This window comes from Bacillus cereus group sp. Bc010 (assembly GCF_027716745.1).
In the GTDB taxonomy this organism is placed as follows: Bacteria; Bacillota; Bacilli; order Bacillales; family Bacillaceae_G; genus Bacillus_A; species Bacillus_A pacificus.
On the sequence record NZ_JAQFUY010000014.1, the window covers coordinates 1 to 115343 of the forward strand.

The following is a 115343-nucleotide window of genomic DNA, read 5'->3' on the forward strand; positions in this document are numbered from 1 at the left end:
GCCAGAGCCGTTGCCGCCAGAGCCGTTGCCGCCAGAGCCGTTGCCGCCAGAGCCGTTGCCGCCAGAGCCGTTGCCGCCAGAGCCGTTGCCGCTAGAGCCATTGCCGCCAGAGCCGTTGCCGCCAGAGCCGTTGCCGCCAGAGTCGTTGCCGCCAGAGTCGTTGCCACCAGAGCCGTTGCCGCCAGAGCCGTTGCCACCAGAGCCGTTGCCGCCAGAGCCGTTGCCGCCAGAACCGTTACCGCCAGAACCACTGCCATCAGAACCGTTGCCGCTAGAGCCATTGCCGCCAGAGCCGTTGCCACCAGAGCCATTGTCACCAGAACCACTATCGTCCTGAGAACCACCGTTTCCTGGTGGCTTATTATTATCTTTTGAGTTACCTTCTGCGAAATGATCGTTATTTTGTACAATCGCATTTGTTACTGGAGAGAAGTTTTCTGTTGCTGCATTACCGATATTTAAACCACTAAAAAAAGATAAAGAAAGAGTTGATGCTAAAATGAAAATTTTCGTCATTGATTTCCTCCTGAAACATTAATATTCCATCTAAAATACATCTCTTTGTAATATTTCATAGGAAAAAGAGTTTTATGCAAAAAAAACTATATATAGAAAAAGGTGGTATATTTCTAAAGAGAGAAAAGAGTGAGTGTAAATTCTTTATAATAGTAGAGTGGTGGGAATTTCACACCCATTACAGTAGAGGAAGTGACAGCAGATGAAAGAGTATATTGCATTTGATATTGGTGGTACACAAATTAAATATGGAATTGTTTCAGAAACAGGAACAGTACTAAAGCATAAAACAGTTCCAACGGAAATTCACTTGGGCGGGGAACAAATCATTCAAAAACTCATTCTTTTATCAAAAAATTTAATGGGTAAACATACGATTTCGGGAATTGGCATTAGTACTGCGGGAATTGTTGACGTTAATAAAGGGATTGTGACGGGAGGTGCGGATCATATTCCGGGCTATAGTATGATTCCTATTATGAATAGATTGCAAGAGGTATTAAAAGTTCCTGTATCCATTGATAATGATGTGAATTGTGCAGCGTTCGGAGAAAAGTGGAATGGTAGTGCAAGAGAGAAAGAAAACTTTATTATGCTCACCCTTGGAACTGGTATTGGAGGAGCAATTTTTATAGATGGAGAGTTATATAGAGGGCATTTGTTTAGTGCTGGCGAATGGGGAAATATGTTAATAGAAGGAAAGCCGTTTGAAGAGATCGCTTCCATTTCAGGGTTAATTCGTCTTGTGCGAAAATATAAAGATGAAAGTGATTGGAATGGAAAAAAGATTTTCGAACTGTATGATAAAGGTGATAGGGAAGTTACCCAAGCAGTTGAGGTTTTCTTTAAACATTTAGCGATTGGAATTAGTAACCTTGCTTATATTTTTAATCCAGAAGTGATTGTTATAGGTGGAGGAATTACTGATAGGGGAAATGAGTTTTTAAAAGAAGTAAAAGAAGCGGTCAGTAAATACTTAAATAAAGAGATTTATAGTAATTGTGAGATTGAACTTGCGCAAAACGGTAATTGTGCAGGAATGGTTGGTGCTATTTACCACTTCTTACATCATCATAAGTAAATTATATGAATGTTTTCATATAACTGAGAATTTATCCTTTTTATCACTAGGTAAATAATGCTACAATATAAGGGAAGAATACAATATTTTCCGTCTTGGAAAATGCTTTGTAGAAAGGAAGAAACTGCATGCCTATTATTTTAGAAAAAGGTCAAAAGATCGATTTAACGAAAGGACAACCAAAAGTAGCAAAACTACAGGTTGGCTTAGGCTGGGATCCAATTGGGCAATCAGGTGGGTTTCTGTCTTCATTATTTGGAAGTAAACCAAATGTAGATTGTGATGCATCTGTTGTTATGTTAGAAGGAGATCGTTTTGTTAATAAAAACGATTTAGTATACTTCGGAAACAAACTTTCTACTTGTGGTAGTATTATTCATTCAGGAGATAATTTAACAGGTGAAGGCGAAGGTGACGATGAAACAATCTTTGTAGAATTGCATAAAGTCCCAAGTCGTATTAACCGTTTAGTATTCGTTGTAAATATTTATGATTGTGTAAACAGACGTCAAGACTTTGGTATGATTCGTAATGCTTACATTCGTATTCAAAATCCTCATACAGGTGAGGAATTAGCACGTTATAATTTATCAGAAAACTATGCTAGTAAAACAACTTTAATTGCAGGAGAAATGTATCGATACGAAAATGAGTGGAAGTTTTCAGCAGTTGGAGAAGGCACACAAGATAAAAACTTAAGTGAGATTGTATCACGTTATCAATAGGATAAACTAAGGAGGAATTTAAAATGGCATCTATTTCTTTAAAAAAGGGACAAAAGGTAGATTTAACAAAAACAAATCCAGGTTTATCAAAAGTACTTGTAGGGCTTGGCTGGGATACGAACCGTTATGATGGACAAGCTGATTTTGATTTAGATGTTAGTATCTTTTTAGTAGGTGCGAACGGTAAAGTTTCAGGCGCAGAGGATTTCGTTTTCTATAATAACCCAAAAGGCGCGAATGGTGCTGTAGAGCATTTAGGAGATAACAGAACGGGTGAAGGCGAAGGCGATGACGAAGCGATTAAAGTAGATTTGAAAAATGTACCTGCACATATCGAACGTATTTGTTTCACAATCACAATTTACGATGGAGAAGGCCGTAGCCAAAACTTTGGTCAAGTTTCTAACTCATTCGTACGTATTGTAGATGAAGAAAAGAATGCAGAGTTAATTCGTTACGATTTAGGAGAAGATTTCTCCATTGAAACAGCTGTTGTAGTAGGCGAATTATACCGCCATGCAGGTGATTGGAAGTTCAATGCAATCGGAAGTGGATTCCAAGGTGGATTAGCGTCTCTATGCAATAACTTTGGTTTAGATGTAGAGTAATAGATTAATATATCCATCGATGAAATGCATGTTTACTGATGGATATATTTTTTTAGATAAAAATATAGAGGTGAATATAAATGGCTATTCAGTTACAAAAAGGACAGAAAATCGATTTAGGTAAAACAAGCCCTGGCTTAACAAAAGCAGTAATTGGTCTTGGGTGGGATATTAAGTCTTATGATGGTGGAGCTGATTTCGATTTAGATGCATCTGCCTTTTTATTAGATATGAACGGAAAATGTACGAAGGAAACTGATTTTATTTTCTATAATAATTTACAGTCTCCTTGTGGATCAGTTTTACATACAGGTGATAACCGAACGGGTGAAGGTGAAGGCGACGATGAGCAACTTGTTATAGATTTGAAGAAAGTTCCAGCAGATGTGCACAAAATTGCTATTACAGTTACGATTTATGATGCGGAAGGTCGTAGTCAAAACTTTGGACAAGTAGGAAATGCTTTCGTTCGTTTAGCAAACGAAGAAACGAATGAAGAAGTTCTTCGCTTCGATTTAGGGGAAGATTTCTCTATCGAAACAGCAGTTGTCTTTTGTGAATTATATCGTCATAATGGACAGTGGAAGTTTAATGCAGTAGGAAGTGGATTCCAAGGTGGTTTAGGTGCGCTTGTAAGAGCGTATGGCTTGGATGCATAGAAAGGAAACGATATTCGTTTCCTTTTTTTGACCTTTCTATAAATCTAGCAAAGAATAGGGGATAAAGGTAAGATGAGTATTTTGCAAGGAATCCTTGATACGTATGCTCAGTTTTTCGACTTGGACATGTGGATTAAAGTGTTGCAAGATCCAGTATCGTGGGGATTAATAGGTACACTTGTTGTACTTGAAGGATTGTTATCTGCTGATAATGCACTTGTATTAGCGGTAATGGTAAAACACCTTCCAGAAGAGAAGCGTAAAAAGGCTTTATTCTATGGACTTATTGGAGCGTATTTATTCCGCTTTATTGCGATTGGAATTGGAATGTTCTTAATTAAATTAGCATGGGTAAAAGTGTTAGGTGCACTTTACTTAGCTTGGCTTTCAATTAAATACTTTATTGATAAAAGAAAAGGTAATGCAGAAGAAGAGGAAGCTCATGGTATGAACCAAAACAGTATTCTCTTCAGAATGTTTGGTGTCTTCTGGGGAACGGTTGCGATGGTCGAATTAATGGATATCGCGTTCTCTGTAGATAGTGTACTTGCTGCATTTGGTGTATCAAATGAAGTTTGGATTCTATTGTTAGGCGGAATGCTCGGTATTTTAATGATGCGTGGTATCGCTGGTGTATTCTTAAAGTTGTTAGAGCGTATCCCAGAACTTGAAACGACAGCATATATTTTAATCTTAATTATTGCAACAAAAATGCTATTGTCTGTTATTCATATTGAAATAAGCCATACATTGTTCTTCGTTATTTTAGTTGTAGCATTTGGAGCAACATTTGTACTTCACTACGTGAAGAATTCTGGACAAGCTAAAGAAGAAGTTGCTGCTACTAAAGAAGACAATAAATAATTGAAATGGGTTTGCTCGTTTTGCGAGCGCCCATTTTTTATAACCAAAAATAGTTTATAATAGAAGAAAGACTTAGAAAAAGTAAATGTTTTTGGAGGTGAACTGTTGTGTTTTCACGTTTTACACTTCAACCATATGCATTAAAAGATGAATCAGATGTAAAGCAATTTGAAACGCTTTTAGAAAAACGTCCACAATATGAGCTGACAGAGAATGAGATGAAATTTAGTTATATAGCATGTCGAATCCTTGGCGTTCCGAACGATGTAGATGAATATTTTAATGAACTGTTTGATTATAGTGAAGCGAAAGGAATTGAAGTTTTACATGAACAAAATTTAAATAAAGTGATTGATTCAGAAAAGCTTCGTCACATTCAAGAAGTGTTCGGATTACATCAAGAAGCACCAAATGGTCTAACAGTAAATAGGCTAGTGGCACACTTATCTGGGAAACAACTTTTACCGAAAGTAGACAATCCGGATTTACAGCATTATATACATACAACATTTATTTCTGTATTGAAATTATATGAGAAACAACATAATCAATCTCTAAAGACAGAAGGCTTCCGTCGTTTCTTAATCGACATGATTAAATTAAGCGAAAATTACGTAGCGAAGTGGTTCTCTACGATTAACTATAAGAAACAAATGCCGCGTATTGTTTGGTACGGTGATGCACAGGAAAGCCGTATATATTTCTTATACTTTCTTATTATGCTCGGCTGCGATGTACTTTATTATCACCCAGAAGGAAAAGATGGATTTGAGAATGTTGATGAGGAAGGAAGAAGTTTTATTGTGTCTCATCCAAGTCGTATTTCTCTTGAGCCATTTCCAGATCGCCGCCGCGAGCGTGTTGCAACAGTGGCATATCAAGCTTCAAAAGAAATTGAACAAGTACTTCACCACGATAATTCACTATTATACAAGCCGTGGCAATTCCGTTCCTATACACCTGTAGCACGTACATTAAAAACAACATACGATGAACTATTTTTAATTACGAAAGAAAAGGCGTTTGTACGCCCGACATTCTTTGTTGAAAATAAACACATTTATATTCCATCCCTATTTGCGAAAATATCAGGTGTTTCAAAGAATGATAAAGAGTATTTTCAGCGATTAAAGGCTGTTACATCATTTGATAACAGTTTATTAATTAATACATTTCCGTTTACGAAAGAACAAAAAGCAAATTTCGAATACCATTATCGAGATGCATTAGACCGCGGAGGGAAATTGCATCCAGATTTAATTATGAACAGTCATTGGTGGCCGCATAAACGATTGCCAGAAGGATTACAACATGGTATTGCAGAAGCGATTATCCATACGTGTGAAAGTGAAATGTGTAAACCAATTGCAAAAGAGACGAAACAAGATGTAGCGCTATATGTTTTCGCGCAACTTTCTCAAATACCACCGAATATTTTAGAACAGCTTGAGAAATTTGATTATTCACAAGATGTACCGAAAATTGTTATATTTAATAATGAGAAGAGTGGAGAGTTAACTCGTTCTGATGCTGTTTTATTACTATTTTTAAATCAAATTGGAGTAGATGTATTCCATTTCAATCCAACGGGAAGAAACGATATTGAACCGTATATTGAAGCTGGGGCATTTGATTCACATTGGCTTGAAGAAGTTAATTTCGATCTTGAGTTTCATGGTTCATCAGCCTATAAAAATTTATCACAAACAATAAAAGGACTATTTCGTCCATTTTTATAAGGAAAGGGAGAATACCATATGAATAACCCAGTCGTACTAGATTCGAAAACAGAATTAAATGAGCAAACAGCACAAGATGTTCGCTTGCAACTTAGACAAGATGCGGATGTACAACGTATTTATAATGCGGTAGATATTAAAGATCAATTAGAATTAATTGAACTTGGAAAAGAACCTTCTATGGAAATTTCACGTTTTGCTGATCAAATTTTACATACGATGTCATTATCAAAGATAGAAGATTCTGGTGAATTATTAAAACAGCTTGGTAAAATTATGGACCGATTCGATAGCAAAGACTTTGCGGAAGAGAAAAGTGGTTTCTTCTCACGTATGTTCAAAAAAGCGGATAAAATGATTGAACAAATCTTTAGCAAGTATCAAACGATGGGCCGTGAAATTGATAAAGTGTATGTGGAAATTACGAAGTATCAAGATGAAATGAAAAAATCAATTGGTACGTTAGATGGTTTATATGAGCAAAACTTAAAATATTATTTAGACTTAGAAAAATACGTAGTAGCAGGAGAAATGTTATTAGAGCGTTTAAATACAGAGTTAGTTCCGATGTATGAAGAGCGTGTACGTAATAATGATCAATTAGCAGGTATTGAATTAGAGTCGCTTAAAAACTCTGTTGAAATTTTAGAACAACGTATTGATGATTTAGAAAAAGCGCGTATGGTTGCGTTACTGACAGCACCACAAATTCGAATGATTCAACGTGGTAATAATAAATTAATTGGTAAAATCAATACAGCATTTATTACGACGATTCCTATCTTTAAAAATGGTATCATTCAAGCGGTAAATGCGAAGCGTCAAAAGCTTGTTGCAGATTCCATGGCTGAACTGGATCGCCGTACAAATGAATTACTTAAGAAAAATGCACAAAATATCGCAACGCAAAGTGTGGAAGTAGCGAGATTATCCGGTTCTTCTAGTATTAAGATGGAAATACTCGAGGAAACTTGGAACATTATTTCAAGAGGTATGCAAGAAACACAACAAATTGAAGAGCAAAACAAACGTGAGCGTGAAGAAAGTCGCAAACGTATGGCTACATTAACGGAGAACATTAAAAAAGAATTACAAGGGTAAATGAAAAGGCAATGAGGACTATTCCTCATTGCCTTTTAGTTTTTCTTCGCTAATTTAATGATTTCATTCACAACGAGCGGAATGATACTTAATAAGAGAACAAATCCCCAATCTCGCAGCGTTAATGCATGCACACCGAATATATTTGCAAGGGGCGGAATGGAGATGATACAAACTTGCATAAGAACACCGATAAGAAGGGAGAAGACTAAATATTTATTTGTAAAAATCCCAATTGAAAAAATTGATTTCGTTCTTGAACGCAAGTTAAATGAATGAACGAGCTGAGAAAAACTAAGAACGACAAATGCCATCGTTTGAGCGTGTAATAGAGCATCCTCATCAATTCGCTCTGGGAAAAGAGGGAATAAATTTGTATCTCCAGTATAGAACTTTGCTCCGGCGATAAAGGCTATTAGCGTTAAAAGTCCAATGACAACCCCATTGAAAATAAGGAAAGGAACGCTACCGCTAAATAAGCTTTCTTTCGCATGTCGTGGTTTTTCCTTCATCACATCAGGATCTTCAGGATCAACCCCAAGTGATAATGCAGGCAGCGTATCTGTAATTAAATTTACCCACAAAATGTGAATAGGTCGTAGTGGTGTTGCCCAGCCGAGTAAAATGGCTAAAAATAAAGTGATAATTTCTCCGAAGTTACAAGAGAGTAGGAAGAGAATTGATTTTTTTATGTTACGATAAATGTTTCTACCTTCCTCAACAGCTTTCACGATAGATGAGAAATTATCATCTGTTAATACGACATCCGCTGCCCCTTTTGCAACGTCTGTTCCTGTAATGCCCATCGCTACGCCAACATCTGCTTGTTTTAAAGATGGAGCGTCATTGACGCCATCACCAGTCATAGAAACGATATTGCCTTTTGCACGTAATGCTTTTACGATCTTTACTTTATGTTCTGGAGAGACTCTAGCGAATACATGTAAGTGATCAATTTTGCTTGCTAGTTCTGTATCTGAAATGTTATCTAATTCAGTTCCAATCATAATTTCACATATGTCTTCAGCAATACCAAGTTCTTTGGCAATGGCGAAGGCGGTATCTTTATGGTCACCAGTAATCATAACTGTGCGAATACCGGCTTTTTTACATTCTGTAATGGAATCTTTTACTTCAGTTCGCGGTGGATCAATCATACCGACAAGACCAATAAAGATGAGGTTTTCTTCGAGATGATCTATATCCACATTGCTTGAATTGTATTGTTTAAATGCGAATGAAAGTACTCTTAAAGCTTCTCGGGACATTGCCCCGGCAGCTTCTAATATTTGATTTTTATCAGCCTCTGTTAGAACTTCGATTTTACCGTTTTTCAATATGTGGGTACATCGAGGTAAGAGCTTATCGATAGCACCTTTCGTCATGCTATAATAGCTGTCATCGTATGTATGCACGGTTGACATCATTTTACGATCTGAATCGAAAGGCATCTCGTTAACGCGTTCATGTATTTTTTCTAAATAATCTTTTTGCATATTAAAAGTGCTTCCGGCAACGAGAAGAGCAATTTCAGTCGGGTCTCCCGTTTGTGATTCATTGTTGTAAGACGCATCGTTACATAGCACCATATTTTCTAACAATAGACGTTGCACATTATTATTTACATTTAAATTTTCTAATTGATCGTATGTGTTATCACTATAAAAGTGAGTAACGGTCATTTTATTTTGTGTTAACGTACCTGTTTTATCTGAACAAATAATTGTGACAGAACCGAGAGCTTCGACAGCTGGTAGTTTCCGAATGATAACATTTTGTTTAATCATACGCTGCACACCAATTGCAAGAACGATGGAAACGATAGCTGGCAAACCTTCTGGAATAGCTGCAACGGCTAAACTAATAGCAGTCATAAACATTTCTAGTGTATCTCGTCCTTGTAAAAAGCCGATGAGAAACATAACGATACAAATCGCTACAGCAACAAAGCCTAAATACTTTCCGACTTGTGCTAAGCTTTTTTGAAGTGGTGTCATATCATCGTCTGCTTCATGCAACAGGGTAGCAATCTTACCAATTTGTGAGTTCATTCCAGTTTCAACAGCAACACCGACGCCTCTTCCGTATGTTACAAGGGTAGACATGAAGGCCATGTTTTTTTGATCACCGAGTGGTACTTGTTCATCACTTTGCATGGAAGGGTGGTAGATTGCATCTTTATCAACAGGGACAGATTCACCAGTTAGAGCAGATTCTTCAACTTTTAAATTTGCGGTTTCGATAAGGCGTAAATCGCATGGGATATATCGTCCGGCGTCGAGCATAACGATATCACCTGGAACGACGTGCTCAGATGGAATTTCTTTTAGTTCACCATCTCGCTTGACGATAGCTTTAGGTGTCGCCATCTTTTTCAATGCCTCTAAAGCTTGTTCTGCTTTCGATTCTTGGACGACACCGATAACAGCATTTAAAACTACAACGAGCGCAATAATACTTGCATCAGCCCATTCACCTACAAAGGCTGAAATAAGAGCAGCAATAATAAGGACATATACGAGGACGTCATTAATTTGGGCGAAAATACGTTGCCATAAAGTGCGTTTTTGTTTTGTAGCTAATTCATTAGAACCGTATTGCTTTAAACGTTCACTTGCAATTTCTTCTGTTAAACCGTGTTGTTCATTTGTTTCTAAGTCGATTAATGTTTGATCTTTCGTCTTACTGTACCAATTGCTCATAAGTAAGCACCTCCAGTAAAAACAGTTAGCAATGGTAGTGTTGCTATTATTTGTGAGTAGTATGTATGGAGAAAAAATCTAAGGTGAGGTTCTACTTCTATTGTACAATATTTTACAGTTGCTTGAGGGAAAGAGAAGAGTTGTCATGAATTTGTTGGAAATAAAAAAGAGCCTCATAAACGAGGCTTTTTACTTTTTAATTAATGTACCTAATTCTTCTGTAATAGCTTGCATTTCACTAATGCTGAATGTTTCACGTTTCATAACATGCTCATAAATGTCACGTAAGTCTTCGTACATTTCTTCATTAAAGCTAGCAGCTCTCATCGCTCCAGCATTAACCATACGTAATTTTTCTTTAATAGCTTCGACCATATATTCAACATTTTCTTCTGACTTTACGGATAAATCCACCGAAGTGTCCCCCTTTAAAATAACATAAGGTTATCTTAACATTTTTTATCATTTTCGTTAATGAATCTTTTCAATCCTATTAAATTAGTAGGGATTTCCTTTATATTTAATAATTGGTTGTTTATACTATAAGTATATATAAAGAAATGCACCAAGAAAGGAAGAAACAAAAATATGGTTCAAGTATTGTTTGTTTGTCTTGGGAACATTTGTCGTTCTCCAATGGCAGAAGCGATTTTTCGAGATCTTGTCGTAAAAGAGGGACTCGAAGAGAAAATTGTCATTGATTCTGCAGGAACTGGAGATTGGCATGTTGGCCATCCGCCACATAAAGGAACACAAAAAATTTTAAAAGAAAATGCAGTCACTTTTGAAGGAATTAAAGCAAGGCAAGTAGAAAAAGAAGACTTAACAAAGTTTGATTATATTATTGCCATGGACAACAAGAATATAGCAGATTTAAAAAGTTTAGGTAAAACTGGAGGCTATATTGGTAGGCTGTCCGATTTTGTTCCAGACGGTGGCTGGACAGACGTTCCCGACCCTTACTATACAGGGAATTTCCAAGAAGTATATGACCTTGTAACAGAAGGGTGTGCAAAGCTATTAGCTTTCATTCGAAAAGAACAAGGAATATGAGGAAGCTTAGAAAGAAATACTTTCTAACATAAGAAATGAAAGGGTGAAGGAATATGGCAAAGAAAAATAATATTGCTCGAAACATTGCGATTGGTGTAGCTGCAGGTGTAGCTGTATCTATGTTGAAGAAAGAAAACCGTGAAAAAGTAAAAAATACTGCAGAAAAAGCAAAAACAAAGATGATTGAAATTGGTGAAAATGCAAAGATCAAAGAAAAAGTGCAAACTGTTACAGATAAAGGACGCGAACTTGCTGATTTAAATGTAGTGAAAGCAAAAGTAGCAGAAATTAAAAAATTGACGCCGTCTGTTGTAGAGACGTTAAAAGAAACGAAAGAAATTTTTAGTAAGAAAAAGGTTGAGCCAGCAGAGAAGCCAGAAACGATTGAAATTCAAGCTGTTTCTCCAAAGGTAGATGAGCTGAAGGCAGAAGAAGAGCCGGTAGTTGCTGAAGATGGCGGTATGAAAGAAGCGCGTGAACTATTTATGAAAGACTCCAATGTAGAGGAAAAAAAAACTGAAGCGTACATTGAGTTGAAGCAAGATAAAGAAGAGAAGAAAAGCGTTTAACCATATATGAGAAAAATTTTAGAAAAGGTGAGAAGAAATCGTACTTATTCGTTTGGTAAAGATTTATATGACCGAACGATGCGCGATGATGTAGCGGGCTTGGCAGCACAGCTTGCTTATTTCTTCTTGCTTGCGATTTTTCCTGGGCTTGTTTTCTTAATTACGCTTCTTGGATTCATTGACCTTCAAACAGAAAGTGTGCTCAACTTATTAGAACCGTACGTACCCGAAGATGCAATGTCTTTAATTGAAGTAAACGTTGATAAAGTTGTAAATGAGCAAAATGGTGGTTTATTATCATTTGGTTTATTATCAATGCTATGGTTTGCTTCAAATGGTGTAAATGCGGTGATGAATGCTTTTAACCGTGCGTATGATGTAACGGAAACACGTTCTTTTATTAAAACGAGAGCTTTATCAATTGTGTTTACGTTAGCGATTATTTTTATGATTGTGTTTGCGCTAATTGTTCCAGTGTTTGGACAAGTCATTGGGGCAGCTGTATTTAAAGCAATTGGTTTATCGGATAGCTTTTCTTACGTGTGGAGTATTACGCGTTTAGTAGCGAGTTTCTTCGTGTTATTTGCATTGTTTAGTTTTTTATATACATTTGCACCAGATCGAAAATTAAAAAGAAGAGAAGTCATTTCAGGAGCAACATTTGCTACTGTAGGATGGATTGTGGTATCGTACTCATTTGCTTATTATGTAGATAAGTTTGCGAATTACGCCAATACATATGGTGGTCTCGGTGGTATTATTATTTTAATGTTATGGTTTTACTTAACTGGATGGGTAATTTTACTTGGCGGCGAAATTAATGGTTTACTCCATCATTATAGGACGGGTGACAATAATTCCCGTAATGAAAAGTGAGCTCTTGTTCCATAATAAAAAGGAACAGGGGGGATATTTCATGAGTAATAATAAAAAGAATCACAACAATAAAAATAACAATAAGCAAAAGAGCAGTTCGCATCCAAAGCATAAAACGAGTGGTAGTGCGAACGGTCATAATAGCTACCATTAGAAAAAACGGGTCCTCTATGAGGGACCCGTTTTATTTGCTGCCTTTTAATAATCGTAAGCCATTCAAAATAACAAGAATCGTACTTCCTTCATGCCCAATAACACCGAATGGAAGAGCTAAAAATTGTAAGAAGTTTGAACAAATGAGCATTGCAATTACAGCTAGTGAAAAGATTACGTTTTGCTTTACAATACGGTTCATTCGTTTTGATAAACGAATTGCTTGTGAAAGTCGAGATAACTCGTTCTTCATAAGTACAACGTCTGCCGTTTCTAAAGCTACGTCTGTTCCTTCTCCCATCGCTACACCAATGCTAGCAGTAGCGAGTGCAGGGGCATCATTTATACCATCTCCAACCATTGCTACTGTCCCGTATTTTTCTTTTAGCTTTTTAATCGTTTCAACCTTTGTTTCTGGTAAGCATGATGCGTAATATTCCTTTATATTACTTTCAGAGGCAATAGCTTTTGCTGTTTCTTCATTATCACCAGTAATCATAATGGCCTCGACACCGATGCTTTGTAATTCGCGAATAGCAGCTATTGTCTCTTGGCGAAGAGTATCTTTTAAAGCGATAAGTCCAAGGATGCCATCCTCATCACTAATATAAACCACAGTTTTACCTTCTTTTTCAAGTGAGGCAGAAATACCATTATGAAATGTCTTTGTTTCTTCACCGATAAAATCAGCTTTACCTATTTTATAAGCTTTGTTTTCGAATATTCCTTTTAGCCCAAAACCAGTTACATCTTCAACGTTTTCTGGTTTTTTTAACGTAATGTCATACGCATGTTTGGCATATTTCACAATAGATTCAGCTAAAGGATGTGTAGAGTGACTTTCAATTGCTGCTGTAATAGAAAGTACTTCTTTTTCTGTCATATTTTCTCGAACATATACATCTGTTACAGTAGGTTTTCCTTCTGTTAATGTTCCTGTTTTATCAAAGGCAATAGCTTTTACTGAAGCGAGACGTTCTAAATGTATGCCACCTTTAAAGAGAATTCCGTTTCTTGCGCCGTTAGAAATAGCAGATAACGTTGCTGGTGTAATGGCAGCAACGAGTGCACAAGGAGATGCGACTACAAGTAAAATCATAGCGCGATAAAACGTTTCATTCCAGCTCCAATCCAGCAAGAAATGAGGGACGAACATCATAAGCGCAACAACGAGTAGTACACCTTTTACATATGTTCCTTCAAACTTTTCGATGAATAGTTGTGATGATGATTTTTCACTTTGTGCACTTTGAACGAGACGGATAATCTTTTGGAATAATGTTTGATCGCTCGGCTTCGTAATTGTAACTTCGATAGCACCGCGTAAATTTACAGTACCAGCAAATACTTCATCACCATATTTTTTTTCATTTGGAATGGGTTCACCAGTAATCGCTGCCTCATCGATATTTGTTTCACCGCTATGAATTGTACCGTCAGCAGGAACGCGCTCACCTGGTTTAATTAGAATAATGTCGTTAATTTGTAATCGTCCAACAGGAACACGTTCCTCGGTTCCATTTGAAATACGTAATGCTTCTTCAGGTTGTAGATCAAGAAGTGCTGAAATTTCTTTTTGGCTTTTACTCAATGTATAAGATTCCATTGCACCGCTTAGTGCGAAGATAAAGATTAAAATCGCGCCTTCTGCCCAGTAGCCAATGATTGCAGCACCGATAGCAGCAAAGAGCATAAGCATTTCGACATTTAGCTCTTTCTCCTCAATTGTATCTTCAATACCTTCTTTTGCTTTTGCATATCCACCAACTATATAAGCAAGGATATAGCAAGTAATGCCTACATTCATTACATCGTTCTTTGTGAATAACCAACCAGCTAAAATGAAAATACCAGATGCGATTGCAAATATAAGTTCATAATGTTTCTTTAATGTATCCCATAAAGAGGGATGAGAAATAGACTTTTGTACTTGTAATGTTTTTACTTCTGAGTTCATTACTACTCGCTCCTTCCAAATTCTTATTGAGAAAAAGAATCAAAATCGAAACCCCTATAAAACGACGAAAGCTGCCATCCATAATGGATAGCAGCATTTCTGTTGAAACTGATTTTAATAGTTATTATGTTGTAATTATTCTATAGTATAGCATATGTTTTCGTTAGATGATATGTTTTTGTTTGTTTAGAAACTGAAAACTTGTGTTTTCTCAATTCCTTTGGTATATATGAATACTGTTCATAAAAAGGTCGGAAAGGAAGACAACAAGTGAAGACAGAGAAATTTTTTACCCATCCGATTGGCGTATTTATTGCTGCAATAGTAGCAACTTTTTTATGGGGAAGCGCATTTCCTTTTATTAAATTAAGTTATGCTGAACTTGGAATTCAGCCACAAGAAGTTGGAGAGCAAATATTATTTGCTGGCTATCGTTTCTTTTTATCTGGGGTTATGCTTTTATTCTTCTTTAAAGCGTTAGGAAAAGATATGAGCTTCAAAAAAGGAACGGGGAAGCAGTTAGTACAAATTGGTTTATTTCAAACATTTCTTCAATATATATGTTTTTATATTGGAATGAGCTATAGTTCTGGTATTGAAGGAGCTATCATTTCAGGAACATCATCATTCTTTCAAATTTTACTCGCACATTTTTTATATAAAGATGATGCTCTTAATGTGAGAAAAGTAATTGGAGTTTCTATCGGCTTCTGTGGTGTCATTTTAGTAAACGTGCCGAGTGATGGTAGTTTGTCATTCCATTTCGGAATCGGTAGCTTATTACTTCTGAGTGCAGCAATGTTGTATTCATATGGGAATATATTGGCGAAAGAAGGTAGTAAAACATTAGATATTGGCTATATGACAGCCTACCAAATGATTTTTGGTTCTATCGGACTATTATGTATAGGGGCTTTGCAAGTTGGAGTTATGCCATTTACATTTAGTATACATGCAATACTAATGCTTATCTATTTATCTTTCTTATCCGCAGCAGGATTTTGCATTTGGAATACAATTATGAAGTACAACAAGGTTGGAAAAGTATCAATGTATATGTTCTTCATACCCGTATTTGGTGTGCTATTATCGAGCATGATTTTAGGAGAAGCAATTCACTCATTCGTACTATTCGGTTTAGCGTGTGTAGCTGCGGGAATTATTGTGGTGAATCGGACACCAGCTAAGCAAAAAATAGAACAAGAAAAACAAGTAGCATAGGCAAAGGGAAGACGATTACAATGGAAGAACAGTACTGTTCTTCTTTTTTTGTATAGAAAAAGGATAATAGACCAGGTGTCACGAAAAAAGATACAAAAAGCATTTATTGAGGAGAACATATTATGAATCTACTTTACATGGTGTTAATTGCACAAATCATTCTTTTTTTAATTGGTGCAATTTATGCAATAGGGCAGACAAAAAAGACAAGAAATAATATGCCGTTACCTTTAGCGGTGCGTCTTATTCTTAGTTTTTCGTTAACAGCAAGTGCAATTTGGATATGGTTACAAGATCCATCAGTAGATTATAGTACGTGGGTTGCACTAGGTATGACGTTATCAACTGTAGGGGATTTATTTATGGCAGGTTTAATTCCAATTGGTCACAGGCTAATTGGAGGGATGATTACTTTCGCGCTTGCGCATTGTTTTTATGTAAAAGCATTTTTGCAAACAGGCATTTCATGGAATGGTTTTTGGATTGGTTTACTCGTATACGGACTCTTTCTCATTATAGGATGGTTCTTCTTTATTCGAAATGAGAAACAGGATAAATTGTTTACGATAGGAGCGCTAATTTACGGATTGTGGGTTGGAGGCATGGCTTGCTTTGCGTTCGCCTTATACTATGAGAATACAGGAATATGGTGGATACCAGCTTTTGGTGGCTTACTATTTGTCATTTCTGATTTTATTATTGGCGTGACAGATATTGGAGGACGCAAATTAAAGTATGAACCACTTTGGATTTGGTTTACATATGTAGCGGCTCAAATGTGTATTGTATATGTGGGAATATAAAAAGGTACTCTTCGAATAGTGGATAGACTATTTGAAGAGTATCTTTTTTGTTACTATGCTACAATGTTTTTTTGTTGTAGAGCAGAAAGGCTGTATTCATCTGCTGCTTTATAACCTTGGGATAATAAATCATTGATGTAAAGCTTGTTATAAATAAAGCAGAAGACTAAGTTAGAGAATCCGAATGTAAACATACTAGCGACTAAAATAATTAAAAACCATTTCCAGTCTCCACGGAATATAGCAGGGAAGAAACCAAAGAAAAATACAGTCCAACTAAAACCAATTTTTGCTTGTTTAATTTGACCGGTATTTTCATTTTTAAGCATAACTTTCATAGAAAAAGTCCTCCTAAGTAACTAAAAATATAATGATAAATGCAAGATATAGTATATCAAAATAATACATTATTGAATATTATTATTTATATTTTTGTAATATTAGAATTGTATAATTCAGAATTTTGTGGAAAATACACGGTTGAAGTCTTTATAATAAAAGTAAAAAGACGATGAGATGGTGGAATGATGCAAAAGAAAAAACGTTTGCGTGAATTCTTTGGAACAATTGCAATTGCTTGTTTGCTCGTGTTTTTGGTGAAAATTTTCGTATTTTTTCCTACGACTGTAAAAGGGGCTTCTATGAAGCCGACGTTACAAGATGGGGATAAGGTGATTGTGAATAAGTTGGCAAAGCAATTTGAAAGTTATGGGAGAGAAGATATTATTGTTGTAAAGACAGATAATTTTTATGTGAAAAGGGTTATTGGTTTGCCTGGTGATGTTATTGAGGTGAGAAATGATCAATTATATGTGAATCATGAAGTGATAGAGGAAGCGTATTTGTATAGTAATAAAAAACAAGCTGAAAAAAAACTTATGAATTTAACGGAGGACTTTGGACCGATTACAGTTCCTAAAAATAAGATTTTTGTTATGGGAGATAATCGCTTAATAAGCAGAGATAGTAGAAATGGTTTAGGACTCATTGATAAAGCGGATGTATTAGGAGAATTAGCGGCAATTTATTATCCGTTCGAACATATGAAAATAATGAATTAAAGTAAAAAACCAAGCAAATTTCAGTTTGCTTGGTTTTTTATCCCGCTTTAATGGGCAGTAAGACCCCCATCTCAAAATTCAGCGAAAGCAAGGAAGTTAGGTGGGGGATGAAGAACCCACACTGATTAAAGTTTCACTTTATGTTAAATCGTAGGAGACTCATTAAATTCATAGACGTCTTCATTGTTTTTGTTCGTACTTAAAACGAATTTGTGCTGCAATAGTTGCAGTTTAAAGAATGCTAACGGATCGTGATAAGTTTCTGGATTGCTTCTTAACGTTGCTAATGTTTGCTCGTCTTCCTGTATTTCAAGTTGAGCGGCTTCTACATTTTGTTTCAATATGCTAAGTGGATCTTTAAAGAACATCATGATATCTCGTTCTAATGCGCCTTCAAATACTTCAAATTGAAGGAAGAATTGTTTTGAGATTGTTTGAGCAATTTCCGTATAGTCTTCCGTTTCAATGTATTGTTTATATTTGTTTGCAAGCATAGATTGATTTTTTTGCATGTTACCAAATAGTTTTCCTGCACTCTTTAAGAAAAATTGTGTCGGTGTAAAGCGTAATAAAATATTGATGTTCGATACTGTAATTCTATTTGTCATACGTACAACATCTCGATGCCAATCATCTAGTAATTTGAAATCGCAAGGAAGTTTCATACGTTCTTCTTTATATAATTTATTAAACGTTTCACTCATTTCATCTAAATAAGATTGAGCTTGAATAAATTCATTATGCGCTGTTTCAATCCACTCTTGAATAAACCCAGTAAATTTAGGGAGAAGCACTTGCTGTACATGTTTTTGAATTCGTTCGTTCATCGCAGTATTTAATTCTTCATGAACTAATTTGAAATCACTATCTTCTTGAACAAGGTCAGAGCAGCTCTGTAATAATTCAGGAATTTGAGAATGGATATCTCGTGTGATTTCTTCTTTCGTTAAAAGATAAGATTCTGTAATAGAACGAATTTTATCTTTTTCAAGAGCAGTAAGATTGTTAATAAATCCGTTTAGTTTTACTGAGATATGTTTATTCCAGCGTACTGATTTGACTAATGTATTTTCTAATTCCACACGTTCATTTACAAGGTATGCGATTGTCTTTTGAGTAAACCATATTAGTTTTTCGATACGTTCTTGTTCTATATCGCGTTCTGCTAGATTAGAAAGAATAGACTCTGTCACGTCCCCAAGTTGTTGGCTCCCCTCTTGTGAAGGAGAGTATGGGAAGAACTGCGCATTTGGGAAATGGACTTTCATCTTACTTATTAGTTTTTCATTCGTATCCGCACTATTTGTGTGTAATACGAAATGAATTTGTAAGTTTGGTACTTGTTCACGTAAATAAAGTAATGTATCAAGTTCTTCACCATGTAACGATGAAGCAGAATTTAATACGTAAATAAGGCTATCTGCGGCTTGTAAGTATTCAAAATATGAGCTGTTTTTATCCACTTGTCCTTGAACAGATGGTGTAACAAGAAATGCAAATTTATTCTTTCTCAAAAATCTACTTGGTAATTTAATTTCTATACATTTGTTCTCAAGTTCTGATTGTTCAGGTGTAGCCATTATTTGATGGAATTCATCAAAGTTCGGTATATTGTGCACATCTAACGCAGTGAATTCTGTTATTTCAGTTTGGCTATCATCTTTAAATAGAATAGGAGTTGTTATAGTTTCAGTTAAGATGTTTTCTCCTAATATTGAATTGACGAATGATAATTTATCATGGTCACTAGTTCCCGCAATTAGTAATTTTGTAACATTTAAATCACATAGTTCATGAACGAGTAACGTAAATTGATGACTTAAATCTACATCATTTTTTTCAGCCCATACAGCAATTGTTTCGAATAAATGAGAAACAGTTTCCATATTTACATTTGTTTCAGCTGTTGAATTAGAGAGTAGGGCTCCCGCACTTTTTACGAGTAATGACTCTAAAGTTGTAGGTGAAACTTCATTCCACGCTAACACTGCAGCAGAGACGAATAGGGCGTCTTTTGCTCTCGTTAAACTAAACCAATTTGTTAATAAGTCAGGTACAAGTCCTTGCATTTCATGCATGAAATGTTCACCAGTAATTAATTCAAAGTACGTATCTTGATAGCGTTCAACAATTTCATGCCAATCGTCATTGTTGTCTGTCTCAATATGTAAGAATAAATGATTGATTGTTTGAATCCAAGGTAGATGTGATTTTTCATTTTGATAGCTGTTCCAAAGAGCGATAACAAGTTCCTTAAATTGGACTTGATCAATTGCATATAAAGCTTTTAAAGATTCATAGAAATATTCTGGTTTGATTTGTTTCGTAAATCCTTGATTCACATAATTAATTAAAGTATCGAACCAATGTAATGATTTTGTTCGAATTCCTTCTTGAACGGCAAGTTCGATGGCGTTATTCCAATCTTCTTGTTTTTCATAGAACGAGCGAGCAATTGAAGTAATATTTGGATAGTCAGGTTGAAATGCAACAGCTTCACTAATCGTCTTAAATGCTAGACCTAAACGATCTTGTTCGATATAAAGAGAAAGAAGTTGTAAGGAAACTTCCATTGTAAGAGTTGTATCTTCCGTTTGGATAGATTGATACATTTCTTCTGCTTTTGGTAAGAATCCTAGTTCAAAATAAGCATCTGCAATATTTTTGGTTGCCCAAAGTGCAAGCTCATTATTTACTTTCTCCCATTTAAATATCGCTGCTTCAAAGTCTTTATTTTGGTAATACAATTCACCTTGAGCAAAGCGAATATTAGAAATGTTGGAGAATTCATTTGTAGATTCATTTATATATGCTTCACCGAGTACTTCTGATACTGGAGTAGAAGTTTCTTCTGTTAAAAATGTTTTATAGTAAACCTTTTGGATAAATTGATTTTCAATGGTCATGTTCGTTCCCCCTGTATAATTTAGAAAAATGATGTTGTATGTAAAGGGTGCATGTTCTTTTAATAGGTAGAAGTTGCATTATATCGACCAAACTATGTTTTTGCTAGGTATATCATTTTTCCTGAGAGTTAAACCGTTGCGAAAAGTAACTTTCCTTTATTGTAACAAAAAAACAAGCATATGAATTTTTATTTTTTAATCCCGGTATTTGTGGATAGTAAGATTAGCCCTTCAAGAAGAGATAGATATAAGGGAAGAAGGCGGGAGTCTAGCACATGATTGATGTGCACTAAGAATGAGCGAGGTCACTGATTAATAGTTCAATTTCTTCCTACTAAAGGAATGGATAGAAGTAGAGTTCATTATAAAAACAATGTATAGTGAATATGTATACCATGTTTGTCTGAAAGATAGAAAGGGCACAATATGGAATAACGATCGTGTATAGGATGTGTCTTCCGAATGGAACAACATATTGGCGAGTTAATCGCACATTATGGGTATTTTGGAATTATTATAGCTTTGGCCGGTGGGATTGTTGGATTACCGATACCAGATGAGTTTTTATTGACTTTCGTTGGTTATAACGTTTCAAAAGGCGTTATGTCAGGAACTGCTGCGTTTTTAAGTGGGATGGCTGGTGCGATGTTAGGCATTACATTAAGCTACATATTAGGTTTAAAACTTGGACTCCCTGTTTTAAAAAAATATGGCCCGAAAATTAGAATTAAAGAACATCACATTGAAAAAACACATATTTTATTTGAAAAATATGGCCCATTTCTTTTAATAGTTGGTTATTTTATCCCAGGAGTACGTCATTTAACAGCGTATTTTGCTGGGATGTCGAATTTAACACTTTGGCGTTTTTGTTTGTACGCTTACGGTGGTGCGTTTATTTGGATAAGTGTTTTTATTGGACTTGGCTGGAAGTTAGGAGAGAAGTGGCGTTTTGTTGAGTATAGTTTGCATCATTATGGAATATGGATTTTATCCATTTCAGTAGTTGTTACATGTGTCGTATGGTTTTACATAAAGAAAAAGAAAAACCGCGAGTAGCGGTTTTTTTAGCTGAAAGCAATAAATAGTACACCAGCTGTAATAAAGACAACACCAATACCAGTCATAAAGTTTAATTTTTCGCCGAGTATAATCATAGCGAGAATGATAGAAAATACGACGCTTAATTTATCGACAGGAGCTACTTGTGAAACTTTTCCTGTTTTAAGTGCAAGAAAATAAAATAGCCATGACGAAGCACCTGCAACTCCACTTAATGTGATAAAAAGCAGTGCTTTTTTATTTAGAAGTACGTCGCCAATATTTTGAAATTTACCTTGTATAATAATAACGCCTACCATAAATAATGCCATGATAATAGAACGAACTGTCGTAGCAACATTGGCATCGATTCCATCTAAACCAATCTTACCGAAAATAGATACAAGGGCAGCAGCAATTGCTGATAATAGTGCGAATAAGAGCCATGAACTCATAGTAAAATTCCTCCAATCTTACATTATTATACATGAAAATCATTCTCACGTATAAAGTGAATGGGGTTTTACCGCCTCGCAAAGAGCTGGATAGATAAAGAAATAATCCCCACCTTATATTTTTCATAAGGTGGGGATTATTATACTACTCTGCAATTTCTTCATATAAAAAGTACGTTACATTATAAATATGTTCTACTTCATCATCTGTCATAAACAATAATTCGTCACGCTCAATCCCTTTTTTCTTTTCGATAAACTCAATCATGTTTTTACGTTCTTCTCTTTTCATCAATTTTATTTCTCCTCTCAATCTGTTTTAATACAGTTTATTTAAGTTAATGTTATTATATAACAGAATCTTTAGAAAGTTCCACCTATTTTATTGTTTTTTTCAGAAGAACTTTTCGACAAAACAAGCCCACCTAAAGGGGGGCTTGTTTCACTTTATAGTCGTAAAAACTCGGGCTCCGTCGTACCGGCACCATCGATGTAATAAATTGTATCGGGGTTGATTTTAATTAGTACATAATTAGGGTCTTCAGGACCGAGTAACCAACGCTTTAAGCTATTATTCCAAAACTTGTTTTTTAATGTGGAGTCTTCCTCGATGGAGGCTAAGCCTTCCACTTCGATATAATCTTCATCTAATTTTTTTCCTTCACGACCAAGTAGTACATGTACATTTGGATTGTTTTCAATATCTGTTATCTTTTTTGATTGTCGATCTGTTGCAACATATAGTACAAAATCTTCGTGGAAAAACATCATAAAGGCGCTATGAGGTTTCTCATTTCGTACTGTAGATAATACACCGGTACGTTGACCTTGAATAATAGTTGCGATTTTTTCTTTTAAGTGCATAATTTTAACCCCTTTTCATAATTTATAATTCTGTCTGTTTCAACAAGATAATTTAAATATCTTTCATACTGTTTTCTTCAATCCGATTTTTTAAACGCAATTGTGATGAAATCGGACAAGTTAGGAGAAGAATAATAATAATATCGAGGAGAAATACATACGATGGAAGGATGAAAAGCATGTTTAATAAAATATTTCTTATAGTAGCGCTTATAGGTGTACCACTGTCTGTACTTGGGAAAACACTTCATTGGCCTCAAACAATTATGTTCGCTGTGTATTGTATTACGATTATCGCATTAGCGGGTTTTATGGGGAGAGCGACAGAAAGTTTGGCAATTGTATCTGGTCCTAGAATAGGTGGATTATTAAATGCTACTTTCGGTAACGCTGTTGAACTAATCATTTCAATTTTTGCACTTCAGGCAGGATTAATTGAGGTAGTGTTAGCTTCTTTAACGGGCTCTGTACTTGGAAATTTATTATTAGTAGGAGGGCTATCCTTCTTTGTGGGAGGGCTTAAATATAAAAGACAAAGTTTTAATGTGTATGATGCAAGGCATAATTCGGCTTTATTAATCTTTGCTGTAGTAGTAGCATTTGTTATTCCAGAGATTTTTTCAATGAAGATGGACGCTGGAAAGACGTATCAGTTAAGTATAGGTGTCTCGATTATTATGATTATTATGTACCTTGCTGCATTGCTATTTAAGTTAGTTACGCACCGTGGTGTATATCAGCATAAAAGTGATGAAGTCGCTCATGAGGAAGAACCAGAGTGGTCGAAAGGGAAAGCATTACTCATTTTAGCGATAGCAACAATTGCGGTAGCGTATGTGTCAGAGGCGCTCGTGCATACATTTGAGACAGTTGCAAAATCATTTGGTTGGTCAGAACTATTTATAGGGGTTATTATCGTCGCAATTGTCGGGAATGCAGCGGAACATGCATCTGCAATTATTATGGCGTATAAAAATAAAGTAAACATTGCAGTTGAGATTGCAATAGGTTCTACATTACAAATTGCCATGTTTGTTGCTCCTGTATTAGTACTGCTTTCTATGTTCTTCACGCAAAGGATGCCTTTAGTATTTACGATACCAGAACTTGTTTCTATGATTACAGCTGTTTTCTTAACGATTGCGATTTCAAATGATGGAGATACAAATTGGTTTGAAGGTGGTACTTTATTAGCAGCGTATGTCATTATGGGAATTGGTTTTTATTTATTATGAAAAATAGGCATAACAATTGTGCCCAGAGAAAACAATAAACAAAGTAGTATATATACCTTTACATAGGAAGGAGCCAGACAGGTGAAACGAGTATACAGCATATGTCTTTCAACTATGGTCTCGTTTATTCTATTATTTCCTAACATGAGTTTTGCAAAGACAACGGTAGAAACAAAAATGCCTTCATCTGTTTTAAATATTTCTAAAGACAATACGTTTCCGAATGATGCGCAAGATTTACCGCGTTTGCAGCCGAGTAAGTTTGCTCAAGAACTATTGAAAACAGCGAATATTAAAATCGAAAACCCAGACTTAATTCGAATGTTTAATGAAACGACAATTTCGAATGCGCCACTTGCGGTAGGGTACCGAGCGAAGATTTATTTAGGTCAATGGGCTTTGCATTATGAATCGGTTGATACATCAATCAATTGGGAATATAAACAAGTAAATCGCAATGTGTATGATAATCGAGGAGGAGATCGCCTATATCCGCTACGCTATAAGCAAGAAACGCAAAAGACGGTTGAAGGCGATTTAACAGCAGATATGAAAGATGCTGCAGATGTGAAGAAAATGATGCTTCTCAAAGCACTTGAAAAGGTACAATTGCCGCTTTCATTTAAAACGACTATTGGTTATGGCACAGGACATGAACGTGTGTATAACATTAGTCCGAGTCAACTTGGATATTTATATGCTTATACACCAGCAGTAAATGAAAAAGGGAAAGTAACATTTGGAGAAGTATACCTTGTATTAAAGGGAAATCAAAAAAGGCTCGTTGTAAAAAATATTACTTCTCAAGGAATTGGAGCGGCTATTCCAATTCATGATCATTTGTATTTTAAATTCATTTCTTCTTCTCACTCGCAATAACATAAAAAAACGTCAGCTTATAAGCTGACGTTTTTTTATAATGTAATATTTGCTGTTTTTGATAAGAAATCTTCTGTCGGATAGTAGCTGTTTTTTACAAGAACATTCGGTCCAAGACACTTTACTGCAGGACAGTGACAGCTTAATGATTTTGCTGTTTTTGAAGCGCTCCATTTTTCATACGCTTCTTGTAACGTATTTGTTTGTATGTTTCCTAGAAGTGGAACATCACCAAAGTCCGTTACAATAATATTTCCATCGAAAATATTTACATTTAAACGAGAACGGCCATCCGGATCATTACGAACTGTGACATTTTTGCTCTTTTGTAATTTTTTAAATGTGGCAATGTCTCGCTCGTCATCGCTACAAGCATAGAAAGGTAAAGTTCCAAATAACATCCATACATTTTCATCGCGAATTTCTAGTAAATGCTCAATTGCATCACGAATTTCAGCTTTTGTTAAAATCTCTAGATTACTCGCAAAGTCACTTGGATACATTGGGTGAACCTCATGACGTTTACATCCCATTTCGTCAACGATTTGACGATGAATATGTTCAATGTGTGGTAGAGTTCGTTTATTCAGCATCGTTTCAGCAGATACAAGTACACCTGCATCTGATAGAGCTTTACTATTTGTAATCATTCGTTCAAATAACTTTGCACGTTGTTCATACGTAGGTTTACGCTCCATCATTGCAAATCCACCTTCAACGAAATCATCAATTGTTCCCCAGTTATGAGAAATGTGCAGTACGTCTAAATAAGGAATAATTTGCTCGTAACGTGCTAAATCTATAGTTAAGTTTGAGTTGATTTGAGTGCGAACGCCTCGTTCATGGGCATATTTTAAGAGTGGTGTTACATAGTTGTCGACGGATTTTTTTGAAAGCATAGGTTCTCCGCCAGTAATACTTAAAGAACGTAAATGAGGAATCTCATCTAATCGTTTTAATAAAAGATCCATCGGAAGCGGATTCGGGTCTTTCGGCTGTAACGTGTAACCAACAGCGCAATGCTCACAGCGCATATTGCATAACGTCGTCGTTGTAAACTCAACATTTGTTAATAGTAGTTTGCCGTACTCTTCAAGGTCCATATACGCTTCCCATGGATCGTAAGAAGGAGTAATCGGCTTCATTTTTTGTGATATCGTCATATGAAATACTCCTTTGACTATTGAAATAACAATTTGTCCATTCTCTATAATAGAAGAATATGTACTTTTTATAAAGTGAAACTTTTTAGAGGAAAAAGAGAGAGGGCTTACATTATAGTGAATAACCGTGACAAAATTGATGAAATTACATACCCATTGTAATCATTTTTGCGGTATAATAAAAGCAACTCGAATTAAAAGGAGAGTGCCTTCATGGGAAAAGCAATTCAAGATAAAGATACACAATTAGTATATTTAAAGGAACGTTTAAATATGTTCATTGAAGTAATTGATACAATTGAACCTGAAGAAGTAGAATTAGAAGATGTAGATCGTCTTCTTGCAATGTTAGATGAATTAGAATTAAAATGTGAGCAATTTAAAAAAGACGAATAATATATTAAAAAGGCTGCCAATTCCAATTTGGTAGCCTTTTTCTGTGTGGATAATAGAAGGACGATAGAAAAAGAGGTATAATCAAGTTGTGAAAAATTTCATTTATGCTTGAATAGCGTGAAACAAATAAAAAGTGAAAGAGCATAACAATGAAATTTTCAGCTCATAACGTTTTGGTAGCGTTCACAATTGAGGGGGAAGTAACAATGGAAAAGCTTCAAGAAAGCATGTATCAACTAATTGTTGAAACGTCAACGAACTTACCGAAAGATGTTCGTCGTGCGATTCAACAAGCGAAAGAGCGAGAAAATGCAGGGACTCGTTCTGCGATGGCACTTGGCACAATTACAAATAATATTAAAATGGCTGATGATAACATCTCGCCAATTTGCCAAGATACAGGGATGCCAACGTTTAAAATTTATACACCAGTTGGTGTGAACCAATTAAAGTTGAAGGAAGCCATCTATAATGCGCTTGAGCGGGCGACAAAAGATGGTAAACTTCGTCCAAATTCTGTTGATTCTCTTTTTGGAGACAATAGTGGAAATAATTTAGGACCAGGTACACCGGTAATTAAGTTTGAACAATGGGAAAAAGATTATATTGATGCACGTTTAATCCTAAAGGGTGGTGGCTGTGAGAATAAAAATATTCAGTATAGCTTACCATGCGAACTAGAAGGACTTGGACGAGCTGGCCGTGATTTAGAAGGGATTCGTAAATGCCTTCTTCATGCAGTATATCAAGCGCAAGGTCAAGGATGTAGTGCAGGTGTAATTGGTGTTGGTATCGGGGGAGACCGCACATCAGGTTACGAATTAGCAAAAAATCAATTATTCCGTACATTAGATGATGTTAATCCAATCCCAGAATTACAACAACTTGAAGAGTACGTATTAGAAAATGCGAATAAGCTTGGCATTGGTACGATGGGATTTGGTGGAGAAACAACTTTACTTGGTTGTAAAATTGGCGTATATAACCGTCTGCCAGCTAGTTTCTACGTATCTGTGGCGTATAATTGCTGGGCATATCGCCGCCTTGGTGTAACAATCCATCCTGAAACAGGTGAAATTATGGATTGGTTATATCAAGAAGGTGAAGATACACTGGAGCAAGAAGTACAAGAAAAAACAGAGCAACGTGAAATTGTATTACAAGCACCAATTACAGAAGAGCAAATTCGTGAACTTCGCGTTGGTGATGTTGTAACAATTAATGGCATGATGTATACAGGTCGTGACGCAATTCATAAGCATTTAATGGATAACGATTGTCCAGTAGATTTAAATGGGCAAATTATTTACCACTGTGGTCCAGTTGTTGTGAAAGATGAAAATGACAATTGGCAAATTAAAGCGGCAGGTCCAACGACAAGTATTCGTGAAGAACCGTACCAAGGTGACATTATGAAGAAATTCGGTATTAGAGCTGTCATTGGAAAAGGCGGTATGGGTGCGAAAACATTAGCAGCTTTAGAAGAACACGGCGGTGTATATTTAAACGCAATTGGTGGTGCAGCGCAATATTATGCTGAATGTATTAAAGAAGTGAAAGATGTTGATTTCTTACAATTTGGTATTCCAGAGGCAATGTGGCATTTACGTATCGATGGATTTAAAGCAGTTGTAACAATGGATTCCCACGGTAATAGCTTACATGCAGATGTTGATAAAACATCACTTGAAAAATTAGCTAGCTTTAAAGAGCCAGTATTTAAGTAAACAAAAATGCATCTCGAATCATTCGAGATGCATTTTTTTGGTATATATAGAAAAACATGTTCAGCATGAAAGAATGCGTAGCAACAGAAACTACAAGTACGATTATATATGGAAAGGAGACTATTTATGAAACATAAATGGTTATATATCGGTCTCATTTTTTCAATTATGATGGCACTTGTTCCAGTTTCGGCATTAGCTTATACAAATACTCCACATAACTGGGGAATCCCGCGCCCTAAAAATGAAAAAGTACCAGATGCAGGAAAGTTATATACAGATTTACTACAAAAAAATGGCGGTTTTTATTTAGGGGATACGAAGAAAAAAGATATTTATTTAACATTTGATAATGGTTATGAAAATGGATACACTGGGAAAATCTTAGACGTATTAAAAGAGAAAAAAGTACCAGCAACTTTCTTTGTAACGGGGCATTACATTAAAACACAAAAAGATTTATTGTTAAGAATGAAGAATGAAGGACACATTATTGGAAACCATTCTTGGAGTCATCCTGATTTCACAGCGGTAAACGATGAGAAACTTCGTGAAGAATTAACGAGTGTAACGGAAGAAATAAAAAAAGTAACTGGGCAAAAAGAAGTGAAATATGTACGTCCCCCACGCGGCGTATTTAGTGAAAGAACGTTAGCTCTTACGAAAGAAATGGGCTACTATAATGTATTTTGGTCACTTGCATTTTTGGATTGGAAAGTAGATCAGCAAAGAGGATGGCAATATGCGCATAATAATGTTATGACGATGATTCATCCAGGATCTATTTTATTACTTCATGCCATATCAAAAGATAATGCAGAAGCACTTGCAAAAATCATTGATGATTTGCGCGAGAAAGGGTATCATTTTAAAAGTCTAGATGACTTAGTAAAAAGCAATCAACCGTAAGCATGTATGCTTGCGGTTTTCTCATGCTATAATGATGTGTAAAAAGGATGGGGAAACGTATGTGGAGCGAACATGTTACGTTAGAGTATCCGTATCATTTTGAAGAAGTATTAAAACGTTTATCTTTTGATCCTCTTAACGTCATTCAATTAGATGAGAAAGTTATTTATGTCCCGCTTTGTATAGACGAGGAACAGATTGTTGTTCGCCTGCAAGGGATTGGTACTGTTCAAAATCCACAGTTTTGGATTTCTAGTCAGACAGGAGATTCAGAGAAAGTCATGAAACGAATGAGGACCATTTTTCATTGGAATGAACCGTTTCAAGATATACAAAATCATTTTTTAAACACATCATTACGTCCACTATTTGAAACATATGCTTATACTCCAATTATTTTAGAATTTGATTATTTTGCTTGTCTTCTTCGCTGTATCATTCATCAACAAATAAATTTGAAATTTGCTACTGTGTTAACAGAACAGTTTGTGAAACGATATGGAACAGAGAAGAACGGTGTATTCTTTTTCCCCACTCCAGAAATAGTAGCAAATATTTCAATAGAGGAATTGAGAGAGCAAAAGTTTAGTCAGCGAAAGGCTGAATATATGGTAGGATTAGCAAAGTGTATTACAGGTGGTAAGTTAGATTTAACTAGAATAGAAAACGAAACAGAGGAAGAGGTTGCAGCACAATTGTTACCAATTAGGGGGATTGGTGCATGGACAGTGCAAAACTTTTTAATGTTTGGACTTGGACGGAAAAATATGTTTCCGAAAGCAGACATTGGGATTCAGCGTGCAGTACAAGGTGTATTTCAATTAGATGATAAACCTGATGATGCATTTTTAGAAAAAGTGAAACAAGAGTGTGAACCATACTGCAGTTATGCAGCGTTATATTTATGGAAAAGTATAGAGTAGAGGTGTAATAATGATACAAAAGCAACATGAGAGTAAGTTGGAAGTTGGTCAAACGTTTCCTGTGACAATTAAACGTCTTGGGATTAACGGAGAAGGCGTTGGTTATTTTAAGAGACAAGTTGTTTTCATTCCAGGGGCATTACCAGGAGAAGAAGTTGTTGCAGAAACGACGAAAATTCAGCGTGGCTTCGCTGAAGCGAAAGTGAAAAAGGTTCGTAAAGCTTCACCACATCGTGTGAAAGCGCCATGTCCGGTATATGAAGAGTGCGGCGGTTGCCAATTGCAACATTTAGACTATAAAGAACAATTAAATCAAAAGCGTGATATCGTTGTACAAGCATTCCAGAAGTATATGAACAACGGTTTGGAAGAGAAAATTCGTCCGACGCTTGGCATGGAAAATCCATGGCATTATCGTAATAAGAGTCAACTACAAGTGGGGCGTAAAGACGAAAAGGTTATTACAGGGCTGTATAAACAAAATTCACATCAGTTAATTGATATTGCTCATTGTATGATTCAACATAAAGCAACGAATGAAGCGACAAAAGTTGTAAGACGTATTTTAGAAAAATTAAATGTTTCCATTTACAATGAGAAAAAACAAAAAGGTTTAGTACGTACAATTGTGACACGTACTGCAGTTCAAACAGGGGAAGTACAAGTTACACTTATTACAACAAAAGAAGAGTTGCCAAATAAAGAACAATTTATTGCAGAAGTACAAAAACAGATGCCAGCTGTTAAATCAATTATGCAAAATGTAAACTGGCGTAAAACATCTGTTATTTTTGGTGATAAAACATTTAAATTAGCTGGAAAAGAAGTAATTCAAGAAACACTTGGTGATTTATCATTTGAATTATCAGCACGTGCATTCTTCCAGTTGAATCCAGAACAAACGGTTGTTTTATATAATGAAGCGAAAAAAGCCGCTGCCTTAACTGGCAATGAGAAAATTGTAGATGCGTATTGTGGTGTTGGTACAATTGGACTTTGGCTTGCAAATGATGCAACGGAAGTACGTGGTATGGATGTAATTCCAGAAGCAATTGCAGATGCAAGAAAAAATGCGAAGCGTCACGGATTTACAAATACGAAATATGAAGCAGGTAAAGCTGAACAATGGTTACCGAAATGGGTAAAAGAAGGATGGCGTCCAGATGTAATTGTTGTTGATCCACCACGTACAGGTTGCGATGATAAATTACTGGAAACAATTTTAAAAGTGAAGCCGAAACAAGTTGTTTACGTATCTTGTAACCCTTCTTCATTAGCGCGTGATGTACAAGCGTTAATGAAGAGCTATGAAGTGGAATATGTACAACCAGTTGATATGTTCCCGCATACAGCTCATGTTGAGAACGTAGTCAAATTAACGCTGAAATAAAGGGGTTTTAATAAGATTGTTGATGGGTTTGACCACATTCTGACCACATCAACAATTTTTTTATGATTTTAATGCCTCACTTAGCTTTAAAACAGCACTTTCTTGCATATCTATAGTAACATGACTGTAAGTGTCTAATGTGGTCTTAATTGAACTATGTCCTAAACGCTCACTTACGATTTTCGGATTAATACCTAACTTCAATAAAATCGTTGCATGTGTATGTCGTAAGTCGTGAAACCTAATTTGAGGTACATCGGCTTTTTTTATGAATTGATTAAAAGTAGTTGTCATAGTTCGTGGTAATATTGGTTGTCCAGTTTCTTTAGCGAAAACCAAATCATTGTCCTCGTATGACTGTCCAAATAATAATTTGAACTCATTTTGTTTAGCTTTATAAGACTTAAATTCTTTACATAAGTTTTGATCGATAGAAATTAAGCGTTTTGATCCATGTGTTTTGGGTTCTGTAAATCTAAATCCATTCTCATCATAAATAAGTGTTTCGGTAACGCTTATTTTACCTTCATTCAAATCGAAATTCTTCCACTTTAGACCAAGTATTTCACCACGTCTCATACCTGTATTTAATGCCAATAAGAAAAGATGATAATAGATGACATTTTCAAATTTTGTCCGATTTAAGAATCTTTTCGTTTCTTCAATTGACCACGTAGAATTGACCACTTTTCGTGGTCGAGGTATTTCCACATGTTGAAATGGATTTTTAAATAGGAGCTCCCATCTAACAGCGTCTTCTAATGCTCCTTTTAAAACAATAAAAATATATTCAATATAAGCAGGTGACAACCCTTCATCAATTAATGACTTAACAAATCGTTGTCCATGCAAGGGTTTTAAATCTTTTAATTTGTGTGAACCAAGCACAGGTATAATTCGACTATTTACAGCTCTTTTATAATTGGTGAATGTAGTTTCTCTTACTCTTTGTTTAGCTGTATTTTCTAGCCATTCTTGTAAATACTCACTAAGAGTGAAATTCTTATCATCAACTAGACTACCAGTATTAAATTGATGAATAAGCTCATTACATGCACGTTCGGCCTCTTTCTTTGTTTTAAAGCCTGATGCTGTTTTTTGTTTTCTTTTTCCAGTGACAGGATCTTTCCCGATATCAATAGTAAATGACCACTTTTCACCACGTTTTCTAAAGTATCCTTTCATTATCCATACCTCCTTGAACTAATAGTATTCTAATGGCACAAATAATTCCAGTATCACAAAAAGAAAATAGACACCCATTGAGTGTCTATGTGGTAAAATGTATGTATCCATACTTCTGAGTCCACATAATTTGTGGGCTTTTTTTATTTTAAACCGAATTGAGCTTTGTTAATTAATTTCCCATCTTGGAATGTAGCATTCGCATTAGATCCGAATCCTTTTTCGCCTTCCCAGGAGTACATTAATGTATGGAATTGTTGACCTTTAGTTCCAGTTTCCGATAGTAACTCACCATCTCCGCCAATAATACCAATAACTTCTTCATAACTCATACCGTTTTGCATACTATCAAACTCTTCTTTACTTATTTTAGGGCTGTTATTATCTTTTTTATTAGTATTTGATTGTTCTACTTGGACAGGAACGTCGTTTGGTTTTGAATATTTAGTTTTCGGATCTCCAAAAACTAAAATACAGAACATAAATACGCAAATTGAACCGAATATTATGAATGTTGCCCAACCAATGTATTCCCAAAAGTTGCTTTTTTTCTCCTTCATAGACTCTTACACTCCTTGGATTTTTCTAATAAAAAAGGGAGTTTTTCACTCCCTGATTAATGTTAAGAATATTTTATTTCAAACCGAATTGGGATTTATTTTGCAGTTTACCTTCTTGGAACATAAAGTTCGCATTAGCGCCAAATCCTTTTTCTCCGTCCCATTTATACATGATTGTATGGAATTGTTCTCCAGCTTGACCACTTTCTGATAAGACTTCTCCATCACTACCAATGATAGCTTTCACTTCATCGTAGCTCATACCATTTTGAATCTGATCAAATTCAGCTTTGCTAACTCCAGGTTTGTTTTTTGGTGCCTCTTCTTTCTTAGTTTCCTCTTTTTTAGGTGTTTCTTTAGTAGATGGTGCTTGCGTTTCTTGTTTTGGTTCAGAAGAAGTTGTTTCTTTCTTGTCATTCTCTCCACCTAATGCCGCCGCAATGACACCAAGTACGATTAAACCAATAAATCCTAAACACCCAAACTTAAAAATTTTACCCATTATGCAGTTCCTCCAATGATAATATGTAAGATTTACGAAATAATAATATCAGATGATTATTATATATTTTGTCATTTTTTGTCGAAGTAAAATAAAAAAAGAGGGCTTTTTAGCCCTCTTACTCAAATTGTAAAAATAAGAATATTTTACAATTTGAAATTGGAAATGATTTCTTTTAAGATGAAATCAACTCATAGTATTTCTTTGTTGTTTTGCAACATTTTCACGTACAATGAAACTTGTTTTGCAAAACGTCCTTGTTGACGTCCATCGAGCTCCTCATAAGCTCTTTGGATATCATTAAATAGTAATTCTAATAACGCATCTTCTTTTCTGTTTTCAAAATTAAGAAGAGCGTCTGTGGAGGTGTTGAAAAACGACGCAAGCACCTTTAAACTTTCGAGATCAGGTTCATGGCGATCTGTTTCCCAATTCTTGATTTGTCCTCTTGATAAACCTGTTCTCTCAGATAATTGCTCTTGTGTTAAATCAAAAGACTTTCGTAATCGTTTAATGTTTTGTCCGACTGTAGTTTTCATAGTTTGAGTATAATAATCGCCTTATCACTATACCATAATTGGTCGATATCCTGACCTTTAAAATATTTAATGGTATTTTAGCGAACTTAATAAATATCTATAGAACAAACGTTTGTTTAGTGGTAAAATATTCATATGTAATTCTATCGAACATAATAAACGTTGATTTAAAGCGGTTTCTCAACTTTCTCAATAAAAATCAGATAACTCCATGACCGAATTTTGGGAAATTTGTGTTATTATGAAAATAAATAAATATACGGACGTAAAAAAGACCTACAACTGTGTAAGTGGTGCTGGTAACACCCTTACACCGTCATCCCTAATCTGAGTAGGGAAAACACTTGTCATAAGTCTTCATACATAATTATAACACACAACCTAGATATAATGACACGTTTTCCTTTAAATGTAAAAGCCTGGGGGCAACGTGTCTTTTTTGTCCAACAAGGGGGCAAAATGCAGTGCATGAGATAACGCTTGAGGAAGATAAACATCATGTAATGAATGAATTAATAAGAAGAATTTCAGATGATCTATTCGCTTCGAAAATAACTAGAGAAGAGTTAGCGAAATACATTGGAATCGCAAAAAGTACTTTATCAGATATCCTTAATGGAAACACTGAAATTAGTTTTATCTATTTAGTGAAAATCATTATGAGGTTATATGAACAACCAGCTCCGGAGATTAAAAATAACATGATTTATGATTATCTATCATATGCCAAACCAGAAAATAAAAGGGAAGCTTTGGAGTACGCAGCATTCCGTCGAGAATTCGATTCTTTAAAAGAGTTAATTGCTCCGGAATTAACATCACCAACAGAACTCAATAGAGAATGGGCAAGTGTTTATCAAATAATTTACGAACATTGCAGAGATAAACAAGGTAATGAACCTAAGTATGATCCTTACAAGTTTTATGATGATTTAGATAGTAAAAAGAGTGAAGTTTCATCTAAAGAAATGAAAATTTTCATCGAAATACTACTATGTCAAACACTTTACCAAATGAAAGAATATAAATTGTTATTCAAAAGAATAGTTCGTGTAGAGAAAAAGGCGCTTAAAATTCCCAATAAATTCATCCGTAATAGCTATTTAGTTCGAATAAAAGAAGGTATGTGTGTAACTTATTTAATGCAAAATGAAATTGAAAGCGCACGTAAAAACTCTATAGAACTTTTTAAGATTTGCGACAAAAATCCTAATTTTGCAATCCAAAAAGCTAATGCATTTTATAACTTAGGAGAATCGTATATATTCGAAGATTACAGAAGATCTAAGAAATACTTAGAATGTGCACTGTCTATGTTGAAGGATGGGAAATTCAAAGATAACGAAGATATAAAAAGAAAAATACAAAGAGTGAATAACACTTTAATCTTTTTGAAAATCCATCATTATCGTGACATACAAGATGTATACTCTGGGTTAGATAAGGATGGACATGTATATTTAGAATTACAAAAAGGAAACAAAGAAAAAGCAGAAATGTATTTGTTAGAGATTGAAAAAGAAAATGGTTCATTAAACGAATTCCAAACGTGTTATATGGGACTAGCTAGGAATGATAAATATTTATTAGAAAAGTCGCACAAGATGTTTTTGGAGAAAAAGAGTCTTTTTTATGCAAATTTACCTAAATTATACTTGGGCTATAATTGAAAAAATGGTATAATAATCTTATGAAAAGAGGTGAATTTATTGAAGAAAATTTTAATGGTTTTACCGATATTAGCAATTGCTGGATTGTTTACTTTCTCAGCTGATAAAAAAGTTGAAGAGCCAAAACAAGAAGCGGCAGGCTATGAAAATGTAATTATGTATTCAAATGAACCCGGCGGTGGAGGCTGGTAAAATTTAATAATAGAGATATGAATGCGATCGTCCTGTAAAAGGATGGTCGCATTTCGTGCTTTTAGGGGAAGTTCGGTTTTTATCAAAATAAAGAAAAACCGAAACAACGTGAAAAAATTCACAAACTACTACGAGAATACTGGAGGATGTTGGGGATGGAAAAGTATACAGAATTAGAAGTGTTAATTAGTAAAGCAAAAAGTGGGGATCAAGAAGCGATAACAGCTTTAGATGAAATCATAGAAAAAATCAATCAATTCCAATAGGAAGTTTAAATTAAAAAATAGACGATTGTTAGCTGAATATCGCCATCAATCGTCTAAACTGCTTACCGCACCTTTAATCATGTTTAGTATCATTTTTTGTTGGTCTTCACTAAGTTTTTCGATTTTATTAATCATGTTGTTTAATTCTACTTTAACTTCTGAAGACTGGTTTTTATCTAAATTTCTGTGATCAGATAGACCTAATAGATAATCTGTAGAAACGTTAAATACTTTAGCAATTTTAGTTACTGACTCTCTTGATGGAGTCTTCTTATTACCCTCGAATCGAGAAATTGTTGGTTTTGATAGTTCAGTTAAATCTGCTAATTCTTGCTGAGTATAGTTGTTTTCAATCCTTAATTGTTTCAATCGTTCATTGAACATTTTAATTTTTCCCCCTTAAGAAAAAAAGTTACCCCGTGGGTCACCTTCTTCTATATATTAATATGAAAGTTACCTTTAAGTAAACGGAAAACAGAATATTTATATCAAAATTTTTATATTTTTCGGTGATTACTTGTTTTAGTTATTCCCTAAAAAACAAATAAAAAACTTTTTTAAAAATAAATGTTGTCTTTAGGGTAACTTAAGTGTATAATCAAAATTGTAAACGAGGTGATGACAAATGAAACAGAATAAAGTTAACAACGAGTTATTACATAAACTTCGTATTCAACATAAATTGTCACAAAGTGAATTGGGAGAAAGGCTTGGTAGAGCTAAAGCTACAATCTCTAGGTATGAAACAGGGAAAAAGAATCCAAGCTTACCTACACTATGTGCTTATGCAGAATATTTCGGAGTAACCGTGGATCACTTGTTGAGTAAATAGAATTTTTTTAATAGCAAGTTACCCTGTGAGTAACAAGGAGGAAAGAGAATGAATCAATTACAAGTTACCAAACATCCAGCTAGTAATTTGGTCTTCATGAAAGAAAACGTAGTAATTACTGACAGCTTAACACTAGCTGAAGTTTTAGGAAAACGTCATTCGGATGTATTAAGAGACATTAGAAAACATGTAGAAAAACTAAATGAAGCTGGGGAAATTGAATTTAACCAACGCAACATTGCGCCGGTTGGATACTACGACGCTAAGAAAGAATGGAGATCGAAGTACGATCTAACAGAAGACGGATTTGCAATGGTAATGATGTCCTATACAACAATCGAAGCAATGAAGATGAAAGTTAAATTCTTAGAAGAGTTTAAGCGAATGAAAGAACATATCCAAAAGTTACAGCAACAACCGAAAAGTGTTGAGGATGCAATTATCTACAGCATGACTGAATTAAAACAAATAAAATCACGACAAGATCATACGGAAGAAGAAATGAACAAAATGAAACTTCTAGTAGATAACGAGCTATGGCTTACTGAGCAACACAAAGGAGCCGTGCAGCGTAAAGTAAAACAACGTGTTTTTGAACTTAAAAAAGAAGGTTATGATAATGCATCGTATCAAGGAATCTATGGCGCATTAAAAAGACATTTTGGTGTAGCAAAATACGATAAGATTCCACGTAAATATTATCAAAATGCGATGCGATTTATAGCAGGGTGGTATCCACCAGAAAGACCTAATGTATTGGATGATTATGTTTCTTAATAGATAAAATTAAAATTTTATAAAAAGAAAGGAAGATATAAAAATGAAGAATTCAACAGTTCAAATAGCGTTGGCAATTACAAAATTTTCAGCTCAAAAAGGTTGGAGGGATGAAGAGTTTTGGGAAGCTATTGAGTTACTTCGCTTCAATAAAGAAGATGAAAGACAAACAACTGTAGAAAAACTAGATAGCATTCCAGTCACTAATAATAGCACAAAGGATTATCCAGTTATGTTAAACGTAACACACCTAGAAGAAATATTAGGAGTAGCAAAAAGAACAGCTTACGACATTATGGATCAAAAGGGTTTTCCTTTATTGAAAATCGGGAGGAAGAAAGTAGTTCCAAGAGATGCATTCTTTAATTGGCTAGAAAAGGGGGTGTCAGCATGATGGAAGATACAACATCGTTAGTAGTATTTGCAACGTTTATCGCATTTAGTATATTGCTACTTTACATTACTTACGAACCAATAAAACGATGGGCTTGGAGTGACGTAAAACAAAATAAAAAGACCCACGGCAATGGGTCCTTTAAGAAAAAACAATTGTTATAAGTATATCACGGAAAGTAGGTAAATAGTACATGCGTTTAACTGAATATCAAGTGCTATTACCTAATAAATTTTGGAATTTAGCAGAGAGCAAGGATGAATTAAAGAAAATGATTGAACAGTATTTCAAAGTTGGTTATCCGCATTATGAAATTCAACGAATAATTAAAAGTGGACAAGCATATGTGGCAGTTTGTACGAGGAGGTAAATATAATGGCAGAAGTTAAATGGATAAAACTTTCAACAAGTATGTTTGAAGATGAAAAAATACGCTTAATTGAGAGTATGCCTGAAGCTGACACCTTATTAATTATATGGATTAGATTATTAGCACAGGCCGGGAAAACAAATGCAAGTGGGTACATTTTTCTTAGTAAAAACATTCCTTATTCGGATGAGATGCTTGCAACTCTATTCAATAGACCGATTGCGACAGTAAGGTTGGCACTTCAAACATTTCAGCAATTTGGAATGATTGAGATAACAGATGACCAGTACATTTGCATTTCGAATTGGGAAAAACATCAAAACGTTGACGGATTAGAACGTGTAAAGCAATTAAATGCAGAACGGAATAGAAAGTATCGTGAGCGTAAGAAACAACAGCAATTATCACTAGAAAATAAGGGTAATGAAAGTGACGTTTACATGACGTCACGTGACGGTACAGATATAGAAGAAGATAAAGAATTAGATATAGATAAAGAAAAAGATAAAAAGAAGAAAGAAAAACCTTCTCGTCACAAGTTTGAAACTTGCGACACCAACGGGGCTAAGTATTTATTTGAAAAAATTAAGGGTAATAACCCTAAACAAAAAGAACCAAACTTCGATTCTTGGGCAAATGATTTTAGGTTGATGCGCGAAAAGGATAACCGTGAATTAAAAGAGATTAAAGATGTTATTGATTGGTGCCAAGCTGATCCATTCTGGCAAGGTAACATTTTATCTCCTAAAAAGCTACGTGAAAAGTTTGATCAACTAACTATTCAAATGAATTCTAAAAAAGGAGCGAAAAACAATGATCCAATTGCAAGCAACGGAGCAATTTACTACAACGAAACTGAACTTGACTTCTAACCTATGTGAAGTTTGTGAAGAAAAAGGAATTAAGCAACGAACAATGATTTTTCAAGGTGAAGAAGTTTGTCCTAAGTGTTATTTGCAGAAAGATCACGATAGATTGTATGCAGAATGCAACAAGTATTACAAGGGAGAAGAGGAACGGAGAAGAAAAGCTTATTTTCATAATCATAGTTTAATCAGTGATCCAACAATCATGAATGCAACATTTGAAAATTTTATACCTGAATGTGATGAAGAAGAGAGAAATAAAGCTCAAGCTGTAAAACATGCTCATAACTTTATAAGCGATATGAAATATACATTAGTAGCTTCTGGAGATGCAGGAAGAGGAAAAAGTCATTTGATGCATGCTATAGCCGAAGAAATTAATGAGAACGGAACGCAAACCGTGTTGTTTATAAGTGAAAGTGTTTTATTCAAAAAATTAAAAGCTACATTTAAAAGAGAGTCTGAGTTATCTGAGGATGACTATTTACAAAAAATAATTGACGCAGATGTAGTGATATTTGATGATTTCGGTTCAACTTTAGGCGATTACAGAGATATCAATTTGAAAGCACTAGAATTTCACAATAAAAAAGGAGAAGGGAATATTACTGATCTCCAAAGAGCGACAAAATATATGAACGATACTTATATGACAATTTTTGACGGTAGACAAGGGAAGTCTAATGGAATTGCTACAAATTTAGTAGGTGCAGCAATCACATATTGTTATGACCAACGAATCACATCTAGGATACTTGGTTGCAAATCAGCCATGACTTTTAAAAATACACCTGATAGACGTAAGAAATCTTTACCTTTCTAATAAGTAAATCCATTTAAAACAAGGAGGAATAACGATGTGTGTATTATGCCGTAATACAGGAATTATTCGTAAAGAAATTTATTCAGGTGTATCTCTAACGGAAGGTTGTAATTGTGAAATAGCAAAGCAACAGCAAGAAGAAAACGATAAGCGTTGGCAAGCATGGCTAATTAAATTCGAATCAATGAAACAAGAGTTGCAACGGAATCAACAACAAAAAGTTAGCTAACAAGGGGGAGTAAATATGAAAAACACAATAAATCTGAAGGCTGAACAGTTTCAAGAGGATTTGTTAAAAGGTAAGAAATCCTTAAATGATTTAAGAGAAGAACTTGGTTTAAAGAAGTTAAATGAACCAGAATTCAATACTTTGTTGAAGGTCAAAGTAGAAAATAAAAGAGTTGTAAATTTGATTCATCTCAACAGAGAAGAATTTAGTACGGAAACCATCCATACAAGGGCAATTCCAGCAATTAATGATTGTTTTAATGAACTAAGAGTTTTTAACTACGGGTGTGCAAATACATTTAAAGAATATGAAAAGTTAGTACATGAGGATTGTGAAATGATTAAAAAAACAATTAACAATTACATTGATGCAATGGGAAAAGCGATGTTGCATTTAGGAACGTCCGTGGATAAATGGAAAAAATAATTCTCCGTAGCGCCAACTACGAAGAATTATGGTTAGTAAATTTCTTTTACTGAAAAATTCAAGAGTTTTCTAGGTCTCGATGCAGAGTATTTTGCACTGCATCGAATGTTACCAGATTTAATCAATTCATCTACAACTTTAAGCAGGATGTCAGCTGAAAGATGCTGGAGTCTTTCGTCTGATAATAAAAGATTCATATTAATATATCTTTGGGAATCCTGTTTCAATAAATCTCTGTTTTCATTAATGACTTGAAAAATTAGTTCTCGGGTAGATTCATAAGCCATAGTTTTACCTCCTTTCCAAATATATGTTTATTTTACATGAAATTTGGGATGAGGTTGTTTTAAAAAGATATAAAAAGGGGGATTTCAGTCGTATGAAGCCTACGAAAGTTGAAATCGATGTTACTGATAATAAAATTTATGTGGTTAAAAATGGTGAGGTTACTCCACTGAATCCTCCAGTAACAGGGTTTGGGGAACAAGTAATCACTTGGCAAGGTGGGAAAGTTGATCGTGTATCAACTACCATCACAGAAAAAATAAAATAACTGGGGATGCGATTATGAAGCAATTAACTATTGATGATGTTATGGGTAGTTTCAACTATGACGCGATAAGTACCAGTGAAAAGTTTTTGAATCCAAGCTATGAAGTCCATTTTTACGATAAAGAAGAACGGCAAAAGATGGATTGTTTTGATGCTAAAACTGAAACCGAAGCTTGGAATGCAACAATAGAAGAGCATGGTAAAGGCATTCAGAAGATTATGATAACTCATTCGAAACGTACCAGAGCTGAATTTCTAGCGCTGGATTAGGAGGGGAAATTGATGGCTAGAGTCAAAACAGCAATGCAATTAGAACAATATACAATCAAAGCGCAACAACGGAAGTATATGAAAAAATCACGCCGTAACTTGTACGTAGCACTTGAGGAATTGGATTTAGTTTTTGATGAAAGCGAAGTAATCCGATTCCAAGAGATGTGGGAGGAAGGAAAAACTTTCATTGATATTGCTAAAGAGTTAGGACGACATCAATTAGAAATAGCAGCCTTGATTATGGATCAAGCTGATAAAAATAAAATCAAATCACGTCCAATGGGCCTAGGAGCATGAAAAAAGGAGTTATGAAATTAAATTAGGAGGAGAAAACGGTGGGGGATGAACAAAAGGATTTGATTGAACAAGAAGATGTTCTAATGATGACTGATGATGATTTTATGAAAAAGTATAGCAGGCTAGTTTATTACGGGACAAGGAAGAATAAGCAAGTTATTTAGGAGGCAACATGGATAAGCAAAACATTTTGATTAATAAATTAATCGATAATCGTATATACAAGCTTCCAGACGGGCGTGATCTATTCGAGGGATCAATCGAGGAACTGAAGGAGCTAATAAAAGGAGATGGAGAGAGTGAAGGAAGCGATTAAGGGGTATATAAACCATTTGCAACAATCGGCAGCAGAAAGCAGAAAGGAATCAGACAAAGCGTATGACAATGGAGATTTAGGTTTATCTGGTTACTATCGTGGTCAATGGATTGCTAACGAAGGAACAGCGATTGCATTAACAACAATCTTATCTAAATACAAGGAGGAAGAACAGTGAAATATACAGAGCATGGTACTTACGAAGTAACTCAATTATTAGTAGAAGCGAAGGGAGAGAAAAAGTAATGACAAGCTGTAACTACACGTATTGGGAAGAAGCGATTAAAGAGTTTTACAGAAAACAAGAAGCGGAAAGAGGTAATAAGAATGGCAACTAAGATCACTATGTTCACGAAAAATAATTGTCCTAATTGTATGAGAGCTAAGATGTTATTCGCATCTTGTCCAGTAGAAGTCGAGATTACAGAAATTAATCTAGAGACACCTGAAGGTAAGGCGCACCAAGAAATTTTAGGAATACAAACAGCTCCTACTTTTGAATTCGAAAACGGTAAGTTCATTTATGGTTTTGATGAAGGCAAGCTTATGAACGAATTAGGACTGTAGGAGGGATTGCGTGAAGAAAGAAACTGCGGTGCAGGTGCAAAGTGAACTCGATGTAGTAGAGGATGAGATTCGTAAAATGGAATACTCCTAGCACTCAAGCATAAGTCGTATGGAAAGTAAGTATTGTGCAAATCGGGTATTTGCAAGTTCATTATATAACGTTTATTGGGTAGATAGGCTGGATCAACGTAATCTTTACGCAGGTTTTACATGATATTGAAGTTTTTGATAAAGACCAAATTTGAATTTTATAACAAAGCGGGTGTGATTATATGTACCTAACTGATAATCAATTATGCAGTTATAAAGAAAAGTTAAAAAACGAAGCAAGTAAATTAAGATATAGAGTAGTTTTCACTGGAGGTTCTAATTCAAATAAAGCTTGTCATGATCCTTATTATGTAATTTTTATAAACAGGAAAGAAAATGAATTGGATTTACAAACTATTTATAGTTTCGCTCATGAAATTGGTCACTGTATTGATTTTAGGAATGAGTCGTTGGATTTTCAAAAGTATAAAAGAAACAAAAAATATAGAGTCCAAAAAGAAGTTATAGCTTGGCGTTTAGGATATACGCTATGTCGTGAATTAAAAATACCATTAGAGGGCTATATGAAACACGCATTTAAGTGTTTACAAAGTTATTTGTATAAAAAAGGAGAATGAGAGATGAAATTTTGGGCACTTGCTTATTTTTATCAAGATGAAGTTTTTTATGACTTTGCAAAAGAAGAAGACACAATGGATTTAAGCGCAACTTGTTTCTTACCAACAAAAGAGGTAGCTGAAGATTTTATTAGTCAGCATTTAGATGATGACTATGCTCCAGTAGAAATCGAATTAGAAACACTACAAAAGAATGGTGTTTGGTCTTATACAAGAGGTAAAGTGGAACGCTGGGATGAGGAGTAAAACCAAACAAAAGCGTTATTTGAATAGAAAATGGCAGGTAATTGACTAAGTTACCTGCCGCGATCTAAAACAGTACGGAGGAACAAGCTCCGTTTTGAAAGAGTGTAGTCATGGGAAATGACTTGTAGATAGTATGTGTAATGTGGAAAAGAATATTCGTAAAGGGGAATGAAAAATGAATACGGTTACTATTAAATTCGGTCAAGGTACAGAAGCTTGGAAGGATATGCAAGAAGTAGTTAAAGCTCTACATGATAAAGGATATATTGCTCAGCCTTACGAGGATATTGGAACGGTAAAACTAACTAAGAAAATCAATGACGAATTAGTGGATAAGAAACAGCAATTTAATTGTGATATTTGCTTTTTAAATAAGGATATTGAAGAAAAGTCTATATATCAATTTGATGAAGGTGGCGACATTGTAGCATGTGTAGATTGTGAGAAAAAAGCATTTGAACAGTCAAAAAACAAAACAAAATAGTTATTTGGCAGAAAAGGAGAATGAGATATGAATGAAATTAAATATCGGATATATGGTAAAGAAAATCGAATCATGTACAGCTGGGAAGAAATTTTGAACTTTGATAGCTTAAAAGACACTTTGAAGAATGGCGGGAAAGAAGATCAATATTATTCTCCATTGTTACCATACACGGGAATAAAGGATAAAAACGGCAAAGAAATTTATGTAGGTGACATTTTAAAAGGACCTACACTGTATGAAACACCAGAAAACACCGCGACCACTTATAGTCATTGGAAAGTAACGTATGGCAATTGTTCGTTTTATTTAGGGGATAGCCCAATTGACGAGGACATTGATTGGGTTTCAGAAGAATGTGAAGTCGTAGGAAATGTTTATGAGAATCCAGAGCTACTGATGAAAGTTTTTAAAATGAATGATTACGATTGGGTAGCTGCAAAGAACGAAGAGGAAGCGAAAAACTTTTATGAGGAATTCATAGATCGGGAGGAAATTGAAGAATATTTTGTTGGGGAAGTTAGTTTGAAAGACAAAATGCATATCAGCATTGATGAATTACCTGACGAAGAACAACGAGTAGCCACAATCGAACCAGTAATTCATAGAGGTGGAGAAACGTGTGTTTTAAGGTCATTCGAATGGGTAATAAAGCGGGATAATATTACAAATCCATGTATCATTGCTTCGACAGAATACTAAACAAAATTCTTATTTTGGAGGGGAATGGAGCGGTTGAGACATACAAGAAATAGACAAATGGTTAAAATGGGTCACAAGAAATTTAAGTATTTAGCTAATAATAAAATTTCATTAATGCGTAAAGTTGGCTATAAGTTTTCTGATAAAGGAGCTAAAAATCATGAAAGAACAAATTAAAAAGAATTTTACTTACCATCCGCCTAAAGAGGGACAAACAGAGAAGTTTGTAGATATTAGAAATGAAGCTTTGCATTTTGCAAATTTAATTGATGGAACATGCCCGAATAGTCGTGAAAAGTCGTTAGCTTTAACAAAACTTGAAGAAGCTGTATTTTGGGCTAATGCAAGCATTGCAAGGAATTAATTAAAACAAAGTCGTTATTTGAAAGAAAGGGAGAATGAAAATGTCCTTAGTGGTGAATTTGAAAGAAATTCAAGAAAAAGCCATCGATGAAAAGGCACTGGAATTTGCAGAAGAAATGGAAGCGGCAATAATCGAAAGTGCTGCAAAAGGATATTCAGGTAATAAATATAAAATTCACAATGATAATCCAGATAAGCATATTATGCATTCAAAAATATTCATAGAAAAATTACAAGAATTGTTGGATGGTGTGAAAGTTGAATTTATAAAAGAAGAAAGGAAGTACCTTTTGATAAACGGATCGTACTACGAACATTACATTCATTTTAGATGGAATGACTAATTTCTTATAAAAACGCTATTTTGTACTTAGTAAATGGTAATGTTTATTTTAAATGATAAAGCAGCTAGCTCAATGAACTAACTGCTTTATCGTCCAACAAGAACAATACCCACAATACATTGTAACTAAAGGTTACAACTATAGTATGAGCAGAAGTGAAAAAGTTATGTAAGAAAGCAAAAAAATTTCATTAAGCACAACTAAGCAGCTAGTTAATAAAACTAACTGCTCGTTGTACAAAAGAAATTTAGGCCCTACAAGTAAATGATATGTAACTTTAAGTTACAGCTATATTATAAGCAGAATTAAAAATATTATGTGGAAGTGAAAAAGAACTAAATAAAAACTTCATTTTGGAGAGAAAGGAGGGATAGGATGGTCCTTTTATATGATCCTAAAACAAATATATTATCTGAAACTACTTATGAATATTTAGTTGAATTAACAGGAATGATGAAAGGTTCTCTTATGAGTGCGCGAAGCAAAGGGAAGAGGATTAGGAGTATTGGCTGCTATCTTGCTAAAGATGATTTGACAGTGCAGCAGAGGCGAGAATGGTATGAAAAGGAAAAGTATCATAACGAAACTTGGAAAACGATTAAAGGGTCTGATGATACATTTCTCATTTCTAATTACGGCAGGTTCAAGCGAATAGGTAAGAAGAAGATATGGTTCCTTCTCCCGATACTTAAAAAGAAGAGCGGATACTTAGAAATTAAGGTGAAATATAAAGGCGTGTACAAGAATTATATAATAGCTCAATTAGTCGCTGCGCATTTCCTTGGCGCTCCAAAACAAGGAGAGTCAGTCAGATATAAGAACGGGATAAAGACAGATACCTTTGTTGGAAATCTAGAATACATTTCAAAAGAAAAATTAGGTAAGTTAACAGGTTTTAGATCTCGTAGTAAACCAGTTGTTCAATTGGATATGAATACAAAAGAAATTATTGGAGAATTTAGGTCTGCAAGAGAAGCCGGAAGGAAAAGTTATCTTTCTTATCAAGCGGTACTAGACAATTGCAATCATAAATCACGGACAAGCGGTGGATATATCTTTATGTTTGCTGACGAATATGAACAAATAGCCAATTAGAATAAAAATTTCATTTTGTAGAGAAATGAGGTGCTAGGATGAAAGGCTCTACAAAGTATCAATTATTAAAAGCTGATTTCGATCATGCTGTAAAGCAGCTTAAACAGAGGAATAAAGAAATTGGGCTTCTTAGAGCAAGTCGTGATTCATCTATACACGAATATCGCCAATTGTTTAACGAACGGATGAAACTTAAAGAGGAAATTGAGTTTTTAAAAGATGATGTTCAAATAAGGGATGAACATATTGAAAGACTCGAGAAGGAATTACAGGAATATAAAAGAGCAGCTAGCAAAGGCTAACTGCTCTACGAAAGAAACGTTAAGAAGAAAGTTCAATCATTAAGTGTTATTTATAGTATGGCCAAGATTTTGGGCTTTATTCAAGGGGGAATAAAGATTGGAAGATATAAAGTGGCATGAAGCAGAAGAGAATAATGATGGTATTAAGACAATTGCAATGATTGAACTTGATAAGAAATTAAAAGGTGTAACAATGTATGGATACAACAGGATAGTTGGTTATAACGGTATTTTAAAAGGTGAAAAAGTTTTCTATAAAGGAGAAGAATATACCGTGGTAATGGTATCGAGATTAGGGGACTTTGGTTTATCTAAAACAGGAGAATTGCCATACATTTTACGTGCTTGCCCAAAAGATGTTGTAAAAAAAATAAAAGAGCAGCTAGCAAAAGCTAACTACTCCTTTTGACAAAAGATTCCGGGCTGCCAACACTGTTAAGAAAGCAGCTTATAGATAGTATGCACAAAGTTATGCTAATTATTCAAATGAATAAAGGACAGCTAGCGGAAACTAACTGCCCAACCCTTAAAAAAAGGGAGGAATTAACGGGTATGTAAAAATTCCTCACCTATAGTGTTAACGAAATATTGAGTTTTATTCAGAAGGGACCGAAATATTGTGAGTAATTTTAACGGTGAGAAGTTAACGGAACTTCGGCATTTATTCGGAATGACTCAAGGACAAGTTGCTGAATTGTTAGAGGTTGATATTAATAAGTTGATTGAGATAGAGCGGTCAAGAATTATCCCATCGTTTAATCAAATACAAGTACTATGCAGAACATTTCATGTTAAATCAAAGTATTTTTATAGCAAATCATTTGTAACTAGTGTGGTAGATCCGAGTTATATTTCTTTTCGATACTAAAAAGGAGGTAGAGGGAAATGAGAGCAAGATATTGTGAGTATTTTATTAATTACACTTTTTATGATGAAAAAGACAAAAGTGAGTATGAGAGTAGCGCTACAATAACGATCACTAAGAAAATGAACAGAAATATGATATTTGCAATCGCCAATGATATAGAGGAAAGAAATAACGTTAAGGGCGTCATTATACGTAATTACCAATTACTTCGAGAAAAACGAGGGCGGAAAATTTAGAACAAAATAATCCTTTGAATAGAAAGTGAGAAAAACATGTTACCAAATAACAAGATTTATAAACATTTATTCTCGTTACTTATCGCACTTAATGTGGGATTAGCAATTATAGCAGTAATACAGCAGAAATGGTGGGATGTAGCAGACACGTTAGGTGGAGCGACACTTTTGATAGCTATTGTACTTGTAATTGATAATGGTCAAGTTAATAAATGGTCAGCAATGCTGTTCACGATAACGGCTATCGAGAATGGATTAGAGGTTGCAAATCAGTTTTTATTACAAAATTATTTAGATTCACTTTGGGATATAGCTGCCATAATACTGTGTGTGTATTGGATGAGGCAGTATTACGTTGAAGAATAGAAAGTGAGGTTAGGAGAATGAAAGCTTTGAAGAAAAGAAAAATCAGAAAAGCAATTGCTCGTCGCACAAAAGAGGTGGAGAAGTATCAAGTTAATAAAGCTTGGAGAAACATCTTTGTACAAGCTGGCATTTTAAAGTAAAGCAAACAGAATATAGTCCGGCTAGAAAACTAGAGGACACCAATTCATTAAAGCGGCAATTAAGGCTGTTTTAGGAATAGGTGTCTTTTTTATTTTGAAAAGGGAGATGGGGAAATGAAGGCACTAAGAGATCAATTACGTGAATGGAAAAAGCAATCCAAGCAAGGAAAGAAGAAAAAACAGAAAAAAAGAAAAGAAAAATTAAGTACTCGTGACATTGAAGATTTAATGGGAATTCGTGGACCACGATATGAACGAAGACGTGGTGCATTAAGACAAAAGTAATATAAAAATAAAGAGGAGTGGTCTTACATGACTAAACAATTATCTTTCTTACCAAAAATCGATAGAGCAGCAACGCAGAAAAAATTAGAAGGTGTTCTGGAAAGCGTACGTTTATATAGACAGTTTGGAATGATGCGTGAAGAAATGAAAGTCACTCCTTCTTATGAAATTAGATATCACGGACCTACAAATGATGTAGGAAAGCCATTAGAAGATGTCGCAATGGCTAATATACAGCAAAGTAAACGAGAAGAGTGGATTAAGCAAACGTCATTTCGCATTGACCAGTTTCTTAGTCGTTTAGGCAATGGGCGTGCTGGAAAGGACCAAAGAAACATTATTATTAAGCGTTATTTAGAAGATGAAGATGTATGCGATTATATTGTATATAACGAACTTGGCATGAGTGAGCGTACTTATCGACGCGTTAAGGCTAGAGTGTTTTATAAACTTGCTTTTGCTCTTAGATTAGAAGTTTATGAGACTGAAGAAACTGGAGGTAATGAATAATGAATTTTGTTCAGCCGATACGTGATCCAGAGAAAATACAGCAGCTAAAAGATTATTTTAAGGAGAAGAGCTTACGTAATTACATTCTCTTCATTATGGGAATCAATACAGGCTTAAGAATCTCTGACATTTTGAAATTGAAGGTAGGAGATGTCAAAGGTAGTCATATATCGATGAGAGAAAAGAAGACAGGAAAACAGAAACGAATACAAATTACTGCAGCATTGAAAAGAGAACTTAAATGGTTTATTGAAGAAAGAGAAGATAATGAGTACCTATTGAAAAGTAGACAAGGTAGAAATCGTCCAATCGGTCGTAGCATGGCATATAAGATATTAAGTGAAGCAGCGGCGGAGTTTGGATTAGACGAAATAGGAACACATACGCTGAGAAAGACGTACGGCTATCATATGTACATGCAAACAAAAAACATAGCATTACTCATGGAGATATTCAATCATTCGTCAGAGAAGGTCACATTGCGTTATATAGGGGTAAACCAAGATGCAATGGATAAAGCAATGACTAGATTTAAAATCTAAGCATTGCTTTTTCTTTTTAAATCTATACAGTTACTCATAAATTTTGTACTGTGTAACTCAAAAGGGTCAGTTTAATTAAGTCAATGATATCAAGGGATTTGGCGAAGGGGTCAGTTACACACAATATAAGATATGGGTAACTCATTAAGATAAAAATACATAAGAGAAGAATATAAAAATAAGTGGCAGAGTCGTGACCGCTTTTTGGCAGGAAATGTGCCGGTTGTTTTGGAATTCACGTGATATATTTGTATTGTGAGAAGTGGCGGAAAACATGACTCACTATGTTGTTTCAAAAATTCTAAACGGCTTCATAATGGCGGCACATAAAATCCGAAACCAGCAGATGGTACTGATTAAATGTTACCGTTAATAAGGAGAGCTTTTGCTCTTCTTCCAGTTACTTAATATTGCTGCAGCAGATGAATATAACGACATTAGGTGATTGGGAGAAGAATAAAACTTCATTTACCGTAATTGAAGCGTAAACAAATAATTAATCACAAAGCATCCATTCGGGTGCTTTTTATTTTGGAGGAGGAAGAGTGTAAATGAAAGTAGAGACAAGAACAGTTATTACTTACAATCCAACAGATAATATAGAACAGGCGACGTTTATGGAAATGAAAAATATGTTATTGAATGCCAATTTTAAATTAGTAGACGTGAGCAAACCTGTATTAGGTAACGAAATAGAAGTTACTTTTAACATGGATATCAAAGAATGATAAGGAGTGAGGATAGATGGATAGCAACTTACACAATGTAATTGGTGTAAACGAAGCTGCATCACTCCTTAATGTATCATCTGGTCATGTTAAGAACTTATGCGCTCAAGGAAAGATTGTAGCAAAGAAAATCGGTAAGACTTGGGTGATTGATAAATCGAAATTAAAAGAGAGGTGGGGATAGTTCATGCAACCTCTAACAATACAAGAGATCAATAAACTATACGAGCAAGACAATATCATTAAATTCTATAAGCATCCTTACTGGAGAAGGAACATTAGGATTAAGGCGCTCGAGCGAGACAACAGCGAATGTCAAGAGTGCAAACGCAAAGGTAAGTATAGCAAGGGTCGTAACGTCCATCACATCAAGGAGTTACGTGACAGACCAGACTTAGCTTATACATTAAGCAACCTAGAAACACTATGCATTCAATGCCATAACAAAGAACATGGCAAAGAGAAGAACATAGTGAAGAAGCGTTGCACGATAGTAGATGAAGAGAGGTGGTAAGTGTGGACAGCCTAACGATACAAGGTAACATATATGACTTACAATTCATCAAGACATTAATGAAAGATGGAACAGATGATGAACGCGCTTTAGATATATTCAAACAGTTTCAACGTGACATCTACACAACATACAAACAGATACGTCACATATGTAATCCAAGAGCATGTGAGAAGACTACACTTGAAACTGTAAAGAAAAGTTTACGTGAACATTGGCTAGAACATTATCTAAATATGAATTTAACAGAAGCTCACATTGTTATTGAATATGCTGAGCTATTCTTTGGTTTAGCTATAAAATAATTTGAGATAAATTTCCTGAGACACCCCCCGGGTAAAATATAGAAACAATTTTGCTGGGGGACCGAGCAACGCGGGGGGGAGATTTGTCTTTTTATTTTTTGCTTTCCGCGCGTGAGACAGAAAAAATCGCAAAAAAACACCACCACTTCACTTGGATGGTGAAAATTTTTGATATGTATTTGTAATCATTATGCAGTTGATATTGTTTCCTGCTAAGTAAAAATATACAAGACTATTTTCGTTCTTTTAAGTAATGTTTTTAAAGTTAATCTTCGAAAAAATCTAATAAAAAAGCGGGGTGATGATATTGTGAGCGGAAAACAAAGTAAATATAAATTAGCTTTCAAAGATTTCTTAGAAGGCGTTAAATACAAGGATATTGCGAATAAATATAGCGTATCTGTTAGCACTGTTAAATCATGGCGTAGCCGTTATTGGGAAGACATGATAAATGAAAAAGGTCTAAAAAATGTTTCAGAAAAGGTTGCAAAGCTTCAAAAGAGCAGAGAAAAAACGCTGAGAAATAAAATAAGAGATGATTTATATGAACAACTTGGCACAAACGGTATCATACACGCTCATTTTATGGACTTAGTAGAAGATTATATGTCATTTTGGGATATAAAAAATAAATTGATAGCTGATGTGAAAGACCGCGGCGTTTCAATTTTAGGTGCTAATGGTTTTATGAAGAAAAACGATAGCATTAATGAGTTGAATAAGACCAATACGCAAATGTTAAAGATTCTTAATGAACTTGGCCTTAAAGCGGTAAGTGAGGAGGATGACGATGAAGCAGAAGTCTAATCTTCCTTATAAATATCACCCGTACATTAGCGAGTACATGTATAGTGTGGAAAGCGGAGAGATAAGGTCATGCAAAGAGCAAAAACAATTAATGGCCTTAGTTCGAAAAACTTTAGATGATCCAAATGTTTATATTGATGCAAAAGCTATTGAGGACAGTGTTAAAATTCCAGAGCCATATTTCCCTTTCAAACTTTACGCTTGGCAAAGATTTGTTAATGCTTGCGTATATGGAGTTAGATACAAAGATAACGACCGTTTAGTTTGGAATCAGATTTTAATTTTAATGGGTCGTGGTGGCGGTAAAAATGGCTATGGTGGTTGGCATAATTTTTATATGATGTCCAAACAGTTCGGAATTGATAATTATCATATCGAATGGGTAGCAACTTCTGAACAACAAGCAAAAACTACATTTCAAGATGTTCGAAATGTGATTGACAACCCTAAAAATAGTGTTTTGAAGAAGTCGTTCAATACAACTAAAGTGTTAATTGAACATAAAAAGAACAAATCACATTTAAAATATAATACTTCTAATGCTAGAACAAAAGATGGTTTGCGTCCTGGATCAGTTTGGTTCGATGAAATCCACGAATATGAAGACTATGCATCAATTAAAGTATTTCGTTCGGCGCTCGGTAAAGTTAAAGATGGCCGAACTTTCTATTTAACAACGGATGGATATGTCCGTGGTGGCGTTTTGGATGACATGAAAGAAAAGTCACGAATGGTTCTAAGCGGAGAAGTTGAAAATAGTAAGATTTTCCCCTTCATCTGCAAATTAGACTCTGAAGAAGAAGTCGAAGATATTGCAAACTGGGAAAAAGCCAATCCTTCTATTAGAGATAACACGGAATTATTCGAAACGATGAAAGAGGAATGGGCCGATTGCCAAACTAACATTCCAATGCATGTTGAATTCATGACAAAGCGTATGAACATTCCGAAGCAGCTATTCCAACATAAAATCGCTACTTATGAGGATATTCTTGCGACAGATCAACCTTTACCTGATGATTTACACAAATATGAATGTATTGGCGGTGTGGATTACGCAGAATTACGCGACTTCTGCAGCGTCGGTTTGCTATTTAAACGAGATGGGAAGCGCTATTGGATTCACCACACTTTCATATGGCATCAGGCGTTAAAAATGCAGGATATTAACCAAGATATTATTGATATTGGTGTGGAAAAAGGACTCTTCACCATCGTCTACGATAAAGAAATTGAACCTAAACGTGTTATCAATTGGTTTTTAGAAAAAGCGAAAACTTACAGTATTAAATATTTAGCAATTGATAAATTTCGTTCTGTTATTTTGAAACCTTTATTAGAACAAGCGGGATTCAATGACCGCGTGCAAGTTGTAAGGCGTGGGCAGTACATTCATGCCATGTTAGATCCACTTATTCAACATTTGTTTATCAATCATAATATTGTTTTCCATGATGATCCTGTCATGCGTTGGTATTGTGGGAATATTTATGTGGATGAATTAGGTAATGGATCAAAAGAATATAAAAAAATCGACCCTGTCAAAAGAAAAACTGACGGGTTTTTTGCATTCACACACGCTCTCAATTTCGATGGTGATCTAGAAGACTATGCAATTGATATTAATGATATGCAAGTATGGTCATTTTAACTAAGGGAGGTGAAGAAATGGGGATTAGAAACATAGTAAGAACGTTTTTCAGTGGCGGAACTAGCGAAATTCCAGACCCGGATTGCCAAACAATACAGTTAAAAGCGGAAATAGCTTATAAAAAACTGTATGTTAACGCCGCTATTGATTTAATCGCGCGCGCTTTAGTGGCATGTGACTTTGAATCTTACAGGGATGGCAAATTAAAAAGAAGTTTGAACTACTATCAATTGAATGTATCACCTAACAAAAACGAAAGCGCTCATGAATTCTGGACGAAAGTTGTGTATAACCTTGTTTACGAAAATGAAGCGTTAGTCATTCCAATAGGCAATGAATTGTGGGTGGCAGATTCTTTTTATCGCGAAACTACGAATGGTTTAAAAGAGTTTACTTACAAAACGGTCTCAATCAACGGCGAATTGCTAAGTAAGACTTACAAAGAATCAGAAGTTTTATATTTCGTGCTTTCGAAGGAGTCTATTAATCAAGTTATTGATAGCTTGTATAACTCATACGGAACATTATTAGCAAAAGCTATGTCTGATTATAGAGGGAATGGAAGACTTAGATTTTTAATGAAAGGTCGTTTCATGAATTCTTTAACGGACGAGAACGGAAAAGCGGCGCAAGCACTTTTTGAGGAGAAAATGAGAGACTATACAAATCCTGAAAAACTTGCTTCTGTTTTATTCCTGCCCGAACAAGTTAATTTAGAAGATCAAAGCAAAGACTTACAAAAGATGGACACACGAGATATTAAAAATCTTGCAAAAGATATGCTAGATTTTGTAGCTTCTGCTTTCCACATTCCGCCATCATTGTTGAGTGGCATAAGTGAAGGTGGTATCTCTACTTCTGGTAACCCAACTGGTGACCTTGACAATTTTATATTATTCGCTGTTCGTCCTATCGGTGAAATGATTGCGGGTGAATACAACCGTAAAATGTTTACTAGAGATCAATTTCTAGCTAAAACTTACATCAAGTTCGACATGAAAAACTTTAAATTGTTTGATCTAACCAAGTTCGCTAATGCTGTGGACAAACTATTCGCCGTTGGTGGTCTTAGTATTAACGATGTGATCGAGCGTTTAGGTGGCGAATTAATCAATGAAGACTGGGCTAATAAACGTTATGTCACTAAGAACTACGAAAGAGCTGAAATAAGTGGCAACTTAAAAGGAGGTGAGAGTGATGAAAATGGAGAAGATCCAACCGAAATTTCTGATGATGGACAACAAGAGTGATTCTGAAAGTAAAAAGGTTGTTGCTTATATGCATGGAACCGTTGGCGCTGGTTGGTGGGGTGACATTAACGCAAGGAAAACGCGCGAAATGTTCGACAATATCGACGCTGACGAAATCGAATTACACATTCATTCCGGCGGCGGTGATGCATTTGAAGGTATCGCAATTTGCAACTACTTAAGAAGCCACAAAGCGAAAGTAACTGCTGTAGTCGATGGTTTAGCCGCTTCAGCCGCTTCATTAATCGCAATGGGCGCTGACAAAATTATCATGCCATCTAATACAACAATGATGGTTCATAGGGCCTCAACTTATGCGTACGGTAATGCTGATTCGTTAGAAAAGCAAGCAAAAATGTTACGCGATGTTGATGACGCTTTGATCCAATCGTATAGAAATCGTTTTAACGGCGAATTTCACGAATTAGAAGCATTACTCGATAACGAAACTTACATGACTGCTGAAACGGCCAAGTCTTATGGTTTCTGTGATGAAATCGTTGATTCAGTAGATAGTGTGGACAACGAAGAACCAGTTATTGAAGAATCCGAAGAAGAAGCACCTATCGAAAATGAAGGTGACAAACGTATTCAAAACGCTGAGAAATCAGCAAAATTTATGGCTTCATTATTAAAATCTATCAAACTATAGGAGGTACTTTACAATGGGTAAAGACTTAGAATCGAAAATTGAAAATGAACAAAATTTAAGCAAGATTTTAGCATCTGGTTCAGCTGAAGAAGTGGACAATGCGTTAGTTGCATTCGCTCAAGGTATTCAAGATAAAATTTTAGCACAAGCATCCGTACAATCTAGTGATCAAGCTGTCTTGGCTGCTCGTGGTGGGCGTGCTTTAACTAGTCAAGAAACGAAATACTACAATGAAGTAATTGCAGGTAACTCTTTTGCTGGTACTGAAGCATTAGTTCCGCCAACTGTTATCGAAAGAGTATTTGAAGATTTAGTTCAATCTCACGAATTACTTTCAAAAATTAACTTTGTAAACGTTGGCGCTTTAACTGAATGGATTCTTAAAAAAGGTGATATTCAAACAGCGTTCTGGGGCAAATTATGTGCTGCTCATAAAGAACTTTTAGACGAAGGTTTCGAAACAATTAACATGAACCAATACAAACTATCTGCTTTCATGCCAGTATGTAAAGCAATGCTTGATTTAGGTCCAGTTTGGTTAGACCGTTATGTTCGCACTGTATTAGTTGAATCCTTAAAAATCGCTTTAGAAGTAGCAATTGTTCGTGGTACTGGTAAAGATCAACCTATCGGTATGATGAAAGATTTATTGAATGTTGCTAACGGTGAAAATGCTGATAAAGCTGTAACAGGCGTTCTAAAAGACCTTTCTCCTTACACTTTAGGTAACATCATGGCATTACTTACTCGTGACGGTAAACGTAACCCTGACAATGTAATGCTTATCGTGAATCCAGTTGATTACTGGGCTAAGATTTACGGCTACACTACACGTCCTAACGCTGATGGAACTTATACTTACAATGTTCTTCCAATTCCAGGTTCAATCGTTAAATCTAACGCTGTTCCAAAAGGAAAAATGGTTGTAGGTATGGCGAAAGATTACTTCTTAGGATTAGGCGGCGCACAACGTCTAGATGTGTACGACCAAACACGTGCTATCGAAGATGAAGATTTATATATCGCTAAAATGTATGCTAACGGTCGCGCGGATCGTAATGATTCATTCCTAGTTTACGATATTACTGGTTTAGTTGATCCAAATGTTCCAGTGACACCACCTGAAGGAAAATAAGGAGTGATCCTTTATGAGTGACAATCAATCACAGGCGACGTTACAGTCGCCTTTTGATTTGTTAGAAGATGTAAAACATGCACTAGCAATCACTTGGGATGAAGAAGACAGGGACATCATAAAGCTTATAGATCGTTCCATTTACTTTATTAATGATTTAGTAGGTGCTGAACTTGATCTTACCGTCAATTTATCCGCAAGAGAGCTAGTTATTAACCGTATTCGTTATGAATACAACAATGCGTTGGATAGTTTCGAAAGTAACTTCAGGCAACCACTTTCACGATTGATATTACATGTCGCAATCGATGAGAGGAAAAAGAACAATGGTGGTTGAACAGCATAGAAAAACATTTAACGACGGATTTATTAGTGTTAAGGAGAAAAAAACGATTCGAAATAGTGCTAAAAAAGTAATCGGACGTGAAAATGTCGAGATTATTAAACTTAGATTTTCGGAACTTTCGTGTCGTGAGATTGATATACAGCTAGTGAATAGTGTGGGGAAACAGTTAGATATGAAGATTGAAACGTTGTATGCTCCTATATTTAAGAAAAAGGATGTGGACAACCTAACTCTCAAATTGCGTGGCGTTTCTTACAGCATTATTAAAGCTGATCGTTTTAAAAACAGTATGTATTTATATCTACAAAAGGTTGGTGGTCTTGATGACACTGAATGAACTTATTGAAAAGTACAATCTTAAATTGGTTGAGCACTTAGAATCATTCTTCAGTGGCGCTCAAGTTTACCAGGACATTGTACAAGAAGATGAAGCTAATCTATCCACAATTAATCATGTGGTGTTTGAAACTGGCGGATTCGAAAGGACAGGCGCTACAAATTACAACCAAGAAGTTACTGTTTATTTCTTCTCGGAAAATAGAGAAGACTTGGACATTCTACAATTGGAATTCATGGGCAGCCTTTCTAAAACTGGCCACACTTGCAATAAATCGCTCAAAGACAGAATGAAAAAGAAAGATACTGAATTCTTTGTGGATGTACTCACATTTGAATTGACGAGGAATATCAAACTTGTCTGCTAAGTTTAGCGTTGATTCGGCGCAATTTGAAGCGTATCAAAGGAATATTGAGCGATTACCAAACGTTGCAGAGAAAATCATTAATGAAGAGTTAAAAAAGAAAATATCACCTATTATGCAAAAGTCTATCCTGGGATTAATCCCTATTTCAGATAGAAAGAAACCGCATGCCAAACTATCTAAATCTATTCAAGGAACTTTAAAAGAAAACTTAACATTAACCCTAAAGCCGAAAGTTAAATACGCATATCTAGTTTTCCCAGATTTAGGCGTCGGTAAGAGTAAAGGTAATAAACCCGAGTTGTTTATGGAGCGCGGTGTGGATAGAGAAACAAACAAATCTGTTGAAGAGCTTAATAAGGCTTTGATAGAAGAAATTAATAAAACATTAGGAGGAAATTAAATGCCTACAACTACTATTGACGTATTTGATGCCGTCGAGATTAAGAACGCAAGTTTACTTTTTAAAGGTGAATCAGTAACAAGCCCTTTCGGATGTATCGGTAAATTAGATGCAGAAACGGAAATCAAATCAATCGCAAAAATTTGCGGCGGTGTAACTAAAAAGAAAAAATCTAAACCAACACAAGTAACGGTTAAAATTTCCGGTCATATGGAACTGAAAGTTGCTCGTGACATTTTCGGGCTTAAAAATGACGGTTTGATTGATAACGTTTACTCTTACGGCATCGACAGTGTGGGGAAAGATTTCGCGTTTGTCGCTGAAGAATACGACACATTTGAAGAAAACAACCGTTTGATTGCGTTCCCTGCATGTTCTGCTGCTACTGGATTCGTTAAGAGTATTGAAAATGGAGCGGATGAATTAGCTGAATTCGAATTAGAAATTACAGCTTTACCAGATGCTTATGGAAAATTCTATTACGAGGGTATTAACTTACCAACAGACGTTCAAACGAAATGGTTAACTAATTTCGATCCTGCTGAACTACAAAAGACGGTTACTCAATAATAAAAAAATATAAAAATACTTAGGGCGCTCTAGTTAGCGCTCTTTAATTTTGTCTAAAAGGAGGGCTTTATAATGACAAACGAAATTACATTAGCCGATGGTGAAGTAGTAAAAATTAACCCTAATTTAACTGCGTGGACGCTATTTAATCTAGAAAAAGAGGGTGTTATTGGAAAATCGTTTTTAAGTACTTTATTAGATACACGGGGCGGCGCAGGGAACGTTGATTTGTTAGATACATTCTGTGTTGTTTATGCAGCTTATCGTCAAGCGAACGTTTCTGATTACATGAATTTTGAATCATTCATGCAAAAATATGAAGTCGATATGACAGAAGCGTTCAAAATCTTTGGGTCTGTATTAAAAAAGCCAAAAGATAAAAACAACATGGCAAAAGGTTTCCAACAAAAAGCGGGAAAAAAGGCTTAACACTTCCAAAATTCGAAATTGAGTACGTTGTAGACTTATATAGCCTATACGTATTTATTTTTGGAATTTCGGAAAACGACTTCTGGCATTTACCTTTACGTGATGTTCAAAGAATAGCAGAAAACAAAAGTGCTTACGAAGGTTGGAAAGCTTACCTTCAGGAGAAAGAGGGTGAAAAATAGTGGCTGGACCTTCAAAAGAAACCGTTATAAAGTTTAGGGCTGATACAACGGATTATAAAAAGAATATTAACGATATAAACCGCGAAAATAGAGCCTTGAATCAAGAATTAAAGTTGACACAAACACAAATGAAGTTGACTGGATCAGAAGTCGATAAACATGCAAATTCTCTATCCACACTGGAGAAACAATATGAACTAGCTAAAAGAAAGACACAAGAAACGGCTCAACAATTACAAAGAGCGAAGCAAGTGTGGGGAGAAAATTCTACAGAAGTAAAAAAGCTTGAAGAAGCGATGAGAAAAGCTCAAATTGCTGAAGCTGAAATGTCAAATAAGATTCAATTGACGACACAAGCATTAGATCGAGCTAGACAAGCTGAAGCGGAACGAAATAGCGAATCTACGAAGTCAAAGCAAAAGTTGAGTGAATTACAACGTGCTGAATCTCTATTAGTAACAGAGACTAATAAATTGAAATCAGCACTAGAAGAAGAACGAGTGGCACTTGGTAACAGCATTTCTGAATCTGAAAAGTTAGAAATGAAACAAAGACATTTGCAGCAACAACTAGAACTAAGTGCGAAATCAGTTAAAAATCTAGAACAACAACTAGAATCAGCAAAAAGCGCGTACGGTACGAATTCTGCTGAAGTTAACAAATTAGAAACAAAGTTAAATGAAGCTAGAACTGCCGAAATGCGATTAAAAAACGAAGTTGAACAAACAAGTACATCGTTAAGAGAACAAGCAAACGTCGCCGAACGAACAGGTAATAAATTAAAAGAAGTTGGCGATAAGACGAAGGAAATCGGTTCTAACTTAAGCACCACTGTTACTCCTGCTTTAGCTGGCGTTATGGGTGTTACTGGTAAATGGGCTGCTGATTTCGATACTTCTACAAAACAAATTCAAACATCTTTAGGTTTAACAGCTAAAGGTGCGGAGAATGTGGGAAAAGTAGCTGAAGAAGTATTTATACATGGTTGGGGTGATAATTTACGCCAGGTAGATGATGCTGTGATGCGAGTGTGGCAAAACATGAAGCAAGTGCCACTTGAAGATTTACAAAGCGTTACAGAAGGCGTTATGGCATTATCAGAAACTTTCGATGTAGATTTAAACGAGACAACTCGTGGTGCTTCAGCTCTAATGACGCAATATGGAGTTACTGGCGATAAAGCTTTAGATATCATAACAGCTGGTTTGCAAGCTGGTTTGGATGTATCGGGAGAGTTTACGGACAACTTAGCTGAATATACACCATTATTCAAACAAGCCGGTTTCACTTCTGGAGAAATGTTATCTATTTTAAAAAATGGATTAGATGCAGGTGCGTACAATCTAGATTATGTCAATGATTTAGTTAAAGAATTCGGTATCCGTGTGCAAGATGGTTCTAAAGGTGTATCCGACGCGATGGGGCAAATGTCAAAAGGGACACAAAATCTTTGGAAAGAATTCGAAGCGGGTAAACGTCCTGCTGCTGACGTATTCAAAGCTGTTATCGGTGAACTAAAAGGAATGGACGATCAAGTTAAAGCTACACAACTTGGTGTTTCTATATTCGGCGTAAAATTTGAGGATTTAGGAAACAAAGTTGTTTACAGTTTAACAGATACAAATGACGAATTAGAACGAACAGACGGAAAAATGAAAGACCTTGTAATGACACAAGAAGAAGCATTCGGAAAGAAAGCATTATCTCTTTATCGTGAAATGCAAAAAGCGTTGGAACCTTTAGGAGAAGTTTTCTTGGATTTAGCGGAACAAGTTTTGCCGATTGTAAAATCAGCCGTCGAATCTTTATCTAACGCTTTCTCTGGACTCTCTCCTGAAGCTAAAAAAACTATAGCTATAATTGGAAGTTTAGCTGTAGTCTTAGGTCCAATACTCATGATTTTGGGTCCGATAATAACGACTATAGGAGGACTTGTAACATCTTTAGGAGGTTTATGTACAGCGTTAGGTTTGACAACAGCAGGCGTCGGGGCGGCAGGAGTTGCTACAGGAGGTCTAGGAGCGGCGTTAGGAACTGCAGCTTTAGCAATTGCTCCTTGGTTAGCGGGAGCAGCAGCGATTGGGGCAGCAGGATACGCTATATACACCGCTTTAAATGAAGAGGCGATACCAGCTGTAGATTTATTTAAAGATCGCGTAAATGTAGCTGCTGATGGTACAGTGCAAAGTGTGGATAAAATATCCAAAAGCACTAAGAAGGTTGTTGGTTCTTATATGGAAATGTCCCAACAAGCCGGTACTGTCGCTATGGAAATGTTCGCACAACAACAAGTTATTACTGATGAGAATCTTCCTCCTATTATTCAAAAATATGAAGATATGAAAAATCAAGTTGTTAGTAAATTCGAAGAGAAGAAGAATGCTGAAATTCAAAAAACACAAGAAGCATTCATGGGAATGAAAACAATAACTGCAGAAGAACAAGCTAATATATCAAAGATGTATACAGATCATTACGAAATGGAAAAAGCAAAAACTCAAGCTGCTAATGATAAAATTGTAGAAATTTGGAATAGAGCCAAAGAAGAAAAACGTGCTTTGACAGCTGACGAAAATAAACAAATCCAAGGATTACGCGAAGTCGCTGACCAACAGGCTATATCGGCGCTATCTAAAAATAAAACAGAACAAGAAGTTATTATGAATAACTTAAAGAATAGCAAAGAAAGAGTTACCGCCGAAATGTTGAGTGACGCTGTCACGAAGATGGAAAAAGAAAAGAATGAAGTTATTGATAAAGCAAAAAAAACTCGAGACGACAGAGTCCGAGCGGCTGAAGAAATGAAACGAGAATTAGGGAGCTCTGCCGAAGGAACAGCAAACAAAATGATTGACGAAGCTAACAAAGAATATAGAGAAGTTAAAAGCAAAGCCGAAGCGACAAAAAGAGAAGGTATAGATAAATTAAAAAATTCTTATAAAGACTTAGAAGATCAAGTGGATACGAGTTCAGGAAACATTCTTAGCGCTTGGGATAAAGTGAAAAGATGGTGGAATAGTTGGAGTATCCTTCCGAAAACGATGACAGTAGAGAAAAAAGAAGTTGGACCTGCGAGTTTCGGGATAGGTAAAACTTCTTCGTATAGCTTAGCCGCGCCGCGATCTTTAGTCCCTGAAACCGTGAGTAGTTTTAGTATGTTTGCTAGCGAAGATATCAGTCCTTTGTATAGTCCTGGCATACTCCAAGGTCTTCCTGAACTAGCAGGAACAACTCTTTCGACACATTATTCAAGAGAGAAAGAACAGAAACCTCAACCACAACAAATCACAAATGAAGTTACTTTCCACACTACTGTTAGAAATGAAAGTGACATGAATAAAATGTTCCAAAAAGCTGATGATTGGTTTGCTCAAAAAGGGCAATCGTTAAACGTTGGAAAAGGAGGTTCCAACCGTGTTTGATATCCGAATAAATGATAAATTGGGGCAAAACTACCATCTTTGCATGGTAGAGCGCCCTAAAATACCAACTGCTAAAAAGAAAGTTGAATTTATTGAAATTGACGGAAGAGAAAACGGTGCTTTAACAAAGGAAAAAGGTTATGAAGATGTTGAGTTTACAGTTGAGTTTAATTTACTCGAAGATGAAAATATCAAACCTTTATTAAGAAAAATAAAAGCGTGGATAATGAGCGCTAAAATCGTTTCCTTTACTGATGATTTCGTTTATAGAAAGATCAAATCAGTGGAAATCGGTGATATTGAAAACGAGATAGAGGAATACGGGAAGTTCCAAGTTACATTCAAGTCCGATCCCTATGAATATGCTATTGAACAGCCAATTACAATAACAAATCCCGTTACAATTATGAATCAAGGTACATTACATTCTTTACCGAAATTAACGATTTACGGAACAGGAAATATAACAATACAGATTAATAGCATTTCATTCCAAGTAAAAGACGTTAATCCTTTTGTTATTGTTGATTCTGATTTAATGGAATGCTACTACAATACAACTCCTATGAATGACAAAATGGTTGGGAAGTTCCCTATATTTAAAGAAGGAGAAAATACAATATCGTGGACAGGAAGCGTTGATATGGTTGATATTGAAACAAGGTGGCGATACATTTGATTACACTTTATAAACCAGACGAAACAGACTTTACCCACAACGGTATAGGCATTCTTGATAATAATATCTATGAAGCTGAAATTGAGGAAATTTTGAACGGTGTTTATACACTAAGGTTTAAGTATCCTCTTTTCGCTCCACATGGATTAGAAATAGATGGACAATATTTAATCAAGGCGCCAACTCCTGATGGTGATCAATTATTCCGTGTGGCAAATCCACATCCAACTAATGGTGAAGTACAAGTATTCTGTTATCATATTTTCTACGATTTGGTAGATAATTTTTTGGAAGATACCAATATTGTTGGTAAATCAGGGATGGGTGCATTAGATCAAGTTAAAGGTGCTCTACAATATCCAACTAAATTTGATTTTTATAGCGATATTGAGAACATCGCGAACGCACGATTAGTTAGAAAAAACCCTGTAGAATTCTTATTGGATAATGGACAAGATAACTCATTCTTGAATCGTTGGGGTGGTGAGCTATTACGAGACAATTTCAACGTTCGAATGTTAGCTAGACGCGGTAGGGATCGCGGTGTTGTAATCCAACATAAAAAGGATTTATTAGGATATGAAGCGGATATTGATTGGCAAAGTCCAATTACAAAGATAATGCCACAAGGAGCTAATGAACTACTTTTACCAGAAAAGTATGTTACTAGTCCACTGATTAATAAATATGTTAATCCTAAAATTAGAAAGATCGATTTTCCTGAAGTTAAAGCTAAAATAGGCGATGCTGCTAATGACGACGATGCATTACCATTACCGGATGCATTAAACAAATTGCGGGCTCTTTCAATAGCGATGTTCAATAATCAGCATGTAGATCAACCTTTAGCGACATATAAAATTAAATTCCAGGAGTTATCTCAAACTGAAGAATATAAAGATTTAGCTGTATTGCAACGTGTTTATATGGGGGATACAGTAACAGTTCAACATTTGGACGAAGGAATTGACGTCAAGGCAAAAGTTGTATCTTACAAATACGATCCATTGAACGAAGAATATATTGATATCACATTAGGAAACTATAAAGAGTCATTTACTGATGTGGCTAACAAAGTAGATAGAATACAAGATAATCTAGACGGATTAGAAACGAGTTTCTTACAAAAAGCTAAGGATCGTGCTACTGATTTGATTAACAGTGGTTTTGGCGGTCATGTTCGTATTTATCCAGAACGTATCTTAATTATGGATACAGAAAAGGAATCAACAGCTAGAAAAGTGTGGCAATGGAATATCAACGGTTTAGGCTATTCTAGTCAAGGCATTAATGGACCATACGGTTTAGCAATGACGATGGATGGATCAATCGTAGCTGATTTCATAACAACTGGAAAATTAAATGCTTCAATGGTTCAAACTGGATTTAATGAATTTAGTAACGTAATTAAATTATTACCTGAGGGTTTAGAGTCGCGAGTCAACGGGAAAAGAAGAATGCAATTAGACTCCATAGGTAGGCTTAATGTATTTGATGATACCGAAACAATGATTGGTTTCCTGGGGTACCAAGGAAAAGCGGATATGCCGGGTAAAAAAGGCGTAAGCGTCGCTATCCGTCCAGGTAGGTTCCTGAGTTTGTCTGTCTACAATACTGACACAGACTACTATAATCCGTATTTTGAGATTGTAGATGACCCTAGTATGTATGGAATGAAAGGTAACCATATGTGGCAAAATTTATTTACTAACGGTTTTAAACTTGTCTTTAACAAAAGTAGTGATGGGATAGCTTATAAATATATACAAAAAATAAGTTTCTCTGATGGTGATAAATTAGCTTTAGTTTCTGATACTGGCATCGCTCTTTCTCGTTTGTCCGGAGATACTGCCATTAATATTTTAGGCATCAAAGACGATTACTCTTACTCTCACGGAACGTTTTACGCCAATGGAGGTATTGGATTCGATGGTTCGGGCACTAACCGCTTTAATAACGGTGTGTTTAAAACAAGTTCATCTTCTTTAGCTGTTAGTAGCGCAACGAAAACAATGCTATGTTATGCGGTTAACGGAAGTTTTTACGAAGTGTTTACTGTTGCTTACAAAAATAATTTAGACGCATATGGCGAGTTAAATATGCATAACTGGGCTATTGTTAATACAACTGTAAATAGAACTTTAGTCAATAACAATATAGACCAACCGCAAACTTTAGTTAGATCGTTAGCAACAGTTAACGCAACCAAAGAAATGTCTAGTGTAATGAATTCTTCCGAAACCTTTACCCACATTGGGGAAGCAGAAACTACAGATGGACAAGTTAAGATTGATTTACCTATTTTCTTTCAAAATGAAACAAGTAATTATCACGTTTTTATTAGTAAATATGGCCGAGGTGATATCTGGGTTTCTGAACGGAATGCAAAATATTTCATTGTGGAAAGCGATAATGATATTTCATTTTCTTATGAAATAAAAATTGTGAAAGAAGAGGAATTATCAATACGACCTATGTTAGCTCGATCTGTAAAAAGAAGATCGAGTATTTTTGACATGGCTGGTGATATGCCAGAAGAAGTAACTGTGGACAATGAAATTAAAATTAATGAATCTGAGTACAAAGGAGTGGAAACAGATTATGAAAACCAGATTAATCCTTGATATAAACAAAACACAATACGCACAATTAAACTCCCTTGTCACTGGAAGGGTAGGTGATAAAGCTAGTAATACCGTGGATGTATATGTTGTTGACGGTTTTATTCCATATAACCTAACTGGAAGTGACGTTTATTTCGAATGTGCTAAACCTGACAATACTTCTGTAAGAGATAAGAATGGAATCACTATGATAGATGCAGCGAAAGGACATTTCGAATACACATTCCCAACACAAACTTTTGCATCCGTGGGAAAATCTAAACAAGCATATTTCACTGTGGAGAAGAATTCAACTGTAAAAGCTACAACTCAAGACTTTATTATAGTTTCATTGCCAAATGCATTGACTAATAGAATTCCATCTAAAACTTACATTTCTCAATTAGAAGAATTGATTTGGCAACTAGAACAAATACAATTAGATTTGTTAAATAGCGAAGCGTATAGAGAAGCTCATGATGCAAAAGAATTCGCAGAACAAGCTAATGAATTATCTATTAATATACAAAAGCAATTAAACGAAATTGTGATTAATGGTGATTCTTCAGTTGAAGCAGCACAGGCGCGGGTTGACCCAAACGGTATAACTTATCCTACTCTGAAAGAGAGAATTGATGTAGATTCGAATAAAATTGGGATTTTGTCCAATGATGTAAGCGAACAAGCCCAACAATTGAAGGATATACATGTTCCTTTTAAAGGATATGAAAACTGTATTATATCTTTTGTAGACGATGACGGTAGAAATGACTTCTTAACAAATTTAAAACCTATCTACGATGAAAAAGGAATCAAAGGAAGTTTAGCTATCACTACAGCGAAAACAGGAACAAGCGGATATCTCACAGTCGATCAACTAAAAACACTGCAAAATGAGGGGTACGAAATTGTGTCTCATGGTCATACACATGCTACATTAAGCGATCTCAGCGATACGGACGCTATAAAAGAATGTGTGTTAGCAAGGGATTTTTTAAAAAATAATGGTTTTAAAGGTCATGATATTTTCGTATATCCTAACGGTGTAAATAAAACCGATGTAAGAACGAAGAATATTGTAAAGCAATACTACAAATGTGGCGTTGCCACTGATGGTGACGATAACATTGCACCTATGGATACTTATTGCCTAGACCGTCTGGATATGGAAACGAGAACGTTAGCTGATTCTAAAGCCGAAGTGGATTTAGCTATCAGTAAAAAGAAATGGCTCATTTTCATGACTCATGGTTGGATGAGAGCCTATGCTGATCCTGCCCGTCAACAACTATTTAGAGACTTAATTGATTATATTAAATCTAAAAATGTCCCTATTGTTACAATTGACGAAGGACTGAAAATGAAAGGTAATGCCATTGAGATTGGTGATAAATCAGCAAACACTAACTACCTATATATATCAAACACAGGTAAATCCGAAAGTAATGTAGACAACAACGGAATGGTTTATAATGCAATTGATGGAGATTTGACAAAATTACCATCATCTTACAAGAAAGGTAAAACAACGGTTTCTAACCATTGGAATGGTGCAACAGGACTTCCTGGCGCATATGGAGGTACATTGTTAACTTTCCGTGATGTAGATGATGCTTATACAAAGCAATTGTTTATCGAAAACGTCACAACTACTGTTTACGTAAGAAGATGGAGTACTGGGTCATCCTCATGGCAATCATGGACAACAGTAAACTACACTGGCACAATGATTACGAAAGATAACGTTGGGTCTAGTTTTGATGCTAGTATTACAACTTATACTAAAGGTTCTGTAACTTTTAGTAGATTCACAGGTGCAGGTGCAGGTGCAACCGCGCCAACACCGAATGTAGGGGGAGTTCTAAAAACACACCGCTTCGTGGATACAGATGACACATACTCTTACCAAGAATGGCAACCCCGAACGTCGCCTTTAAAAACATGGAGACGCTTTTGGAATGTTGGCGGAAATACTTGGGGAGCTTGGGAACAGTAAAACTTAACGAAATAAATATTTCAAAAAACACTCCCTTTTTATTATATAATTTGAACGTTAGATAATACGAGGGGGGATACCCCACTGTTTCCGTCATAGCAGATTAGATAATTTGAAAGTACAAGGTGTTCCACTAGAAAAATTAAAATCACTGGCTAACCATTCTGATATTTCTACAACTGAATCTTATTTGAAAGACAGAAGTGAAGAAGATATTGCTGAGATATTTGGAATGGATTCAAGTTGCTTTGCAGCATAAAAAGGAGTGAAGAAATGACAATTGAAATTGGTTTACTTATTGCAATGTTATCACTTGCCGTTAGCTATTTGGGCTATTCATTGAATAGAACAAAGTCTGTAAAGTCTGATGGACAAGAAAGTGCAGAAATGAGAGCAGAATTAGGGTATATCAGGAAAGGAGTTGATGATATTCGGATTGATCAAAAGGCAAGTGAAAAACAAATGATTTTATTTGGAGAAAGAATTACAAGAGTAGAGGAAAGTTCTAAACAAGCACACAAACGCATTGACACTTTAGAAAAGGAGATAAATTAATTATGACAAAAGAGAATATTAAAAAACGATTCCGCAACTGGAAAACATGGGTTGCGGTTTTTTCTTTGCTTGGATTTTTGTTTACAAAGTTTGGTGTTCCAGAAGCTAAGAGCTTTTTGGATGAATTAGCACCTTATTTGCTGTCAGTTGGTATTGCATTAGGTATTTGGTCTGATCATGATGTAAATAGCGAAGGAGACGATAAATAATGGGTTACACTGTAGATATTTCAAAATGGAACGGTAATATTAATTGGCCTGTAGCAAAGCAATACTTAGATTTTGTTATTGCTCGTGTACAAGATGGTTCGAATTATGTAGATCCTTTGTATAAAGGTTATGTACAAGCTATGAAGCAACATGGTATCCCTTTTGGTAACTATGCATTCTGTCGTTTTGTTTCTGAAAATGATGCGCGTATAGAAGCTCGTGACTTCTGGAACCGTGGAGATAAGAGCGCAACAGTCTGGGTGGCTGATGTAGAAGTAAAAACAATGGATGATATGAGAGCAGGGACACAAGCGTTTATCGATGAATTGCGCCGATTAGGAGCTAAAAAAGTAGGTTTATATGTTGGCCATCATATGTACGCTCCTTTTGGTATGGCGAATGTAAAAGCTGATTTTGTATGGATTCCACGATATGGCGGTAATAAACCAGCATATCCATGCGATATTTGGCAATATACTGAAACAGGAAATGTGCCTGGTATCGGCAAATGTGATTTGAATGAATTAATTGGAAGTAAACCTTTATCTTGGTTTACAGAAAAAGAACGACCAGAACAAGCAGTTTCAAATGGTGGCTATCAATACGTTAAATCTGGTGGTTTTGGTATTTCATTGGTTCAGGAAGTCGTAAATGCTATGAATGAGCGTGGAACTAAAGGGAAGGTTGTCTCTGATCCATTAACTGGTTTAGCTTACTTACAAACTGAAGTACTACCTAATGGCGAGCTTGATAAGATTACAGCTTGGATGGATGAAAGAAACTGGTGGTACGAGTACATTAAAAAATAAAACAAAAGAATAGTTTGATTGGCAAAAATAAGAGCCGTCCTATAGGCGGCTTTTTTTATTTCTATGTAATTAGAATTTACTTTTAGATAATGCCTTTAATATTGGATTCATAATTTTACTCATTATACGAAATCCGTTAAAAATAGAGCGAATAACTTTCATAGTAGTTCTCCCCTTATTATTTCCACTCAATTAATGTGTTTTTCTCACAACTATGACATTTAAAGTTGCCAATTCCTTTTTTCACTGTCTGTTTTCTATTGCAATTAGGACATTCTACACGTTGATATCCTAGGGAAGCGAAAACGAATGGAATACCGAAAATAATTAACGGTATACCAACAATTGCCCCTATTATTGTTATAGACAAAACAATTCCTAAAAGAATAAAAAATGAACCTGTTATTAATGTTAATAATCGAGCTATAATTCCTTTTTTAGAAGCTTTCTTTTTCTCAACTTCAATGATATATGAATTTCCGTCTACTGTTGTTCTTAATTCCACAACATCGCCTCCTTAAATTAAGTAAATCATACCAATTAAAACCATATTTTAAAAGTGTGATTTTATATTAATTTAATCAAACGATTTAATAGAAATAAAAATAAGAAGAGAGTGGCATATAAAATGTCCACTCTCTTTTGACCACTGACCACAAATATGACCACACACTCAATATAAATTAAATACATTCAATGTAACGAAAAGAAAATATATTGTTTTTTCTTTGCAGTAGAATGCACAAGGATAATATAAGTTACACTGAAAGATATGATATACTCTATACAGCTCATGTAGAAAATGTAGTGAAGCTTGTTAGAAAGTAAAGTTTATTCATATTCCCTCATGGTATGAGGGAATATTTTCTATGAAGGAGAATATTATGCATAATTATAAATTAACGATTCAGTACGACGGTGCACGTTTTAAAGGATGGCAACGTCTCGGTAATAACGATAATACGATTCAAGGAAAAATTGAAAGTGTCATTTCTGAAATGGTCGGAAAAGAAACTGAAATTATCGGTTGTAGTAGAACAGACGCTGGTGTACATGCTTTGAATCAAGTTGCTAACTTTCAAAGTGATGAGAAGTTAGTGGAACATAAAGTGAAAAAATATTTAAATCAATATTTACCCAACGATATTAGCATTACGAATGTAGAAGAAGTTCAAGATCGCTTCCATGCTCGTTACAACTCTAAAGCAAAAACATATCTGTATAAAATTTGGAATGAAGAGCATACAAATCCATTTATGCGTAAATACAGCATGCATGTTAATAAAAAATTAAATGTGAAAAGCATGAAAGAAGCTGCGAAACATTTAGTTGGTTCACATGACTTTACTGCTTTTTCAAATGCAAAATCAAAGAAAAAGTCTATGGTGCGAGAAGTATATACACTTGAAGTGATGGAAGAAGCAGGATTTGTACAAATTAGAGTAAGTGGTAACGGATTCCTTCATAATATGGTACGAAAAATTGTTGGAGCATTAATTGAAGTTGGGTTAGGACAATTAGATGCCGAGGCGATTCCTCAAATTTTAGAGGAGAAACAACGTAATCAAATTAATTGTCTTGCTGAGGCGAGTGGTTTGTATTTGGAGAATGTTGAGTTTTAATAGTCAGTAAAAAAATCGAGCTGTTTAGGCTCGATTTTTTATGTTCTGGCGTTAAGAAGATTTCTCTTTCTTCATACGTATCTTCAAATTCCAAAAAGCAGCAAGCATAATGGCTGCAAAAGATCCGCTAATTGTCGCGAATAGCTTTGCATAAGGAAAGTTGTTCATATCCATGAACAACATCATACATACAATGGTAGGGAAGAAGGCTAAGTATTGTAATAACTTTAATTTTGTATCACTACTCATATATATCATTCCTTTCAAGTATGTTATATGTTAATTATAGCATATTTTACCAAAAAATTATTTGTACTTGGAAACAGAGTGATCCCGTTTGAGTAGGCAATAAAAGTCTAATCGGTGAGGGCTAGTAATCAGTGGAAGATGGACAAAAACTCCACTGACTGAATTCTTATTTTATATGTGTAAATGCAGTTTTTTAATTCGATATTGTAAGTTTTGCCTACTTAATCCTAAAAACTTTGCAGCTTGTGAAATATTACCATGATACTCTTTTAAAATTTGATTGATGTAGTTCTTTTCCATTTCTGCTATTGTGTGTTTTAACGTTTTTTGCGTATCAGTATCGTTATTAGTTAGGAGGGGGGCATATTGAATTCTTTTTTTATTCGTTCGCGAAAGCGAGTGGGAAGATGAAACGCTGTAATGATATTTTCATCTTCAACTAAATTCATTGAACCTTCAATGACATGTTCCAACTCTCGTACGTTTCCAGGCCAATCATATGCATACAAGAATTCTCTTACATGTACATCTAGATCCGTCACGCCGAGTCCGAATTGAATGTTGTACTTTTCGATAAAGTGCTGAACAAGAGCTGAAATATCTTCTTTTCGTTCGCGTAAAGGCGGGAGACATAAAGTAACGACGCTTAATCGGTAATATAAGTCTTCCCGTAATCGATTGTGTGTAATAGCTTCAAGAGGATCCTCATTAATAGTCGCTATAATACGAACATCAATTTCTTTTTCTTGTGTGCCTCCGATTCTTCGTATTGTTTTTTCTTGTATAGCTCGCAGTAACTTCGCTTGAAGTGCTGGACTTAACGAATTAATCTCATCTAATAACAAAGTTCCTCCGTTTGCTTCTTCAAATAAACCAGCTTTATCGATGGCTCCTGTAAATGCACCTCGGTTCGTACCAAATAATAAGCTTTCCATGAGCGTATCAGGTATAGCGGCACAGTTTTGTGAAATAAATGGTTTGCCTGAACGCTGGCTTTCATTATGGATACTTTGTGCAAATAGTTCTTTACCGGTCCCTGTTTCTCCTACGAGAAGTATGGATGAGGATGTACGAATGACTCTCTTCGCTTCTGTAATGACGGATTGAATAGCACTAGAATCACCGATTATGTGGTCAAAGGTAAACTTATTATTTGGTTTTCGATAAAGGTTTGTTTTCATTGTTTGTTTGGAATGGCTAATCTCTGTTGAAATTTCAATAGCACCTTTAATTTTTCCATTTTCTATTATAGGAAAAGTATTGTTAATCGTCGTAATTTCTTGCCCTTTATTGTTAAAGTATGTTTGTTTTATATTTTTGTTTGTTTTTCCTAACTTTAATGCTTCTATAAGAGTACTATTTTTATTTTCTTCAAATGCGAATACTTCTAAAGGATTTTTATATAACACATCTGAGCGTTCCATTGATTCAATTTCCATCATTTTGCGGTTATAGATAATCGTTTTACTTTCCTCATTAATAATATGAATCCCGATATCGAGTTCATTGAGTAAAGTTTCATATAGCATATTCATTTCCATGATCTGTTTTAAATTAATTTCTTCTGTACGCATAGATTATCTTCTCCTCATTTCACCCTATGAAGACTGACTTTTTATAATTTTATTAAAATTCTTATAAAATCGCAAAATTTTTTTGCTATTTTCCTTTTAAAATCTCTTAAATGATAGAAAAATTTTGCGGTTATGAAGTTTTTTTTGTGAGAAACCTTCATTTTAAGTAGGAATTGGAGATTGGTACGCATTTTGCATAAATAATAGTTGAAATCTTTAAAGGAGGGATATGCAACGTTTCAGTACCAACTAATAAGAAGGAGGAATTTATAAAGTGAAGACGGTTATAGAAGGCGTGTATAGTCCTTGTTACGGGAAAGTAGAGAAGTTATTTGTTACGGAAAGTTCTTACGTATACGAATGGGAGAAATTAGCGCTCATTGAAACGATAGATAAACAGAAAGTAGAAATTAAGGTAGGAATCAGTGGGTATATCGAATCATTAGAAGTAGTAGAAGGGCAAGCCATCGCTGATCAAAAGTTATTAATAACAATGAGGGATGATCTTTTAATAACAGGTAGTAATTAATACTATGTATTTTGCTATTTTCAATAATTATTTTTGTTATGAATGATTTTAAAAACGCTTACATGAAATGAGTTTTCAAAGGGAAGAGGGGGGATTTATATGATGGATCAAAACCAAGGATTAAAAAGAGAATTGAAAAGCAGGCACATATTTATGATTGCACTAGGGGGAGTTATTGGTACCGGCCTTTTTTTAGGATCTGGGTATACAATTCATGAGGCTGGCCCTGGAGGAGCAATTGTAGCGTATCTTGTTGGGGGATTTGTTATGTATTTAACGATGCTCTGTCTTGGAGAGTTAGCTGTTGCGATGCCTGACGCAGGATCTTATCAAACGTATGCAACGAAGCACATTTCCCCTGCAGCTGGTTATGTAGTCGGATGGATGTCGTGGTTAAACTGGTCAGCTACGATAGGGATTGAACTCATTGCAGTTAGCATTTTAATGAAACGATGGTTTCCTGATGTCCCTTCATGGATTTGGTGCGTAGTGTTTGCGGTACTGCTTTTTGCTATCAACGCGTTATCTTCAAGAAGTTTTGCAGAAGTTGAATTTTGGTTTGCAAGTATTAAAGTAATTACGATCATAGCATTTATTATTTTGGGCGGGGCAGCAATGTTTGGTTTTCTAGATATGAAAGGAAATGAACCAGCACCGATGTTCTCTAGCTTTACTGATTACGGTGGACTGTTTCCGAATGGTTTATCAGCTATTTTAGTTACGATGATTGCAGTTAATTTTTCTTTCCAAGGAACAGAACTAGTCGGCATTGCAGCAGGTGAGAGTGAAAATCCAGAGAAAACGATCCCGAAGGCAATTAATAATACAGTTTGGCGTATACTTGTGTTCTTTGTATTATCTATTTTCATTCTTGCAGGATTATTCCCTTGGCAACAGGCGGGAGTAATAGAAAGTCCATTCGTAGTTGTGTTTGATAAAATTGGTATTCCTTATGCAGCCGATATTATCAATTTCGTTATTATTACAGCGGTTCTATCCGTTGCGAATTCAGGATTATATGCAACTTCTCGTATGCTATGGTCTATGTCTAATCAAGGAATGATTAGTCCGATTTTTAGTAAGTTATCTAAAAATGGTGTTCCAATTTATGCATTGATTGTAAGTACAATTGTAGGTTGTCTCTCATTACTATCAGGTATTTATGCGGAAGATACAGTTTATTTATGGTTGCTTTCTATTGCTGGATTTGGAGCAATACTAGTTTGGGCATCTATTGCTCTATCTAACTTATTAGCTAGAAGGGCATATATTAAGCAGGGCGGGGATGTTAAGGACTTGAAATTTAAAACACCACTGTATCCATTCGTTCCACTGCTTGCGTTAGTATTAAATATAACAGTAATTGTAGGTATGGCCTTTATTCCAGAACAAAGAATGGCATTGTATTGTGGTATTCCCTTTATGATTGTTTGTTTACTGTTTTACCGTGCGACAAGAAATAAGGGGAGTAACTTAGAGCATATTGAAAAGACAAAGACAACAGAAATAGAGAGTTTATAATAGTGATTAATTTGGAGACTGTAAAATTGTAAACAGTCTCTTTTTTTGTGAAAATAAAGCTGGGAACATACTACGTATGCAAAGGGGAATTAGCGATGAATGAAGAAGTTGCACAGCTATTAGAACAGATTGATCTACGAAAAAATGAGTTACTAGAGCTTACAAAAACATTAATTCGTTTTGAAACACCAGCACCGCCGGCGAGAAATACAAATGAGGCGCAAGAATTTGTTGCACAGTTTCTAAGAAAACGAAATTTTTGTGTTGATAAATGGGATGTATATCCGAATGACCCGAACGTTGTTGGGGTGAAAAAAGGGATAGAAAGTGACACACATAAAAGTCTTATTATTAATGGGCATATGGATGTAGCGGAAATATCAGCAGATGAGGCGTGGGAAACGAGTCCGTTTGAGCCATTTATAAGAGATGGTTGGTTAGTTGGACGTGGTGCGGCAGATATGAAAGGGGGATTAGCTGGGGCATTATTTGCTATTCAGCTTTTACAAGAAGCAGGCATTGAATTGCCCGGAGATTTAATCTTTCAATCCGTAATCGGAGAAGAAGTTGGAGAGGCAGGTACGCTTCAATGTTGCAAAAGGGGTTATGATGCTGATTTTGCAGTCGTAGTGGATACGAGTGATTTACATATGCAAGGACAGGGGGGCGTAATTACTGGATGGATTACTGTGAAAAGCCCCCAAACGTTTCATGATGCAACACGCAGACAAATGATTCATGCTGGAGGACGTTTATTTGGAGCGAGTGCGATTGAAAAAATGATGAAAATTGTACAAAGTTTACAAGAATTAGAGCGTCATTGGGCAGTCATGAAAACATATGAAGGCTATCCATCTGGAACAACAACAATTAATCCAGCTGTTATTGAGGGCGGAAGACATGCAGCGTTTATTGCGGATGAGTGCCGGTTATGGATAACAGTACACTTTTATCCGAATGAAACACATGAACAAATAATAAAAGAAATTGAAGAGTATATTGGGAAAGTAGCAGCTGCCGATCCATGGTTAAGTGAAAATCCACCACAATTTAAGTGGGGCGGAGAATCAATGATTGTGGATCGTGGTGAAATTTTCCCTTCTTTAGAAATAGATAGTGAACATGCAGCTGTAAAAACGCTTAGCTCAGTACATGAATCAACTTTATCTAAAAATGCAATTTTAGATATGTCTGCAACGGTAACGGATGGTGGTTGGTTTAGTGAATTTCATATTCCAGCTGTTATTTACGGACCAGGTACATTAGAAGAGGCTCATTCAATAAATGAGAAAGTTGAAGTGGAACAATTAATCGAATTTACAAAAGTAATAACAGCATTTATATATGAATGGTGTCATACGAAAAAATAGATTAGTATGTTGAAATCGTACAGGTATGTATACTTGTACGATTTTTTAGTGAACTATTTCAGAGTTGAATAGAAACAACTGAAATAGTTCTTTATTTTCTATGTCTTTCGTTTTAGTTCGATTAATTTCTCTTTTGCTAATTCAACAGCAATTGCATCATCTAAATAGCCAATTGGAAAGAGATAGTCAGGAATAATATCTGTCGATAAAATGAAATACAGTAATGCCCCTCCAAGAACTGCACGCTCTTCTTTTGGAATCGTTTCATTGCAAAATTGTTGATACATATCCGTTAATTGTTCAATGAAAGGACCAGCACTATCAATTTGTTCTAGCTTACTTGCAAAACTGTCATGAATACGTTTTTCTCCTTCTGTTGTTTGAGCATATCGTTCATAATTTTCAAGTTCTTGTTTCACACGGGTTGTTGTGTAGTCGAAATCGAATAAGTTAGAGGATTGCAGCGTTTGCTGAATGGTATCAAGAGATGTGTACATATCCGTCTTTTCTTTATTAATGTGAGGAGAATCAGGATACATTTCATCAAATAACAATTGGGGTGGAACTTGCAAACATTCTGCAAATTTTTGTAGATGTTTTTGTTTTGGCGGTTGTTTACCATTCATAATTCTTGAGATTGTTGCGGGATCAATATTTGTAAGCATTCCGAGTTGGCGCATAGATAAGGCACGTTCTTTTAAAAGTTTTTTTATTAATGTACTAAGCCGCTCATTTGGATTTTCTTTAGGCATAGCGAAGGCACTCCTTTTTGTTGTTGAAAAAATGTTGAGCATTTATTACATGTATATGAAACAGACAGGCACAGTTGCTCAACATTTTCATAAGATGCATGGAAAAGTGAGAAAAAAGGGGTGGCTGTTTATGAGTACGGCAGGTCTATTTTCAATTTTTTTAATTGGGATTGCTTCTAATTTAGATAATGCAGGTGTTGGAATTGCATATGGCATTCGTAAAATTAGAATTTCGTGGTTCAACAATTTTATCATCGCATTTTTTGGGTTTTTATTTACTTTATTAGCTGGATTTTTTGGGAGTTGGATCGCATTATTTATTTCAGAGTTTACGGCAAATTTGATAGGGGCAATTGTTTTGGGAATAATTGGAGTGTTTATTTTATGTCAGCCTTTCTTGAGTAAAAAAGAGACCGTAGACTCTAAAGATGATAGTGTACTTATGGGGATTTTACGTGATCCGGAAAAAGCAGATTTTGATGGTTCTAAAACAATTAGTTTTTCAGAAGCAATTGTTTTGGGCGTTGCATTATCAATTAATAATATTGCAGGTGGATTTGATGCTGGGGTAACAAATTTAAACCTTTGGCTTACAGCGATTATTTCTGGTGTGTTTAGTTTTATTTGTATAAGTGGTTTTGCGTATGTAGGAAAACGATACTTAGCAGAATACTTAGGGAAATGGGCTACGGTTATTGCGGGAGTGTTATTAATTCTTATTGGGATCGATCAGTTGTTGTAAGGAGAACAAAAAACAACGTTCGAGTATTTCCTTGGAAATATGGCAAAGGATTGCATATATCGACGTACTTTTCTCCATACTAATACGGATTTCTTTTAAAGAAAGGGGGATCCGTATGGGACGCGGAAAAGCATTTGATCATAAGAAAAAAGGGCATGACCATCAACCACCTAAAGGAGCATTCATTCATAAAGATGTAAATGAACATACTTTAGAAGAGGAAGAGCTACCAGTAAATATTGAAACGTATAAAAATAGTTTGAAAAAACATTAAAAGCACCTACATAGGTGCTTTTTTAACGTATATCTTCAATTAATTGTTCCGATTCTTCATGCATACTGTACTCACTTAATACTTGGATACAAAGCCACTTTAATTCTTCAATCGTATGCTCAAATTCTTCAGGAAGCACATGATGAACGTCTTCAAGTCCCATTCCGAAATGAATAAGTTCAAGTACTTGATCATCGATGTTCCGATCCATTAATAGTTCAAGTACTTCTAAATTGAATATGTATCGGTGAGCTTCATCGAGTGAAACAACTTTTAGCTTTAAGCTTTCTACAATACTCAATATAAAAAGAAGAATTGTTTTTTCAAGAACAGGCTGTTTTCCCATTTGAAATATTAGTTTCATCTTTCACACCTCCACATATAGCGCTAGGTTGTACTATACTATTCAGGTTGGGGGAGCAAATATGCATAATATAGAGAAACTTTCAGCACGGTTTTTGTAAGGGGATCGGTAGCTAATAAAATTGAGGGTTTTATGCAAAAAAAAATCCTGCTAGTATAGCAGGATGGTTCTGAATTAAAAAATGCTCCAACCTTCTTGAGCAGAAAGAAGTTCAAGGATTTTAAAACCAGCGATGCTATTTCCGTTTGCATCTAAAGCTGGTCCGAAAATACCAATTCCCATTTCTCCTTTTACGCAGCCGAAAATGCCACCAGCTACACCACTTTTTGCGGGGATACCAACACGAATCGCAAATTCACCAGACTCGTTATACATACCGCATGTAACCATAAATGTTTTACAAATCTTTGTAATATGCTTAGGGATAATTTGTTTTTTCTTATATGGATCATATCCATCCATCGCAAAAATTAAGCCGATACGTGCTAAATCGATACAGTTTACCTCAACTGCACATTGACGAGTGTATAAATCCATCAGCTCTTCAATGTCACAATCGATAATTCCGTTTTGTTTCATATAGTAACAAAGTGAGCGATTTAAGTAAGCTGTCTCTAATTCTGAATTAGCAACTTTAGAAGAATAATTAATAGTAGGATTATCTGTTATTTCACGTACGAAATGAAGAATGCGCTCCATTTTTTCTTCATTATCTTTACCTGCTAACATGCTTGTAATAGCTAGTGCCCCCGCATTAATCATTGGATTAAGTGGTTTAGAAGGACTTGTCGTTTCTAACTTAATAATAGAATTAAATGGATCACCAGTTGGTTCCATTCCAACTTTAGAAAATACATATTCTTCACCACGATCTAAAAGGGCAAGTGCAAGTGTAATTACTTTTGAAATACTTTGAAGAGTGAATAGTGTTTGTGAGTTGCCAGCATGGATGTATTCTGTTTCTTTATGGAAAATGGCAATCCCTAAATCATCTGGATTGGCATTTCCTAGTTCGGGGATATAAGTAGCAAGCTTTCCTTTTTTCGTATATGGTTTTACTTGTTCTAACAACTGTTGTAAGTTGTTTGTTTCAATGCACTGCATAGTACCAACGCTCCTATTTCGAATTAACTAAGTTTACTTTTCCCGATATGCTCGGAAATAAATAATAACATGAAAAAGTGGAATGATAAAACGAAAGTTGCATGTTCTATAGAGGGTCTTTCGTTTTGAATATTCTGTAGTAAAAAAGGAGAAATTTCCTTTTATATAACAGTTTGGAAATAGGAGATTTATCCATAAAAAATTCAAAAATAAAAACTACACATCTATACAACTATATGTTATTATGGTTATGTAAATAGAAAGCGTTTTCTAAGGCGTACTTATAATGATAACGATTTCATAAATTTGATAGGGGGAATTAAAATGTTGCAGTTTCTACAACGTATTGGTAAAGCGTTAATGCTTCCAATTGCCGTACTACCAGCAGCAGGATTATTGCTTCGTTTAGGACAAGAAGACGTATTTAACATTCCTGTTATGGCACAGGCCGGTGCAGCAATTTTTGATAATTTAGCACTTATTTTTGCAATTGGTGTTGCAATCGGTTTGTCTGTTGACGGTAGTGGAGCAGCTGGACTTGCCGGAGCAATCGGATATCTTGTTTTACAAAATACAACGAATGCTCTAAGTAAGACGTATTCAGCAGCAGAGTTAAATGATAAATTAAAAAGTGTTCAAGATTTAGTCGGTTCAGTAGATCCAACTAAATTAGCAGATACAATGACAAAGGTTTCAAAAGCAGCGGCGTTAACGCCGAAAATCAATATGGCCATACTCGGTGGTATTATTGCAGGGGTTGTTGCGGGATTACTATACAACAAATTCCATAAGATTAAACTGCCAGAATGGTTAGGGTTCTTTGCAGGAAAACGTTTCGTACCAATCATTACTTCAATCGTAATGTTACTTTTAGGATTAGTATTCGGTCAAATTTGGCCAACAATTCAAAGTGGTATTGATGCAGTAGCACATGGTATCGTAAACTTAGGTTCAATTGGTGCTGGTTTATTCGGATTATTAAACCGTTTATTAATTCCAATCGGTTTACACCACGTAATGAACACATACTTCTGGTTCGTACTTGGTGACTTTACAAATGCGGCTGGCGATATCGTTCATGGTGATATTGCACGCTTCTTTGCAAAAGATCCATCAGCAGGTATGTTTATGACTGGTTTCTTCCCGATCATGATGTTCGGTTTACCAGCAGCATGTTTCGCAATGATTGCAGCTGCTAAACCAGAAAAACGTAAAATGGTTACAGGTATGTTAGGTGGTCTAGCATTAACTTCATTCTTAACTGGTATTACAGAGCCAATTGAATTCTCATTCATGTTCTTATCACCAGTATTATATGGTATTCATGCTGTATTAACAGGTCTGTCTCTATTCATTACAACAACACTTGGCATACACGATGGTTTCTCATTTAGTGCTGGGGCAATCGATTACTTCTTAAACTTCGGTATTGCAACAAAACCAGTATTATTAGCAGGAATTGGTTTAATTTACGCAGCAATTTACTTTGTAGTATTCTACTTCTTAATTAAGAAGTTCGACCTAAAAACTCCTGGTCGTGAAGATGAAGAGGAAGTAGCTGAAGGTGAAGAAGCTCCAGTTGCAGGTTCAATTGGTGAAACTTACGTAGCAGCTTTAGGTGGAAAAGAAAACTTAACAGTTATTGATAACTGTGCAACACGTCTACGCTTACAAGTGAAAGATGCTGGTCAAGTAAACGAAGCAGCATTAAAACGTGCTGGTGCAAAAGGTGTTATGAAATTAAGTAACACGAGTGTCCAAGTTATCGTAGGTACAAATGTTGAATCTGTTGCCGATGATATGAAAAAACACGTATAAATAATTAGATAAGAGGATATCCAAAAAAATTGATAACATCAGTTTTTTAGAGGGTATCCTCTTTTTTTATATTAAAAATTTAACGGGAATCTTACTTTTGTAAATTTTCTTTTTCTTTTTTGTGCATATAGGTTGGTAATATGTGCAGTGCGTGATAAAGTAGGGATGACATCGAATGGAATGTCGAAAATCTATGAAAAAGATCCGGAATGAATCTTGTGTAGTGGAATTAAATTATCGGTAAATAAGGGGAAAAAAGCAATCATGGATCACGAAAAAAATAATGCGAATGGGAAATCACGTCGGCCAATTGTATACATAAAAAGAACAATCATTCTCGTCTTACTATTTTCACTTGTATATTTCATGTATACAAAAATTGTTGCGCATAATAAGAAAGAAGAAACTTTAAAAGCAGCAGCAGAAATGAAGAAACAAGAAGAGCTAAAAAAGAAAGAAGAAAAAAAGAAGCAAGAAGCAAAAAAACAAAAAGAGCAGGAAGAACAAGTGAAGCAAGCACAAGCTGTGGAAAAGCCTGCTGAGGGACCACCTCAAGAAATTAATGAAAACGCTCAATTAGATCAATATTTGCAAAAAACAGGATTTAGCGGGACAGCGGTTATTGTGAAGAACGGAAAGGTTCTTTTGAATAAAGGATACGGTATGGCGAACAAAGAAAAACAAGTACCGAATAATTCAGAGACAACTTTTTATATTGGTTCTATTTCAAAGGCTTTTGTAGCGACTACTATTATGCAATTAAAAGATCAAAATAAGTTACATGTAGAGGATACGATTGCGAAGTATATTCCAGATTTCCCTCAAGGTAATGGTATTCAGTTAAAACATTTACTAACACATACATCAGGAATTCCAGAGTATGAGCAGGGAACAGAGGATATCTCTCATGAAGAATTGATAAAACGAATAGGAAAGCAAAAGCGTATTGGAAGTCCAGGAGAGAAATGGAAGTATTCCGATTCTAACTATTCAATACTCGCCTATATTGCTGAGAAGGTAAGCGGACAACCGTTAGAAGAGTATATTAAACAACATATTTTTGCTACTGCTGGTATGAAACATTCTGGTTTTGGTAGAGAGCTAGAACAAACAAGATTTCCATCGACAGGTTATAAAATAGTAAATAACAATATGACAACACCTAATATTCCAAGTATGTCACAACTTTATGGTTGTGGTGATATATATACAAGTGCCCATGATTTATATTTATTTAATGAAGCGCTCTTCTCTGGAAAGTTGATTTCAAAAGAAAGCTACGATCAAATGTTTACAGGTGGAAAAAAAGATTACGGGTTTGGATGGTATGTAGACCCGGGAAGTTACTCGAACCACGGTGTAATGCCAGGCTGGAACTGTTTAAATGGATTTAGTAAAAATGGAAGTGTATATGTCGTTTTATTATCTAACATTCAAAACAACATTAAATCCTTTGGTAAAGTGAATAATGACATTTATACGATGTTACGAAATATTGAAGTGTAAGAGACTATCTGTTTAGGTAGTCTTTTTTTATGTGATTAGAACATATTGTTTCGTTGAAAAATGTATGTCTTACCTATCACAAAAAGAGTCTGCTTTGTATACATTAAGATGTATGGATATATTTTTATAATTTAAAAATAATAGGAGGAGAAGTGTATGTGTTTATTCAGTAATTATTGGAAAAAGTTATCGAGATTGTTTAATAGACAATTAGATTATTTTTTAGATAATAAGTTATTACCTGCTGTGGAACGACTTTTATTTTCACAAAACTTCGCGAGGTTTATTCAAAGAAACTCTAAGCAAGCTACGGAAGAATTTATTGAATCAAGTAGATTTCAATCTATTATTTGTAACATTTTAAAAGAATGTAATACATCACCTTTTAAAGAAATTGCAGAGCAGTATTTGGGTAAAAACGTAGAAATTACGGTGACAGTTGGACAGTTAACAGGTGTGATTGTAGCAGTTGGTGATGATTTCTTAACACTGCAAGAAGGAATAGGAACAGAAGTTTTATTGCCATTTACAAGTATTATATCAATTAAAGAAGCGTAAGAAAGGAGACTTATATATGTTATTTACTGAAGAATTACGTAATCATGTTGGTGAGCTAGTGCAAGTTGTGACAGCGGCCAAAATTGTTGCAGGTATTCTGTTATCTGTGACAGACGGGGCAGTAAGTGTTCGTACTTCTCCTTCTTATGGACCACCGGAAGATGTAGTTGTACGTATTCCTATCATTTCTTATGTTCGCTTGGAAGGGTAAGCGTGGTACAAGTATGAGGGTATCAGTTATTATTCCAGCGCATAATGAAGCGAGTACTTTATCACAAGTTTTAGTAGAAGTGGAGAAATTGAAACCATATGAAATTATCGTAGTAGATAATGGATCGACAGACGGAACAAAAGAAATAGCCTTACAACATCATTGCCATGTCATTTATTATAAATATTCTCTTGGTAATGATGTTGGACGGGCAATTGGTGCAAGAGAAGCGAAAGGCGACATTGTTTTGTTTTTAGACGGTGATATCGTCATTGATAATAAAGAGCTACAACGTTTTATAAAAGGCATTCAGCAAGGTCACCAAATTGTTGTGAATAATTTAACATGGTCTGTTTATTTAAAGATGAGACCGCATTATACGACAGTTGGCAAATTTATGCTGAATCGTTATTTGAATAAAAAAGAGCTTGTTGTTGGATCTTTAATCGCAATTCCGCATGCAATGAGTAGAGAAGTTATTCAAAAGTTTGGTTGGTGGAATTTAGCGGATCCAGCATTATTTCAAGCGATAGCGATGTCTAGAGGAGTAGATATTGTTGATATGGCCTCTGTCGATGTCATTCATACAAATAAAGTGCGTCCCGTTCATACTGGTACATCACCTGGCTCTCCTTATCCGAAAGCGACTAGTCGTATTATGGGGGATCATTTACGTGCTTTGCAATACGTAATCGAAATATATGGTAAGCGTGGTGGCTTTTCGGAAGGAAATAGGGATAGAGCATTTATAGGAAAGTATAAACCAGTTTTATTACAAAAGAAAAAAGCGAAATATAGTGCGATTATCCCAGTATCAGAAGAAAAGACGACTATAAGATCTGTTATACAAGAAGTGAAAAAATCAGGTGTAGATGAAATTATAGTTGTTGCGAATGGAGCGGACGTTGAGACAATTAAACAAGCGAAGCTAGAGAATGTCATTGTTATTGAATTTGAGGAAGCGCTTGGACATAATGTAGCCCGAGCGATAGGAGCTATGCATGCTACGGCCGATATTTGTTTATTTGTCGATGGTGATTTTGTTATTCCAGGAAAAAAACTAATTCCATTTTTACATGCTATTGAAGATGGAAATGATGTGGCATTAAATGATTTACAGTGTTTATTAGATATGTTTCATCCGGCAGACCCAATTAGCATGGGAAAATATTTTGTGAATTTAGTAGCGAAACGACCAGATTTATGGAATAACTCATTAACGGCAGTACCACATGCTATGCATAAAAAAGTAATAGAGAAAATCGGATATGATTCTCTTATCATTCCGCCACTCGCTCAAATGAAAGCTATTTTGGAGGGATTCTCTATTACAGCGGTAGAATTTGTAGATGTTATAAAAACAAATCGAGTACGCCCAGAGCAACATGGATTTGTAAATGGGCGTATTCCAGCATTTGATCGTATTTTCGGTGATCAGCTCGAGGCGATTGCATATTTATTGCAATCCACAGACGAGCGCGGGAGTTTTACAGATGGAGAGCGGGATAGAAATATCATTCAACAATTGAGAAAGGAAGAAGAGAATACAGATGAATGTTAGTAGTACAGTTGCCATTATCGGATTAGGATATGTTGGTCTTCCTTTGGCAGTTCATTTTGCAGAGAGAGGACATACAGTACTTGGATTAGATAAAGATACTAGAAAAATAGAATCAATTATACAGGGAGAAAGTTATATTCCAGATGTTTCTTCTAAATTGTTACAAAGTTTATTGACTAGAAAAAAATTAATAGTAAATACACCGGATCAAGGTATTGCTGATTTTCAAAATAGTGATTACGTTATTGTCACTGTCCCAACCCCAATTAATGAACAAAGAGAACCAGACTTAAGTGCCCTCATTTCAGCTTCGCATTATATACAACAAAACCTTCAAAAAGGACAAACCTTCATTTTCGAAAGTTCCACATATCCAGGTACGCTCGAGGAAGTTATTATTCCGATTATTTCTCAAACAGGAAAAAAGGTAGGAGAAGATTTCTATATTGGATATTCTCCTGAGAGAATTGATCCAGCTAATAGTCAATATTCCGTTCAAACGATTCCAAAAGTCATTAGTGGACAAACAGAAATGTGTAAACAAAAAGTACAGGCTTTGTATAGCACTATATTTGATGTAGTTGTTCCAGTTAGCTCCCCAAAAGTAGCAGAAATGTGTAAGCTATTTGAAAATATTCAGCGCTTAGTCAATATTTCATTAGTAAATGAGTTAAATATACTATGTGAAAGTTTAGGAATTGATTTTTATGAGGCACTTGAAGCGGCATCTACAAAACCGTTTGGATTTACGCCGTATTGGCCAGGACCAGGGATAGGGGGACACTGTATTCCGGTAGATCCTTTATATTTCCAGTGGAGAATAAAAAAGAATGGAGCAATGAGTCAATTAATTGAGGCGGCACATGTAATTAATGAGGAAATGCCAGAAAAAATGGTCCGGAAAGTAAAAGGTGTGGTGCAATCACCTGCAACGGTTTTAATTGTAGGGATTGCATATAAAAAAGATGTAAATGACCTAAGAGAATCACCAGCGTTACCAATTATTGAATTGTTAATAAAAGAAGGATATGAGATAGAGTATCACGATCCATATATTTCTTCTGCAAAATTTGGAGATAAGGTGTATCAATCTGTTTCTTTGGATGAACAAGTCGTTAAACAAGCGGATTGTATTTTAATTTTAACAGATCACTCTAATATCGATTGGAAGATTTTTAAAGGGATAAAGCAAGTCGTAGATACACGTGGAATTATAAAGAAGGTGAGTGTATGAGTAAGAAATGTTTAATTACAGGTGGAGCAGGATTTATTGGATCACATTTAGCTGAAGAGCTGGTGAAAAGAGGTTATGATGTCACTATCGTTGATAATTTCTATAAAGGGAAAAATAAATATCATGATGAGTTAATGAAAGAAATTCGGGTTATTCCAATAAGTGTTTTAGATCGAAATTCTATTTATGAATTAGTGAATCAACATGATGTAGTGTTTCATTTAGCAGCAATTTTAGGTGTGAAAACGACAATGGAAAAGAGTATAGAGCTTATTGAAACGAATTTTGATGGAACGAGAAACATTTTACAAGCAGCGCTAAAAGGAAAGAAGAAAGTTGTTTTTGCGTCTACTTCAGAAGTATATGGTAAGGCAAAGCCACCCTTTTCTGAAGAAGGAGATCGATTATACGGTGCAACTTCTAAAATACGTTGGAGTTATGCAGTTTGTAAAACGTTAGAAGAAACATTATGTTTAGGATACGGTTTAGCAGGCTTACCTGTAACGATTGTTCGTTATTTTAATATGTATGGTCCAAGAGCGAAAGATGGTCCGTATGCAGGGGTAATCCCGCGATTTATCCGCGCAGCACTGCAAGGAGAAGACATTCTCGTATATGGAGATGGAAAACAGACACGTTGTTTTACGTATGTAAGTGATGCGGTAGAGGCAACGATTCGAGCAATGGATGAGAAGGTAAATGGTGAGATTATTAATATAGGTTCTGAGAATGAAAAGAGTATAAAAGAAGTAGCAGAAGTAATTAAAAAGCTAACGAAATCTTCTTCAAAGATTGTTCAAGTTCCTTTCGAAGAGGTATATCCACATGGCTTTGAAGAAATTCCAAATAGAAGACCAGATGTAACGAAATTAAGAGAACTTGTTCAATTTCAAGCGAAAGTAACGTGGGAACAAGGGTTGAAAGAAACTATTAAATGGTTTCGTGAAGAAAACAATGGCTAAGTCACTATCGATTATTATACCTGTATGTAATGAAGCGGATACGATTTCAGACGTTATTCAATCGGCAAAAGGATTAAATCCAGTAGAGATTATTGTAGTAGCAAACGGTTGTAATGATGGAACAGAAGAGGTTGCTGATCGTTTAGGGTGTAAAGTAATCAAGTATACAGAGCTACTGGGGAATGATGTTGGCCGTGCAGTTGGCGCAAAACACGCGATAGGTGACGTATTACTATTTATAGATGGAGATTTTGCTATTCAAACTTCAAAGTTACAATTATTCCTAAATCCAATTTTACATGATCAGGCCGACATCGTTTTAAATAATTTGGATGCGTTATTTTTAAAGAAACAAAAACCGCACTCAGTGACAGTATGGCGCCAAATATTAAATGCAATGCTAGAGCGTGAAGAGTTAAAGATTGATTCTTTATTATCTGTACCTCACGCGTTGACGAAAGAAGTTGTTCAAAGCATTGGGTATGAATGTTTTGTTAATCCTATTGTCGCTCATTTACGCCTTATTCAAAGCAAATGGAGAATTAGTCGACATTGTGCAATTGACGTTATTACACCAAATAAATTTCGGCCGACCGAGCATGCTGCGTATGGCACGGGTCTTTCTCATTCTGAAAAAAGGATGATAGGTGACCATATAGAAGCTGTAGCGGAGCGAATAGTAGGTAGCGATGAACGCGGAGGGTATTATGATGGAAATAGGAAAAGAGATAGTGTCTATCATACTTTAGATTTTAAAGATTTTTATCAAGGATGGGGCGTTACATCGAATTTGTATAAGGGAAAGCAATTATCGGTCATTATTCCTGTACAAGATGAAGAGAAAACAATTGGAAACGTTATAGAAGAGCTTCGCAAAATTGAACCTTTTGAAATTATCGTTGTTGTAAATGGTTCGTCTGATCAAACAGCAACGATTGCAAAAGAAAAGGGAGCAACGACAATTGTATATAAAGAAGCACTCGGAAATGATGTGGGGCGCTCACTTGGAACGTATTTCGCAAAAGGAGAAATTGTGTTATTTATAGACGGCGATTTTGTTATTCCAGCGAGTGAGTTATATCCTTTTGCGAAAGCTATTGCAGATGGAACAGACGTTGCATTAAATGATCTAAATCATTATTTAGATTTAAGAGTACCGCTTCATCTTGTAACTGCATTTAAATATGCATTAAATTTAGCTTGTGATAGAAAAGATCTAGGCGTAGGCTCTCTTATCGCTGTACCGAATGCGTTTAGTCGTAAGTGTTTGAAAGAAATTGGATATAGATCTTTACTGGCACCGTGTGTAGCTCAAGTGAAAGCTATTCTTTCAGGATTTGAAGTTGCATGTGTAAGTCGTGTTGAAGTCGATAAGATGAACCGTATTCGACCCAGTGAACATTTTGCTAAAATAGGTCATCCACCAGCTGTACTTCGAATTATTGGTGATCATATAGAAGGGTTAGAGCAATTAATTGTATTAACAGGCAGTCGTGGTGGATTCCATGATGGAAATAGAAAAAGAGATATTTTATCCGACTTTAATGGGCAGTAAGACCCCCACTGATTAAAGTTTCATTTTATAGGTAACAAAAAAGTGTACAACATATGTACACTTTTTTGTTCTGCTATAAAAACTATAACAGATTAGGAGATAAGAGTATTACAGCTCTACAATGGGTATTGTTCTTATATTACAAAATAGGACTCGTATATAAGAATACCAAAAAAATACAATTAAGGAAAGGGTTAATTTTAAAGACTTTCAAATGAAGTTAACACTATGTATATAGTAGTTTGCTCAATATTTCACAAACATGTCACAACTATTTCGTTCACTTTCGTAAAAAAGTAGTATTCTAAGTGTGTAAGCTGTTATATAAAAAATCTTAGTCCTGTACTAATCAAAAATGGAGGAGATTAGGATGACTCAAGTATTAGAAAATGTTAAAAACGCATGGGAAAACTTTAAAGGTGAAAAATGGAAAGCAGAGATTGATGTTCGCGATTTCATTTTAAATAATGTAAACGTTTACGAGGGAGATGAATCTTTCTTAGCAGGAGCAACTGAAGCAACGAAACAACTTTGGGATCAAGTAATGGATTTAACAACGAAAGAACGTGAAAACGGTGGCGTTCTTGATATGGATACAAAAATTGTTTCTTCTATTACATCACATGAACCAGGATATTTAAATAAAGAGACTGAAAAAGTAGTCGGTTTCCAAACTGATAAACCATTTAAACGTTCTTTACAACCATATGGTGGTATTCGTATGGCGGAACAAGCTTGTGAATCTTATGGATACGAAATGGATAAAGAGCTTAGTCGTATTTTCAGAGATTGGAGAAAAACTCATAACCAAGGCGTATTTGATGCTTATACACCAGAAATGAGAGCTGCTCGTAAATCAGGTGTTATTACTGGTCTTCCGGATGCATACGGACGTGGACGTATTATCGGTGACTACCGCCGCGTAGCATTATATGGAGTAGATCATTTAATTGAAGCGAAGAAAGTAGATTTAAATTTAACTGGCGGTGTAATGAGTGAAGATATAATGCGTTTACGCGAAGAGTTATCGGAGCAAATACGTGCACTTCAAGAGTTAAAACAAATGGCTGCTTCTCATGGCTTTGATATTTCTAAGCCAGCAACAACTGCTCAAGAAGCATTCCAATGGTTATACTTCGCATATCTTGCAGCAATTAAAGAGCAAAACGGAGCTGCAATGAGTCTTGGCCGTACTTCTACATTCTTAGATATTTATATTGAAAGAGATTTAGCAAATGGTACTTTAACAGAAGAAGACGTACAAGAAATTGTGGATCACTTCATTATGAAATTACGTCTTGTGAAATTTGCAAGAACACCTGATTATAATGAATTATTCTCTGGTGACCCAACTTGGGTAACTGAGTCTATCGGCGGTATGGCATTAGATGGCCGTCCATTAGTAACAAAGAACTCATTCCGTTTCTTGCATACACTAGATAATTTAGGACCAGCTCCAGAACCAAACTTAACAGTTCTTTGGTCTAAACAATTACCACAGAACTTTAAAAACTACTGTGCGAAAATGTCTATTAAAACATCAGCAATTCAATATGAAAATGATGACATTATGCGTGCTGACTACGGCGATGATTACGGAATTGCTTGTTGTGTATCTGCAATGAGAATTGGTAAACAAATGCAGTTCTTCGGCGCACGTGCAAACTTAGCAAAAGCATTACTATATGCGATTAACGGTGGTAAAGATGAAAAATCTAAAGCACAAGTTGGTCCTGAGTACGCACCGATTACTTCTGAAGTATTAGATTATGAAGAAGTTATGCATAAGTTTGATATGACAATGGAATGGTTAGCGGGTCTATATTTAAACACATTAAATGTTATTCACTACATGCACGATAAATATAGCTACGAGCGTATTGAGATGGCACTTCATGATACAAATGTTCTTCGTACAATGGCAACAGGTATCGCGGGTCTATCTGTAGTAGCAGACTCTTTAAGTGCAATTAAATACGCAAAAGTAAAACCAATTCGCGATGAAAACGGAATTGCAGTTGACTTTGAAATCGAAGGAGATTTCCCTAAATACGGTAACAATGATGACCGTGTAGATGAAATTGCTGTAAATCTTGTGAAAACATTTATGAATAAACTTCGTAAACACAAAACATATAGAAATTCTGTTCATACAATGTCAATCTTAACAATCACATCTAACGTTGTATACGGTAAGAAAACTGGTAACACTCCAGATGGTCGCCGTACTGGAGAACCATTTGCACCAGGTGCGAACCCAATGCATGGACGTGATACAAAAGGTGCGTTAGCTTCATTATTATCTGTAGCTAAATTACCATATGAAGATGCACAAGATGGCATTTCTAATACATTCTCTATTATTCCAAAAGCACTTGGTAAAGAGGATGAAGTACAAGTACGTAACTTAGTATCAATGCTTGATGGTTATGCAGTAAAAGAAGGACATCACTTAAATATTAACGTATTTAACCGTGAAACATTAATGGATGCAATGGAACATCCTGAGAAATATCCACAATTAACAATTCGCGTATCTGGTTACGCTGTAAACTTTATTAAATTAACTCGTGAACAACAAATCGATGTAATTAACCGTACAATGCATGAAAGCATGTAAATGAAAAAAGTGTCCCTCTGCATTTTATAAATAGCAGAGGGAGGCTGTTTCAATAAAGGAGGAAGTAACATGGTAAAAGGAAGAATTCATTCTGTAGAGTCTTGTGGTACTGTTGATGGCCCAGGAATTCGTTATGTCATATTTACACAAGGGTGTTTATTACGTTGTCAATATTGTCATAATGCTGATACGTGGGAGATCGGTAAAGGAAAAGAAATAACAGTCGAAGAAGTAATGCAGGATGTGACATGTTACCTTCCTTTTATTGAAGCTTCCGGAGGCGGTATAACAGTTAGTGGTGGGGAACCATTATTACAACTAGATTTCTTAATTGAATTATTTAAGAAATGTAAGGAAATTGGAATTCATACAACAATTGATTCTTCAGGTGGTTGTTATTCTGAAGAACCAGAATTCCAAAATAAGCTAGATATTTTAATGGAGTACACAGATTTAGTTTTATTGGATTTGAAACATATTGATTCAAAGAAACATCGTAAATTAACAGGAAAACCAAATGAACATATTTTACAATTTGCTCGTTATTTATCGGATAAAAATAAACCGATTTGGGTGCGACACGTATTAGTTCCTGGTATTACTGATAATGAAGAGGATCTACAAAAACTATCTAGTTTTATTCAAAGTCTGTCTAATGTTCAGAAAGTTGAAGTGCTACCATACCATAAGCTTGGTGTATATAAATGGGAGGCACTTGGGCATAAGTATCCACTCGCAAATGTAGAACCGCCTACTGAAAAAAATGTAGAAGAAGCAAGACATATTTTACAAGCAGTCTAATCCAAATATTGGGTTAGGCTTTTTGCTTTCTTTACAATAAAACCTAGAGTATATATGGAGAAAAGAGTATACTGAAAATAGAATATCCATATTTTTGTAAGGAATAAGTGGAGAAATTTACATAATTGTAAAGGGAAATCAAAATAGTAAAAAGAATTAAGAAGTAAAAGAGTGAGTATCATGGAATAGAGAACATTTGTAAGTTATTGCGAAAGCTCTTATAGGAAAGTATAATGTAAAGATATGAGCACAGATAGGATTAAGGGGTCAATCTTATATGCTTTGCATATCCACGACAGGTACATAGCTGAAAGAGAAATATTAGAGTCTGTTTATGTAATTTTTAAGGAAAATGTTTTTCCTATTGTCGTATATGCAATATGGAGAAACAATACGCTAGGAGTGGATTTGTTTGATAAAAAACCCCAAGGTTTTAATATTAACTGCACATTACGGAAACGGTCATGTGCAAGTAGCGAAAACATTAGAACAAACATTTCGCCAAAAAGGAATTAAAGATGTAATTGTATGCGATTTGTTCGGAGAATCACATCCGGTTATAACCGATATTACAAAATATTTATATTTAAAAAGTTATACAATAGGAAAAGAATTGTACCGCTTGTTTTATTATGGCGTAGAAAAAATTTATGATAAAAAAATAGCATCTTGGTATGCTAATTTTGGAAGAAAACGTTTGAAATTACTTTTACAAGCGGAGAAACCGGATATTGTTATTAATACCTTTCCGATTATAGCTGTACCAGAATTAAAAAAGCAAACAGGTATTTCAATTCCTGTGTATAACGTATTAACGGATTTTTGTGTGCACAAAATATGGATTCATCGGGAAGTAGATCGTTATTTTGTAGCAACTGATCACGTAAAAAAAGTTATGGTTGATATTGGTGTGCCTGCGGAGCAAATTGTTGAAACTGGAATTCCGATTCGTAGTAGTTTTGAGTTAAAGATTAATCCAGACATTATATATAATAAATATCAGTTATGTAAGAATAAAAAGATTTTACTAATTGTAGCAGGTGCTCATGGGGTATTAGGAAGTGTAAAAGAACTATGCCAATCATTTATGTCAGTACCTGATTTACAAGTAGTTGTCGTTTGTGGGAAAAATGAAGCGTTAAAACAGGATTTATTAGGGTTACAGGAAAAAAATCCTGATGCATTAAAAGTATTTGGTTATGTAGAAAATATTGATGAACTATTCCGTGTTACTTCTTGTATGATTACAAAGCCAGGCGGTATTACGTTAAGTGAAGCGGCAGCATTGCAAGTACCTGTCATTTTATATAAGCCTGTTCCAGGACAAGAAAATGAAAATGCGATGTACTTTGAAAGAAAAGGGGCTGCAGTTGTCATTCGTGATGATAGTGAGGTTTTTGCAAAAACAGAGGCGTTATTACAAGATGATATGAAGCTTCTTCAAATGAAAGAAGCGATGAAAAGCATTTATCGCCCAGAGCCAGCTGATCATATTGTGGATACAATTTTGGCAGAAAATCATGTAGAACCGAATCATATACCTATTAAATCACCTGCTCTTGCACAATCATTTACTTAATATGAAACCCTCTTTTGTATGTTTAAAGAGGGTTTTTTATTGTTTTCCAAGATAAAGACTTATCCACATGAAGAGTGCGCTTTCATTAAACAGTAAAGTCGGAATATTAACAACTATATCCACATTATCCACAATTTTTAGAAAAATATCCACAATTCTAACATTTGATGTGCGTTACAACATACAAACTTGTGAAGGGTTTTTGTAATTTATTCACAATTCTATCAATTCTGTGGATAACGTTATCCACAGAAAAAAGGTTCCTTATTTATAAGGAACCTTTTTTCTACGTGATAGAGTAGAAAAAATATGTAATGAGAATGAATAATTAGGGGGGAGAACTTCTAATTATTCATTCTCACTTTAAATACTTTTTGAGCGATAACCCGCTGCGCGATCTGCTTTACGAAATTCTCGTTGGTAGAGAACTTCTTGTGTACTAGATAATGCGTTTTTTGCTTTGTCACGTTTCTTTTTATCCATTACAAATCACCTCGTGTCCTAAAGTTACTATATATCGTTTCCAGAGACATGGGGTGATATACGTATATATCAAAATGTTAATGGTTAATTATTATTTCTGAAAATTTAGATTACGCTTCTTTTAAGTGATGAGAATCTTGGAACGTTGTATCTCGCATTGTAGCAAGTGTATATTGATCTTTTGGAATTTCATATAAGTTATATACTTCTTCATTCGCGTTAATTTCATCATAAACGGATTTTCTTGTTTCGTTTGCTAGATTTACATATTGTAATTTTTCTGCAGCTTTAATAGAACGAATATTTATTTTGCGAATACGCATAAAGATCGTTTCAATATCTAACTCGTAGAAAAGTTCGCTAAAAAATGAATCTTTTGCCAATTTATTGTAGCCTTTTCCGTGATAAGGTTTGCCAAGCCATGTTCCAAGGAAGCCGGCTTTTTCTTGCACATCAAATAAAGTAATTGTTCCGATAGGGTTACCCCATTCGTCTAAAATTGTGCGTGAAATTAATTCCCCACGCTCTTCAGCTTCAATCGTTTGTTTCGTTAAAAATAAATATTCCTCATAAGAATAAGCCTTTTGACGCACAAAAGGGAAGACAGCTGGATCCACCATTAACTCGTATAGAACGTGGCTGTCGTGTAAGTCGCGTTTTTTCAACATACTAACTCCTCCTCACACGAGGGTAGCATGACGAAAAAACACCCCACCCTCGAAATTTTTATATCAATCTTTAAAAAATTTCGGGGTGGGAATCGAACCCACTAGAACCAGTTTCTAACGCTGGTGGCGCACCATTTGCCTTCCCCATTCATCAATTTGAAAATGATAATCACGACACAAATTGATTATGGTTTCATTCAGTTTATAATCGTATAATACTTTATCTAGTCAAAAAAATAAACTAGTTTTTTTTATTTTTTTTGTAAATTATTTTTCCATCAATCATAGTTAGTACAGGCTTGGCTAAATAATGGAAAGGATGATGGGTCCAGAGCACAAGATCGGCGTCTTTTCCAGTCTCAATGCTTCCAATTCTATCCTCTAAACGTAAATTTCGCGCTGGAAATATAGTGATTCCTTCTAGTGCAGTTTTTTCGTCTAATCCTTCCCTTACTGCGACAGCAGCACAAACATTTAAATATTGAATGGGTGTATAGGGGTGATCTGTTGTGATGGAAACTTCCACTCCATTTTTTGATAATATATGGTAAGTATCCCATGTTTTATTTTTTAGTTCGATTTTAGAACGGCGTGTAAGCGTGGGGCCAACTGAAACCTTCAAATTGTGTTTTGAAAGCTCTTCAACAATAAAGTGTCCTTCTGTACAATGTTCAATACGTAAATCAAGATTGAACTCTGTTGCAAAGCGTAGAGCAGAACTAATATCATCTGCTCGGTGAGCGTGGATACGTACGGGTATTTCACGGCGTAATGCTTTTAAGATAGGAAGCATTCGAAAATCAGCTTCATGCCCGTAGTGCTGTGCTTCATAGAATGATTCCCGAAGTAATCCCATAATTCCCATACGCGTAATGGACTCTTTTGTGCCATTACTATGGACCTTTTTAGGATTTTCTCCAAAGGCAATCTTTAAGCCAGCAGGCTCTTGAATAATCATATGATCAATACAAGTTCCAGCTGTTTTTATTACACAAGTCGTACCACCGATAATGTTTTGACTTCCTGGCATAACGTGAACAGTTGTGATTCCATTTTGTACCGCATCTTGAAATGCAATATCAAAAGGGTGAATTCCGTCCAAAGAACGGATATGTGGTGTTGAAACTTCAGATGTTTCATTTGCGTCATTGCCAGCCCAACCAGTACCTTCATCATAGAGACCAAGATGGGTATGGACATCAATAAATCCAGGTAAGAGATGAAGAGCACGTGCGTCTATAACTGTCATATCTTGAGTAGGTTGAATGGAAGGCTTGACCTCAGCAATTTTTTCTCCTATAACGAGTACATCCCCTTGAAATTTTTGGGATGTAATAGGATAGACAATGGCTTGTTTGAGCAATATTTTCATAGGTACCTCATTTCTGTTACTTTATAATGTTAATGGAATGTAAAGGAAAGTAACTGAAAGATTATTTGTGTAATAATGCTCCGGATGCTAGAAAATGAAAGTTTTGAAAGGGCCCCCTGTAAAACTGTGTTTTAGAAGTACTACATTGTATGCGAAAGTATATTTTGTAATGCATGGTCTATTGACGGAAATGTGTATTGATACCCATGCTCAATTGCTTTACTAGGTAATACATGTTGCCCTTCTAGTACAAGTATGCTCATTTCACCAAGTAAAGCATGAAGCATGAATGAAGGGACAGGTAACCAATGAGGTTTTTTTATGATAGTTGCAATGATTTCTCCAAATTCCTTCATTCTTATAGGCTCGGGAGCTGTAATGTTAAGAGGTCCATCAATTTCTTCTTTGTGTATGATGAAATCAATCATGCAAGCGACATCATTTATATGAATCCATGATAACCATTGGTTTCCAGACCCGACTGTACCTCCGATATAAAATTGATAGGGAAGTAGCATCTTTGGAAGAGCTCCTCCGTCTGGCCCTAAGACGACTCCGAATCTTGCGTAGATTGTTCGTATTCCGAGAGAACGTGCTTTAGATGCTTCTTGTTCCCATGAATATACTGTATTTGCTAAAAAGTCATTTCCAGGAGTCACATGCTGTTCTGTAAAAGACTCAGTTTCAGACGTTCCGTAGTATCCAATTGCGCTTGCGTTAATAAATGTGTGTGGTTTTGTAGGGAGTGCCTGCAATTGTTTAATGAGTCCTTTTGTTGTTTGAATTCTACTGTTTAAAATGACTTTCTTTTGTTTCTTTGTCCATCTACTATTAATAGACTCTCCAGCTAGATTAATAACTACATCAATAGAAGAGAGGGGGAAGGTTCGTAAATCTGGTGTCCATTGTACATACTGAAGGTTAGGATCGGAAGTTTCAGCAGTTTTTTTTCGCGAGAGAATGTAAACAGTATATCCTTTTTGAATAAAAAAAGTAGAAAGGTATTTACCGATAAAACCGGTACCACCAGAAATTGCGATTTTCACAATTATTTCCTCCTCATTATATATATTCTTGAAAAGCAAAAACGTTCCTTGACTATGTTAAAATAATAGAGAGGTGAGAGTATGGCTGTCATTACAAAAATAGAAGTGCAAAAACGATCGAAAGAACGGTTTAATATTTATATCGATAAAGGTCAAGGTGAAGAATACGGATTTAGTGTGAATGAAGTAATCTTAATAAAACACGGATTACAAAAGGGCTTAGAAATTGATGAAATAGCGTTAGGAAATATTTTGTACAATGAAGAGGTACAAAAAGCATATTTACAAGCAATTTCCTATTTATCCTATCAAATGAGAACGAAACTAGAAATAGAAGATTTTTTACGAAAAAAAGAAGTGGGACAAGCCATCATCTCTGAAGTCGTTTCGAAATTATTACATGACCGATATATTAATGATAAAGAGTATGCTATTTTATATACGAGAACACAAAGTAATGTGAATCGAAAAGGTCCAACGGTTATTAAAAGAGAGTTGTTAAATAAAGGTGTTCAGGATCTAATTATTACGCATAGTTTACAAGAATATCCGAAGGAAAAGCAAATTGAGAATGCTTTAATTCTTATAGAAAAGAAAAAGAAATCTTATCAAAAGCATTCCTTTTTACAAATGAAGCTAAAGTTAGACGAAATGCTTGTTCGTAAAGGATATTCTAGAGATGTGATTCAAATTTGTTTGGAAGAATTGAAAGACGAAAAAGATGACGAAAAGCAACAAGAAGCGTTACACTATCATGGGAATAAATATTATGAGAAATATAAGAAGTATGATGGATGGACATTTGAAAATAAGATGAAACAAGCGTTATATCGTAAAGGATTCTCTATTGATGAGATAGAGATATTTTTACAAATGAAACGCGAAGAGGGATGAGGGAACAAAATGAATATGCCAAAACGCTACAGTGAAATGACACCATATGAGCTAAGGGAAGAAATTGGGGTTTTGAAAGAGCAAGCGATAAAAGCTGAGCAACTTGGAATTGTAAATGAGTTCGATGTATTAATGCGAAAGATAGCAATGGCTCGCGCTTATATGACTGACATAAACAAATTCCATATCGGTGAGACATATGAATTAGTAGAAGAACCTGGTATATTATTTGAAATTACGTATTTCAATGGGGTATTTGCTTGGGGACATAAGCAAAATGATAATGAAGAGATTGGAATACCGATTTCTTTATTGCAAGAAAAATAAAAACCAGAGAGCGAATATCTCTCTGGTTTTCATCTTTGGTAGGCGTTACAGGAGATAGGAGATTCTAAAATTGGCGTTTTTTACATTCATTCGCCAATATAATGAGAGACTGGGTTTGTTGCGTCTGTCCGTTAACTTGCGCTTTTGCATGTTTCGGACGAGTCCACGTATGGTTAAATAATTCAGAACGACTATCTAAGCGATCACGGTAGCTCATCTTTATCACCTCGTGTAGGAAGTTAAGTTACTTTGTTACTACTCTTCCTGCTGATTTGCAGCACGCATACGTTCTTGTGGGTGCGTGTTAATTGTGCCGTTAGGTCGTTTCGAAGCGAAGCGTGATTTCGCTTTCGGTTGACCGTCGATTTTGCTGTTGTTTTTTGACTCAGACCAAAATTCGGCTTGTTTACCCATTGCGAACGCCCTCCTCATCATCAGTTGATACCTCTTGAAGAAGTATCAATTATAGAATGTGCAAAATAGAAGAAACTATCCTTTAGAAATGAAGGGATAATTAGGTAAAGGAGACTAGAACATGAATGATATTTATGAAGCATTAACGAAAGAACTATTAGACAAAAATGACAAGCTTTCTTACGCGCAAGCTCGTGCGTGGGTTGAATTACTATGGGAAGATTTTCAAACGACTTATGCGAAATCAGGTCGTTATCAAGGAGAAGAAATGACTGAACAAGTTGTGCGATCATGGATTAATAATCATGGAGGACGCCTTCATGAAATGCGTACAAATAATCCGAAATATAGCCATCTAATCAATCAAGAAGATCATTTGAAACATTAAAAAAAGCGACTGAAGTCGCTTTTTTTAATGTGGAAGTAACTCAAGTTTTTTTCGAAGTTTTTCTTCACTAAAAATCCATCCTGTATAGGAACTAATAATATTTAAATTATGATCGAGTTGAACGATCGCAACGAATGGATAATAGTCTTTACTGCGATATCGCAAATCAATGAATCGAACTTCATAATAATGATCATAATCGAAAATGTCCCAGCGATATACAGGGGAGAAAGATAAAAATGCTGAGATGTTTTCATCTTGTTTAGCTGCGTGCATAATAGCATTATCTGGGAACGGTACCCGATCGAACTTATCATAAATCATGATGTTACCGCGATGCCATCTAGCAACGTAGTAATAATCGGTTGTAACGACTGCTAAATGATAATGATAAAATCGATAAGAAGGAGAAATGATTATTTTCTCAACATTTTTGAAACGTTTTTGTACAACGCTTCTTATATTTCTATGCATCATAATCCGTCCGATGTAGTAAACGATCATTAATATATACGCAGCTAAGGCAGTATATCCTTTATGGGAACCTACGAGCATACAAGCAATTGCGAGTATATGGATAAAGAAAATGACGGTATCAAATGTATTAATGATGCCGAGCGCTACCCATTTTTTTGTGAAGGGCCGTAATGCTTGTGTACCGTAGGCATTAAAAATATCTACAAAGACATGAAGAAAGACGGCAATAAAGGACCAAAGTAGTAGATGCAAATATGGAGCGTCTGAAAAGAAGGCGAAAGAGATGCCACTTATAAGGAAAGACCAAAGAATCACTGCAGGAATGGAATGAGTAATCCCACGATGATTTCTTATATATTTAGCGTTATTACGCAATTTTAAAACTGTATCGATGTCAGGAATATTGGAGCCGGCAATTGTAGCAAGCATAACTGCTTGTGGCCCAATATCACTTTGTGCTATGGCTGGATCTAACGTGGCCAAACTGCCTAGAGTAACGCCCATAACAAGGTGAGTGGCTGTGTCCATAGAAATCCACCTCCGTTTTTTATTAATGTAACTCTTTTTATTCGATACCTCAAGTCCTTTGCCTTCTATTTCCTATGTCATCTTACTTAAATTTTTTCCTAAAATCTTTATAATAGTACTTATATGCAAAAAAATGAGGGGGACCAAGTTTGACACTTGAAATATTAAATAATTTTAACATAGAGCAGTTTCAAAATGATTTAATTGGTTGGTTTGAAAAAGAGCAACGCGACTTACCGTGGCGTAAAAATAAAGATCCATACCGTGTTTGGGTTTCGGAAATTATGTTGCAGCAAACTAGGGTAGAAGCTGTAAAACCATATTACGCAAATTTCATGGGGAAGTTTCCTACTCTAGAAGCTTTGGCAAATGCTGATGATGAAGAAGTGTTAAAAGCATGGGAAGGTTTAGGGTATTATTCTAGAGCGCGAAATTTACATGCAGCCGTAAAAGAAGTAAAAGAAGTATATGGCGGGATTGTGCCAAGTGATGTAAAGAAGATTGAGAAATTAAAGGGAGTCGGTCCCTATACAAAAGGTGCTATTTTAAGTATCGCATATGGTATACCAGAGCCGGCAGTTGACGGAAATGTTATGCGTGTATTATCTCGCATTTTATCAGTATGGGATGACATTGCAAAACCGAAAACGAGAAAAGTGTTTGAAGAGATTGTGCGTGAAATTATTTCGGCTGAAAATCCATCTTATTTTAATCAAGGTTTGATGGAATTAGGAGCACTGATTTGTATTCCTAAAAATCCAGCATGCTTACTTTGTCCTGTACGTGAGCATTGCAGGGGATATGCTGAAGGTGTTCAAAAGGAATTACCAGTAAAAAGTAAAGCGAAGGCCCCTACGATGGTACCGATTGTTGCAGGAGTACTTCAAACAGAAGATGGTCGTTACGTCATTAATAAACGTCCAAGTACCGGTTTATTAGCCAATATGTGGGAGTTTCCGAATATTGAACTTGGCGAAGGGATTCGTAATCAGAAGGAACAGCTTATAGATTATATGAAAGAAAAATTTGAGCTTTCGATTTCTATTGAAGAATACGCAATGAATGTACAACATACTTTTACACATCGCACTTGGGATATATTCGTATTTTACGGAAAAGTAACTGGTGACATTGTTGAAACAGATACATTGAAAATTGTATCGAAAGAAGCATTTGAGCAATTACCTTTCTCTAAATCGCATCGTACGATTTATGAGAGTTGTGTTGAGAAAATTACAATGCAATAAAGTGAAACTTTAATCAGTGGGGGTTTTCTTCATCCCCCACTGATTATTAGCCGTCACCAATCGGACTTTAATGGGCAGCCCGCCCCCCACCTAACTTCTTTGCTTTCGCTGCATTTTGAGGTGGGGGTCTTACTGTCCATTAAAGCGGGATAAACAAAAAAGTGTTCCCTAGATTGGGAACACTTTTTTTAATCGTAAGAAATTTTTGTCCCATGAGTCCAACTAGCATCACCCTCTTGTAAGCCACCTCTTGATTCAATTTCTATTACAATTTCTTTGTAGATACTTTGACCTTCTGTATTTAAATACGGCAGAATCTGTTGTAATGAATGATGAAAATAAGCTAATTCATCTTCTTTCCACTCATTTTTTGAAATCATCGTTAGTTCAGTCATATCGCGTCCTATATACATATTTCCACCTCCATTTTCTATAGTTTGAATGAGTGACAAGAGATATATACGGAGATTAAAAAAAGAAAATCACGGATAGCTTCTAAGTGAATTGGTTACATTATTGGTTGTGGAGGTGAGAAAGATGAGTAAAAAACAACAAGGTTATAACAAGGCAACTTCTGGTGCTAGCATTCAAAGTACAAATGCTAGTTATGGTACAGAGTTTTCAACTGAAACAGATGTGCAAGCAGTAAAACAAGCAAACGCACAATCAGAAGCAAAGAAAGCACAAGCTTCTGGTGCACAAAGTGCAAACGCTAGTTATGGTACTGAATTTGCAACTGAAACAGACGTGCATGCTGTGAAAAAACAAAATGCACAATCAGCTGCAAAACAATCACAATCTTCTAGTTCAAATCAGTAATGAAAGAAAAACACTTCTCTAATTCGGGAGAAGTGTTTTCTTTGTGCTTTGGTCATGGTAATGAAAATAAAACGAACGACATAACTTCTAATAAGTCAACAAATGTAGTCAAAGGAGAAGGAAGTTAAAGATTAGAAATATGTAATGAGGAAATAATAACTGATAAATAAATCCAAAAGGGGGTAAGTAATGAACGATTTTGATAAGTTGGTAGGAGAGCAATTGGAAACGATGGATGAGTTGTTGAAGTTACAAGCTCACCTAGAGAAGTATCAGCAAATTGAAATGAGCGAAAAGGATACGTGCGATAAAAAGGAATTACATTTTATTCGCCAAGAAATATATAGAACAGAATTAGCACTTAAGTTATTACATGAGAAATTTGAAGAGCAAACAAATAGTGTGATTCAATCTTTTGAAACTGAAAAAATGATTTCAAATTTAGGATAAGATATATTGTTGCCTTTAGGTGAAAGGTCCTTCTGTACATGGAAATGAGGAAGGACTTTTTTTATTCTCATTTCTTCCTTTATAAAATGTTAAGCGAAGATCCTTGTTTCTTAATAGGATTAAGGATATCGTATTCAGTGTAAAATATAGAGTCTTATCGCTTTAGTTTTAAAATTTCGACAAAAAAGTTATAATAGAAAAAAAGTGAATGCAGTTCAAAGGGCATTTGCAGTTGAAGGAAGGGAGCATATATGGGATTTCCCAAAGAAGGAGAAAAAGTACAAATACATAGTTATAAACATAATGGCTCCATTCATAGAATGTGGGAAGAGACAACGATTTTAAAAGGGACACAAAGTCTTGTGATCGGAGCAAATGATCGTACAGTAGTGACAGAATCAGATGGCCGAACATGGATTACTCGTGAACCAGCAATTTGTTATTTTCATGCAAACTACTGGTTTAATGTGATTGGAATGTTAAGGGAAGAGGGCGTATATTATTATTGTAATTTAAGCTCACCTTTTGCATATGATTCTGAAGCGTTAAAGTATATTGATTATGATTTAGATATTAAAGTGTATCCAGATATGACGTATACACTTTTAGATGAAGATGAATATGAAAAACATAGTCAAATTATGCAATATCCACCTGTAATTGATACGATTTTAAAACGAAATGTAGCACAACTAACACAATGGATTCATCAAAGAAAAGGGCCATTCGCACCAGACTTTGTAGATATGTGGTATGAGAGATATTTAATGTACAGAAATTAAAACAAACCTGCAGGGGATTTCCCCGCAGGTTTGTCCTATTAGAGGGGGGATTATGTGCAAGGTATAAAAAGATATTTGCAATTTGTTAAACCATATCGATGGCTTATTGCTATTACGATTATGATTGGTCTAGTTAAATTCGGCATCCCGCTCATTATGCCGTGGTTATTAAAGTATATTATTGATGATGTTATTCAGGGCGGAGGGTCATTTCAAGATAAGACGTCCCAACTAGTAACAGCGATTGGGATTGCTTTTTTTATTTTTGCAGTGTTAAGACCGCCGATTGAATATTATCGTCAATATTTTGCGCAGCGTATCGCAAATACAATACTATATGATTTGCGAAAACATATTTTTGGCCATTTACAAAAGTTGAGTTTACGTTATTATTCGAATACAAAAACAGGGGAGATTATTTCACGTGTCATTCATGATGTAGAACAAACGAAGGATTTTGTAATTACTGGTTTGATGAATGTTTGGTTAGATACGGCAACAATTGCTATTGCTATTATTGTTATGTTTTCTATGAATATAAAATTGACATTTGTTGCGCTATTAATTTTACCTATTTATGTAGTGGCAGTGAAATATTTTTTCGGGCGTCTTCGAAAATTGACGAAAGAGCGTTCACAAGCGTTAGCAACGATGCAAGGGTATTTACATGAACGTATTCAAGGGATGCAAGTGACACGTAGCTTTGCATTAGAAGAGTATGAAGGGAAGCAATTTGAAAAAAGAAATAATGAATTTTTGACGAAAGCGTTAACGCATACGAGTTGGACGGCGAGAACATTTTCGGCAGTAAATACGTTAACAGATTTAGGGCCGTTACTCGTGATCGGTTTTGCAGCGTATGAAGTGATTCAGGGGCAGTTAACATTAGGAACTATGGTTGCCTTTGTTGGATATATGGATAGTTTGTATAGTCCACTTCGCCGCCTTGTTAATTCCTCTACGACATTAACACAGTCTTTCGCATCGATGGATCGGGTGTTTGAACTGTTAGACGAAAAATACGATATTGTGAATGTACCAGGTGCGGTACAAACGAAAAAATTAAATGGTGAAGTGATATTTGATAATGTATCTTTTCGTTACAATTCGGATGAAAAAGAGGTATTACATAACCTTTCGTTAACTATGTTGCCAGGAGAGAAGGTAGCACTTGTAGGGGCGAGTGGGGGAGGGAAGTCATCTCTTGCTAGTTTAATCCCGCGTTTCTATGATGTCTCTTCAGGCGCAGTTTATGTAGATGGGATAGATGTTAGAAAGTATGATATGAGAAATTTACGTAGTCATATTGGAATTGTACTGCAAGATAATTTGTTATTTAGCGATACAATCGGGGCAAATATTTTATATGGGAATCCGAAAGCTACAGAGGAAGAAGTAATTGCAGCTGCCAAAGCTGCGCAAATTCATGATTTTATTATTGAGTTACCTGATGGTTATGATACTGTCGTCGGGGAACGCGGTGTGAAGTTATCTGGTGGGCAAAGGCAACGTGTAGCGATTGCACGCGTGTTTTTAAAGAATCCATCGTTACTTATATTAGATGAGGCGACTTCCGCTTTGGATTTAGAAAATGAACGATATATTCAAGAGGCGCTTCAAACGTTAGCTGCTGATCGAACGACGATCATAATTGCGCATCGATTGGCGACGATTACGCATGTGGATACGATTATTTACATTGAAGATGGTGAAATTAAAGAAACAGGATCTCATGAAGAATTAATGAAAAAAAGAGGTTTTTATTACAATTTATATCAACTTCAACATATAACAGAAACAGCTCCTTTAGCGTAAAAGGAGCTGTTTTTTATTCGTCTTCTTTTTTATCGTCGATTTTGAGTTCTGCTTCTGGTTTATGGTATGTGTAGAAGCTATCCACAAGTAAATCTAAATGCTCTACTTCTTCACTATAGTTAATAATAGCAGAAATAAGAGGGAAGAGATGTAGCCATGTTTTATATGCTTCCTCATCATCCTTGTTTTGATATTCCATAAAGATATCAATTAATTCCTGTTTACCTGTTTCAACTTCATCAAGCATTTCAACAGATTGTTGTTTTTTTGCTTTACCAATAAATTTTAATAAAACTTGTTCATGATAATGTGTTAATGAATCAAGTTCATTCTGAATAGATTCCTGGAATTCTTCTGGCATATAGCGCAGTTCGTTTTCAGTACGATGTAATGATTTTAATGTACTTAAAGCACGACTTGTCGTCGCTAACATTTGTCTGAATAAAACAAGCTTACGAATTTTTGCGAACTTTACTTTTTTCGTATAGCTTCTTTCTTCTTTATACAGCAAATAGTAATGGTTTAGTTTGATCATTTTTTCTTTCATACGATCAATATCAGTTTTTAATGTTGTAAAATCAGAAGCTTGCCTGCTATTCATTCGAATCCATTTTACAATTTCTTCTGTATTATCAACGATGCGATGATATAACTTTGTTTCGTATTTTGGCGGCATAAACACTAAATTTACAAGTGAAGCCGCAATAATTCCAACCATAATCGTCGCAAATCGAAGTAAGGCAAAACTAAAGAAATCTTCACCTTGATACTCCATAATAGCGATAACTGTTACTAAAGCAATTGATATTGTGTTTTCTAATCGTAATTGCAATGTAAGAGCAATTACTAATATACATGTTAATCCAATAATAAAAGGATTATGTCCAAAAGCAGTAGCGAATGCGATAGCGAATACCGCACCAATGACGTTTGCTTGAATTTGTTCAAGTGCAGTTAAATACGAACGGTATACAGACGGTTGAACAGCGAAGATAGCTGAGATTCCCGCAAATACTGGACTCGGTAAGTTAAGTAAAATACAAGCAAATAAAGCTAATGTGATGGCAATACCCGTTTTTAAAATGCGAGCACCAAGTTTCATACCCTTAATAAGATCCTTTCTCTTGTCATAATGAATGTACAACATGATACTATACATTCATTACAATATGTTAGCAAGTGATATTTTAGTGACGTTAATAAGAAATTAAGATTCATTTTATACTTTTTCCTAATTCTTTTTAAACATCAATTTTTAGTAAAAAAACCTGCTGAATTTCAGCAGGTTTCAAATTGTTACTATAGATTACTATGAGAAGTGTACTTCGTCAATTTTTTTCTTGAAGATGAAAAATAGGCATATCACTCTGTTGAGATAGATGGATCAGCCTGCTCTTTTTTCGGGATGATTTCAAAAAACTGTTGCGGCATATCATCGAGTAACGGTGTCAATAAAGCAACTTCCTCGTATTGCTCATGTTCATTTAATACACGGATATAATCTAGTAATAACTCGGTCACATCTTGCACACCATTTTTACTAAGTGGTTGTAATGTAACATTTGCTCCTTTTGCGATTCTTCTTTTTAAGGCCTGTTCTGTTAAACCTAAGCTTGAATCATGGCGTAAATAAACAACACCGCCAGTCATACCAGCGCAAATCCATGGACCAGGATCCCCTAAAACAAGAGCGCGCCCATTTGTCATATATTCAAAAGCGAAACCTTTAATATTAGAGTATGCTCCTATATTCCCTTGCTCTTTTTCACGGAGTGGCTTTATCATGCGTCCGCCAATTATCATGTCTGCTCCAGAGAGGCGAATGCCAGCGCGAGCATCAGCGTTACCTTGAACGTATAGCGCCCCTTTTTGTGCACCGTATCCAAAACCTTTTCCGACAGAACCGTTATAATATAGACCGTCTTTTCCTTTTGCTTTCGTTATATAAATACCACCACCAAAGGAGGTTTTACCAATACCATCTTGTGCGCCGCCATTTACGTGTATAAATAAGTTCTCACTATTGTAAGCACCTAATCCATTTCCAGGAATCGAGCCATTTGTATACTTTAATGTAAGTGGTTCAAGCTTCGTGTCTTCATATAATTTACTACGAACGCGATAACAAGATTCTAGACCACCCATAACGCGTTGCTCTACGCCAACGCCTACTAATTCTTTTGAATGAGGAGAATGAATTGTTTCAAATTGTTTTTCTAGTACGTGTTCTGTTTTTTTACTAGATGGATGTTCTATCGTTTGTAGTAAATTACATAAGTTTAATAAATTTTTGCCTCGAACTTGTTTTAATAAATCGGAACGCCCGACAATTTCTTGTAAATTTGTATAGCCGAGATTTCCTGTTAATCGTTTTAGTTCTTCGCCAAAAGTAGTGAATAAATGTAATAATCCAGCCACGGCGCTTTCTAATTCACGCGGGACGAAGCGGCGTAATCCGTGTTCTTTCGCTTGAGCTTCAGATTCAATCTGTGTTGCAATTCCAACGTGACAAGTATCTAGATGACATCCGCGGCAAGTTGTACAGCCGATTGCAATCATGGATAATGTACCAAATCCAATGCGGTTTGCTCCAAGGAGCATAATTTTCAAGGCATCATTCACACTTCGAATACCACCATCAGCCCAAATTTCTACCTTATGTCTCATATTTGCTTCTAATAAAGCATTGTGAGCGGCTTTCACACCAATTTCTACAGGAAGCCCTACATGTTGCAATGCGTGAATACGTGCAGCTCCTGTACCACCATCAAATCCGCTAATGTTAATAAAATCAGCACCAGCTTTTGCGATACCAACAGCAATTGTTCCAATGTTAGGGACGACAGGGACTTTTACAGCTACTTTCGCAAGCTGATTAGCCGTTTTAATTTCTGTAATCATTTGAGCTAAATCTTCAATGGAATAAATATCATGGTTGTTAGAAGGTGAAATTAAATCAGAGCCAATTGTAGCATTACGCGCTTCGGCGATTTTGGCTGTTACTTTTGAACCTGGCAAATGTCCACCTTCACCAGGCTTGGCACCTTGCCCAATTTTTATTTCAATTAAGTTTGATGAATTGAGTAGTTCGGCGTTTACGCCAAATCGTCCGGACGCGATTTGTTGTCCACGTGTATGTGGATATTTTCCAATCATATCTTTAATTTCGCCGCCTTCACCGTTCAAACTAATCATATTTAGCTGATCGGCTGCTTCTGCATATGCACGAAAGGCAATTTCATTTTGAGAACCGAATGACATGGAACTAATAATAAATGGCAAATCATGATTTTGAATACTGATGGACACTTCTTCAGCCGGAACGACATGTTTTGTTTCTTTCGTTTGAACAAGATGTCTAATTGCGATTGGGTTATTTTCTTCTAATTCACTTAATTTTTCACGGTAATCATCATAAGAGTTTCCCTTTGCAACATCGCCGATTGCTTTCCAAATTCGCGGGAATATATGAAAAAATTTTCGCATTCTAACTTTAGGATTGTTATAATCGTTAGCTCGCATTTGTGCATCTTCAGCAAGTGATTCAAGAGAAAAAGCTAAATCATTTGAACCTAAGAAATTTGTAATTTGCAATATATTTGCGATTTCTTCATGTAACCCGATAGAAGAATAGAGGCGACCGTAACCACGCAATTCATGAATTCCAATTGTTGAAATGACTTTTTCCAGTCCTTTATTAAGTGCATGATATAAATTCGTAATTGGTGTTTTTGTCCCATCATTTACGGTTGCAAATAGTAAATATGGATTGATACTATCTGCTCCTAATCCATACAGTGTGACGATATCGTGTAAGGAGCGAAGGGCACCAGAACGTATAACGAGAGAGCAGTTTCGGCGTAATTTATTTTCGCTTAATACTTGATGTACTTTCGCGGTAACTAAATGCGGATCAATCCATAATCGTCCATTTAGGTGAGCATCAGCATCGTCTATTAATAATAGGGAAGCTCCATCGTTCACGGCTGTTATCGCTTCAGAACTAATTCGACTTAAGGCACATTGTAAAGTTTCTGCCTGACTGAATGTAGCAGAGATTGTAGCGATAGAGCTATGAGTATTGAATAGTTGTATAAGTTGCTCGTACGTAATTGTGTGTAATTCTTCTACAATAGATTGTGCTACACTTCCTTCTAAAATGATTGGGGAAAGCATCTCAACTACAAATGGCTGTTTAGCACCAGCCAATAAACTTGGACGTTTGCCAAGTATCGTTCGTGTGGAGAAGTGTTCAACTTCTCGATCGCGATCGATTGCTGGATTTGTAACGACAGCTACACTTTCCTTAATGAAGTCAGCGATATTTCGTCTATCAGTATCGAGTGCAGCGAGTGGTGAGTCATGCCCAAGTGAGCGAATTGGCTCAACGCCTTTTGTTGCCATCTGTTCAAGAAGCTGAATATGTTCACGATCCCATCCGAAAGCAACGTATTGTTTTGTTTCAACTTGCATAGAATCACATAATCCTTGGATTTCTTTCGTTTCAGGAGTAGATAAGTTTAAATGATAATCTTTAGTATCCACTCGTTTTTTAAAACGGTCATATACTTGAGCTTGGTATTTGTCATATTCATAAAGAACAAGCTCATCTTGTTCATTCCACTTTAGTCCGACTTTTTCCCCTGGAGCGAGTGGTTTTGGTTCTGCTACATATTCAGTTGGTGATACAACTCCAGGTTCAGAAGAGAAAATATAAGAGCTTTCTGTCTCTACTTTCCATACTGGTCGTAGCCCAAGGGAATCCACGCTGAAAACAGCTTCATCTTTATAACGTGAAATAATGCCAGCTGGACCTTGTGCAAAATGGCCCCATGCTTCACGTATATACGTATATAAATCTTGTAAATGTGGTTCATAAAGTTTAATTTCATTAATAATTGGCGGGAATAGTATATCCATTGCTTCAAATAAACTGTAGTTGTATTGAACAAGTAGAGTTTCTAAGGTGCGGTTTAAATCTTGGGAGTCACTGCCCCCAGCAGTAAGTGGAACGTGAATCATTTCAGCTTGATCGCGTAATTTTGCAATTGTGTTAATTTCACCATTATGTCCGAGGATACTAAATGGTTGTACACGAAAGAAGTTAGATAATGTATTAGTAGAATAGCGAGTGTGTCCTAGTGTCATAGTTGAAGCAATAAGTGGGTGTTGTAAATCATTGTAATAGGCAACAAGTGTATCACCAGCACCGAGAACTTTATATACAACGTGATCACGACTTAAGGAAGCAACATGAATCGCTTCATTTTCTTCTATTTTTATCGTTACTGTAAATAATGTTTGCTCAATATTTGTAACTTCATTTTCTGCGATAAGAGCAACTTGCCAAAATAAAGGTTCTTCTTGTTTACCAAGTGGACCGAGTGCATCGGAGTTTATTACATCATCACTTTCGAAAAGAATTGCAAAGTTTTCGTTGTTTAGTTGTGTACGAATATGATTTTTTAAATTAACTATATTTTCGTTTTTGTTTAGAAAAAAATGTCCAACGATAAAGTGGGGATGATCCACGATCGTTGGATTATATCCGCTACTTTTTAATTTTTCATTCCAAAGTGCTTTTGGTACATCAATGTGAATACCGATTCCATCACCTTCGCCATTAATGAAACCAGCTCTATGATTCATTTTGACGAGCGATTGTATGCAAAAGTCAATATTTTCTTTTGTAGGAATTTTTCGTTTCTCCATAACGGAAACGATTCCACACGCATCGTGTTCTGCATTTTTGTAATCTCGAAATAAAGACGGTGTCCATGTGTTTGTTTTATTGAGCATCCGTCAATCCCCCCTCTTATGAAAGTTTGAATAATCTTACTATTCGAGGCGTGAGCAGCCTTGTATACAAAGATAGTAAGGATATAAAATAAAATTAAACAGATAATTATGAATAATTATACTATTAATAAAGGATTTATGAAATAGAAAAAAGGAAAAAAGAAAGGTGTGCTTTCTTTTTTCCTTTTAATGACGGGATTATTTATTGTTTGCTAAAGCGGCAAATGCTCTACCTACAGCTTCAATTGTATATTCAATATCTTCTTTTGTATGTTCTGTCGTTAAGAACCATGCCTCGTATTTAGAAGGTGCTAAGTTAATTCCTTCTTGCAGCATAAGTTTGAAGAATTTACCGAACATTTCTCCGTCTGTATCTTGTGCTGCATCGTAATCTTCAATTGTATTTGTTGTGAAGTATACAGTTAAAGCGCCTTTTAGGCGGTTTAATGTAATATCGATATTATGTTTTTCAGCCTGTTCTAAAATTCCTTTTTCAAGCATTGCACCAAGTTCATCTAATTTTTCATAAAGCCCTTCTTGTTGAAGAACTTCTAGACAAGCAATACCAGATGCCATAGAAGCAGGATTTCCTGCCATTGTACCAGCTTGATATGCAGGTCCAAGAGGGGCAACTTGTTCCATAATTTCCTTCTTACCACCGTAAGCACCGATTGGAAGTCCGCCGCCAATAACTTTACCAAGCGCTGTTAAGTCTGGTGTTACGCCAAGTAAGTCTTGAGCACCACCGTACATGAAGCGGAAAGCAGTAATAACTTCATCATAAATTACTAGTGCACCAGCTTCGTGAACAAGTTCATTCACTTTCTCAAGGAAGCCAGGTTTTGGTTCTACAATACCGAAGTTTCCAACGATTGGTTCTACAAGAATAGCTGCTACTTCATGTCCCCATTTATCTAATGCTTCCTTTAAAGTTTCTACATTATTAAATGGAACGGTAATAACTTCTTGAGCGATACTTTGTGGTACACCCGCTGAGTCAGGAGTTCCTAGTGTAGAAGGACCAGATCCAGCTGCTACAAGTACTAAATCAGAATGACCGTGGTAACAACCAGCGAATTTCATAATTTTTGTGCGGCCTGTGTAAGCGCGAGCGACACGAATTGTTGTCATTACAGCTTCAGTACCAGAGTTTACGAAGCGGACTTTATCTAATGCAGGCATTGCTTCTTTTAACATTTTTGCAAATTTTACTTCTAGTGCTGTTGGAGTTCCGTAAAGTACACCATTTTCAGCAGCTGTTGTAATTGCTTTTGTAATGTGCGGGTGAGCATGTCCAGTAATAATAGGACCGTATGCTGCTAAATAATCGATATATTTATTTCCGTCTACATCCCAGAAATAAGCACCTTTTCCACGTTCCATAGCAACAGGAGCGCCGCCACCAACTGCTTTAAAAGAACGAGAAGGACTATTAACACCGCCAACGATATGTTCTAAAGCTTCTTTATGTAATGCTTCTGATTTTGTGAATTTCACTACCATTCATCTCCTTACAAAAATCTATGTATTATTCTAACATGTTTTTCGAAAAGACGTATTGTTTGTGATAGAGAAGGCAGTTGGGTAAACTATTCGTTGTGACATTTAGGAAGGGGGTCCGGTTATGAAATCGGTAATTGAGGTACAAGGGTTACGTAAAGAATTTACAGCCTATTCAAGTCGTCCAGGTTTAAAGGGTGCATTTCGCGATTTATTAAATCGTAATTATAAAATAGTACCAGCAGTAAATGATGTATCTTTTACTGTGAAACAAGGTGAAATGGTTGGATATATCGGTGAGAATGGTGCTGGTAAATCAACGACAATTAAAATGCTTACGGGGATTTTGACTCCGACATCAGGAGACATTTTAGTAAATGGGATGAACCCGCATAAGCAGAGGGAAGAATTTGTAAGAACGATTGGTGTTGTTTTCGGTCAACGCTCACAGCTTTGGTGGGATATTGCCGTACAAGAATCGTTTCGTTTATTAAAAAAAGTGTACGGTGTATCAGACGCTCAGTATAAAGAACATATGGAGCACGTAATCGAAACGTTAGATATTGGTCCTTTATTAGATAAGCCAGTTCGAAAGCTATCTTTAGGTCAAAGAATGCGTTGTGAATTAGCGGCAGCATTAATTCATAATCCGCCGTTATTATTTTTAGATGAACCAACAATTGGGTTAGATGTACTTGTGAAATTGAAAATACGTGAATTTTTAAAAGAAATGAATGAACGTTATAAAACAACGATTTTATTAACAACTCATGATATTACTGATATTGAAGCTTTATGTGAGCGCGTTATCATGCTGGATGAAGGCAATATTATGTATGACGGTTCTTTAAATAATCTTCGTACGCAGTGGGGAGCAGAGAAAGAAATACATTTTCAGTTTGTCGCACCAGTTTCTTATCAGGATTTATCAATGGTTATGCCAGATAGTCATGTCGTTTGGTCGAAAGCGAAAGAGGAAAACGCGTGGATTGCCAAAATACCGAATGAAGAAGTTATTATTTCAATGCTTATTTCTAAAGTGGTACAAGCCTTTCAAATTAAAGATTTAAAAATTAATGAAGTGTCTACAGAGGAAATTATTCGTAACATTTATGAAGAAGGTATTAAACATGGGTAAGTACATTGAAATGATTCGAATTCGCTTTTTAATGATGCTTGCGTATCGTACAAACTACTATAGCGGGATTTTAATTTATACAATTAATATCGGCGCATATTATTTTTTGTGGCAAGCAATTTATAGCGGAAAAGAGAATATTGAAAGTTTATCTATTTCGCAAATGACTACGTATATCGCAATTGCGTGGATGGCACGTGCTTTTTATTTTAATAATATAGACAGGGAAATTGCGATGGAGATTCAAGAAGGACGTGTAGCGGTAGAACTGATACGTCCATATAACTATTTAGGGATGAAAGTGATGCAAGGTCTTGGTGAAGGAATATTTCGCTTTGCCTTCTTTTCAATTCCGGGTATGGTCATCGTTACCTTATTATT

Annotated in this window: 136 protein-coding genes and 5 pseudogenes (1 of these 141 running past the window's edge); 108 read left to right on the forward strand and 33 right to left on the reverse strand. The window is 35.5% G+C overall.

Annotated elements, in window-relative coordinates:
• Positions 1-516, reverse strand: a pseudogene (locus PDQ68_RS16125) (cell wall anchor protein); the annotation flags it as partial.
• A 202-nt stretch (positions 517-718) separates the two neighbouring features.
• Here PDQ68_RS16125 and PDQ68_RS16130 point away from each other — a divergent pair.
• From PDQ68_RS16130 to PDQ68_RS16160, 7 genes are all read left to right on the forward strand, one after another.
• Positions 719-1597 carry an ROK family protein gene (locus tag PDQ68_RS16130; RefSeq protein ID WP_061183038.1) on the forward strand — a complete coding sequence of 293 codons (879 nt, stop codon included), beginning with the start codon at positions 719-721 and terminating at the stop codon, positions 1595-1597.
• A gap of 128 nt (positions 1598-1725) precedes the next feature.
• The gene (locus PDQ68_RS16135) at positions 1726-2322 is read left to right on the forward strand and encodes a TerD family protein (RefSeq protein WP_001121593.1); all 597 of its coding nucleotides are present in this window, start codon (positions 1726-1728) and stop codon (positions 2320-2322) included.
• A 23-nt stretch (positions 2323-2345) separates the two neighbouring features.
• Positions 2346-2930 carry a TerD family protein gene (locus PDQ68_RS16140; RefSeq protein WP_000146721.1) on the forward strand — a complete coding sequence of 195 codons (585 nt, stop codon included), beginning with the start codon at positions 2346-2348 and terminating at the stop codon, positions 2928-2930.
• An 80-nt stretch (positions 2931-3010) separates the two neighbouring features.
• The gene (locus PDQ68_RS16145; RefSeq protein ID WP_061183039.1) at positions 3011-3589 is read left to right on the forward strand and encodes a TerD family protein; all 579 of its coding nucleotides are present in this window, start codon (positions 3011-3013) and stop codon (positions 3587-3589) included.
• Between the two features lie 72 nt (positions 3590-3661).
• A complete protein-coding gene (locus tag PDQ68_RS16150) occupies positions 3662-4453 on the forward strand; it encodes a TerC family protein (RefSeq protein ID WP_000025691.1) in 792 nt (263 codons plus the stop codon).
• 107 nt (positions 4454-4560) lie between these two features.
• Positions 4561-6192 (forward strand): YceG family protein, encoded by a 1632-nt coding sequence (locus PDQ68_RS16155; protein WP_061183040.1) that lies wholly within the window; start codon positions 4561-4563, stop codon positions 6190-6192.
• A gap of 18 nt (positions 6193-6210) precedes the next feature.
• Positions 6211-7293 (forward strand): toxic anion resistance protein, encoded by a 1083-nt coding sequence (locus PDQ68_RS16160; protein WP_061183041.1) that lies wholly within the window; start codon positions 6211-6213, stop codon positions 7291-7293.
• Between the two features lie 35 nt (positions 7294-7328).
• Here the strand turns inward: PDQ68_RS16160 and PDQ68_RS16165 are convergent, their stop codons facing one another.
• On the reverse strand, positions 7329-9995 hold the full coding sequence (locus PDQ68_RS16165; protein ID WP_016716367.1) for a cation-translocating P-type ATPase: 2667 nt from the start codon (positions 9993-9995) through the stop codon (positions 7329-7331).
• Positions 9996-10184: 189 nt separating this feature from the next.
• Positions 10185-10409 (reverse strand): DUF1128 domain-containing protein, encoded by a 225-nt coding sequence (locus PDQ68_RS16170; protein WP_000366197.1) that lies wholly within the window; start codon positions 10407-10409, stop codon positions 10185-10187.
• A 174-nt stretch (positions 10410-10583) separates the two neighbouring features.
• On the opposite strand from PDQ68_RS16170, the gene PDQ68_RS16175 reads away from it, so the two are divergent.
• The 3 genes from PDQ68_RS16175 to PDQ68_RS16185 are packed head-to-tail and all read left to right on the forward strand — an operon-like array spanning position 10584 to position 12493.
• A complete protein-coding gene (locus PDQ68_RS16175; RefSeq protein ID WP_000250909.1) occupies positions 10584-11048 on the forward strand; it encodes a low molecular weight protein-tyrosine-phosphatase in 465 nt (154 codons plus the stop codon).
• A gap of 53 nt (positions 11049-11101) precedes the next feature.
• Positions 11102-11617, forward strand: coding sequence for a DUF4075 domain-containing protein (locus PDQ68_RS16180; RefSeq protein ID WP_001085393.1), 516 nt, complete (start codon positions 11102-11104; stop codon positions 11615-11617).
• A gap of 6 nt (positions 11618-11623) precedes the next feature.
• Positions 11624-12493, forward strand: a complete 870-nt coding sequence (locus tag PDQ68_RS16185) for a YihY/virulence factor BrkB family protein (protein ID WP_001226530.1) — start codon at positions 11624-11626, stop codon at positions 12491-12493.
• Positions 12494-12677: 184 nt separating this feature from the next.
• On the opposite strand, the gene PDQ68_RS16190 is transcribed toward PDQ68_RS16185, so the two are convergent.
• Positions 12678-14603: a heavy metal translocating P-type ATPase gene (locus PDQ68_RS16190; RefSeq protein ID WP_061183042.1), complete on the reverse strand. Its 1926-nt coding sequence runs from the start codon at positions 14601-14603 to the stop codon at positions 12678-12680.
• 270 nt (positions 14604-14873) lie between these two features.
• Between PDQ68_RS16190 and PDQ68_RS16195 the strand changes: the two genes are divergently transcribed.
• Positions 14874-15824 (forward strand): DMT family transporter, encoded by a 951-nt coding sequence (locus tag PDQ68_RS16195; RefSeq protein WP_016716370.1) that lies wholly within the window; start codon positions 14874-14876, stop codon positions 15822-15824.
• A 122-nt stretch (positions 15825-15946) separates the two neighbouring features.
• Positions 15947-16627 carry a lysoplasmalogenase gene (locus PDQ68_RS16200; protein ID WP_016716371.1) on the forward strand — a complete coding sequence of 227 codons (681 nt, stop codon included), beginning with the start codon at positions 15947-15949 and terminating at the stop codon, positions 16625-16627.
• A 53-nt stretch (positions 16628-16680) separates the two neighbouring features.
• Here PDQ68_RS16200 and PDQ68_RS16205 read toward each other — a convergent pair whose 3' ends face one another.
• Positions 16681-16965: a hypothetical protein gene (locus PDQ68_RS16205; protein ID WP_000867043.1), complete on the reverse strand. Its 285-nt coding sequence runs from the start codon at positions 16963-16965 to the stop codon at positions 16681-16683.
• Positions 16966-17151: 186 nt separating this feature from the next.
• Between PDQ68_RS16205 and lepB the strand changes: the two genes are divergently transcribed.
• Entirely contained in the window at positions 17152-17688 is a 537-nt protein-coding gene (gene lepB, locus PDQ68_RS16210) for a signal peptidase I (protein WP_011039965.1), read from the forward strand.
• A gap of 143 nt (positions 17689-17831) precedes the next feature.
• Here lepB and PDQ68_RS16215 read toward each other — a convergent pair whose 3' ends face one another.
• Entirely contained in the window at positions 17832-20594 is a 2763-nt protein-coding gene (locus PDQ68_RS16215) for a tetratricopeptide repeat protein (RefSeq protein ID WP_016716372.1), read from the reverse strand.
• Between the two features lie 462 nt (positions 20595-21056).
• Here PDQ68_RS16215 and PDQ68_RS16220 point away from each other — a divergent pair, with 462 nt between their 5' ends.
• Positions 21057-21653, forward strand: a complete 597-nt coding sequence (locus tag PDQ68_RS16220; protein ID WP_016716373.1) for a DedA family protein — start codon at positions 21057-21059, stop codon at positions 21651-21653.
• 8 nt (positions 21654-21661) lie between these two features.
• On the opposite strand, the gene PDQ68_RS16225 is transcribed toward PDQ68_RS16220, so the two are convergent.
• The 3 genes from PDQ68_RS16225 to PDQ68_RS16235 all read right to left on the reverse strand — a co-directional run bounded on the left by PDQ68_RS16225 (position 21662) and on the right by PDQ68_RS16235 (position 22954).
• Complete coding sequence (locus tag PDQ68_RS16225) at positions 21662-22090, reverse strand: EamA family transporter (RefSeq protein WP_000100306.1); 429 nt, start codon at positions 22088-22090, stop codon at positions 21662-21664.
• Between the two features lie 145 nt (positions 22091-22235).
• On the reverse strand, positions 22236-22382 hold the full coding sequence (locus tag PDQ68_RS16230) for a BH0509 family protein (protein WP_000817786.1): 147 nt from the start codon (positions 22380-22382) through the stop codon (positions 22236-22238).
• A 155-nt stretch (positions 22383-22537) separates the two neighbouring features.
• Positions 22538-22954, reverse strand: coding sequence for a pyridoxamine 5'-phosphate oxidase family protein (locus tag PDQ68_RS16235; protein WP_000550219.1), 417 nt, complete (start codon positions 22952-22954; stop codon positions 22538-22540).
• Positions 22955-23133: 179 nt separating this feature from the next.
• Here PDQ68_RS16235 and cax point away from each other — a divergent pair, with 179 nt between their 5' ends.
• Positions 23134-24189 carry a calcium/proton exchanger gene (gene cax / locus PDQ68_RS16240; protein WP_000482144.1) on the forward strand — a complete coding sequence of 352 codons (1056 nt, stop codon included), beginning with the start codon at positions 23134-23136 and terminating at the stop codon, positions 24187-24189.
• 81 nt (positions 24190-24270) lie between these two features.
• The gene (locus tag PDQ68_RS16245) at positions 24271-25068 is read left to right on the forward strand and encodes a YfkD famly protein (RefSeq protein ID WP_014893338.1); all 798 of its coding nucleotides are present in this window, start codon (positions 24271-24273) and stop codon (positions 25066-25068) included.
• A 35-nt stretch (positions 25069-25103) separates the two neighbouring features.
• On the opposite strand, the gene yfkAB is transcribed toward PDQ68_RS16245, so the two are convergent.
• Positions 25104-26231 (reverse strand): radical SAM/CxCxxxxC motif protein YfkAB, encoded by a 1128-nt coding sequence (gene yfkAB, locus PDQ68_RS16250; protein ID WP_000156010.1) that lies wholly within the window; start codon positions 26229-26231, stop codon positions 25104-25106.
• Between the two features lie 213 nt (positions 26232-26444).
• Here yfkAB and PDQ68_RS16255 point away from each other — a divergent pair, with 213 nt between their 5' ends.
• From PDQ68_RS16255 to rlmD, 5 genes are all read left to right on the forward strand, one after another.
• Complete coding sequence (locus PDQ68_RS16255) at positions 26445-26627, forward strand: SE1561 family protein (RefSeq protein ID WP_000513558.1); 183 nt, start codon at positions 26445-26447, stop codon at positions 26625-26627.
• 206 nt (positions 26628-26833) lie between these two features.
• Positions 26834-28354, forward strand: a complete 1521-nt coding sequence (gene fumA / locus PDQ68_RS16260; RefSeq protein ID WP_000413517.1) for a class I fumarate hydratase — start codon at positions 26834-26836, stop codon at positions 28352-28354.
• Between the two features lie 126 nt (positions 28355-28480).
• The gene (pdaA, locus tag PDQ68_RS16265) at positions 28481-29263 is read left to right on the forward strand and encodes a delta-lactam-biosynthetic de-N-acetylase (RefSeq protein ID WP_061183043.1); all 783 of its coding nucleotides are present in this window, start codon (positions 28481-28483) and stop codon (positions 29261-29263) included.
• A 59-nt stretch (positions 29264-29322) separates the two neighbouring features.
• Positions 29323-30186, forward strand: coding sequence for a DNA-3-methyladenine glycosylase family protein (locus PDQ68_RS16270; RefSeq protein ID WP_061183044.1), 864 nt, complete (start codon positions 29323-29325; stop codon positions 30184-30186).
• A 10-nt stretch (positions 30187-30196) separates the two neighbouring features.
• Positions 30197-31576: a 23S rRNA (uracil(1939)-C(5))-methyltransferase RlmD gene (gene rlmD / locus PDQ68_RS16275; RefSeq protein ID WP_270786889.1), complete on the forward strand. Its 1380-nt coding sequence runs from the start codon at positions 30197-30199 to the stop codon at positions 31574-31576.
• A 60-nt stretch (positions 31577-31636) separates the two neighbouring features.
• Here rlmD and PDQ68_RS16280 read toward each other — a convergent pair whose 3' ends face one another.
• From PDQ68_RS16280 to PDQ68_RS16295, 4 genes are all read right to left on the reverse strand, one after another.
• Entirely contained in the window at positions 31637-32761 is a 1125-nt protein-coding gene (locus PDQ68_RS16280) for a site-specific integrase (protein WP_061183046.1), read from the reverse strand.
• 143 nt (positions 32762-32904) lie between these two features.
• Complete coding sequence (locus PDQ68_RS16285; RefSeq protein WP_235590130.1) at positions 32905-33321, reverse strand: DUF3862 domain-containing protein; 417 nt, start codon at positions 33319-33321, stop codon at positions 32905-32907.
• 73 nt (positions 33322-33394) lie between these two features.
• A complete protein-coding gene (locus PDQ68_RS16290) occupies positions 33395-33823 on the reverse strand; it encodes a DUF3862 domain-containing protein (protein ID WP_061183047.1) in 429 nt (142 codons plus the stop codon).
• A gap of 191 nt (positions 33824-34014) precedes the next feature.
• Positions 34015-34362, reverse strand: a complete 348-nt coding sequence (locus tag PDQ68_RS16295; protein ID WP_061183048.1) for a helix-turn-helix transcriptional regulator — start codon at positions 34360-34362, stop codon at positions 34015-34017.
• Positions 34363-34826: 464 nt separating this feature from the next.
• Here PDQ68_RS16295 and PDQ68_RS16300 point away from each other — a divergent pair, with 464 nt between their 5' ends.
• From PDQ68_RS16300 to PDQ68_RS16310, 3 genes are all read left to right on the forward strand, one after another.
• On the forward strand, positions 34827-36032 hold the full coding sequence (locus tag PDQ68_RS16300) for an AimR family lysis-lysogeny pheromone receptor (RefSeq protein WP_412675770.1): 1206 nt from the start codon (positions 34827-34829) through the stop codon (positions 36030-36032).
• A gap of 39 nt (positions 36033-36071) precedes the next feature.
• Positions 36072-36224 carry a hypothetical protein gene (locus tag PDQ68_RS16305; protein ID WP_162531934.1) on the forward strand — a complete coding sequence of 51 codons (153 nt, stop codon included), beginning with the start codon at positions 36072-36074 and terminating at the stop codon, positions 36222-36224.
• 155 nt (positions 36225-36379) lie between these two features.
• On the forward strand, positions 36380-36490 hold the full coding sequence (locus tag PDQ68_RS16310) for a DNA polymerase III subunit delta' (RefSeq protein ID WP_235590131.1): 111 nt from the start codon (positions 36380-36382) through the stop codon (positions 36488-36490).
• Between the two features lie 45 nt (positions 36491-36535).
• On the opposite strand, the gene PDQ68_RS16315 is transcribed toward PDQ68_RS16310, so the two are convergent.
• Positions 36536-36874, reverse strand: a complete 339-nt coding sequence (locus PDQ68_RS16315; protein ID WP_061183050.1) for a helix-turn-helix domain-containing protein — start codon at positions 36872-36874, stop codon at positions 36536-36538.
• A 241-nt stretch (positions 36875-37115) separates the two neighbouring features.
• On the opposite strand from PDQ68_RS16315, the gene PDQ68_RS16320 reads away from it, so the two are divergent.
• From PDQ68_RS16320 to PDQ68_RS16360, 9 genes are read left to right on the forward strand one after another with little or no spacing between them, the layout of a single operon-like run.
• Entirely contained in the window at positions 37116-37322 is a 207-nt protein-coding gene (locus PDQ68_RS16320; RefSeq protein WP_061183051.1) for a helix-turn-helix domain-containing protein, read from the forward strand.
• 48 nt (positions 37323-37370) lie between these two features.
• Positions 37371-38099: an ORF6C domain-containing protein gene (locus PDQ68_RS16325; RefSeq protein WP_061183052.1), complete on the forward strand. Its 729-nt coding sequence runs from the start codon at positions 37371-37373 to the stop codon at positions 38097-38099.
• Between the two features lie 43 nt (positions 38100-38142).
• Positions 38143-38493, forward strand: coding sequence for a helix-turn-helix domain-containing protein (locus PDQ68_RS16330; protein WP_061183053.1), 351 nt, complete (start codon positions 38143-38145; stop codon positions 38491-38493).
• Positions 38490-38657 (forward strand): hypothetical protein, encoded by a 168-nt coding sequence (locus PDQ68_RS16335; protein WP_162531935.1) that lies wholly within the window; start codon positions 38490-38492, stop codon positions 38655-38657. The genes PDQ68_RS16330 and PDQ68_RS16335 overlap by 4 nt, the downstream gene beginning before the upstream one ends.
• Before the next feature lie 29 nt (positions 38658-38686).
• A complete protein-coding gene (locus tag PDQ68_RS16340) occupies positions 38687-38863 on the forward strand; it encodes a hypothetical protein (protein ID WP_048540319.1) in 177 nt (58 codons plus the stop codon).
• A gap of 5 nt (positions 38864-38868) precedes the next feature.
• Complete coding sequence (locus PDQ68_RS16345) at positions 38869-39735, forward strand: phage replisome organizer N-terminal domain-containing protein (protein ID WP_061183054.1); 867 nt, start codon at positions 38869-38871, stop codon at positions 39733-39735.
• Complete coding sequence (locus PDQ68_RS16350; RefSeq protein ID WP_061183055.1) at positions 39677-40552, forward strand: DnaA ATPase domain-containing protein; 876 nt, start codon at positions 39677-39679, stop codon at positions 40550-40552. The genes PDQ68_RS16345 and PDQ68_RS16350 overlap by 59 nt, the downstream gene beginning before the upstream one ends.
• Before the next feature lie 34 nt (positions 40553-40586).
• The gene (locus PDQ68_RS16355) at positions 40587-40781 is read left to right on the forward strand and encodes a hypothetical protein (protein WP_061183056.1); all 195 of its coding nucleotides are present in this window, start codon (positions 40587-40589) and stop codon (positions 40779-40781) included.
• A 15-nt stretch (positions 40782-40796) separates the two neighbouring features.
• On the forward strand, positions 40797-41207 hold the full coding sequence (locus PDQ68_RS16360; RefSeq protein WP_061183057.1) for a hypothetical protein: 411 nt from the start codon (positions 40797-40799) through the stop codon (positions 41205-41207).
• A 32-nt stretch (positions 41208-41239) separates the two neighbouring features.
• On the opposite strand, the gene PDQ68_RS16365 is transcribed toward PDQ68_RS16360, so the two are convergent.
• Entirely contained in the window at positions 41240-41494 is a 255-nt protein-coding gene (locus tag PDQ68_RS16365) for a hypothetical protein (protein WP_061183058.1), read from the reverse strand.
• Positions 41495-41586: 92 nt separating this feature from the next.
• Here PDQ68_RS16365 and PDQ68_RS16370 point away from each other — a divergent pair, with 92 nt between their 5' ends.
• From PDQ68_RS16370 to PDQ68_RS16605, 48 genes and pseudogenes are all read left to right on the forward strand, one after another.
• Entirely contained in the window at positions 41587-41760 is a 174-nt protein-coding gene (locus PDQ68_RS16370) for a DUF3954 domain-containing protein (protein ID WP_000805174.1), read from the forward strand.
• Between the two features lie 14 nt (positions 41761-41774).
• Complete coding sequence (locus tag PDQ68_RS16375; protein WP_033693881.1) at positions 41775-42029, forward strand: hypothetical protein; 255 nt, start codon at positions 41775-41777, stop codon at positions 42027-42029.
• Positions 42030-42041: 12 nt separating this feature from the next.
• A complete protein-coding gene (locus tag PDQ68_RS16380; RefSeq protein ID WP_000124862.1) occupies positions 42042-42329 on the forward strand; it encodes a hypothetical protein in 288 nt (95 codons plus the stop codon).
• 38 nt (positions 42330-42367) lie between these two features.
• Positions 42368-42493, forward strand: a complete 126-nt coding sequence (locus PDQ68_RS16385) for a hypothetical protein (protein ID WP_265184871.1) — start codon at positions 42368-42370, stop codon at positions 42491-42493.
• Positions 42494-42501: 8 nt separating this feature from the next.
• A complete protein-coding gene (locus PDQ68_RS16390; protein WP_000360818.1) occupies positions 42502-42645 on the forward strand; it encodes a Fur-regulated basic protein FbpA in 144 nt (47 codons plus the stop codon).
• Positions 42629-42823, forward strand: coding sequence for a hypothetical protein (locus PDQ68_RS16395; RefSeq protein ID WP_000656565.1), 195 nt, complete (start codon positions 42629-42631; stop codon positions 42821-42823). Before PDQ68_RS16390 ends, PDQ68_RS16395 begins: the two co-directional genes overlap by 17 nt.
• A gap of 149 nt (positions 42824-42972) precedes the next feature.
• Positions 42973-43212, forward strand: coding sequence for a glutaredoxin family protein (locus tag PDQ68_RS16400; protein WP_000201625.1), 240 nt, complete (start codon positions 42973-42975; stop codon positions 43210-43212).
• Positions 43213-43484: 272 nt separating this feature from the next.
• Positions 43485-43880: a hypothetical protein gene (locus PDQ68_RS16405; RefSeq protein WP_061184272.1), complete on the forward strand. Its 396-nt coding sequence runs from the start codon at positions 43485-43487 to the stop codon at positions 43878-43880.
• 3 nt (positions 43881-43883) lie between these two features.
• Positions 43884-44126, forward strand: a complete 243-nt coding sequence (locus tag PDQ68_RS16410) for a hypothetical protein (protein WP_061184271.1) — start codon at positions 43884-43886, stop codon at positions 44124-44126.
• Between the two features lie 175 nt (positions 44127-44301).
• Positions 44302-44610: a DUF8088 domain-containing protein gene (locus tag PDQ68_RS16415; RefSeq protein WP_001099200.1), complete on the forward strand. Its 309-nt coding sequence runs from the start codon at positions 44302-44304 to the stop codon at positions 44608-44610.
• Positions 44611-44682: 72 nt separating this feature from the next.
• Positions 44683-44949: pseudogene (locus PDQ68_RS16420) on the forward strand (YopX family protein); the annotation flags it as partial.
• Between the two features lie 57 nt (positions 44950-45006).
• A complete protein-coding gene (locus tag PDQ68_RS16425; RefSeq protein WP_033679841.1) occupies positions 45007-45312 on the forward strand; it encodes a hypothetical protein in 306 nt (101 codons plus the stop codon).
• Between the two features lie 160 nt (positions 45313-45472).
• Complete coding sequence (locus tag PDQ68_RS16430; protein WP_000662954.1) at positions 45473-45676, forward strand: Acb2/Tad1 domain-containing protein; 204 nt, start codon at positions 45473-45475, stop codon at positions 45674-45676.
• A 40-nt stretch (positions 45677-45716) separates the two neighbouring features.
• The gene (locus tag PDQ68_RS16435) at positions 45717-46019 is read left to right on the forward strand and encodes a hypothetical protein (protein WP_000060750.1); all 303 of its coding nucleotides are present in this window, start codon (positions 45717-45719) and stop codon (positions 46017-46019) included.
• Positions 46020-46394: 375 nt separating this feature from the next.
• Positions 46395-47114 (forward strand): NUMOD4 domain-containing protein, encoded by a 720-nt coding sequence (locus PDQ68_RS16440; protein WP_000243721.1) that lies wholly within the window; start codon positions 46395-46397, stop codon positions 47112-47114.
• 38 nt (positions 47115-47152) lie between these two features.
• The gene (locus PDQ68_RS16445; protein WP_016718364.1) at positions 47153-47416 is read left to right on the forward strand and encodes a hypothetical protein; all 264 of its coding nucleotides are present in this window, start codon (positions 47153-47155) and stop codon (positions 47414-47416) included.
• Between the two features lie 97 nt (positions 47417-47513).
• Positions 47514-47825, forward strand: coding sequence for a hypothetical protein (locus PDQ68_RS16450; RefSeq protein ID WP_061182770.1), 312 nt, complete (start codon positions 47514-47516; stop codon positions 47823-47825).
• A gap of 210 nt (positions 47826-48035) precedes the next feature.
• Complete coding sequence (locus PDQ68_RS16455; RefSeq protein ID WP_016718362.1) at positions 48036-48284, forward strand: helix-turn-helix transcriptional regulator; 249 nt, start codon at positions 48036-48038, stop codon at positions 48282-48284.
• Between the two features lie 17 nt (positions 48285-48301).
• Positions 48302-48520 (forward strand): hypothetical protein, encoded by a 219-nt coding sequence (locus PDQ68_RS16460; protein WP_016718361.1) that lies wholly within the window; start codon positions 48302-48304, stop codon positions 48518-48520.
• 36 nt (positions 48521-48556) lie between these two features.
• A complete protein-coding gene (locus tag PDQ68_RS16465; protein ID WP_000937293.1) occupies positions 48557-48886 on the forward strand; it encodes a hypothetical protein in 330 nt (109 codons plus the stop codon).
• A gap of 17 nt (positions 48887-48903) precedes the next feature.
• Positions 48904-49026, forward strand: coding sequence for a DUF3983 domain-containing protein (locus tag PDQ68_RS16470; protein ID WP_000645586.1), 123 nt, complete (start codon positions 48904-48906; stop codon positions 49024-49026).
• 114 nt (positions 49027-49140) lie between these two features.
• Positions 49141-49311 (forward strand): hypothetical protein, encoded by a 171-nt coding sequence (locus PDQ68_RS16475; protein ID WP_000645944.1) that lies wholly within the window; start codon positions 49141-49143, stop codon positions 49309-49311.
• 27 nt (positions 49312-49338) lie between these two features.
• On the forward strand, positions 49339-49821 hold the full coding sequence (locus PDQ68_RS16480; protein ID WP_000166157.1) for an ArpU family phage packaging/lysis transcriptional regulator: 483 nt from the start codon (positions 49339-49341) through the stop codon (positions 49819-49821).
• The gene (locus PDQ68_RS16485; RefSeq protein WP_001012120.1) at positions 49821-50363 is read left to right on the forward strand and encodes a site-specific integrase; all 543 of its coding nucleotides are present in this window, start codon (positions 49821-49823) and stop codon (positions 50361-50363) included. The genes PDQ68_RS16480 and PDQ68_RS16485 overlap by 1 nt, the downstream gene beginning before the upstream one ends.
• A gap of 551 nt (positions 50364-50914) precedes the next feature.
• Complete coding sequence (locus tag PDQ68_RS16490; RefSeq protein ID WP_258109220.1) at positions 50915-51091, forward strand: hypothetical protein; 177 nt, start codon at positions 50915-50917, stop codon at positions 51089-51091.
• 16 nt (positions 51092-51107) lie between these two features.
• Complete coding sequence (locus PDQ68_RS16495; protein ID WP_061182771.1) at positions 51108-51275, forward strand: helix-turn-helix domain-containing protein; 168 nt, start codon at positions 51108-51110, stop codon at positions 51273-51275.
• A gap of 3 nt (positions 51276-51278) precedes the next feature.
• Complete coding sequence (locus PDQ68_RS16500) at positions 51279-51605, forward strand: HNH endonuclease (RefSeq protein ID WP_061182772.1); 327 nt, start codon at positions 51279-51281, stop codon at positions 51603-51605.
• 59 nt (positions 51606-51664) lie between these two features.
• A complete protein-coding gene (locus PDQ68_RS16505; protein ID WP_061132268.1) occupies positions 51665-51910 on the forward strand; it encodes a hypothetical protein in 246 nt (81 codons plus the stop codon).
• Positions 51911-52219: 309 nt separating this feature from the next.
• Positions 52220-52717 carry a P27 family phage terminase small subunit gene (locus tag PDQ68_RS16510; RefSeq protein WP_061182773.1) on the forward strand — a complete coding sequence of 166 codons (498 nt, stop codon included), beginning with the start codon at positions 52220-52222 and terminating at the stop codon, positions 52715-52717.
• A complete protein-coding gene (locus tag PDQ68_RS16515) occupies positions 52701-54368 on the forward strand; it encodes a terminase TerL endonuclease subunit (protein WP_061182774.1) in 1668 nt (555 codons plus the stop codon). The genes PDQ68_RS16510 and PDQ68_RS16515 overlap by 17 nt, the downstream gene beginning before the upstream one ends.
• A 17-nt stretch (positions 54369-54385) precedes the next feature.
• On the forward strand, positions 54386-55618 hold the full coding sequence (locus PDQ68_RS16520; protein WP_061182775.1) for a phage portal protein: 1233 nt from the start codon (positions 54386-54388) through the stop codon (positions 55616-55618).
• A gap of 28 nt (positions 55619-55646) precedes the next feature.
• Positions 55647-56270: a head maturation protease, ClpP-related gene (locus PDQ68_RS16525; RefSeq protein ID WP_328036110.1), complete on the forward strand. Its 624-nt coding sequence runs from the start codon at positions 55647-55649 to the stop codon at positions 56268-56270.
• A 13-nt stretch (positions 56271-56283) separates the two neighbouring features.
• On the forward strand, positions 56284-57405 hold the full coding sequence (locus tag PDQ68_RS16530; protein WP_061182777.1) for a phage major capsid protein: 1122 nt from the start codon (positions 56284-56286) through the stop codon (positions 57403-57405).
• Positions 57406-57418: 13 nt separating this feature from the next.
• A complete protein-coding gene (locus PDQ68_RS16535) occupies positions 57419-57742 on the forward strand; it encodes a hypothetical protein (RefSeq protein WP_061182778.1) in 324 nt (107 codons plus the stop codon).
• Complete coding sequence (locus PDQ68_RS16540; RefSeq protein ID WP_061182779.1) at positions 57732-58088, forward strand: hypothetical protein; 357 nt, start codon at positions 57732-57734, stop codon at positions 58086-58088. Before PDQ68_RS16535 ends, PDQ68_RS16540 begins: the two co-directional genes overlap by 11 nt.
• Positions 58075-58455, forward strand: a complete 381-nt coding sequence (locus PDQ68_RS16545) for a hypothetical protein (RefSeq protein ID WP_061182780.1) — start codon at positions 58075-58077, stop codon at positions 58453-58455. Before PDQ68_RS16540 ends, PDQ68_RS16545 begins: the two co-directional genes overlap by 14 nt.
• Complete coding sequence (locus PDQ68_RS16550) at positions 58445-58855, forward strand: hypothetical protein (protein ID WP_061182781.1); 411 nt, start codon at positions 58445-58447, stop codon at positions 58853-58855. Before PDQ68_RS16545 ends, PDQ68_RS16550 begins: the two co-directional genes overlap by 11 nt.
• A complete protein-coding gene (locus PDQ68_RS16555) occupies positions 58856-59425 on the forward strand; it encodes a hypothetical protein (RefSeq protein WP_061182782.1) in 570 nt (189 codons plus the stop codon).
• 72 nt (positions 59426-59497) lie between these two features.
• Positions 59498-59854: a hypothetical protein gene (locus PDQ68_RS16560; RefSeq protein ID WP_061182783.1), complete on the forward strand. Its 357-nt coding sequence runs from the start codon at positions 59498-59500 to the stop codon at positions 59852-59854.
• Positions 59855-60035: 181 nt separating this feature from the next.
• Positions 60036-63458, forward strand: coding sequence for a phage tail tape measure protein (locus PDQ68_RS16565; RefSeq protein WP_061182784.1), 3423 nt, complete (start codon positions 60036-60038; stop codon positions 63456-63458).
• Positions 63451-64137 (forward strand): phage tail family protein, encoded by a 687-nt coding sequence (locus tag PDQ68_RS16570; protein ID WP_061182785.1) that lies wholly within the window; start codon positions 63451-63453, stop codon positions 64135-64137. Before PDQ68_RS16565 ends, PDQ68_RS16570 begins: the two co-directional genes overlap by 8 nt.
• Positions 64134-66761: a phage tail spike protein gene (locus tag PDQ68_RS16575; RefSeq protein ID WP_061182786.1), complete on the forward strand. Its 2628-nt coding sequence runs from the start codon at positions 64134-64136 to the stop codon at positions 66759-66761. The genes PDQ68_RS16570 and PDQ68_RS16575 overlap by 4 nt, the downstream gene beginning before the upstream one ends.
• Positions 66739-67107, forward strand: a pseudogene (locus PDQ68_RS16580) (BppU family phage baseplate upper protein); the annotation flags it as partial. The gene PDQ68_RS16575 and the pseudogene PDQ68_RS16580, both read left to right, overlap by 23 nt.
• Positions 67108-67152: 45 nt before the next feature.
• Positions 67153-68736, forward strand: a complete 1584-nt coding sequence (locus PDQ68_RS16585) for a polysaccharide deacetylase family protein (RefSeq protein WP_270786891.1) — start codon at positions 67153-67155, stop codon at positions 68734-68736.
• Between the two features lie 79 nt (positions 68737-68815).
• Positions 68816-68995, forward strand: a pseudogene (locus PDQ68_RS16590) (site-specific integrase); the annotation flags it as partial.
• Between the two features lie 14 nt (positions 68996-69009).
• Positions 69010-69291 (forward strand): hypothetical protein, encoded by a 282-nt coding sequence (locus PDQ68_RS16595; RefSeq protein WP_061184283.1) that lies wholly within the window; start codon positions 69010-69012, stop codon positions 69289-69291.
• Positions 69292-69293: 2 nt separating this feature from the next.
• The gene (locus PDQ68_RS16600) at positions 69294-69500 is read left to right on the forward strand and encodes a hypothetical protein (RefSeq protein ID WP_000159645.1); all 207 of its coding nucleotides are present in this window, start codon (positions 69294-69296) and stop codon (positions 69498-69500) included.
• Positions 69500-70309, forward strand: a complete 810-nt coding sequence (locus PDQ68_RS16605; protein ID WP_061184282.1) for a GH25 family lysozyme — start codon at positions 69500-69502, stop codon at positions 70307-70309. Before PDQ68_RS16600 ends, PDQ68_RS16605 begins: the two co-directional genes overlap by 1 nt.
• Positions 70310-70487: 178 nt before the next feature.
• Here PDQ68_RS16605 and PDQ68_RS16610 read toward each other — a convergent pair whose 3' ends face one another.
• Entirely contained in the window at positions 70488-70814 is a 327-nt protein-coding gene (locus PDQ68_RS16610) for a DUF5362 family protein (RefSeq protein ID WP_061183170.1), read from the reverse strand.
• A gap of 379 nt (positions 70815-71193) precedes the next feature.
• Here PDQ68_RS16610 and truA point away from each other — a divergent pair, with 379 nt between their 5' ends.
• Positions 71194-71931: a tRNA pseudouridine(38-40) synthase TruA gene (truA, locus tag PDQ68_RS16615; protein WP_061183169.1), complete on the forward strand. Its 738-nt coding sequence runs from the start codon at positions 71194-71196 to the stop codon at positions 71929-71931.
• 51 nt (positions 71932-71982) lie between these two features.
• Here the strand turns inward: truA and PDQ68_RS16620 are convergent, their stop codons facing one another.
• The gene (locus tag PDQ68_RS16620; protein ID WP_061183168.1) at positions 71983-72180 is read right to left on the reverse strand and encodes a hypothetical protein; all 198 of its coding nucleotides are present in this window, start codon (positions 72178-72180) and stop codon (positions 71983-71985) included.
• A 171-nt stretch (positions 72181-72351) separates the two neighbouring features.
• Positions 72352-73754, reverse strand: a pseudogene (locus PDQ68_RS16625) (sigma-54 interaction domain-containing protein).
• Positions 73755-74028: 274 nt separating this feature from the next.
• Between PDQ68_RS16625 and PDQ68_RS16630 the strand changes: the two are divergent.
• The 3 genes from PDQ68_RS16630 (at position 74029) to PDQ68_RS16640 (ending at position 77174) form a co-directional block, all read left to right on the forward strand.
• Positions 74029-74283 carry a biotin/lipoyl attachment domain-containing protein gene (locus PDQ68_RS16630; protein WP_061183166.1) on the forward strand — a complete coding sequence of 85 codons (255 nt, stop codon included), beginning with the start codon at positions 74029-74031 and terminating at the stop codon, positions 74281-74283.
• A 99-nt stretch (positions 74284-74382) separates the two neighbouring features.
• Complete coding sequence (locus PDQ68_RS16635) at positions 74383-75804, forward strand: amino acid permease (protein ID WP_061183165.1); 1422 nt, start codon at positions 74383-74385, stop codon at positions 75802-75804.
• A gap of 95 nt (positions 75805-75899) precedes the next feature.
• Positions 75900-77174 carry an acetylornithine deacetylase gene (locus tag PDQ68_RS16640; protein WP_001001562.1) on the forward strand — a complete coding sequence of 425 codons (1275 nt, stop codon included), beginning with the start codon at positions 75900-75902 and terminating at the stop codon, positions 77172-77174.
• 98 nt (positions 77175-77272) lie between these two features.
• On the opposite strand, the gene PDQ68_RS16645 is transcribed toward PDQ68_RS16640, so the two are convergent.
• Positions 77273-77926, reverse strand: a complete 654-nt coding sequence (locus PDQ68_RS16645) for a helix-turn-helix domain-containing protein (protein WP_001123724.1) — start codon at positions 77924-77926, stop codon at positions 77273-77275.
• Positions 77927-78056: 130 nt separating this feature from the next.
• Between PDQ68_RS16645 and ytaF the strand changes: the two genes are divergently transcribed.
• Together ytaF and PDQ68_RS16655 are read left to right on the forward strand one after the other, a co-directional pair.
• Positions 78057-78668 carry a sporulation membrane protein YtaF gene (gene ytaF / locus PDQ68_RS16650; protein WP_000100734.1) on the forward strand — a complete coding sequence of 204 codons (612 nt, stop codon included), beginning with the start codon at positions 78057-78059 and terminating at the stop codon, positions 78666-78668.
• 115 nt (positions 78669-78783) lie between these two features.
• On the forward strand, positions 78784-78942 hold the full coding sequence (locus PDQ68_RS16655) for a hypothetical protein (RefSeq protein ID WP_000532411.1): 159 nt from the start codon (positions 78784-78786) through the stop codon (positions 78940-78942).
• A 22-nt stretch (positions 78943-78964) separates the two neighbouring features.
• On the opposite strand, the gene PDQ68_RS16660 is transcribed toward PDQ68_RS16655, so the two are convergent.
• Together PDQ68_RS16660 and glsA are read right to left on the reverse strand one after the other, a co-directional pair.
• Complete coding sequence (locus tag PDQ68_RS16660) at positions 78965-79306, reverse strand: DUF3969 family protein (protein WP_000766605.1); 342 nt, start codon at positions 79304-79306, stop codon at positions 78965-78967.
• Between the two features lie 174 nt (positions 79307-79480).
• On the reverse strand, positions 79481-80410 hold the full coding sequence (gene glsA / locus PDQ68_RS16665; RefSeq protein WP_001149853.1) for a glutaminase A: 930 nt from the start codon (positions 80408-80410) through the stop codon (positions 79481-79483).
• Between the two features lie 324 nt (positions 80411-80734).
• Here glsA and nagE point away from each other — a divergent pair, with 324 nt between their 5' ends.
• The 11 genes from nagE (at position 80735) to PDQ68_RS16720 (ending at position 94815) form a co-directional block, all read left to right on the forward strand.
• Positions 80735-82228, forward strand: coding sequence for an N-acetylglucosamine-specific PTS transporter subunit IIBC (nagE, locus tag PDQ68_RS16670; RefSeq protein ID WP_000938882.1), 1494 nt, complete (start codon positions 80735-80737; stop codon positions 82226-82228).
• Between the two features lie 264 nt (positions 82229-82492).
• The gene (locus PDQ68_RS16675) at positions 82493-83734 is read left to right on the forward strand and encodes a serine hydrolase domain-containing protein (RefSeq protein ID WP_014893337.1); all 1242 of its coding nucleotides are present in this window, start codon (positions 82493-82495) and stop codon (positions 83732-83734) included.
• Between the two features lie 156 nt (positions 83735-83890).
• On the forward strand, positions 83891-84292 hold the full coding sequence (locus PDQ68_RS16680) for an LSm family protein (protein ID WP_000335549.1): 402 nt from the start codon (positions 83891-83893) through the stop codon (positions 84290-84292).
• A 16-nt stretch (positions 84293-84308) separates the two neighbouring features.
• Positions 84309-84503, forward strand: a complete 195-nt coding sequence (locus PDQ68_RS16685; protein ID WP_061183164.1) for an LSm family protein — start codon at positions 84309-84311, stop codon at positions 84501-84503.
• Positions 84484-86064: a glycosyltransferase family 2 protein gene (locus tag PDQ68_RS16690; protein ID WP_000458459.1), complete on the forward strand. Its 1581-nt coding sequence runs from the start codon at positions 84484-84486 to the stop codon at positions 86062-86064. Before PDQ68_RS16685 ends, PDQ68_RS16690 begins: the two co-directional genes overlap by 20 nt.
• Positions 86054-87298 (forward strand): nucleotide sugar dehydrogenase, encoded by a 1245-nt coding sequence (locus tag PDQ68_RS16695; protein ID WP_016716383.1) that lies wholly within the window; start codon positions 86054-86056, stop codon positions 87296-87298. The genes PDQ68_RS16690 and PDQ68_RS16695 overlap by 11 nt, the downstream gene beginning before the upstream one ends.
• Positions 87295-88260 carry an NAD-dependent epimerase/dehydratase family protein gene (locus PDQ68_RS16700; RefSeq protein WP_061183163.1) on the forward strand — a complete coding sequence of 322 codons (966 nt, stop codon included), beginning with the start codon at positions 87295-87297 and terminating at the stop codon, positions 88258-88260. The genes PDQ68_RS16695 and PDQ68_RS16700 overlap by 4 nt, the downstream gene beginning before the upstream one ends.
• Entirely contained in the window at positions 88253-89815 is a 1563-nt protein-coding gene (locus tag PDQ68_RS16705; RefSeq protein ID WP_001129987.1) for a glycosyltransferase family 2 protein, read from the forward strand. Before PDQ68_RS16700 ends, PDQ68_RS16705 begins: the two co-directional genes overlap by 8 nt.
• Before the next feature lie 370 nt (positions 89816-90185).
• Positions 90186-92435, forward strand: a complete 2250-nt coding sequence (gene pflB, locus PDQ68_RS16710; RefSeq protein ID WP_000195491.1) for a formate C-acetyltransferase — start codon at positions 90186-90188, stop codon at positions 92433-92435.
• A 69-nt stretch (positions 92436-92504) separates the two neighbouring features.
• Positions 92505-93236, forward strand: a complete 732-nt coding sequence (gene pflA, locus PDQ68_RS16715) for a pyruvate formate-lyase-activating protein (protein WP_000238472.1) — start codon at positions 92505-92507, stop codon at positions 93234-93236.
• Positions 93237-93648: 412 nt separating this feature from the next.
• Positions 93649-94815: a diglucosyl diacylglycerol synthase gene (locus PDQ68_RS16720; protein ID WP_000594706.1), complete on the forward strand. Its 1167-nt coding sequence runs from the start codon at positions 93649-93651 to the stop codon at positions 94813-94815.
• 363 nt (positions 94816-95178) lie between these two features.
• Here the strand turns inward: PDQ68_RS16720 and PDQ68_RS16725 are convergent, their stop codons facing one another.
• The 4 genes from PDQ68_RS16725 to PDQ68_RS16740 form a co-directional block, all read right to left on the reverse strand.
• Positions 95179-95298: a YfhE family protein gene (locus PDQ68_RS16725; protein WP_000358480.1), complete on the reverse strand. Its 120-nt coding sequence runs from the start codon at positions 95296-95298 to the stop codon at positions 95179-95181.
• A 110-nt stretch (positions 95299-95408) separates the two neighbouring features.
• The gene (locus tag PDQ68_RS16730; RefSeq protein WP_000914741.1) at positions 95409-95966 is read right to left on the reverse strand and encodes a GNAT family N-acetyltransferase; all 558 of its coding nucleotides are present in this window, start codon (positions 95964-95966) and stop codon (positions 95409-95411) included.
• A 241-nt stretch (positions 95967-96207) separates the two neighbouring features.
• Positions 96208-97338, reverse strand: a complete 1131-nt coding sequence (locus tag PDQ68_RS16735; protein ID WP_000698300.1) for an amidohydrolase — start codon at positions 97336-97338, stop codon at positions 96208-96210.
• A 140-nt stretch (positions 97339-97478) separates the two neighbouring features.
• The gene (locus PDQ68_RS16740; protein ID WP_016716388.1) at positions 97479-98384 is read right to left on the reverse strand and encodes a TIGR01777 family oxidoreductase; all 906 of its coding nucleotides are present in this window, start codon (positions 98382-98384) and stop codon (positions 97479-97481) included.
• Between the two features lie 81 nt (positions 98385-98465).
• On the opposite strand from PDQ68_RS16740, the gene recX reads away from it, so the two are divergent.
• Positions 98466-99278 (forward strand): recombination regulator RecX, encoded by an 813-nt coding sequence (gene recX, locus PDQ68_RS16745; protein WP_000268520.1) that lies wholly within the window; start codon positions 98466-98468, stop codon positions 99276-99278.
• 9 nt (positions 99279-99287) lie between these two features.
• Positions 99288-99605, forward strand: coding sequence for a YfhH family protein (locus PDQ68_RS16750; RefSeq protein ID WP_001057035.1), 318 nt, complete (start codon positions 99288-99290; stop codon positions 99603-99605).
• Between the two features lie 64 nt (positions 99606-99669).
• Here the strand turns inward: PDQ68_RS16750 and PDQ68_RS16755 are convergent, their stop codons facing one another.
• A complete protein-coding gene (locus PDQ68_RS16755) occupies positions 99670-99822 on the reverse strand; it encodes a YpzG family protein (protein ID WP_000122093.1) in 153 nt (50 codons plus the stop codon).
• A gap of 38 nt (positions 99823-99860) precedes the next feature.
• On the reverse strand, positions 99861-100019 hold the full coding sequence (locus tag PDQ68_RS16760) for a small, acid-soluble spore protein K (RefSeq protein WP_000517891.1): 159 nt from the start codon (positions 100017-100019) through the stop codon (positions 99861-99863).
• A 121-nt stretch (positions 100020-100140) separates the two neighbouring features.
• Here PDQ68_RS16760 and PDQ68_RS16765 point away from each other — a divergent pair, with 121 nt between their 5' ends.
• Entirely contained in the window at positions 100141-100407 is a 267-nt protein-coding gene (locus tag PDQ68_RS16765; protein ID WP_000998157.1) for a YfhJ family protein, read from the forward strand.
• A gap of 24 nt (positions 100408-100431) precedes the next feature.
• Here PDQ68_RS16765 and PDQ68_RS16770 read toward each other — a convergent pair whose 3' ends face one another.
• The gene (locus PDQ68_RS16770) at positions 100432-101412 is read right to left on the reverse strand and encodes a metal-dependent hydrolase (RefSeq protein ID WP_000379130.1); all 981 of its coding nucleotides are present in this window, start codon (positions 101410-101412) and stop codon (positions 100432-100434) included.
• A 149-nt stretch (positions 101413-101561) separates the two neighbouring features.
• Between PDQ68_RS16770 and mutY the strand changes: the two genes are divergently transcribed.
• The gene (mutY, locus tag PDQ68_RS16775) at positions 101562-102659 is read left to right on the forward strand and encodes an A/G-specific adenine glycosylase (protein WP_000171402.1); all 1098 of its coding nucleotides are present in this window, start codon (positions 101562-101564) and stop codon (positions 102657-102659) included.
• A 188-nt stretch (positions 102660-102847) separates the two neighbouring features.
• Here the strand turns inward: mutY and PDQ68_RS16780 are convergent, their stop codons facing one another.
• On the reverse strand, positions 102848-103072 hold the full coding sequence (locus tag PDQ68_RS16780) for a hypothetical protein (protein WP_000275435.1): 225 nt from the start codon (positions 103070-103072) through the stop codon (positions 102848-102850).
• A 124-nt stretch (positions 103073-103196) separates the two neighbouring features.
• Here PDQ68_RS16780 and PDQ68_RS16785 point away from each other — a divergent pair, with 124 nt between their 5' ends.
• The 4 genes from PDQ68_RS16785 (at position 103197) to PDQ68_RS16800 (ending at position 106525) form a co-directional block, all read left to right on the forward strand.
• Positions 103197-103478, forward strand: coding sequence for a gamma-type small acid-soluble spore protein (locus PDQ68_RS16785; RefSeq protein ID WP_000039045.1), 282 nt, complete (start codon positions 103197-103199; stop codon positions 103476-103478).
• Positions 103479-103667: 189 nt separating this feature from the next.
• The gene (locus PDQ68_RS16790) at positions 103668-103928 is read left to right on the forward strand and encodes a YgaB family protein (RefSeq protein ID WP_000997582.1); all 261 of its coding nucleotides are present in this window, start codon (positions 103668-103670) and stop codon (positions 103926-103928) included.
• 251 nt (positions 103929-104179) lie between these two features.
• Complete coding sequence (gene ntdP, locus PDQ68_RS16795; RefSeq protein WP_000506628.1) at positions 104180-104710, forward strand: nucleoside tri-diphosphate phosphatase; 531 nt, start codon at positions 104180-104182, stop codon at positions 104708-104710.
• A gap of 54 nt (positions 104711-104764) precedes the next feature.
• Entirely contained in the window at positions 104765-106525 is a 1761-nt protein-coding gene (locus tag PDQ68_RS16800) for an ABC transporter ATP-binding protein (protein ID WP_001161621.1), read from the forward strand.
• A 13-nt stretch (positions 106526-106538) separates the two neighbouring features.
• On the opposite strand, the gene PDQ68_RS16805 is transcribed toward PDQ68_RS16800, so the two are convergent.
• The 3 genes from PDQ68_RS16805 to hemL form a co-directional block, all read right to left on the reverse strand.
• Positions 106539-107627, reverse strand: a complete 1089-nt coding sequence (locus PDQ68_RS16805) for an aromatic acid exporter family protein (RefSeq protein ID WP_000765784.1) — start codon at positions 107625-107627, stop codon at positions 106539-106541.
• 260 nt (positions 107628-107887) lie between these two features.
• A complete protein-coding gene (locus tag PDQ68_RS16810) occupies positions 107888-112324 on the reverse strand; it encodes a glutamate synthase-related protein (protein WP_270786890.1) in 4437 nt (1478 codons plus the stop codon).
• A gap of 198 nt (positions 112325-112522) precedes the next feature.
• Positions 112523-113827 (reverse strand): glutamate-1-semialdehyde-2,1-aminomutase, encoded by a 1305-nt coding sequence (gene hemL, locus PDQ68_RS16815; RefSeq protein WP_000260535.1) that lies wholly within the window; start codon positions 113825-113827, stop codon positions 112523-112525.
• A 121-nt stretch (positions 113828-113948) separates the two neighbouring features.
• On the opposite strand from hemL, the gene PDQ68_RS16820 reads away from it, so the two are divergent.
• Together PDQ68_RS16820 and PDQ68_RS16825 are read left to right on the forward strand one after the other, a co-directional pair.
• On the forward strand, positions 113949-114962 hold the full coding sequence (locus tag PDQ68_RS16820; protein WP_000843646.1) for an ABC transporter ATP-binding protein: 1014 nt from the start codon (positions 113949-113951) through the stop codon (positions 114960-114962).
• Positions 114955-115343 carry the beginning of an ABC transporter permease gene (locus PDQ68_RS16825; protein ID WP_000521517.1) on the forward strand. Its footprint extends 403 nt past the window's final position, so only the first 389 of its 792 coding nucleotides appear in the window; it begins with the start codon at positions 114955-114957; its stop codon lies beyond the right edge, outside the window. The genes PDQ68_RS16820 and PDQ68_RS16825 overlap by 8 nt, the downstream gene beginning before the upstream one ends.

Bases quoted from the DNA above. Each gene is read 5' to 3' on its own strand.
- PDQ68_RS16130 (WP_061183038.1), top strand. From the start codon at position 719: ATGAAAGAGTATATTGCATTTGATATTGGTGGTACACAAATTAAATAT.
- PDQ68_RS16135 (WP_001121593.1), top strand. From the start codon at position 1,726: ATGCCTATTATTTTAGAAAAAGGTCAAAAGATCGATTTAACGAAAGGA.
- PDQ68_RS16140 (WP_000146721.1), top strand. From the start codon at position 2,346: ATGGCATCTATTTCTTTAAAAAAGGGACAAAAGGTAGATTTAACAAAA.
- PDQ68_RS16145 (WP_061183039.1), top strand. From the start codon at position 3,011: ATGGCTATTCAGTTACAAAAAGGACAGAAAATCGATTTAGGTAAAACA.
- PDQ68_RS16150 (WP_000025691.1), top strand. From the start codon at position 3,662: ATGAGTATTTTGCAAGGAATCCTTGATACGTATGCTCAGTTTTTCGAC.
- PDQ68_RS16160 (WP_061183041.1), top strand. From the start codon at position 6,211: ATGAATAACCCAGTCGTACTAGATTCGAAAACAGAATTAAATGAGCAA.
- PDQ68_RS16165 (WP_016716367.1), bottom strand. From the start codon at position 9,995: ATGAGCAATTGGTACAGTAAGACGAAAGATCAAACATTAATCGACTTA.
- PDQ68_RS16175 (WP_000250909.1), top strand. From the start codon at position 10,584: ATGGTTCAAGTATTGTTTGTTTGTCTTGGGAACATTTGTCGTTCTCCA.
- PDQ68_RS16180 (WP_001085393.1), top strand. From the start codon at position 11,102: ATGGCAAAGAAAAATAATATTGCTCGAAACATTGCGATTGGTGTAGCT.
- PDQ68_RS16185 (WP_001226530.1), top strand. From the start codon at position 11,624: ATGAGAAAAATTTTAGAAAAGGTGAGAAGAAATCGTACTTATTCGTTT.
- PDQ68_RS16190 (WP_061183042.1), bottom strand. From the start codon at position 14,603: ATGAACTCAGAAGTAAAAACATTACAAGTACAAAAGTCTATTTCTCAT.
- PDQ68_RS16200 (WP_016716371.1), top strand. From the start codon at position 15,947: ATGAATCTACTTTACATGGTGTTAATTGCACAAATCATTCTTTTTTTA.
- PDQ68_RS16205 (WP_000867043.1), bottom strand. From the start codon at position 16,965: ATGAAAGTTATGCTTAAAAATGAAAATACCGGTCAAATTAAACAAGCA.
- lepB (WP_011039965.1), top strand. From the start codon at position 17,152: ATGATGCAAAAGAAAAAACGTTTGCGTGAATTCTTTGGAACAATTGCA.
- PDQ68_RS16215 (WP_016716372.1), bottom strand. From the start codon at position 20,594: ATGACCATTGAAAATCAATTTATCCAAAAGGTTTACTATAAAACATTT.
- PDQ68_RS16220 (WP_016716373.1), top strand. From the start codon at position 21,057: ATGGAACAACATATTGGCGAGTTAATCGCACATTATGGGTATTTTGGA.
- PDQ68_RS16225 (WP_000100306.1), bottom strand. From the start codon at position 22,090: ATGAGTTCATGGCTCTTATTCGCACTATTATCAGCAATTGCTGCTGCC.
- PDQ68_RS16230 (WP_000817786.1), bottom strand. From the start codon at position 22,382: ATGAAAAGAGAAGAACGTAAAAACATGATTGAGTTTATCGAAAAGAAA.
- PDQ68_RS16235 (WP_000550219.1), bottom strand. From the start codon at position 22,954: ATGCACTTAAAAGAAAAAATCGCAACTATTATTCAAGGTCAACGTACC.
- cax (WP_000482144.1), top strand. From the start codon at position 23,134: ATGTTTAATAAAATATTTCTTATAGTAGCGCTTATAGGTGTACCACTG.
- yfkAB (WP_000156010.1), bottom strand. From the start codon at position 26,231: ATGACGATATCACAAAAAATGAAGCCGATTACTCCTTCTTACGATCCA.
- PDQ68_RS16255 (WP_000513558.1), top strand. From the start codon at position 26,445: ATGGGAAAAGCAATTCAAGATAAAGATACACAATTAGTATATTTAAAG.
- fumA (WP_000413517.1), top strand. From the start codon at position 26,834: ATGGAAAAGCTTCAAGAAAGCATGTATCAACTAATTGTTGAAACGTCA.
- pdaA (WP_061183043.1), top strand. From the start codon at position 28,481: ATGAAACATAAATGGTTATATATCGGTCTCATTTTTTCAATTATGATG.
- PDQ68_RS16270 (WP_061183044.1), top strand. From the start codon at position 29,323: ATGTGGAGCGAACATGTTACGTTAGAGTATCCGTATCATTTTGAAGAA.
- rlmD (WP_270786889.1), top strand. From the start codon at position 30,197: ATGATACAAAAGCAACATGAGAGTAAGTTGGAAGTTGGTCAAACGTTT.
- PDQ68_RS16280 (WP_061183046.1), bottom strand. From the start codon at position 32,761: ATGAAAGGATACTTTAGAAAACGTGGTGAAAAGTGGTCATTTACTATT.
- PDQ68_RS16285 (WP_235590130.1), bottom strand. From the start codon at position 33,321: ATGAAGGAGAAAAAAAGCAACTTTTGGGAATACATTGGTTGGGCAACA.
- PDQ68_RS16290 (WP_061183047.1), bottom strand. From the start codon at position 33,823: ATGGGTAAAATTTTTAAGTTTGGGTGTTTAGGATTTATTGGTTTAATC.
- PDQ68_RS16295 (WP_061183048.1), bottom strand. From the start codon at position 34,362: ATGAAAACTACAGTCGGACAAAACATTAAACGATTACGAAAGTCTTTT.
- PDQ68_RS16310 (WP_235590131.1), top strand. From the start codon at position 36,380: ATGGAAAAGTATACAGAATTAGAAGTGTTAATTAGTAAAGCAAAAAGT.
- PDQ68_RS16315 (WP_061183050.1), bottom strand. From the start codon at position 36,874: ATGTTCAATGAACGATTGAAACAATTAAGGATTGAAAACAACTATACT.
- PDQ68_RS16320 (WP_061183051.1), top strand. From the start codon at position 37,116: ATGAAACAGAATAAAGTTAACAACGAGTTATTACATAAACTTCGTATT.
- PDQ68_RS16325 (WP_061183052.1), top strand. From the start codon at position 37,371: ATGAATCAATTACAAGTTACCAAACATCCAGCTAGTAATTTGGTCTTC.
- PDQ68_RS16330 (WP_061183053.1), top strand. From the start codon at position 38,143: ATGAAGAATTCAACAGTTCAAATAGCGTTGGCAATTACAAAATTTTCA.
- PDQ68_RS16335 (WP_162531935.1), top strand. From the start codon at position 38,490: ATGATGGAAGATACAACATCGTTAGTAGTATTTGCAACGTTTATCGCA.
- PDQ68_RS16340 (WP_048540319.1), top strand. From the start codon at position 38,687: ATGCGTTTAACTGAATATCAAGTGCTATTACCTAATAAATTTTGGAAT.
- PDQ68_RS16345 (WP_061183054.1), top strand. From the start codon at position 38,869: ATGGCAGAAGTTAAATGGATAAAACTTTCAACAAGTATGTTTGAAGAT.
- PDQ68_RS16350 (WP_061183055.1), top strand. From the start codon at position 39,677: ATGATCCAATTGCAAGCAACGGAGCAATTTACTACAACGAAACTGAAC.
- PDQ68_RS16355 (WP_061183056.1), top strand. From the start codon at position 40,587: ATGTGTGTATTATGCCGTAATACAGGAATTATTCGTAAAGAAATTTAT.
- PDQ68_RS16360 (WP_061183057.1), top strand. From the start codon at position 40,797: ATGAAAAACACAATAAATCTGAAGGCTGAACAGTTTCAAGAGGATTTG.
- PDQ68_RS16365 (WP_061183058.1), bottom strand. From the start codon at position 41,494: ATGGCTTATGAATCTACCCGAGAACTAATTTTTCAAGTCATTAATGAA.
- PDQ68_RS16370 (WP_000805174.1), top strand. From the start codon at position 41,587: ATGAAGCCTACGAAAGTTGAAATCGATGTTACTGATAATAAAATTTAT.
- PDQ68_RS16375 (WP_033693881.1), top strand. From the start codon at position 41,775: ATGAAGCAATTAACTATTGATGATGTTATGGGTAGTTTCAACTATGAC.
- PDQ68_RS16380 (WP_000124862.1), top strand. From the start codon at position 42,042: ATGGCTAGAGTCAAAACAGCAATGCAATTAGAACAATATACAATCAAA.
- PDQ68_RS16390 (WP_000360818.1), top strand. From the start codon at position 42,502: ATGGATAAGCAAAACATTTTGATTAATAAATTAATCGATAATCGTATA.
- PDQ68_RS16400 (WP_000201625.1), top strand. From the start codon at position 42,973: ATGGCAACTAAGATCACTATGTTCACGAAAAATAATTGTCCTAATTGT.
- PDQ68_RS16405 (WP_061184272.1), top strand. From the start codon at position 43,485: ATGTACCTAACTGATAATCAATTATGCAGTTATAAAGAAAAGTTAAAA.
- PDQ68_RS16410 (WP_061184271.1), top strand. From the start codon at position 43,884: ATGAAATTTTGGGCACTTGCTTATTTTTATCAAGATGAAGTTTTTTAT.
- PDQ68_RS16415 (WP_001099200.1), top strand. From the start codon at position 44,302: ATGAATACGGTTACTATTAAATTCGGTCAAGGTACAGAAGCTTGGAAG.
- PDQ68_RS16430 (WP_000662954.1), top strand. From the start codon at position 45,473: ATGAAAGAACAAATTAAAAAGAATTTTACTTACCATCCGCCTAAAGAG.
- PDQ68_RS16435 (WP_000060750.1), top strand. From the start codon at position 45,717: ATGTCCTTAGTGGTGAATTTGAAAGAAATTCAAGAAAAAGCCATCGAT.
- PDQ68_RS16440 (WP_000243721.1), top strand. From the start codon at position 46,395: ATGGTCCTTTTATATGATCCTAAAACAAATATATTATCTGAAACTACT.
- PDQ68_RS16445 (WP_016718364.1), top strand. From the start codon at position 47,153: ATGAAAGGCTCTACAAAGTATCAATTATTAAAAGCTGATTTCGATCAT.
- PDQ68_RS16460 (WP_016718361.1), top strand. From the start codon at position 48,302: ATGAGAGCAAGATATTGTGAGTATTTTATTAATTACACTTTTTATGAT.
- PDQ68_RS16465 (WP_000937293.1), top strand. From the start codon at position 48,557: ATGTTACCAAATAACAAGATTTATAAACATTTATTCTCGTTACTTATC.
- PDQ68_RS16470 (WP_000645586.1), top strand. From the start codon at position 48,904: ATGAAAGCTTTGAAGAAAAGAAAAATCAGAAAAGCAATTGCTCGTCGC.
- PDQ68_RS16475 (WP_000645944.1), top strand. From the start codon at position 49,141: ATGAAGGCACTAAGAGATCAATTACGTGAATGGAAAAAGCAATCCAAG.
- PDQ68_RS16480 (WP_000166157.1), top strand. From the start codon at position 49,339: ATGACTAAACAATTATCTTTCTTACCAAAAATCGATAGAGCAGCAACG.
- PDQ68_RS16485 (WP_001012120.1), top strand. From the start codon at position 49,821: ATGAATTTTGTTCAGCCGATACGTGATCCAGAGAAAATACAGCAGCTA.
- PDQ68_RS16490 (WP_258109220.1), top strand. From the start codon at position 50,915: ATGAAAGTAGAGACAAGAACAGTTATTACTTACAATCCAACAGATAAT.
- PDQ68_RS16495 (WP_061182771.1), top strand. From the start codon at position 51,108: ATGGATAGCAACTTACACAATGTAATTGGTGTAAACGAAGCTGCATCA.
- PDQ68_RS16500 (WP_061182772.1), top strand. From the start codon at position 51,279: ATGCAACCTCTAACAATACAAGAGATCAATAAACTATACGAGCAAGAC.
- PDQ68_RS16505 (WP_061132268.1), top strand. From the start codon at position 51,665: ATGAAAGATGGAACAGATGATGAACGCGCTTTAGATATATTCAAACAG.
- PDQ68_RS16515 (WP_061182774.1), top strand. From the start codon at position 52,701: ATGAAGCAGAAGTCTAATCTTCCTTATAAATATCACCCGTACATTAGC.
- PDQ68_RS16520 (WP_061182775.1), top strand. From the start codon at position 54,386: ATGGGGATTAGAAACATAGTAAGAACGTTTTTCAGTGGCGGAACTAGC.
- PDQ68_RS16525 (WP_328036110.1), top strand. From the start codon at position 55,647: ATGCATGGAACCGTTGGCGCTGGTTGGTGGGGTGACATTAACGCAAGG.
- PDQ68_RS16530 (WP_061182777.1), top strand. From the start codon at position 56,284: ATGGGTAAAGACTTAGAATCGAAAATTGAAAATGAACAAAATTTAAGC.
- PDQ68_RS16535 (WP_061182778.1), top strand. From the start codon at position 57,419: ATGAGTGACAATCAATCACAGGCGACGTTACAGTCGCCTTTTGATTTG.
- PDQ68_RS16540 (WP_061182779.1), top strand. From the start codon at position 57,732: ATGGTGGTTGAACAGCATAGAAAAACATTTAACGACGGATTTATTAGT.
- PDQ68_RS16545 (WP_061182780.1), top strand. From the start codon at position 58,075: ATGACACTGAATGAACTTATTGAAAAGTACAATCTTAAATTGGTTGAG.
- PDQ68_RS16555 (WP_061182782.1), top strand. From the start codon at position 58,856: ATGCCTACAACTACTATTGACGTATTTGATGCCGTCGAGATTAAGAAC.
- PDQ68_RS16560 (WP_061182783.1), top strand. From the start codon at position 59,498: ATGACAAACGAAATTACATTAGCCGATGGTGAAGTAGTAAAAATTAAC.
- PDQ68_RS16595 (WP_061184283.1), top strand. From the start codon at position 69,010: ATGACAATTGAAATTGGTTTACTTATTGCAATGTTATCACTTGCCGTT.
- PDQ68_RS16600 (WP_000159645.1), top strand. From the start codon at position 69,294: ATGACAAAAGAGAATATTAAAAAACGATTCCGCAACTGGAAAACATGG.
- PDQ68_RS16605 (WP_061184282.1), top strand. From the start codon at position 69,500: ATGGGTTACACTGTAGATATTTCAAAATGGAACGGTAATATTAATTGG.
- truA (WP_061183169.1), top strand. From the start codon at position 71,194: ATGCATAATTATAAATTAACGATTCAGTACGACGGTGCACGTTTTAAA.
- PDQ68_RS16620 (WP_061183168.1), bottom strand. From the start codon at position 72,180: ATGAGTAGTGATACAAAATTAAAGTTATTACAATACTTAGCCTTCTTC.
- PDQ68_RS16635 (WP_061183165.1), top strand. From the start codon at position 74,383: ATGATGGATCAAAACCAAGGATTAAAAAGAGAATTGAAAAGCAGGCAC.
- PDQ68_RS16640 (WP_001001562.1), top strand. From the start codon at position 75,900: ATGAATGAAGAAGTTGCACAGCTATTAGAACAGATTGATCTACGAAAA.
- PDQ68_RS16645 (WP_001123724.1), bottom strand. From the start codon at position 77,926: ATGCCTAAAGAAAATCCAAATGAGCGGCTTAGTACATTAATAAAAAAA.
- ytaF (WP_000100734.1), top strand. From the start codon at position 78,057: ATGAGTACGGCAGGTCTATTTTCAATTTTTTTAATTGGGATTGCTTCT.
- PDQ68_RS16655 (WP_000532411.1), top strand. From the start codon at position 78,784: ATGGGACGCGGAAAAGCATTTGATCATAAGAAAAAAGGGCATGACCAT.
- PDQ68_RS16660 (WP_000766605.1), bottom strand. From the start codon at position 79,306: ATGAAACTAATATTTCAAATGGGAAAACAGCCTGTTCTTGAAAAAACA.
- glsA (WP_001149853.1), bottom strand. From the start codon at position 80,410: ATGCAGTGCATTGAAACAAACAACTTACAACAGTTGTTAGAACAAGTA.
- nagE (WP_000938882.1), top strand. From the start codon at position 80,735: ATGTTGCAGTTTCTACAACGTATTGGTAAAGCGTTAATGCTTCCAATT.
- PDQ68_RS16675 (WP_014893337.1), top strand. From the start codon at position 82,493: ATGGATCACGAAAAAAATAATGCGAATGGGAAATCACGTCGGCCAATT.
- PDQ68_RS16680 (WP_000335549.1), top strand. From the start codon at position 83,891: ATGTGTTTATTCAGTAATTATTGGAAAAAGTTATCGAGATTGTTTAAT.
- PDQ68_RS16685 (WP_061183164.1), top strand. From the start codon at position 84,309: ATGTTATTTACTGAAGAATTACGTAATCATGTTGGTGAGCTAGTGCAA.
- PDQ68_RS16690 (WP_000458459.1), top strand. From the start codon at position 84,484: ATGTTCGCTTGGAAGGGTAAGCGTGGTACAAGTATGAGGGTATCAGTT.
- PDQ68_RS16695 (WP_016716383.1), top strand. From the start codon at position 86,054: ATGAATGTTAGTAGTACAGTTGCCATTATCGGATTAGGATATGTTGGT.
- PDQ68_RS16700 (WP_061183163.1), top strand. From the start codon at position 87,295: ATGAGTAAGAAATGTTTAATTACAGGTGGAGCAGGATTTATTGGATCA.
- PDQ68_RS16705 (WP_001129987.1), top strand. From the start codon at position 88,253: ATGGCTAAGTCACTATCGATTATTATACCTGTATGTAATGAAGCGGAT.
- pflB (WP_000195491.1), top strand. From the start codon at position 90,186: ATGACTCAAGTATTAGAAAATGTTAAAAACGCATGGGAAAACTTTAAA.
- pflA (WP_000238472.1), top strand. From the start codon at position 92,505: ATGGTAAAAGGAAGAATTCATTCTGTAGAGTCTTGTGGTACTGTTGAT.
- PDQ68_RS16725 (WP_000358480.1), bottom strand. From the start codon at position 95,298: ATGGATAAAAAGAAACGTGACAAAGCAAAAAACGCATTATCTAGTACA.
- PDQ68_RS16730 (WP_000914741.1), bottom strand. From the start codon at position 95,966: ATGTTGAAAAAACGCGACTTACACGACAGCCACGTTCTATACGAGTTA.
- PDQ68_RS16735 (WP_000698300.1), bottom strand. From the start codon at position 97,338: ATGAAAATATTGCTCAAACAAGCCATTGTCTATCCTATTACATCCCAA.
- recX (WP_000268520.1), top strand. From the start codon at position 98,466: ATGGCTGTCATTACAAAAATAGAAGTGCAAAAACGATCGAAAGAACGG.
- PDQ68_RS16750 (WP_001057035.1), top strand. From the start codon at position 99,288: ATGAATATGCCAAAACGCTACAGTGAAATGACACCATATGAGCTAAGG.
- PDQ68_RS16755 (WP_000122093.1), bottom strand. From the start codon at position 99,822: ATGAGCTACCGTGATCGCTTAGATAGTCGTTCTGAATTATTTAACCAT.
- PDQ68_RS16760 (WP_000517891.1), bottom strand. From the start codon at position 100,019: ATGGGTAAACAAGCCGAATTTTGGTCTGAGTCAAAAAACAACAGCAAA.
- PDQ68_RS16765 (WP_000998157.1), top strand. From the start codon at position 100,141: ATGAATGATATTTATGAAGCATTAACGAAAGAACTATTAGACAAAAAT.
- PDQ68_RS16770 (WP_000379130.1), bottom strand. From the start codon at position 101,412: ATGGACACAGCCACTCACCTTGTTATGGGCGTTACTCTAGGCAGTTTG.
- PDQ68_RS16780 (WP_000275435.1), bottom strand. From the start codon at position 103,072: ATGTATATAGGACGCGATATGACTGAACTAACGATGATTTCAAAAAAT.
- PDQ68_RS16785 (WP_000039045.1), top strand. From the start codon at position 103,197: ATGAGTAAAAAACAACAAGGTTATAACAAGGCAACTTCTGGTGCTAGC.
- PDQ68_RS16790 (WP_000997582.1), top strand. From the start codon at position 103,668: ATGAACGATTTTGATAAGTTGGTAGGAGAGCAATTGGAAACGATGGAT.
- ntdP (WP_000506628.1), top strand. From the start codon at position 104,180: ATGGGATTTCCCAAAGAAGGAGAAAAAGTACAAATACATAGTTATAAA.
- PDQ68_RS16805 (WP_000765784.1), bottom strand. From the start codon at position 107,627: ATGAAACTTGGTGCTCGCATTTTAAAAACGGGTATTGCCATCACATTA.
- PDQ68_RS16810 (WP_270786890.1), bottom strand. From the start codon at position 112,324: ATGCTCAATAAAACAAACACATGGACACCGTCTTTATTTCGAGATTAC.
- hemL (WP_000260535.1), bottom strand. From the start codon at position 113,827: ATGGTAGTGAAATTCACAAAATCAGAAGCATTACATAAAGAAGCTTTA.
- PDQ68_RS16820 (WP_000843646.1), top strand. From the start codon at position 113,949: ATGAAATCGGTAATTGAGGTACAAGGGTTACGTAAAGAATTTACAGCC.